This is a genomic window from Streptomyces luteosporeus, from assembly GCF_039532865.1.
GTDB classification, from domain to species: domain Bacteria; phylum Actinomycetota; class Actinomycetes; order Streptomycetales; family Streptomycetaceae; genus Streptomyces; species Streptomyces luteosporeus.
Genome location: NZ_BAAASL010000001.1, coordinates 1 through 112999 on the forward strand (window position 1 = coordinate 1; position 112999 = coordinate 112999).

Genomic DNA, 112999 nt, shown 5'->3' on the forward strand with positions numbered 1-112999 from the left:
AGCCCCGTTGGGAACATGGTTCCCAACGGGGCTTCTCTGCGTTTACGTCTGCGTTTACGCCGACGTCCTCAGGTCGCGCCTTTCCACCCGTCCCAGCAGCGGCAGCCCCCGCACCCAGCGTTCGACCTCCTGCACCGCGTAGAGTCCCAGCCGTTGCACCTCACTGCCCTGGGCGCCGGCGATGTGGGGTGTGATGAGGACATTGGGGAGCGAGAACAGGGGGTGTCCTCGCTGCAGGGGTTCGGGTTCCGTGACGTCCAGTACCGCGCTCAGCCGTCCCGACCGGCATTCCGCCGTCAGTGCCTCCGTGTCGACAAGGGCACCCCGCGCCGTGTTGATGATGGTGCTCCCGTCGGGGACCAGGGCCAGCCGGCGGGCGTCGAGCATGTGGCGAGTGGCCGGGAGGAGGGGGGCGTGCAGGGTGATGACCGAGCTGCTGCCGCACAGCGTTTCCAGGTCCGTCTTCTCGGCCCCCATGCGGTGCGCTTCGTCGGCGCCGACGTACGGGTCGTAGAGCAGCACCCGGTAGCCGGCGTCGGCCGCTGCCAGCCTGGCCAGGACGCGGTGTCCGATGCGCGAGGCGCCGATGACGCCGATGGTCCGGCCGTCGGCTCCTTGGCGTTCGGAGAAGCCCGGCCAGCCGCCGTCGCCGCCGCGGGCGGCATAGGTGGCTGCCGTGACGAGTGCCTGTTTCGACGCCAGGACGACACAGGCGTACGCATAGTCGGCCACCGGTCCCGCATTCGCGTCGGCCGCCGAGGAGACGGCGATGCCGCGGTCCCAGGCGTGTTCCGGCACCAGCCATTTCACCGACCCTCCGGCGTGCACGATGGCCCGGAGCCGTGGGGCCCTTGCCAGAGTCCGTTCCGTCAGCGCCGGGCACCCCCAGCCCGTGATGAGAACGTCCGCCTCTCCCAGCGCGTCCCAACCGTCGGCCACCGTGACGCTTTCGTCGAGCCGGGTGCGCAACTCCTCGTCCAGTACGGCCCCGGCTTCCTCCTTCCCCATGACAATCACTGCCGTGGGGAAGGCCGTTGTGCCGCTTTCGTCCATGTGTAGTTCGCTCCCCGCCCCGCAGAGCGGAAAAACGCATTGCCTGCGGTTTCGACGTGTCGAAACGATCGTCCTTGATCTCTTCCGTTCTCCTTCCCCCTTCCTTCCGCACCCTCCGGAAACTCCGTGACTCTGCCTCCCTCCCTGCCACGGGACCCCTTGTTCCGCCGTTTCACCACCCGGCTCCCCAAAGCGCCGATGTCGCTCGCCCGGTCGGGTAATTCCTGGGCCGTCGACGCCCTCATCACGGCCGTCGTGCAGCTTGCGGTGACCATTCCGTTCGTCGTGCCGCGCTCGGCCGACGTACCGCCGGCCACCTGGGCCTCGTACGGCATGACGACGCTCACCGTGCTGCCGTTGCTGCTGCGCAGCCGGGTGCCGTTGACCGCGCTGCTGCTCGTCACCGCTGCCGGATTCGCCTATCTGCCCCTGGACGGGCCCGGGCAGCCGCTGCCGTACAGTCCGCTGGTCGCCATTTTCACGGTGGCGGCCCTGGGCGGGGTGTGGCAGCGGCGGGTGACGATCTGCATTGGGCCGCCGCTCGTGGTGATTTCCTCGGCCCTGCGGACGAATACGGCGCGCGAGTACCTGTTCGCGTTCTTCGTCTTCACCATGGCCTACGTGCTCGGCGTGCTCGCCCGCACCCGGCAGGCGTACCTCGAGGCCGTGGAGGCGCGGGCGGCCGAGCTCGAACGGTCGCGGCAGGTCGAGGCGGAACGGGCGGCCGAACGTGAACGCGCCCGCATCGCCCGGGAGATGCACGACGTGCTCTCCCACGCCGTCAGCCTGATGATCGTTCAGGCCGAGGCCGGGCCGCTCGTCGTACGGTCGGACCCGGACCGTGCGGAAGCGGCGTTCGATGCGATAGCCGGCGCCGGGCGCGACGCCATGGTGCAGCTCCGCCGGATGCTCGGGCTGCTCAAAGAGGGCCGCGACGCGGACGGCGGGACGGGCCCCGCGCGCAGCCCGCAGCCGACGCTGGACGGACTGCAGGACCTCGTCGCCGACGTGCGGCGTACGGGGCTGGACGTGATGCTCGTGCCTGAGGGCGAACCGCGGCCGCTGCCGCCCGACGTCCAGGTGACCGTCTACCGCGTCGTCCAGGAGGCGCTGACCAACGTCCTGCGCCATGCCCGCTCGGCCGGCTCGGCCCGCGTCCGCCTCGTGTGGGAGCCCGAGCGGCTCGTGGTGTCCGTCGAGAACGACGGTCACGCACCGCAGGACGGCAGCACACGCGGCGGCGGCCGCGGGCTCATCGGCATCCGGGAGCGGGCGGCGGCCCACGGCGGTACGGCCTCCTTCGGGCCCGGGCCGGCCGGCACCGGCTACCGCGTTGCCGTCGAACTTCCGCTCGTGTTCTCCTCTGCCGCGGAGGTGGACGGGTGACGATCCGGGTAGTGGTTGCCGACGACCAGGAGTTGGTGCGGGCCGGCTTTGCGCTGATCCTGGGAGTCCAGCCGGACATCGAGGTGGTGGCCGAGGCCGGTGACGGCGTCGAGGCGGTCGAGGCCGTCCGCCGGCACGCGCCGGACGTGGTGCTGCTCGACATCCGCATGCCCCGCATGGACGGCATCGAGGCGGCCCGCACGGTGTGCGCGGAGACCGGCACGAAGGTCGTCATGCTGACCACCTTCGACCAGGACGACTACGTCTACGAGGCGCTGCACGCCGGCGCCAGCGGCTTCCTGCTGAAGGACGTGCGCCGTGACGACCTCGTCCACGCGGTCCGCGTGGTCGTCGCCGGTGACTCCCTGCTCGCTCCGTCGGTGGCCCGCCGGCTGGTGGCCGACTTCGCCTCCCGTAGGCCGGCCGGCGTACGGGCGGCGACGGGCGGCGGTGCGGCGCCGGACGTGATGGACGTGCTGGACGTCCTGACCGCCCGCGAGCGCGAGATCCTCGTCCTGCTCGGTCGGGGCCTGTCGAACGCCGAGATCGCGGCCGAGCTGGTGGTCAGCGAGCACACGGTGAAGACGCACGTGTCGAACGTGCTGGCCAAGCTGGGGCTGCGCGACCGCATCCAGGCGGTCATCTGCGCCTACGAGACGGGTCTCATCGCCCCGGGCGGCTGAGGAGCGCTCCCGGCATCCCTCGCGCGAGGGATGCCCGTCGGTCTCCAGAACCCCTCGCTCCGGCGATCCGCCGAACGCCTTCGCTCACAAGGATGGAGGGCACCAGGACCGCAGGTCTGCGGTCGAAGGACGAGGACCAGGGGGAGACCACCCATGCCGTACCGCCGCCGGCGCACCGCCGTCGCGATCGCCACCGCTCTCACCGCGACCGCCGTCGCCGCGGTGCTCGGTGCCACGACGGCCGTCGCCGTACCCACCGCCACCGCACACACCGCCCGGCCGGGGGCGTCGGCCGCCCAGCTGCCGCCCGGGGCGGACGCCCTCCGGCAGGCGATAGCAGGCCTGCCCTCCGCCGACGCCACTGCCGCCCAGGTGCGGCTGGGCGGTGCCCAGGGGAGCTGGCAGGGCACGTCCGGGGAATCCGACATCCGTACGCACCGAGCGCCCAAGGGGGACGAGCGCTTCAGGGCCGGGAGCATCACCAAGGTGTTCACCGCCGCCCTTGCGCTGCAGCTGGTCCACGAGGGCAAGCTGGACCTGGACGGAACCGTGCAGCAGTACTTGCCGGAGCTTCTTCCCGCGAACTACCCGGACGTGAAGGTGAAGCAGCTGCTCAACTACACGAGCGGCCTGCCGAGCGCGAACGACCCCGGCGACTTCGCCTCGCAGTACGAGCGACGCTTCACCACCTGGGACCACGTACAGCTGGTGAAGCGCGGGTTCACCCAGCCGATGGAGTTCGCACCGGGAACGCAGCAGCACTACTCAAACATTGGCTACAACGTCCTGGGGCTGCTCATCGAGAAGGTCACCGGCCACTCGTACGAGAGTGAACTGCGCGACCGCGTCCTGAGGCCCACCGGGCTGAAGGACACCTACAGCCCCGGCAACGACCCGCGCATCCACGGCCGTCACACCCACGGCTACCAGGCGGTGAAGGCCGCCGACGGCTCCACGCAGCTGATCGACGTCACCGACTGGAACCAGTCCATCACCTGGGCCTCCGGCGATCTCGTCACCACCACCGCCGACCTGGAGCGCTTCACGACCGCGCTGTTCCGCGGCCGGATCGTGCCGGAGCGCGAGCTGGCGCTGATGTTCACGGTGCCGGACGTGCCCGCGTACGGAGGCGGCAAGGCAACGTACTCGAGCGGGCTGAGCCGCTACGTGTACGACGACGGCAAGAAGAAGACCGAGGTGTGGGGCAAGACCGGCGACCGCTACGGCTACGTCAACGGTTTCGCCGCCACCAAGAACCTCTCCAGCACACTCGTCTACGCGGTCAACGGGACGGACGCCAAGGGCAAGGAGATGAACGCCGTCGTGGGCCGCATCATCGGTGCCTTCGGCAAGGCCGCGCAGGCCGCGCAGGGCACGCAGGCCGCTTCCGCCGCGCGTACCGGTAGCTAGCCGGCCGGGAGCGGGCTGCGCGGCCAGCGGGCGCGGGCCTGCTCCTCGGAGCGCATCAGCGCGAGGGTGGGCAGGCCCTGGGCCTCGCCCTGCTCCAGCAGCTCGGGGAGCGCCGGCAGCGGGGCGACGGCCGCCACGTCGTCGAGGACGACGGTGAGTGGTGGGTCGAGCCGGCCGGAGGATGACCGTTCGGCCATGCGGCGGCCGTGCTCGACCACGCTCTGGGCGAGTGCGGTGAGCAGGGGCATCGCACCCGGGTCGGTGCGGGGATCCTCAATCGCCTCACCCACCACGTACAGCGTTCCCCCTTCGGCGACAAATGATTCCAGCGCGAGCGTATTTGCTCGATTCGGATTGCATGCGTCGCGGATGTGGACGGAACCGAGGGCGCTCAGCGCACGGGCCGCCAACTCCAGGGCCATGTCGCGCCGCTGGGGGTGTCCGGTGAGTGCCGATTCGAGCTCGCCGGCCGTCCCGCCCACCGCCTTGGGGCTCGTGCGCAGGATGCGGACGGGCTCGTGGGCGGCGGCGCCCTGCGTCCAGCGGTGGACCTGCCGGAACGGCCGGCCCCCCACGGCGGCGGCCTGCAGCCAGCAACGCAGCAGCGTCTCGGCGGTGTCGGCCGTCGCCGAGTCGAGCGGACTGAGCGGGCGTACGGGGGCCAGGAGGGCGGCTGCGCGGGCCGTGGCGGTCTCCCGGGACTCGCACCCGGTGGTCGGGTCCCAGCGCAGGCGGTCGGGCGTGTCGAGGCGATGTACGGGGTCGAAGGCCAGGACCGGGCCGAGTTTGGCGCGGCTCGCCTTGGTCTCGGCCCACAGCAGGGGGTCGCTGGTGACCACGAGCACGGGCCCGGCCGCTTCGAGCACGGCGCGGGCGGCGGGGGCGCGGCGCTCGGTGGTGTAGAGCAACCGCCGGGCGCCCTCCGGCACGTTCGGCTCCGGCTCCGGTGCCGGCGCCGGGGCCGGTACGGGGGCCGGTACGGGGGCCGGCACGGGGATCACAGGCGGTCCGGGGAGCACAGCCGGTACGGGGGCCTGGGCGGCGACGTCCGCGCCTACCTCGGCCGCCGGAGCCGCTGTTGCCGTCGCCGGCGCATCGGCCTGCTGCGGGAGCGCTTCCGCCTTGCGCTCGCGGTCGCGGCGGGCCCGTACGCCGCGCCAGCGGGCGATGGTGCCGAGTGCGAAGGTGGTCAGGACGACGGCCACCAGCAGCTCGCTGACGAGGATCCCCCAGAACAGCCCGTAGCCCGAAAGGGTGTCGGCGGGGGTGGTCGGCCAGGCGGCGGGCAGGTCGCGCGGCTGCGCCATCAGGTGGCGCATGGCCTGCGGCGTCCGGGCGATCGTGACGCCGTCGGGCCAGGTGCCGTGGCTGAACAGCGCGGCCAGGCCCGTCGCCGTCCACACCAGCACCGTCAGGCCCAGCAGGAAGGCGATGACGCTGACCAGCAGGCCATCCGGGATGCCGCGCTCCCCACCCGGCTCCCGGCCCGGTACGGACCCCATGTCAGGCCACCGTGGGCTCGGAGGATCCGTACGTGCCGTCGCCGAGGAACGGGGAGCCGACGGCGCGGGCGGCGGCCGCGGCCGCTGCCGCCTCCTCGGCGGCGGCGTCGTGGACGCGGCCCTCCTCGGTCATGGCGCGGTCCGTGTAGACCAGCGGGCGCTCGGCGTCGGTGATGATGTGCTTGACCACCTGGACGTTGCCGTTGACGTCCCAGACGGCGATGCCCGGGGTGAGCGTGGGGATGATCTCCACGGCCCAGCGGGGCAGACCGAGCACGCGGCCGGTGGCCCTCGCCTCGTCCGCCTTCTGGGCGTAGATGGTGCGGGTGGAGGCCATCTTGAGGATCGCCGCGGCCTCCTTGGCGGCCGCCCCGTCGACGACGTCCGACAGATGGTGGACGACCGCGACGAACGACAGGCCGAGCCGCCGGCCGAACTTCAGCAGCCGCTGGAAGAGCTGTGCGACGAACGGCGAGTTGATGATGTGCCAGGCCTCTTCCACCAGGAAGATGCGCTTCTTGCGGTCGGGCCGGATCCAGGTGTGCTCCAGCCACACGCCCACGATCGCCATGAGGATGGGCATGGCGATGGAGTTGCGGTCGATGTGCGACAGGTCGAAGACGATGAGCGGGGCGTCGAGGTCGATGCCCACGGTGGTCGGCCCGTCGAACATGCCGCGCAGGTCGCCGTCGACGAGCCGGTCCAGCACCAGGGCCACGTCCAGGCCCCAGGCCCGTACGTCGTCTATGTCGACGTTCATCGACTCCGCGGACTCCGCCTCCGGGTGGCGCAGTTGCTCGACGATGTCGGTGAGGACGGGCTGCCGGTCGAGGATCGTCTCGTTGACGTGGGCGTGGGCGACCTTGAGGGCGAAGCCCGCCCGCTCGTCCAGGCCCCGCCCGGTGGCGACCTCGATGATCGTGCGCAGCAGGGCGAGCTGGCCGGTGGTGGTGATGGCCGGGTCGAGCGGGTTCAGGCGGATGCCGCCGTCGAGGGCGGCCATGGGGTCCAGCCGGATGGGGGTTATACCCAGCTGCTGCGCGATGAGGTGCCACTCGCCGACGCCGTCCTCGCCCTGGGCGTCGAGGACGACGACCTGGCGGTCGCGGAAGCGCAGCTGCCGCAGGACGTACGTCTTCTCCAGCGCCGACTTGCCGTTGCCGGACTCGCCCAGGACCAGCCAGTGCGGGGCCGGCAGCTGCTGGCCGTACAGCTGGAACGGGTCGTAGATGTAGCCCTTGCCGGAGTAGACCTCGCGGCCGATGATCACGCCGGAGTCGCCGAGGCCCGGGGCCGCCGTCGGCAGGTAGACGGCCTGCGCCTGCCCGGTGGAGGTGCGCACGGGCAGCCGGGTGGTTTCGACCTTCCCGAAGAGGAAACTGGTGAAGGCGTCGGTGACGTTGGCGAGCAGGTCGAGCACGGCATTGCCCCTATCGTCGGATGCCGGTCGCGAACGGCAGCGTGTTGACGAACGCCCGGTGATGCTCGCGGTCGCACCATTCGAGCTTGAGGTAGCTCTTGCCGGCCGAGGCTCTTATGGTCCGCTTGTCGCGCGCCAGCGCCTCCGGTGAGCGCGAGGAGACGGTGATGTAGCCGACGAGGTTGACGCCGGCCGCGCCGCTGGCCAGGTCCTCGCCGCGCTGGTCGACGCGCGAGTGGTGGGCGACGTCGCGCGGGTCGACGACCCGGTTCATCTTGGCGGCGCGCGAGGCGTCGGCGTCGTCGTTCGTCTTCTCGGTCAGCATGCGCTCGATGGCCACGTCGGTGGGCTCGAGATCCATGCAGACCGCGACCGTGCGGATCACATCGGGGGTGTGCACGAGGAGCGGGGCCAGGAAGTTCACCCCGACGGGGGTCATCGGCCATTCCTTGACCCACGCGGTGGAGTGACACCAGGGGGCCCGGGTGGACGACTCACGGGTCTTCGCCTGCAGGAACGTGGCCTCGGTCGCGTCCAGTTCGGCCGGCCAGGCGTTGCGCTTCGTCATCGCCTGGATGTGGTCGATGGGGTGGTCCGGGTCGTACATGGAGTGCACGAGCGACGCCAGCCGCGCCTGCCCCAGCGGCTGGCGCACCCGGATGTCGGCCTCGGCCAGGCGGGCGCAGATGTCGGTCAGCTCCCGGGCCATCACCACGGCGAGCCCGCCGTCCCGGTCCAGGCGCCGCCGGCCGCCGTCGTGCCGGGAGGCGCGGGAGATGGCCTGGGCCTCGGCGGCCAGCTCCCGGGAGTAGTGCATGCAGGCGACCAGGTACGCCCGGTGCTGCTCGGACGACGTGGAGACCATCGACTGCAGCTGGTCGTAGGAGTCCTTGAGCCACTCCGGGGCGCGCTCGTCACCGCGCCGCTCGACGTCCTTGGCGTGCGCGTCGGGGTCGGCCGGCAGCGTACGGGCCAGCATCTGGAGGCGGGTGACGTAGCCGTCGCCGTTGGCCACGTGCTTCAGCAGCGTCCCGAAGCGCTCGACCAGGGCCTCCTGGTCCTCCGAGTCGCGCAGGCCCACGCCCGGGCCCTCGATCTCGATGGCCGCGGTGACGGTGCGGCGGTCGGCGTGCAGCAGCACCGCGATCTCGTCCGGGCCGAAGGGCGCCGACAGCCAGGAGATCCGCCCGATGCCCGGCGGCGGCCCGACCTCTACCTCCTGCCCGTCCAGACGCGTACCGGCCTCCATCGCGACGGAACGGTACGTCGCCTCCTTGCGCAGCGTCCGCTTGTACGAGCGGTTGATCTCGAACCACTTGTAGAAGGTGCGGCCCTTGTACGGCACGTAGACCGCGGCGAGGGAGAGCGCCGGCAGTCCGCTGAGGGTGATGATCCGCAGGGGGAGGATCGGCACCAGCAGTCCGCACATCATGCCCAGGAACGCGCCCAGGATGATCAGACCGATCTCCCCGCTCTCCCGGTTCTTGCCGATGACGGCATTGGGGCGGGCACGGCCGATCAGGTACGTACGGCGGGCTGCGATCGGCTGGGACTGGGCCGGCACCGTCAACTCCGCTCACCTCCGGATGTATTGCTCTTGCCGTTGTTCTGCGCACGCGGCGCGGGTGCGGGGGACGCCGCCGGCGCGGGCGCCGGGGCCGGTGGCGCGGGGGCGGCGCTGCCGTTGCCACCGGCGGGGCGCGCACCGTGCGCCGCCACGGCCCCGCCCATGGCGCCCGCGGGCCGGGCCGCCGCGCCGTTCGACGGCGCGGCGCCGTTGCCCCGGGCGCTGTGAGTGGTGATGCCCTGCTTGACCAGGGCGGCGGGCGAGGAGATCACTGCGGCGGCCTGCCGGGAAGCGGCGTCGTTGCTGGCGTTGCGGCTGCTGACGATCTCGTCGCCGAAGCCGGGAACGAATCGATAGATCATCGCACTGGCGAAGATGGCAAGAATGATGATGGCCAGGCCCGACACGACGGCGGAGAACGAGTTCGGCCCCTTGCCGGCCGACAGCGCCCCGGCCAGACCGAGCACGATCATGATGATCGGCTTGACCAGGATCACCGCGATCATGATCCCGGCCCACCGGCGCACGTGCCGCCACATGTTCTTGTCCACCAGCCCGGCGTACACCGCGGTGCCCAGCAGCGCCCCCACGTACAGCAGCGCCGCCCGGATCACCAGCTCCAGCCACAGCACACCGGCGGCCAGCACGGAGACCAGCGAGACGACGATCAGCATGATCGGCCCGCCGCCGATGCCGTCGCCCTTCTTCAGCGCCTCGGAGAACCCGCCGAAGAACTGGTCGTTGTTCGTCGACGAACCGGTGGCGATGACGTCCGTGACCGCATCCGTGGCGTTCACCACCGTGTACAGGATCAGGGGCGTGAACGCCGACGCCAGCACGGTCAGCCACAGGAACCCCACCGCCTCGGTCACCGCCTCCGTGAACGGCACCCCGCGCACGGCCCGCTTCGCCACGGCCAGCAGCCACAGCACGAGCGTGAGGATGGTCGAGGCGGCGAAGACGACGGCGTACTGGCGCAGGAAGGCGGGATTGGTGAAGTCCACGTTCCCGGTGGCCCGCACCGCGGCCGACAACTTCTGCACGATCCACGCCGCGGCGTCCCCACACCCCTTCGCGAGCGAAGCGAGCGGGTCGAGGGCGGTCTGGGGGTCGTTGGGGGAGGTACTGGTACCGGAGCTGTTGCTGCCTTTGCCTTGGCAGTAGTCCTTGGCGGGGCCGACGATCAGGTCGCAGTTGTCCTTGGCCGAGGCGCTGGGCGACGGTGTCACCGTTGGCGTACCTGTCGGCGTGGGCGTACCTGTCGGCGTGGGCGACCCCGTCGGGGTCGGCGTACCCGGGACGCCCGGCGTCGCGGTCGGTCCGGGCGCGGCAAAGACGCGCCCTGCCAGAACGAAGAGGCTCGTTTGTACGCCTACCAGCGCGGCAGTCAGCGTGAATGTACGGCGGCGCAGCTCAGCGGGCATAAGTGAAGCCTCCGTATTGCTCGACCGCCTTCGCGATCTCGTCAGCAGTGGACGCTCGGCGGTCACTGTTGACCGGCGCGGGACCGTCCTTCTGGGAGAACCCCTCGGCCTTCCAGTCGTTGTCCACCCAGCGGAGCGTGATGGTCATGGTGAACCAGTCGTTCGCCACCGGGTTGGTGGAGCTGGTGCCGGCAGTGCCGAAGACGCCGGTGCACCAGACCTCGACGGTGGCAGCGCTGTCGCTGTACTGGGTGGTCTTCGTGCCGATGGGGGCGGTGCGCGACACGTAGGTCAGTCCTTTGGCGGCGTCACCGTTCTCGTTCAGTCCGAGCTTGGCGAGGAAGTCCTTCGAGTAGGCGTTGTCGAGCTTGTTCTGCAGCTCGCCGACCTTGTCGGTGACGAAGATCTGGGGGACGATCTCGTGCCGTCTCGCGGGCTTGAGGATGTCCGCCGAAACGAGCGCCACCGCGAAATTCGCCGCCGCCGACTGCGCACCCTGCTCCGAGTGCGCGAAGCCGGACGCGATGCCCCCCGCCCCGCCTTCCACCGGCTTCACGCCGGTCGGGTGGGTCGGTTCGCTGCTGGCTCCCTTGTGGCTCGCGCCGTCGCTGCCGTCCGAATCGCCCCCGCCTCTGTTGGCGAACGCGATGGCCGCGATGAGGAGCACGATCACGCCGACGACGGTCACGAGGCTGCGCCCGGCGGGGCGGCCGCCACGGCCGCCGCGGATGCCCCCGCGGCGTGCGGGGGCGTAGGGGTCCACCTCGCCGTCCGGCAGCCGCGTGCGGGTCATGTGCCGGTCGTCGCCGTACCCGTCGTCGCCGAGACTCATCGCTCGCCTGCTCCCTCATGCGTAGTGGCCGGCTTGCCGCCCGTATATGACGGTAGCGGTGTGAACGGAATCCCGGGGGCGGGCGCCGGGGAGTGAGGGGGCATCAGGTGGCTGCCTCGGTGCGGGGGGACGAGGGGACGAGCGGTCTGTGCGGGGAGGACGCGCGGTGGTGCTCGTCGGGTCGGGTGGGGGAAACGGAAGCAAGCGGGGGTCGGAGGGGGCGCGGAAGGGGGCTCAGACCGCCATTCCGTAGACGATGGTGAAGAGCGTGCCGAGCGAGCCGATGATGAACACACCGGTGAGCCCGGCGACGATCAGGCCCTTGCCCTGCTCCGCGCTGAACGTGTCGCGCAGTGCCGTCGCGCCGATGCGTTGCTTGGCCGCACCCCAGATCGCGATGGCGAGGCACAGCAGGATCGCCACGGCCATGATGACCTCGATCATGACCCGTGCCTCCCGGCCGAGTTGACCGAACGGTCCCCAGTTGGGGGCGATTCCGCCGATAATGGTGTTGATGTCGCCCTTGCCGGCCGCCAAAAACATCTCTGATTCACCGCCCCATGCGGGTAGTTGCCTCGCTCTGCCCGTCCGGCAGAGGTCGCTGCCTATCTTCGCTGACATGCCGCCGATCGCATGTCGATTCGGCGACAAATTTTTGCCGGGGAACACGCGACCCACCGGTGCCGTCGAGGTGATCGGGTCATCCGGCCCGGTCTGCGGCGGGCCCGTGTCCGCGGCGGGTCCTTTGGTGACCGTGTGTATCACGAGGGTCGACGCCGGGCAATGTTGATCGTCACCGAGTGGGAGCTGCGACGTTCAAACGCCTGTGCGTGCGATGGGTACTCTTTCCTGCTCGGTCTGTCGATCAATTTCAAAGGTGGTACGGGTGCTGATTGCCGGTCGGTACCGGTTGGGGGAGCCGCTCGGTCGCGGCGGGATGGGCGAAGTCTGGCGCGGTCAGGACGAGGTGCTGGACCGTCAGGTCGCGGTCAAGCTGCTGCTGACGGACGAGGGTGACGAGTCCGCGGCGCAGCGGTTCCGTATGGAGGCCCAGACGGCGGCCCGCCTGAACCACCCCCATGTCGTGGCCGTGTACGACTTCGGAGAGTGGGACGGCCGCTTCTACCTGGTCATGGAGCTCGTCCAGGGCCCGAGCCTCGCCGGGGAGCTCTCCGTGCGCAGGACGCTCTCCCCGGAGCGCGTCGCCGGCCTGGCCGCCCAGGCGGCGTCCGGGCTGGCGGCCGCGCACCGGCAGGGAGTGGTCCACCGGGACGTCAAGCCGGGCAACCTGATGGTCGACGCCTCGGCCGGCACCCTGAAGATCGGTGACTTCGGCATCGCCCGCTTCGTCGACGAGACCTCCGCGGGGCTGACCCGTGCCGGTCAGATCGTCGGGACGAGTACCTATCTGGCCCCCGAGCGTGCTCTGGGGCGCACGGCCGGACCGGAGTCGGACGTCTACGCGCTCGGGTGCGTGCTGTACCACCTCCTGATGGGCGGGCCGCCCTTCTGGGACGACAACCCGACAACGTTGCTGTACATGCATGTCGACAGCCCGCCCGAGCCGCCGCGCAACCACCGCCCCGAAATACCGCAGGCGTTCGAGGCGTACCTGCTGCGGATGCTGGCCAAGGCACCGGAGGACCGGCCGACGGCGCAGGAGGTCGCGGACTTCTTCGCCGGTCCCGCCTGGCGCGACCGCCCCCGGACGTTCGCGCCCGCGACGCCACCGGTACCGGCAATGCCGCCGTCGGCGCCGCCCGCGGCCGCCACCGTTCCCGCACCTGCCATGGGGGTGCCGGGCATGCCGTCCGTACCGCCTGCCATGCGGCGCGAGACGACGACCACGTACGCCCTGCCGTCAGCGCGCCGCCCCGTGGCGGCGCCGCGGCGGCCGGGGGTGCTGCTCGGTGCCGTCGCCGGGGTGGTCGTGTTCGTGGTGGCGGCACTGATCGGTGCGGCGTTGTTCTAGCGATCGGCGGTTGGCGGCGTTGATCCGGTCGGCCTCCCAGGGGCCGGCCGGACCTCAGGCCGTCCCCACCGTTCCCTCCGGGTCCTTCGGCGGACCTCCGGCGTCCAGCCCTTCGACGAAGTGGTCGAACTCGCCGGCACGTACGCCCAGGACGAAGGCGTCCCACTTCGCCTCCGTGGTGACCACCACCTTCTCCGGGTTGATGTTCTCGCGGATGTAGACGTTGCCGTCGCCCCCGAAGGCGATCTCCAGGTATTCGGTCATCGTCTCGTCGTCGGTGGCCGGGATCCAGTTGAGCTCGGGCACGGTATCGCCCCCTTGTGGGATGGGATGGTCCGATGAACGTCGGCGCTCACGATAGAGGAGCCGCTCCTGGGCGCGTCCTCTTCGCGCAGCGCCGCCAGGGCCGCCTCGACGGTGCGGAGCATCAGGCGGGGCCGGAAGAAGACGTCGGCGCTGCTGAAGCGCAGCACCCGTCGGACGCCGCGGCAGGCGGTGAGCTCGTTGAAGCGCAGGATGTCGTTCTGGTGGGCGGCGCGGCTGCCGTGCCAGGTGTGGCCCTCCACCTCCAACGCCAGCCCTTCCTTGCGGAAGAGGAAGTCGACGCGAAGCAGCCGGCCGTTGTCCGTCGGCACCGGCGCCTGCGATTCCGGATACAGCCCCGCGCCGTGCAGGTGCAGTCGCGCCATGCTCTCGGCCGGTGATCCCGCCGCGGGATCGGTCAGCGCCAGCGCCATGCGTGCTGCGCGGCAGTTGCGCCGCCCGGCACCGGTGCCCTCCGGGCCCAGGAACTCGGCGATCTGCTGCCTGGTGGTCAGCCCACGGGCGAGCACATGGTCGGCCGCCACGACCGCCGCGTGGGTGGGCAGTGCCATGAGCAGGTCGCACACCGTGCGCAGGGCCGTGGTGACCCGTACGCCGTCGACCACCGTCACTTCGTGCTCCGCCAGCCGCAACCCGTGCACCACGACGCCGGGTGTGCGCGCCTGTCCCTTGCGACACGGATCGATCAGCTCGACGACTCCTTGCACCGCTTCCTCCCCCTCCGCTCGGTCCACTGCCTTCGCTCCGACGGCCGGAGTCGGCAGCACCGGGATGCCGTGCGCCGCCGCGGCCGTCCGGTGGCTGCCCACCCAGCCCGGGTGCCGCAATTGCACCGCCAGCAGCCGCAGGCGCATGCTGCTCTCCAGCCCCGGCTGCGCCCAAGCCCCGCAGAGCAGCCGTGTCCACCCCGCTCTTCGCAACGCCCCCGCGACCCCGGTCGGCCTGAGCCCGCACCCGACGGCCTGGGACGTCAGCAACACTCCGCCTTGTGCCGCGGCCACCGCGTGCAGCCCCGGCTGATCCCCCCGTTTCATGGCCCCAGCACAGCGGAAGCCACAGCATTGCGCGACCCCTGTGGATAACTCCCGGGCCACCGCCCCGTTGGCCGGCCCCGCGGCCCCGTCCCGTACCGCGTCGTCGCACGTCAGAGCGGGTGACGCGTGCATACCCGTAACCCCGCGGCGGTCAGGTGATCCGATTGGCTGAGAAATGGCCCGGGTTGGGCGTAGGCTCCGGGTCCCCGGCTGCCGCACCGTGTGCGCGCCGCGCGGCGTGCGGTGGCGGTCGCCTGCCCGTTCGCCTGCTGGCCCGCGCCGAGACGAGTCGCCATGAGCACGAACACCCACTCCAGCCATCCCTTGGCCCACCGCACCGTGCTGACCGTTCCACAGTCCGCCACGGTCCTGCAGGACGTCCGCCGGATCAGCGCCGCGTGGCTGATCGAGAAGTACGGCAGCGCACCGCTGGCCACCGGGCAGCACGATCTCGCCGACAACTGCGTCCTGGCCAGCCAGAGCATCTACCAGGCCGACGGGGCCGAGCACGCGCTGCGCCTGCAACTGCGCGAGGACAAGCCGGAGGCCACGTGGCGCACGACGATCACCGCCGCGCTGTGCGCGGGCGAGTGCGCCGTCGTCTCCGTGGCGCTGGAGGCCTTCCCCAACGGCGACCAGCCCCTCTCACCCGGCCGGCCCCGCCTCGTCCGCGAGCTCGTGCGCGACCTGGCACCCGTCGACGGCCTGTCGCCGCTGACCCTGGACGCCCGGCCCGTTCACGCCGACCAGGTGGACGCCCTGGTCGACGTCCTGTGCGAACCACGGCGGCTGCCGGTGGTGGTGGCCGCCAGACCCGTGCGCCCCGACGCCGTCTGGAGCGACCGGATGCGGCAGGTGCTGCCGCAGTGCGCCGGCGCGGCCGCGCTGTACCTGCTGGAGGACCTCGACGCCGTCGACGCCTTCCGCAAGGCGATCGGTGACGACCACAGGGTCGCCCCGGGCGCGGTCCGCACCTTCCTGACCGAGGTCGACCCCGCCTGGCCGCAGGACGCGCCCCGCCACCGGTTCCTGACGATGGCCAGGCTGAGCGATCAGAGCGACCGGGCCTGGTACGGGATCGCCGGTACGGTACAGCGCCTGTCCACCGAGGCCCCGCTGCCCGACGCGCTGCGCGGCCTGTCCTTCCCCGACCTCGGTCAGCTCCACCGGGAGGAGCGGCAGGCCGCGCTCGCCGAACCCCGCCGCACCGAGGAGCTCGGAGCCATGGCCGCCCAGATCGCCAGGCTCACGGCATCACTGAAGAAGGCCGACCAGGACCTGAAGGAAGCCACTCGCGAGGCGGATCTCTCCGCCCGCACCAAGGCCTCCCTGGAAGAGCAGCTCCAGGCCGCCGTGGCCCGTGCGGACGGCGACCTGGAGGAGGCGGTCCGGGCCCTGGACGACCTGGAACGCGCCCGCGCCGAGGTGCGCGTACTACGACACCGCCTGTACGCCGCGGGCCGGCACCGCGAAGCCGTCCTGATCGAGCAACCCCTCGGCGTCCCGGCGTCCTTCGAGGACCTGTGGGAGCGCCTCGACGCGTTCGAGGGCCTGACCGTCTCCGCCGACAAGGGCAAGGCCCTCGAACTCGACGAGGCCGCCCGCGCCCGTGTCTGGGCCGCCAAGGCCTGGAACGCGCTGCGCGCCCTCGACGCCTACACCCGCAGCGCCCACGACGGCTTCAACGGCGGCTTCTACGAGTACTGCACGTCGGAGCAACCCGGAGACGTGTGGCCGCGCAAACAGGTGGCCATGGCGGAAACGGGCGCGACGATGAACGCCTGGGGAGACGAACGCATCTTCCCCGTCCCCCACGACGTGGCCCCCACCGGCCGCCTCGAAATGCAGGCCCACCTCAAACTCCACTCCAAGGGCAGCACGTCACCGCGTATCTACTTCCACGACGACACCAAGGGCTGCACGGGGCGCGTCATCGTCGGATACATCGGACATCATCTGAAGAACAAACATACGAACTGACGCCCGACGGGCGACAGGAGAACGGGGGAACTGGTCGTGCGCAGTGCTGTGGTGACGCCTGAAGGGGACCGCATCCGCTGGGTCGAGCTGCCGGGACGGGAACCGGCGCGCGTCTACGTCCACGGCCTGGGATCGACGTCGCCGGCCTACTTCGCCGAGGCCGCCGTGCACCCGCTGCTGGCAGGGCACAGGTCGTTGCTGGTCGACCTGCTCGGCCACGGCATCAGCGATCGCCCCGAGGACTTCTGCTACACGCTGGAGGCGCACGCGGACGCCCTGGCCGCGGCGCTGAGCGCCGCGGACGTCACAGGTGCCGAGCTGATCGCCCACAGCATGGGCGGCTCGGTGGCCGTCGTCCTCGCCGCCCGGCACCCGCACCTGGTCTCCCGGCTCGTCCTGGTCGACGCCAACCTGGACCCGCTGCCCCCGGCACCCGGCACGGCGGGCAGCCGCGGCATCGCGGCCTACACGGAACAGGAGTTCCTGGCGGGCGGCTGGGAGGAGATACGCGACCGGGCCGGCGCCCACTGGTGGTCCACCATGCGCCTCGCCGGCCGCACAGCGCTGTACCGAAGCGCGGTCAACCTCACCCGCGGAACGGCCCCGACGATGCGGCACCTGCTGCTCACGCTGCCGATCCCGCGCACCTACCTCTTGCCGGCCGCCGACGGCCCCCTCCCCGGCGCGGACGCGCTGGAGAAGGCCGGAGTCCGCGTGGTGCCGGTGCCGGACTGCGGCCACAACATCATGCTGGACAACCCCGAGGCCTTCGCCCACGCGACGGCCGAGGCGCTGGGCGGACAACGGACTGACAGCTGATCAGGGACATGGCGAAGATGTGGCACAGTCTCGTCCTGTGGAAGCACTAAGGCCCCAGGACCCCACCAGCATTGGCGCGTACGCCGTTCTCGCCCGTCTCGGGGCCGGCGGGATGGGGCAGGTGTATCTGGGGCGGTCGCCCGGGGGGCGGCAGGTGGCTCTCAAGGTGATCCGGGAGGACTTCGCCGAGTCGCCGGAGGCCCTGGCGCGCTTCCGGCGCGAGGTCGAGACGGTGCGGGCCGTGCGCAGTGCGTACACCGCCAACATCATCGACGCCTCGCTGGCCGCGGCGCCGTACTGGCTCGCCACCGAGTACGTGCCCGGGCCCACCCTGGCCGATGCCGTGCGGCAGCACGGTGCGCTGCCTGGGGACACCTGCTTCCGGTTGTTCGCCGCCCTTGCCGAGGCCCTGGCCGGTGTGCACGAGTACGGGGTGCTGCACCGCGACCTCAAGCCGCACAACGTCATCCTGTCGGCCGTCGGGCCCAAGCTCATCGACTTCGGGATCGCCCGCGCCGCCGAGCAGACCGCGCTCACCCGCACCGGTACGGCGCCGGGTACGCCCGGGTACACGGCGCCCGAGGTCATCACGCGCAACGCGGTCGCCACGGCCTCCGACGTCTTCGCGCTCGGGGCGACGATGGCGGCCGTGGCGACGGGACGGCCGCCCTACGGGGAGGGCTCGCTGGAGTCGGTGGCCTACCGCGTCGTGCACGGCGAGATCGACGTTCAGGGCGTCGAACCGCGGCTGGCCGGGCTGATCCGGGACTGTGTGGCGGGGGATCCGGCGCAGCGGCCCACGCCGGCTCAGGTCATCGAGCGCTGCGCGGTGACGTCGGCCCTGGTCGAGGACCCCTTTTACCGTGTTCTGGTGGGTGCTGGCCCCGGGGCGGTCGCAGGGGTGGGGTACGTGCCGACGGTCGTGCCCGGGCCGGCAATGCCGCAAGCCCGGCAACCCCGGACGAAGCTGTGGCTCGCGGTGGGGGCGGCGTCCGTGGCCGCAGGCGTCGTTGCCGGCCTGCTGATCCAGAAGGCAGGGGATACGAAAGGTGACAGCGGCGAGGGGAAACCTGCTGCCATCGGTGCTGCGGCGACCCCGGCTCCCGCGACTTCCGGTGCGGCCAAGCCCGGCGCCGCATCACCTTCCGGCGATGCCGACGGTACCGACGGTGCCGAGCCCGGATACATCGAGGCGACGAACCCCAACCGCGACTACTGGGCACCCAAGGAGGGATCCCCGGGGGCGGGGCAGTGCGGTCTGCCGGCCGAGGAGCGCCCCGGGCAGGCGCAGCTGCAGGCGTCGATCGTCAGCGCCGAGGACCCTTCGGCCCGGGAGATGTCGGGGAAGGTGAAGATCTCCGTGCGCTTCAAGTACGCCGACCCCGCCCTGCCCAGGCCGTACTACGTCTCGGTGTCCGTGAAGCCCCCGCACGAGATCGATTCCCGGACGGGCAGACCGTTCGAGGGGCTGTCCCAGGACAACCTGGGGCTGGGTTACTCCAGCAAGCCCGTGGCCCTCCTGAAGCAGGACAGCAAGGGTTTCGGCGCGCCGTGGGTGGAGATGACCTACCCGGACGACTTCCGGGTGTTCGTCAACGGCAAGCCGTACGCCCCCGCCATTCCGGTGGGCAACGACCCGGGGAACTGGACCGTGCTCTTTCACCACGTCAAGTCGCCGAAGGAGTACGCAAGTATCGACTGCCGGGGCTTCATCGGGAAGCAGTGATGCGGGCAGACTCGCACGGGATTGCGGAAACGGCGGCGTAAGTCGCCTGCCTTGGGGGAAGGTTGACGCGTGCGGAAGCTCTGGGTGGGCGTGGGTCTGGGCATCGCGATGTGCCTGAGCTTCATCGGGCTGCTCGTGATCGGGGTGTACGTGACCGCCGGGAACATCCTCGGCGGGGGGAGAGGTACGGTCGGGCTGGCGAAGGGTGCCGTCCCCGACCAGTACCAGGCGCTGGTGACGCAGTGGGGCAATCTGTGCCCGGCGCTGAATCCGGCGGTGCTCGCCGCGCAGCTGTACACGGAGAGCAACTGGGACCCGACGGCCAGGAGCCCCGCCGCGGCCATGGGCATAGCGCAGTTCATCCCGGAGACCTGGGCCACCCAGGGCCTCGACGCCAATCACGACGGCAAGCGCGACGTGTGGGATCCGGCCGATGCGATCCCGTCGGCCGCCTCGTACGACTGCGAGCTGGCGAAGGACGTGAAGGGCGTGGCCGGTGACATCACGGACAACATGCTCGCGGCCTACAACGCCGGCCCGTACCGCGTCATCAAGGCCGGCGGTGTGCCCTCGATCAGCGAGACCCAGGGGTACGTGAAGTCCATCCGCAGCCTGGAGAAGAGCTTCGCGCGCCCCGTCGGCAGGGTTGCGCCCTCGCAGCAGGCGGCCGGGGCTATCTATTACGCGCAGGAGAAGCTCGGCACGCCGTACCTGTGGGGTGGGGACGGGACGAAGGAGGACGGGGGGCGGTTCGACTGTTCGGGGTTGACGAAGGCAGCGTACGCCTCCGTCGGCATCGAGCTGCCGCGGGTTGCGAACGACCAGTGGAACGCCGGGCCCCACCCGAAGCGGGACGAGCTGCTGCCGGGTGACCTCGTCTTCTTCGCGCACGACCTGAAGGACCCGCGCAGCATCCATCACGTGGGGCTGTACGTGGGAGGCGGGTACATGATCCACGCGCCGCGCACGGGGGCCGTGATCCGGTTCGAGAAGATCGATGCGCAGCCGGACTACATCGGGGCGACGCGGGTCACGGCGGACGGTGCCAAGGCGTTGCCCGTGGGCACCGGGTCGAGGCGGCCCACGTGAGGTGACGGCGTGTGAAGCCCGGGCCTGAGCTGGGGTGATGGGTCACCCTTCGATAACAGCCAGGTGATCATTGGGTGGAGACTGGAACGGTCCGACGGAGTCGGGCGTTCCATGGAAGTGGGTAAGCAGCGCCGCGAGCTGCGGCGCACGGACCACGGGGGTCGGCAGCTGGGCGTAGTGACAGGCGACAGATAGGGGCCGGGGCGATGGCTGGACTCGCGACGGGAGACTCCATGCCGGTGGCCGGGGGAGAGACCAATCCCGACATCGGCCTGCTCTACGACGTCAACGGCATGGCGAAGGGCGCCCCGCACTGGGTGGACCGGGTCATGGAGTTCGTCGGCGAATACGGCATCGTCCTCGGCTTCGCCGTGCTGATGCTGTTCGCCTGGTGGAACGTCCGCCGGAAGGAGGACGCGCCCTGCGGGACGGCAGCCCTGCTGTGGTCCCCGCTGGCGGCCGGCATCGCGCTGCTGATCAACATCCCCATCCGCGGTTTCGTGCGCAGACCCAGACCCTTCCTCGAGCACCAGGGCCTGGACGTCCTCGTCCAGGGCAAGACGGACTTCTCCTTCGTCAGCGACCACGCCACGCTCACCATGGCGCTGGGCGTGGGCCTGTTCGTGGCCAACCGCAAGTACGGGGCCATCGGCATCGGCCTCGCCCTGCTCGAAGGCTTCAGCCGTGTCTACCTGGGCGTGCACTACCCCACCGATGTCATCGGCGGCTTCGCCCTGGGCACCGCCGTCGCCCTGCTGCTCGCCCCGCTGGCCATGATGCTGCTCACCCCGCTGACGCGGAAGATCTCGGGGACGCGCGCCGCCTGGCTCGTACGGTCGCCCGACGCGCCGGAGCCGTCGGGGCCCGTGGCGCCCGCGCCGGCGGGCCCGGCGGACGCGGCGCTGTCCGGGCGGCAGGCGCTGCGGCACGACCGGGACCTGGCGGCCTGAGGGCTTTCACCCGGCCGACGAGGCCAGGTGCTTCTCGGCGTCCTCGCGGGCCAGCGAGCGGGCCCTGCGGGCCGGGCCGTACCAGCCGCACGAGCAGCGGGCCGTACAGAAGGAGCCGCGCTCACTGGTCGTCGTCTGGTGTGCGCAGGACTGAGCGGCAACGGGATCTGACACGCCACCACGCTACCGGGCCGTGACGGCGGGCCGGGACGCGTCGTTGAGAGAGCGGGTTCCACCAGCGTGCGGCAGGGGGCTTACGGCCATGGCGGTGCAGTGGCACAGACGCAGAGGCGCGACCCTCGCCACCACGGTGGCGGGCGGTCTCGTCCTCGGCATGCTGGCCGTGTCCGGCTGCGGGGAGCAGGAGTCCGAGGCCGACGGGCAGGACGGCAGGGCCGTCCGGGGCGGTGCGGCGGGCGAGGTGCGCCAGGCACAGCTGGCCGGTCCCGCGGTGGTCGACCCCGCCCGTGCGCTGGCGGTGGTGCGGCACGTCCCGTGGACGCTGGCCGGTGCGGGCGGGGCGAAGGTGCGGACGTCCATGGAGACGGTCAGCGGCGGCACGCGGCTGACGATCAGGGGCCGGGGTGTCTACGACTTCATCCGGCCGGTGGGCCGGCTGGCGGTGGTGCTGCCCGAGGGTGCGGCCGGGTCGGCCGGGCACCGGTCGATCACGGAGGTCTTCACGCCGGGCGCGCTGTACATGAAGAACCGCGGTGCCGGGGTCCCGGACGGCAAGTGGGTGCGCCTGGAGACGGGCTCCCTGGCCGACGGCGATCTGCTGACGAGCGGGGCGACCGACCCCCTGGCGGCGGCGGAGCTGCTGGGAGGGGCGCGCGAGGTGGCGTACGCGGGGCAGGAGCGGTTCCACGGGGCGCGCGTGGCGCACTACTGGGGCACGGTGGACCTCTCCCGGGCGGCGCGGTCCGCGCCGGCGCGGGACCGGGCGGCGCTGACTGCCGCGGCGAAAGGGTTCTCCACGGGGACGGTGGCGTTCGACGCCTATCTGGACGACCGGGGGCGGCCGCGGCTGCTGCGCTACCGGTTCGGCGAGCGCTCGGCGGCGGGGCCGGCCGGTGGCGGGGCGCCCATGACGGTGGTGTCCTCGGTGGAGCTGTTCGCCTTCGGTCTCCGGCCGGACATCGACCTTCCCGCGGCCGGGGAAATCTATGCGGGCACCGTCGCTTCGCCGCAGAAATAGCGCGCGCGGGCGTAGTTGGCCATGGAAATGGTCCTTCTGTGCCATGCGCGGAGTCTGTACCGATCACTACGCTGGAGCAGTGACCTGAAGGCCGTCGCGAGGAGGTGAATCACGTGGTTCCGCGGCGCGGTTCGTCCGGTGGGCCGGATCCCGTGGCCCTCGTCGAGATCGATCTCTACGGGGATTTGATGATCGCCGCGTCCAGCGCGGCGGAGGAGCGCCTCAGCACCGATCGCATCGACGAGGTGCTGAGGGTGGTGCCGCAGCGCGCGCGGGAGTCGGCGCCCGATGCGGACGGCGCCGAGTGAGGCGTCGAGTGAGGCCCGGCCGGTGATGTCCGCCCGGGGTGCCCGGCGCGCGCCTCGCGCTCAGGTCCGCAGCAGACGGGCGATGGCGGCGGTGGCCTCGGCGATCTTGGCATCGGCCTCCGCCCCGCCCTGGCGGGCGGCCTGGGCGACGCAGTGACGCAGGTGCTCCTCCAGGAGCTGCAGGGCGAAGGACTGCAGTGCCTTCGTGCCCGCCGACACCTGGGTGAGTATGTCGATGCAGTAGACGTCCTCTTCGACCATGCGCTGCAGGCCGCGGATCTGGCCCTCGATCCTGCGCAGTCGCTTGAGGTGCTGGTCCTTCTGCTTGCTGTAACCGTGCGGCCCGGGCACGGCCGTGCCGGCCTGCGGGAGGTCCTCGCCGTGGCAGGAGGCGGCCCCAGTGGCGCTGGTCACTGCGGGGTCCGTGGTCGTCATGGCGTCCTCCGTCGTCCTGCCGGTGCGTCCGTGCTGGTCATCAGCGGCTTTCCGGGCCCGGTCGGACCTGCCGCGGACCCTTCGGCCGTACCCGTACGGCATACCCCGGCCGGGTATATCGTACCGAAAAAAGCCCTCCGGAGCCCGCACCGCTTTGCCGAGCACTCTGCCCGATGGGCGACACTGAGGGAATGCCAGTTAGCTGTGGCTGGATGATGCGCCTAGCATCAACGAGACCGAATCCGCTGCACCCCGAGGATCCCACGTGCGTTTTCGTCTGACCCCCAGGGAGACGAGCTTCTACGACATGTTCGCCGCCTCTGCGGACAACATCGTCACGGGCTCCAAGCTCCTGATGGAACTGCTCGGAGCGGACAGCTCCGCCCGGGCCGAGATCGCCGAGCGGATGCGGGCAGCGGAGCACGCGGGGGACGACGCGACGCACGCGATCTTCCACCAGCTGAACTCCTCCTTCATCACGCCGTTCGACCGTGAGGACATCTACGCCCTCGCCGGCTCGCTCGACGACATCATGGACTTCATGGAGGAGGCCGTCGACCTGGTCGTCCTCTACCAGATCGAGGAACTGCCCAAGGGCGTCGAGCAGCAGATCGAGGTCCTCGCCCGGGCGGCGGAGCTGACCGCCGAGGCGATGCCGAACCTGCGGACGATGACGAACCTGACCGAGTACTGGATCGAGGTCAACCGCCTCGAGAACCAGGCCGACCAGATTCACCGCAAGCTGCTCGCCCACCTCTTCAACGGCAAGTACGACGCCATCGAGGTGCTCAAGCTGAAGCAGATCGTCGATGTGCTGGAGGAGGCCGCCGACGCGTTCGAGCACGTGGCGAACACGGTCGAGACCATCGCGGTCAAGGAGTCCTGACCCCCGGTGGACACGTTCGCACTCGTCGTGACCATCGGGGTCGCGCTCGGATTCACGTACACGAATGGCTTCCACGACTCCGCGAACGCCATCGCGACCTCGGTCTCCACGCGGGCGCTGACCCCGCGCGCGGCCCTGGCGATGGCGGCGGTGATGAACCTCGCCGGTGCCTTCCTCGGCAGCGGCGTCGCCAAGACCGTCAGTGAAGGGCTGATCGAGACGCCGACGGGCGACAAGGGGATGGGCATCCTCTTCGCCGCGCTGGTCGGCGCGATCGCCTGGAACCTGATCACCTGGTACTTCGGCCTGCCCTCGTCCTCCTCGCACGCCCTGTTCGGCGGCATGGTGGGCGCGGCGCTGGCGGGCGGCACGGCCGTCATCTGGTCGGGCGTGATCGAGAAGATCGTCATCCCGATGTTCCTCTCGCCCCTGGTGGGCCTGGTCCTCGGCTATCTGGTGATGGTCGTGATCCTCTGGCTCTTCCGGAAGGCCAATCCGCACAAGGCGAAGCGCGGCTTCCGGATCGCCCAGACGGTCTCCGCCGCCGGCATGGCGCTCGGTCACGGTCTGCAGGACGCCCAGAAGACCATGGGCATCGTGGTGATGGCCCTGGTCATCGGCGACGTGCAGAACAAGGGCGACGCCATCCCGATCTGGGTGAAGATCGCCTGTGCCCTCATGCTGTCGCTGGGCACCTACGCCGGTGGCTGGCGCATCATGCGCACCCTCGGCCGGAAGATCATCGAGCTGGACCCGCCGCAGGGCTTCGCGGCGGAGACGACCGGCGCGTCGGTCATGTTCACCACGGCGTTCCTGTTCAAGGCGCCGATCTCCACGACGCACGTGATCACCTCGGCGATCATGGGCGTGGGCGCGACCAAGCGCGTCAACGCCGTGCGCTGGGGCGTCGCGAAGAACATCATCCTCGGCTGGTTCATCACCATGCCGGCGGCGGCCGGTGTGGCCGCGCTGTGCTACTGGCTGGTGCGCCTGGCCTTCGGCTGAGCGGACAGCCGCCCGCTCGGGTGACGACAACGGGCCCGGCCCCCTGGTACGAGCAGGGGGCCGGGCCCTTTGCCTTGCGGCGGCACCGCCAAGCAGCGCCGCAAGGCGGTCGGTGTCAGCCGAAGCGGCCGGAGATGTAGTCCTCGGTGGCCTGGACGGAGGGGTTGGAGAAGATCCGGGCCGTGTCGTCGATCTCGACGAGCTTGCCCGGCTGGCCCACGCCCGCCAGGTTGAAGAAGGCGGTGCGGTCGGAGACGCGGGCCGCCTGCTGCATGTTGTGGGTCACGATGACGATCGTGAAGCGTTCCTTCAGCTCCCCGATCAGGTCCTCGATGGCGAGCGTGGAGATCGGGTCGAGAGCCGAGCAGGGCTCGTCCATCAGGAGCACCTGCGGCTCGACGGCGATGGCCCGGGCGATGCACAGCCGCTGCTGCTGGCCTCCGGACAGGCCCGCGCCGGGCTTGTTCAGGCGGTCCTTGACCTCCTTCCAGAGGTTGGCGCCCTGCAGCGACTTCTCCACGACGTCGTCCAGCTCGGCCTTGCGCAGGCGCCCGCCGTTCAGGCGCACGCCGGCGACGACGTTCTCGTAGATGGACATGGTGGGGAAGGGGTTGGGCCGCTGGAAGACCATGCCGACCGTGCGGCGGACGGAGACGGGGTCCACGCCGGCGCCGTAGAGGTTCTCGTCGTCCAGCATCACCTTGCCCTCGACCCGGCCGCCCGGGGTGACCTCGTGCATGCGGTTGAGGGTGCGCAGGAAGGTGGACTTGCCGCAGCCGGAGGGGCCGATGAAGGCCGTCACCGAGCGGGGCTCGACGGTCATCGAGATGTCCTCGATGGCCTTGTGGGTGCCGTAGTAGGCGGTCAGGCCGCTGACGTCGATTCGCTTGGCCATGGGGATCACTACTTCTTTCGGGGAATCAACCGCGTCAGCGGCTCTTGGGGGCCTTCCAGCGGGCTATGCCGCGGGCCACCAGGTTGAGGATCATGACGAAGGCGATGAGGACGAGGGCTGCCGCCCACGCGCGGTCGTAGCTGGCCGCGTTGCCGGCCGCCCACTGCTCGTAGATGTAGTACGGCAGGGAGGACTGGGCGCCTTCGAAGGGGTTGTTGTTGATCAGCTGGGAGCCGAAGACCAGCAGGACGATCGGGGCGGACTCACCGGCGATGCGGGCGACCGACAGCATCAGGCCGGTGGCGATGCCGCCGATGGCGGTGGGCAGGACGACCTTGAGGATCGTGCGCCACTTCGGCACGCCGAGGGCGAGCGAGGCCTCGCGCAGCTCGTTCGGGACGAGCTTGAGCATCTCCTCGGTGGACCGGACGACCACCGGCATCATCAGGATCGCAAGAGCCATCGACCCGGCGAAGCCGGAGTAGCCGTTGTCCAGCATCAGGATCCAGAAGCTGAGGACGAACAGGCCGGCGACGATCGAGGGGATGCCCGTCATGACGTCGACGAAGAACGTCACGGCCTTGGCGAGCCGGCCGCGCCCGTACTCCACCAGGTAGACGGCCGTCAGCAGGCCGATGGGGGCCGCGATGGCGGTGGCGATGCCGACCTGCTCGAGGGTGCCGATGATGGCGTGGTAGACGCCGCCGCCGGGCTGGATGGTCAGGACGCCGGCCATGGAGTGGGAGAGGAAGTTGCCGTCGAGGACCTTGGTGCCGCGGCTGACCGTCTCCCAGATCAGCGAGACGAGCGGGACGACGGCGACGACGAAGCAGGTCCACACCAGGCTGGTGAAGAGGCGGTCCTTGGCCTGGCGCACGCCCTCGACGGCGGTCGCGAGGACGAAGGTGGCGGCTATGTAGAGCAGCGCGGCGATCAGGCCCCACTGGACGTGGCTGCCGAGCCCGGCTGCGGCGCCGACGCCGCAGCCGACGGCCAGCGAGGCGGCCGCGAGGCCCGCGGGGGCCCAGCGCGGAAGGCGGGGCTGCTGCAGGCGGTAGGAGGGCAGGACCGCGGAGGCGCTGCCGGGGACGGCGGGCTGGTCCATGATTACCTCGCTCATGCCGTGTACTCCTTGCGCCGCGCGATGATCATCCGGGCCGCGCCGTTGACCAGGAGGGTCAGCACGAACAGGACGAGGCCGGAGGCGATCAGGGCGTCCTTGCCCAGCTCACCGGACTCCTTGAAGCTGCTGGCGATGTTCTGCGCGAACGTTCCGCCGCCCGGGTCCAGCAGGCTCTTGCCGATCTCGAAGCTGGGGGAGAGGACGGTGGCGACGGCCATGGTCTCGCCGAGCGCCCGGCCGAGGCCGAGCATCGAGGCGCTGATGACGCCCGAGCGGCCGAAGGGCAGGACGGCCATCCGCACGACCTCCCAGCGCGTCGCGCCGAGGGCGAGCGCGGCTTCCTCGTTCATCCGCGGCGTCTGCCGGAAGACCTCACGGCTGACGCTGGTGACGATCGGCAGGATCATGATCGCGAGCAGGATGCCGATGGTGAACAGCGAGCGGGCGGCGCCGTCGTGGTACGCGAAGATGCCGGTCCAGCCGAAGTACTTGTCGAGCCAGCCGTACAGCCCGCTCAGGTGCGGCACCAGGAACAGGGCGCCCCACAGGCCGTAGACGATCGAGGGCACGGCGGCGAGCAGGTCGACGACGTACGACAGCGGCGCGGCGAGCCGGCGCGGCGCGTAGTGCGAGATGAACAGCGCGATGCCGATGGCCACGGGCACCGCGATGAGCATCGCGATCAGGGAGCTGACCACCGTGCCGAAGGCGAGGACGGCGATGCCGAAGACCGGCGGGGTGGAGTTGGCGCTCCACTCGAAGGTGGTGAAGAAGTTGCCCTTGTTGTGGGAGAGGGCGTTGGTGGCTCGGACGGTGAGGAAGACCGCGATGGCGGCCATGATCACCAGGAGCAGGATCCCGGAGCCCCGGGACAGGGCGAGGAAGATCCGGTCACCCGGGCGGGTGGCGGCCTTGGCCACCCGGGCGGGGGCGGGCGGGCTGGAGGTGGTGGCTGAGGATATGTCCATGGGGTTCTCCGGTCTGCGAGCCGGCTGCCGCGGTCCGTCCGGCTGAGTGCGGACGGACGAGCGGGCGGCGGCGCGGCTCCTGGCGCGGCGGTGCACCGGATGGTGCGGGCGCCCGGCCCCCGGCCCGCCCCCGGGACGGGGGCGGCTCGGGGCGCGGGCGACCCGCACCGGGGTCAGGAGAGGGTCGCGATGGTGTCGCGGACCTTCTTGGCGATCTCGGCGGGCAGCGGCGCGTAGCCGAGGCCCTTGAGGACCGACTGGCCGTCCTCGCTGGCGATGTAGGTCAGGAAGGACTTGGTGGCCGGCAGCGTCTCGGCCTTGTTGCCCTTGTCGCCCACGATCTCGTAGGTCACCAGGGTGATCGGGTAGGCGCCCTCGGCCTTGGTGGTGTAGTTCAGCTTCAGGGACAGGTCGGTGCCCGTGCCGACGATCTTCGCCTCGGCGATGGCCTTGGAGGCGTTGTCGGAGGTGGCCTCGACCGGGGCGGCGGCGCCCGTGTTCAGCTTCACCGTCTTGATGTTGTTGGCGGTGGCGTACGACAGCTCGAAGTACGAGATGGCGCCCTTGGTCTGGGCGACCTGGGAGGAGACGCCGGCGGAGCCGTCCGCGGACTGGCCGCCCTTGGCCTTCCACGCCTTGGCGGGGTCGTACGGCCAGGACTTCTCGGCGGCGGCCTTGAGGTACTTGGTGAAGTTGTCGGTGGTGCCCGACTCGTCGGAGCGGTGGAACGCCTGGATCTTCAGGTCCGGGAGCTTGGCGTCCTTGTTGAGCTTGGCGATCGCCGGGTCGTTCCACTTCTCGATCTTCGAGTCGAAGATCTGGGCGAGGGTGTCGGCGTCCAGGACGAGGTTGTCCACGCCCGGGACGTTGTAGCCGATCGCGATGGGGCCGCCGACCATGGGGAGGTTGATGCCCTGGCCGCCCTTGACGACCTCCTTGGACTTGGCCACCTCCTCCGGCTTCAGCGGCGAGTCGGAGCCGGCGAAGGCGGTCTTGCCCTGCAGGAACTCCTGGACGCCCGCGCCCGAGCCGGTGGGCTTGTAGTTGATCTGGGTGTCCTTGCAGGCCGCCATGTAGTTCTTGACCCACAGGTCCATGGCGTTCTTCTGCGCGGACGAGCCCGAGGCCAGCAGCTGCCCCTTGCCCTCGCACTTGATGTTGCCGGCGGCCTGGGTGGAGCCGGCGCCGCCGCCGTTGCCGCCGCCGCTGTTGTCGTCCGAGCCGCACGCCGTCAGCACCAGGGCGCCGGAGACGGCGATGGCGCCGAGGGCGACGGTGCGAAGCCGGTTCTTGCTCTGAAGCTTCACTTTCGGATGTTCCTTCCGGGAGCCGCCGCTTCACGGCGGCGTGCGAGAGGTGGCAGGCGCGACGGTCTGGGCCGCACCCTCTAGTCGGCGAAATTAGGCAGATGAGGTGAAGCGGTCGATGGAGCAGAGTGAACGGAGGGTGAACCTCACCCGTCAGGGTGGTGGATCGGCGGAAGGGTTGCTTCCGGTGGTGTGACGGGAGTGGTCTCCCGTGCAGTGTGACGCAGCCCTCTGTTGATTTCTGGCAGCTCGTGACACCATCCGAACCTTGCGTGACGGCATGTCGGGTACGGGGGCGGAGTCGCGGAGGTGTCGGTGGGGTCTCCTGGCGGGCGCAATGGTGGCGAGGGCCGAGGCACGGGTGGTGTGGACGGCGCGCACGGCGCGCGCCGGGGCGCACGAGGTGCGGAGCAAGGGCGTACGGGGCCGGCCGGCGGGGGTACCACCGGCCGTACGAGCGGGCGCACCGCGGGACGCGTGGGCCGGGTGGCCGTGGCCACCGCGCTCGTCTGCGCTGCGGGGCTGGCGGTACTGGCGGCGCCCGGCGTGACCTACGCGGCGCCCGTGCCGACCCCCGGGCCCACCCCTACGGCGGGCGCCTCCTCCCGGAGCCTCGAAGAGGTGCACAAGGAGGTCGAGGCCCTCTACCGCAAGGCCGAGGCCGCCACGGACGCCTACAACGCGGCGGGCGAGCAGCTGCGGCTGCAGGAGAAGTCGGTCGCCGACCTCACCGGGCGGGTCGCCGACGCGCAACAGCGGCTGGACCGGTTGCGGGCACAGACCGGCGCTCTGGCCCGTGCCCAGTACCGCAGCGGCGGGCTCGGCCCCGGCACCCGGCTGATGCTCAGCGGCGAGCCCCACACCTTCCTGAGCGGCGCGGCCCTTGCCCGCAGGGGCGAGCAGGCCACCAAGGGCCTGATCGAGCGGCTGACGGCCACGCGGGCCGAGCTCGACCGCTACGCCAAGGCGGCGGAGGAGCGCCGCAAGGCGCTCGACGGCGAGCGGAAGAAGAAGGAAGCCGCCAAGAAGGAGATCGAGGAGCAGCTGGAGGCGGCCAAGAAGCTGGAGTCGCAGCTGCAGGAGAAGGAGCGGGACCGGCTGCGGCAGCTGGAGGAGGAGCGGGCGCGCCAGGCGCAGGCCCAGTGGCTGGCCTCCACCGGTAAAGGTCTGATGAACCTACCGGGAAGCAACGCCGCGACCGGGGACGCCAAACGCGCGCTGGACTTCGCGACGGCGCAGATCGGCAAGAACTACGTCTGGGGCGCCGAGGGACCCGACACCTACGACTGCTCGGGCCTGACCCTCAAGGCGTGGGCGGCCGGCGGCCGGTCGATCCCGCGCACCTCGCAGGAGCAGTGGCGGCAGCTGCCGAAGGTCGACCTGAAGGACATGCGGCCGGGCGACCTGATCATCTACTTCGGCGACGCCAGCCACGTGGGGATGTACGTGGGTGACGGCACGATCGTCCACGCGCCGCGACCGGGCCGGCAGGTGACGCTGGCCGGGGCGGGGACCATGCCGATCCTCGGGGTCGTACGGCCGGGGTGAGGGCTCCGGCCGGGAGGCCGACGGGCACGGGAGGGGCGTGACGCCTTCGGGCGCACGCTCCTCCGTTCGAGTGGAGAAGGGACGTCAACTTCCCTACGGACCACGGCATATGACAGAGGCGGGTGGCTGCGTACCATTCCGTTCGACCGGGCTCTGGCGCTAGGGTCACGTTCGGTACTCGTCCGTGGGATCGGACCGGCGGCGAGGCGCTGTGCCTCGGGGGGTGGGGTGCCTCCAGCGACGGCTGGGGGAGGAAGGACCTAGTGATGCCCGTGCCCGTGCCGAGCCCGGCAGGACGGCCCCCCGCCGTGCCGACCGGTGAGGTCACCGGTGCCACCGCCGCTGCCGCCGACGCCCCCGAGGCCGCCGACGCCGACGGCGGGCTCACGCTGCTCGTGATCGAGGACGAGCCCGGCGGATCCCTCGCCGGGCGACACATGACGGCCATGACCGGTGCGGCCGAGGGGCCCGTACGCATCCGTACCGCCCGCAACCTCACCGAGGCGGAACGGTTGCTCACCGACGACGTGCAGTGCATCCTCCTCGACCTCGCGCTGCCGCCCGCCGGCCGCACCCCCGGCCGGCAACCCGACGAACTCGCCACCCTGCGGCAGGTCCTGCGGCTCGCTCCCGACCACGCCGTCCTCGCCCTCACCGCCGAGGCCGACGCCGAACGGGCGGCGGAAGCCGTGCGGGTCGGCGCCCAGGACTACCTCTTCCGCGACGAACTCGACGGACGGGTGCTCAACCGCGCCATCCGCTACGCCGTCGAACGCAAGCGCGCCGACTTCGCCCAGCGGCAGCTCACCGAGAGCCGGCTGCGCGCCCAGGAGAACGCCCGCCTGGAACGGGGCCTGCTGCCGCACCCCCTGCTGGCCGGATCCGGACTGCGCTTCGCCGCCCGCTACCGCCCCGGACGCAGCCGCGCCCTGCTCGGCGGCGACTTCTACGACAGCGTCCGCACGCCCGACGGCACCGTCCACGCGATGATCGGCGACGTGTGCGGGCACGGCCCGGACGAGGCGGCGCTGGGCGTGGAACTGCGCATAGCGTGGCGGGCCCTGACCCTCGCCGGACTGTGCGGCGACGACCTGCTCGCCACGCTCCAACAAGTACTTGAGCACGAGCGGGCGCACGACGAGGTCTTCGCGACGCTGTGCACGGTCGACATGGCCCCCGACGGGCGCACCGCCTCCCTGTGCCTGGCCGGGCACCCCGCGCCCTTGCTCGTCCGTCCCCGGCGGGCGCCGGTCCTGCTGCCGCAGGACGGCGGCGGCCCGGCGCTGGGCCTGCCGGCGTCCGCCCGCTGGCCGCACCAGGAGGTCGAACTGGGCCCCGCCTGGAGCCTGATGATGTACACCGACGGCCTGATCGAGGGCCGGGTGGGTGGCGGTGCGCGGCGCCTGGGACAGGAGGGGCTGATCGAGCTGGTGAGGCGTCGAATGAGACAGGGGCTGCGGGGAGAGGAGCTCCTGGAGGCGACCCTGGCGGAGGTCCGGGCCCTCAATGGGGGCGACTTGACCGACGATGTGGCCGTGATCCTGCTCGACCGGGGATGAACCGAGGAAGAGCCGGGGAAGAACGGGCGGTGATGGCCGGCGGCTGAGCGGCTCCCGGCTCAGCGGCCGCCGTTGAACGGCCCGTACGGACCGTCCGAGCTCGAACCGCGCCGCCGCCGCGGGCCGCCGCGGCCGGAAACCTGCCGCAGGGCGGGGCGCACGTCGACCATGTAGACGATCGTGGCGATCAGGCCGAGGATCGGCAGGAAGCTCATCACGCCGAAGAAGAAGTTCACGGCGCCGGCCAGGCCGAGGATGATCAGCCAGAAGCCCTTGGACTGCTTGTCGGCCGCGCGGTAGGCGTCATCGCGGTGCACGGCGGCGTCGATGAAGGCGACGATCGTGAAGGCGAGCAGGCCGATCGAGACCCAGGACAGGACCTCGCCGAAGGCTTCCACCAGCATTTCCGCTCACCTCTTGTCCGTGCCTGCGCAGCGTCCTCTGCCACCGTACCGGATGAACGATCCGGGCACGGCGTGCGTGCCCGGATCATTCGCGCCGTTGTTACGCCTTGTCTCTTTACGCCTCTTGGGCCTCTTACGCCTCGTCGCCGTTCTTGGCGTCGGCCTTCTTGGCGGCGGGCTTGCGGGTCGTGGTGGTGGAGCGGCGGGCGGCGGGCTTGGCCTCGGCCCCCTTGGGCTCGGCGGTGTCCGCGTCCGCGGCGGTGCCCGCGGCCGGAGCCGGGGCGGCCTCCGCCTGCGCGGTCTTGTCGCCCTTGTCCTGCTCGCTGTCGGGCTCGACGGCGACCGCGATCTCGGCGATCTCCTCGGCGGCCTCGCCGCGCCAGGCCTTCACGGCCGTGCGGCCGCGCTCGGCCATCTTCTCGAACGTCTCCCCGGCCTGCGCGGCCGCCGAGACGGCCTGGCCGACGCCCCGCAGAGCGAGGTCCTGGGCGGTCTGCTTGAGCTTCTTGGCGTCGGTGTCGATCGTCCCGACGAACCCGGCGACCTTGGTGGTCACCTGCGTGCCGACCTGCTTGGCCTGCTGGGTCACCCGCTCGCCCAGGGCCTTCGGGTCGGTGCTGCGCAGCTGCTCGATGCGGGCCGGGGCGTCGGCGACCAGCTGTCCCAGCTTCTCCGCGGCGAGGTCCGCGGTGCCGGCGGCGGCGTACACGGTGTCGGTGGCCGCCTTGCGGATGTCCTGTGTGATGGCCATGGCGTGGGATCTCCCGGATCAGCTCGAAGGTTTGCCGTGGTCGGGTGTGCTGTTGTCGTCCGCCCCGGCCGCCTTGTCGGCGGCGAGCGCGTTCTCCTTGCGGAACGCCTCGTAGATCTGGAGCAGCGCCTGCTTCTGCTGCTCGTTGATCGAGGGATCGGCGAGGATCACGCTGCGGACCTCCGCTTCCTCCCGTTCCCGCTCGTCGAGGATCCCGGCCTGCACGTACAGCGTCTCGGCGGAGATCCGCAGCGCCTTGGCCAGCTGCTGCAGGATCTCCGCACTCGGCCGGCGCAGGCCGCGCTCGATCTGGCTGAGGTACGGGTTGGACACTCCGGCGGCATCCGCGAGCTGTCGCAGGGTGAGCTGCGCGTTGCGCCGCTGCTCACGCAGGAACTCGCCGAGGTTGCCGACGTTGAGTGATGCCATGCGGACGATGCTGTCGCACATTGCTAACTTTTGCAAGCAAGCCGCTTGCAAAAGTGCACTGATCGAGCCACCGCCCGGTCGGTCCGGTGGCGGGCCCCGGTGTGCGGGTCAGTGGCGGACGTCGTCGACGTCCGTCGACCAGGCGATCTCCCGCTGGACCTCCAGATCCGCCAGGCGGCGGGCGAGGGCGGTGCGGGTGGTCTCGTAGGCATCGCTGCCGAGGACCAGGCGGAGGGGGGCCGGTTCGAGGTCGGCGCAGTCAAGGACGGCACGTGCCGTCTTGGCCGGATCGCTCAGCGGGCGTACGGCGCCGGAGGTCATGGTGCGGCGCAGCTCGGCGAGGGGCGTCCGCTCGTACGCGGCCAGGGGCACGGCCCGGTCGGCGGCGGGGGCGTCGGCCTGTTCGATCAGGGTGATGCGGATGCCGAAGGGCGCGACTTCCCGGGCGAGCGAGGCGAAGAAGCCTTCGACGCCGCGTGCGGCGGCGAGGCGCAGGCTCATCAGCGGCAGCGCGTCGTGGCCGCCGGTGCCGGTCACCTGCAGGATCCGGCCGCCGCCCTGTTCGCGCAGGTGGGGCAGGGCGGCGCGGGCGATCCGGACCGCGCCGAGAAGGCCGGTGTCGAGCTGGTGGCGCAGCTGCGCGTCCGTGATCTCCTCCGCTGCTCCGAGCAGGCCGGATCCGAGGGTGTTCACGACGACGTCGACGCGGCCGAGCGCGGCGCACGCCGCGTCGACCGTGCGGCGCACGGCGTCGGCGTCGGTGACGTCCAGGACCTGCGCCCACAGGCGGTCGCGGGCGTGGGCGACCGCGAGGTCGTCCAGCTCGGACGCGCGGAGGGCGGTGGCCGCCACCCGGTCGCCGCGGGCGAGCAGCAGCTCGGTGAGGTGGCGGCCGAGGCCGGAGGAGGCGCCGGTGACGAACCAGGACCTGGCTGTGGCGGTCACGTTCCCAGGGTGTCGGGGCCGTGGTGGGCGCCGCATCCGCCGTGGGCCGGCGGGGTGACGAAGTCCGGGGCGGGAGCCGGTCACATTCGCCGGCCGCGATCCGTCAATCCAGTGACGGGCGGAAAACCGGAGCGCGAGCGAGGGCGAGGGTGGTGGCGATGACGACGCTGCAGGCACGGATGCAGAACCCCGCGGTGGTCATTCCGGAGGCGATGACGCCGATTCTGGGGGTGCTGAAGGCGGCGAAGAAAGGGGGTGTCGACGAGCGGACGCTGGAGCTGGTCCACCTGCGCGTGAGCCAGATCAACGGATGCGGTTACTGCGTCGACGCCGGGGCCGTGAGCGCGAGGAAGGCGGGCGTGGGCCACGAGCAGCTGTTCGCGGTGGCCGCCTGGCGGGACGCGCCGTATTTCAGCGACGCCGAGCGTGCTGCGATGGCGCTCGCGGAGGCGGCCACGCGGCTGGCGGACCGGCCGGATCCGGTGCCGGACGAGGTGTGGCAGGAGGCTGCCGAGTACTACGACGAGCGGCAGCTCGCCTCCATAACGCTGTGGATAGCCCTCAGCAATTTCTTCAACCGCCTCAATGTCACGACCCGGCAGGTCGCCGGAAGGGCCTGGTAGAAAGCGATCATGGACGAACGTGATCTTCTCGCGGAACGGTTCGAGGCGAGCCGGGACCACCTGCGCGCGGTGGCCTACCGGATGCTCGGCTCCCTCAGTGAGGCCGAGGACGCCGTACAGGAGGCGTGGCTGCGGCTCAGTCGTTCCGACTCGGGTGCCATCGAGAATCTGGGCGGGTGGCTGACCACGGTCGTCAGCAGGGTGTGCCTGGACATATTGCGCTCCCGCACGGCCCGGGGCGAGGAGCCCATGGGCGTGCATGTGCCCGATCCGGTCGTCAGCCACATCGGGCACGAGGGTGGGGGCGGCACCGACCCGGAGCAGCAGGCCCTGCTGGCCGACTCCGTCGGCCTGGCACTGCTCGTCGTCCTCGACACGCTGGCACCGGCCGAGCGGCTCGCATTCGTCCTGCACGACATGTTCGGCGTCCCCTTCGAGGAGATCGCGCCCGTGGTGGAGCGGACGCCGGCCGCGGCCAGACAGCTCGCCAGCCGGGCCCGGCGGCGGGTGCGGGGCGCCGCGCCGACACCGGACGCCGACCTGGTGCTGCAGCGGGAGGTCGTCGACGCCTTCCTCGCCGCATCGCGCGACGGCGACTTCGACGCGCTCCTCACGGTGCTCGACCCGGACGTGGTGCTGCGCGCGGACGCCGGTGCCGTGGCGGTGGGCGCGGGGGCGTCCAAGCTGGTGCGGGGCGCGGCCGCGGTGGCCGGGCAGGCGCTCACCTTCCGGAAGTTCTCGCACGCCGCGCGGCCCGCGCTGGTCAATGGTGCCGCCGGCGTGGTCACGGAGGTCGAGGGCCGCCTGATGGCGGTCATGGGCTTCACGATCGCGGACGGCCGGATCGTCGAAATCGACATCCTGGCCGACCAGGACCGCCTGTTCGCGTATGCGCCCGGTCACGGCAGGTGAGAAAAGAGGGCGCGGAATGTGAGGCCGGGCATAGGGCCTGCGTCACATACGGTCCGGGGCCGTACCCGGGGAAGGCGCCGAATTGGCGGAGGAATAGGAAGCGCTTCACCGAGCGGGCACAGGAGGTACGGCGTCATGTAGTACGTCACATCATTGCGCGGGGTTTTCGCCGCCGCTAACAATTGCGGGGTCGCCACGGCGCCGTCGACCGACAAACGGCGCTTCTCTTATGCGCCGTGCAAGGCCGCAGCGACTTTCGCGATTGGAAGAGGTTCAGCTCAGATATGCGCTCCACCCACTCCGGCTATACCCGTCTGACCAAGGTCCACAAGTTCTCCGCCGCCGGCATCGCCGCGGCCGGCGCCGCCACCCTGGCGTTCGGTCTCGCCTCCCACGCCGTGGCCGCCGATGCCGCTTCGGTCAAGCCGGTCGCCTGGAGCGCCCAGTCCTTCGGTGAGACCCAGCAGGAGGAGCTGACCAAGGCCGCCGACGATGCGGCTGCCCAGGCGAAGACCGACGCCCAGGCCCGCGTCAAGGCCGAGGCCGACGCCGCCGCCAAGGCCAAGGCCGACCGCGAGCGCGCCGCCAAGGAGGCCGCCAGCCGTGCCGAGGCCCGCAAGGCCCTCAAGGCTGCCCCGGCCAAGCCCGCCGAGAAGCCTGCCGCCAAGCCGGCCGCCCCGGCCCCCAAGGTCTACGCGGACAACCTGGACGGCTGGATCCGCCAGTCCCTGGACATCATGAAGGCCAAGGGCATCCCGGGCTCGTACGAGGGCATCAAGCGCAATGTGATGCGTGAGTCCACGGGTAACCCGCATGCGATCAACGACTGGGACGTCAACGCCGTCAACGGTGTTCCGTCGAAGGGTCTGCTGCAGATCATCGACCCGACGTTCAAGGCGTACCACGTCGACGGCACCTCCTGGAACATCTGGGACCCGGTGGCCAATATCGTCGCGTCCTGCAATTACGCGGCCGACAAGTACGGCTCGATGGACAACGTCAATTCCGCTTACTGACCGGCGGTAGGACAAAGGGCGGCGGCACCCCGTGCGGGGTGCCGCCGTCCTTTACGTTATTCCGTGTTTCCGGTTTTCAGCGTTCGGTCGTGCCGCGGCGGCGCCGGGCCACGACGACCATTGCGGCACCCGCCGCCAGGGCGACCGTGGCGCCGGCGGCGGTCCACGGAACGCCGGAGCCGGTGCCCGTCTCGGCCATCTGCGAGCCACTGGCGGGCGTCGGGGAGGCGGAGGACGGTGCCGGAGCGGGCCCGGCCGTCGTACCCGTTCCGCCGGTCTTCGCCGCGGACGACGGCGCCGGCGACTGCGACGAAGGTTGCGACGGCGGCTGCGACGACGGTGCGGTGGGCTTCGCCGACGTACCGGCCTGGGCGCGCTCCTTGGCCGCCTTCTCTGCGGCCTCGTCCTTGGCCCGCGCCTCGTACTGGCCGGTCTCCAGGAAGCGCCGCGCGTCCTGCGGGGTGCCGCGCAGCGCCTTCCGGGCGGCTTCCTTCACCGCCGGGCCGCCGCCGCTCATGATCTGGCTGATCCGCAGGCGGTCGTCGATCACGCGGATCTCGTCGCGCCCGGTCGCCAGGAAGCGGGCGCGGTCCTCGGGGCTGCCGTCGAGCGCCTTGTTCGCGGCCTCGCGCACCGCCGGGCCGGTGTCCTTGTCCGACAGGAGCTTGAGGACGGCGAAGCGGTTGTCCTCATCGCGGGCCTTGTACTGGCCGGTCTCCAGGAAGGCGCGGACGTCCGCCGGGGAACCGCTGAGCGCCTTGTCGGCGGCGTTGCGCAGCCCGCGGCCCGTGTTCTTGTCGCTCAGCATCCTCAGGATCGCCGCGCGGTCGTCGTCCAGCGAGCTGCCGGCCACGGAGGACGTCGACGTGCTGCCGGCGGCCACGGCCGGAGCTGCGAACAGCACGGCCGGTATCACTGCACCAGCCGCCACCACGGCGGAAAGTCGGGCCAGCTTCACCTGCGTTGCACCTGCTTTTCCTTACAAGGCGTCAAAAAGGACGTTCGACAGCGTATGCCATCCTTGCCTGCGTGAATCGTGCGGTGGAGGACGCCAATCGCCGGATGCTGCGGGCCCGGGACGCCATGGACCGCGCCTACGCGCAGCCCCTGGACGTGCCCGCCCTGGCGCGCATCGCCCATGTCTCCGAGGCGCACTTCAGCCGCACCTTCCGTGCCACGTTCGGCGAGACGCCGCACCGCTATCTGCAACGGCGGCGCGTGGAGCGGGCGATGTGCCTGCTGCGCGAGACGGAGCGCAGCGTCACGGACATCTGCATGGAGGTCGGGTTCTCCAGCCTCGGCACGTTCAGCCGTACCTTCCGCGACATCGTGGGGCAATCGCCGCGCGAGTACCGCAAGCGGGCGGCGGCCGTGCGGGAGGTTCCCAGCTGTTTCGCCATGGCGTGGCTGCGACCTGCGGAAGCGCGCCCCGCATCGAGCAGTTCCGGATAAGTTTTCGGCCCGCCCGCCGCATACCGTTGGGCACATGTTCAACGCCATTACGCACTCGCAGATGTACGTCCTCGACCAGGACGAGGCCCTCGACTTCTACGTCGGCAAGCTGGGGTTGGAGGTCGTCGCGGACATCGACCTGGGCTTCATGCGCTGGCTGACCGTCGGGGTGCCCGGCGAGCCGGGCCGGGAGGTCCTGCTGGAGAAGCCGGGCGGCCCCCACATGTCCGAGGAGACCGCGGCGCAGGTCCGCGACCTGATCACCAAGGGTGCGATGGCGGGCTGGCTCATCCTCACGACCGGCGACTGCCGCAAGGCCTACGAGGAGCTGCTTGCCCGGGGCGTGGAGTTCACGCAGGAGCCGACGGAGCGGCCGTACGGCATCGACTGCGGGCTGCGCGACCCCTTCGGCAACAACATCCGCTTCACCCAGCCGAAGGTCTGACCCTCGGCGCTGCCACCCGTTAACCCTTTGCCGCCGCGCGTCGCCGGTGCTGCAGTGGCTCCATGAACATCAGCGAAGCCGATCTGCTCGCGCTCTTCGACCGCGAGATGCGCCGGGACGCCCGGCCCGAGGCGCCCGGGGACCGTGTGGAGCAGGACGGGCCCGTCGTACGGTACGTCGGCGCCGGCGCGCAGGGCTGGAACGGCGTCGTCTGGTCGGGCCTGGACGGGGCCGACGAGGCCGCCGTCGACGCCGTCGTCGCGGCGCAGGTGCGGTATTTCACGGCGCTGGACCGCGAGTTCGAGTGGAAGCTGTACGGCCACGACGGCCCGCCCGGGCTGGCCGCGCGGCTCCTGGCAGCGGGCTTCGTGCCCGAGGAGGAGGAGACGCTGATGGTCGCCGAGACCCCCGTCCACGGCGATCTGTCAGCGTCTCCCTCCCTGCCGCCCGGCGTCCGGCTGGAGCCGGTGACCGACGCCGCGGGCGTACGGCTCGTGGCGGCGGTGCACGAGCTGGCGTTCGGCCACAGCCGCTCGTCCGTCGTGCAGCAGCTGCTGGACGAGCTGGCGGCCGATCCGGAGGCGGTTCCCGCTCTCGTCGCCATGGCCGGCGACGAACCGGTCAGTGCGGCCCGTGTGCAGTTCCACCCGGGAACGAGCTTCGCGAGCCTGTGGTCAGGCGGCACCGTCCCGGGGTGGCGCGGCCGGGGCGTCTACCGGGCGCTGGTCGCCGCCCGCGCCCGTATGGCGGCCGAGCGCGGCTACCGCTTCCTGCAGGTGGATGCGTTGCCGTCGAGCCGGCCGATCCTGCAGCGGCTCGGTTTCGTGCCGCTCACGACGACCACGCCGTACGTGTACGGCGCGTCCGCCGCGTAGCGGCTTCGCCGCGCCCGGTGCCCCGTAAGGGGTGCGGCACGGCACTTCGTCTGCGGGCGCGTCGTGGCTTGTCGCGCAGTTCCCCGCGCCCCTGACGGGGCGCTGCATGATCCGTCGACCTAGGACCTGGCCGGAGGCGCGGCGTCGCGGTGCCCCGTAAGGCTTCGCCCGGGTCCCGGGGCTGCGCATCGGCTGCGGGCGCGTCGTGGCTTGTCGCGCCCACGCGGCGGCAGCCGCAGATCGATACTGCCCCGCGCCCCTTAGGGGCGACCTTACTTGCCGTAAGGGCGGGCCGCGCGGGCCTCGCGGAGGGAGATGGCCCACCAGGCGAGCTGGTCGAGCATCACCTTCGCCGCGCCGGCGGCCGCGGTGCCGGCCTCCTCGTCGAGGTGGAGGCCCGTCGTGTCCAGGCGGCCCCAGGGGCTGTGGAAGCTGACGGTTTCGCGGATGGTGACGGCGTGGAGCTCGGCGAAGACCGGGCGCAGGTGCTCGACCGCCCGCAGGCCGCCGGAGAGACCGCCGTAGGAGACGAAGGCGACGGGCTTGGCCTGCCACTGGGTGTAGTGCCAGTCGATGAGGTTCTTCAGCGGGGCCGGGTAGCTGTGGTTGTACTCGGGGGTGACGACGATGAAGGCGTCGGCCGCCGCGAGGCGCGGGGTGACGGCCGCGAGGACGGCGGCGTCCTGTGCGTCCGGTTCCTTCGACAGGTGGCCGGGCAGCGGGTGGTCGGCCAGGTCGATGACGTCCACCTGGACGTCGTCGCGCCCGGCGAGCTGCCGGCCGAGCCAGGCGGCGACGACGGGCCCGAAGCGGCCCTCGCGCGTCGAGGCGACGACGACGGCGAGCCGGTAGGGGGCGTCCGGGCGGTGGGCGGCGGGGGTCTCGGCGGCGGTCGGGGCGACGGTGGCGGACATGGCTGAGGGCCTCTTCTCAAGAGCAGGTCGGGGCTGTGGCGGGCCGTGGCCGGCGTCGTGCCGGCCGCTGGGAAGAAGCCTCCGACCTCAACCATGCTTGAGGTCAAGTGATCGCCCGGAAAAGGTCCGTCGCCCTGCGGCCGCGCCCGGACCGATCAGAACGAATCGGGACACCACGGGCGGCGTGCCGTCCGCAGCATGAGCTCCGCCCGCGCCACCGCGCCCGGTCGCTCCTCGTCGAGCCGTCCCAGCGCCGCCAGCCGTACCGCCGACTCGTCGCCCAGGTACAGCGCGCTCAGGGCGCCGAGGTCGAGCGCGATGTCGGCCGGACGGGCGGTGGGCGCGCACTGTGCCCCGTCCTCGTCCGCCTCCAGCAGGAACCGGCCGCCGGCGAGCCCCGAGGTGTCGCTCACCTCCAGGACGAGCGATCCCGGCACGGCGTACGCGCGGTGCCGCAGCAGGCCCGGTACGTCGAGCGGGCGCAGCCACAGGAAGTCGGCGTGGGTGGTGACGCGGGCCGCGCGGACGTCGGGCAGCAGCAGCGGCAGCAGGTCGTCCGGGGCGCGGTGGCCGGAGTCGACCGTCCAGGCCCAGTCGATGGACAACAGGAAGTGCCACAGGGCCCGTTCGGCGCGCGAGGAGACGGCGACGAGGTCGAGGACGGTGAGGGTGTTGCGGGGTCGCTTGGCGTCCCAGTCGTCGTCGGCCGTGTAGGCGACGAGCCCTTCCGGGGTGCCGTCGGGGGCGCGGTACAGGGCGGTGAACGGCTCCGTCCACGTCGTGCCCGGCCGCGGCAGCACACCGGTGTTGATCTGCCACCAGCGGTCCGCGCGGTCGACCACGCCGTGCCGCACGGTGCTCATGCGCGCGTGCAGGGCCGGCCCCAGGGCGCGCACGGTGTCGAGGTCGACCAGGTCGACGCGGCCGCCGTCCACGGGGCCCGCGTAGCGCCGGTCGAGGCCGGTGCGGGCGACCTCGACCTCCCAGCGCGTGGTCCAGGTGCCCGGGCCGAAGCCGTAGCGGCCGTAGATGGGCCACTCGGCGGCGATCAGCGTCGCGACGAGCTCCCCGCGGTCCTTGGCGGCGCGCAGATCGCGCTCGATCATGCGGCTGAGCAGCCCGCGCCGGCGGTGGGTGGGGGAGACGGTGACGCCGGAGACCGCGTCGGCCGCGACGCTGCGCCCGCCGGGGACGCTCAGGCGCTGCGGGAAGCTGCGGTACGTGGCGACGCAGCGGTCGCCGTCGAAGGCGCCCTGGGCGCGGGCGAGGTCCGTGCCCGCGGTGCGCAGGGCGACCTCCTCCTTGTCGCCTCCGGGCGGGCGCAGGAACCCGGTGTTCATCGCCCGGATCCAGCCGGGCAGGTCCGACTCGTCGATGGTGCGCACCTCAACGCTCATGAAGGAACGCTAGGCAGCAACGGGGCGGGCGCGCACCCCAATTCGGCCGAGGCCCGGGCAATCACGGGAGCAGGGTCACGGGAGCAGGTCGTCCACTTGGGCTTCCCCCTCGCGGTACCTGCGGGCGATCTCGGCACCGCAGTCGTCGGCCGTGCGCTGCAACCGCCGGCGCCGCACGGAGACCTGCCGCTCGTACGCCACCAGGCGGCGCATGCCGTCGCGCAGTTCCTGGTCGGTGCGGGCACCGAGGTCGGACAGCCCGACCTCGGAGAGCATGTCGTCGGCCAGTCGGCGGTACTCCTCGCCGTGCGGCGTGCCGAGCGTCACGTGGCGGGCGGAGGAGCGGTGGTCGGAGGGGCCGTCGGCGAGGATCTCCGGCAGGCGGTCGACCAGCAGCCGCTCGACGAGCGGTGAGCCCGGGGCGGCCCGCCGGCCCAGCTCCGCCCGCAGGATGTCGATGCGGCCCTGCAGCAGGCGGCGCACGTAGCTGAGGTCGGCCTCCTCCCGCTGGGACTCCCGGCGCAGGGCGCGCAGCTCGGACAGGCGCAGCTCGGTCGGTCGCCGGCCGGCGACGTCCGCCAGCCGGCCGGAGCGCTGGCTCGGGGGCCTGGCCTGCAAGCTGTCCACTGCCTTGAGGTCCTTGAAGCTTTTGTGGTCCCTGAGATCCCTGACGTCTCTGGTGTCGAGGTGGCTCCTGTTGTCGTGGGAGTCCTTGAGGTCCCGCAACTCGGCTGCCTCCAGCAGGGGGCCGTCCTCGGTGGGTGTGGTCATGCGGTTCCGTCCCCTCGGGCAGGCGGTGTGCGGCCGGATCGCCTTGCCGTTGCCCGCAAAAGGCACCGCCTGCACGCATCGTGCCATTCCGCGCGCCCCGGGCGCAGGGTCTCTCCGCCCGAACAGCCCTGAATGGGCGCAGGGCATCATGGTCCGTATGCGTGCAGTGGTGCAGAGGGTGAACGGTGCGAGCGTCACCGTGGACGGACAGGTGGTCGGCGAGATCCTCGGCGAGGGCCTGTGCGTGCTGGTCGGCGTGACGCACGAGGACACGCGGGAGCAGTGCGCGCGCCTGGCCCGCAAGCTGTGGAGCCTGCGGGTGCTGGCGGACGAGAAGTCGTGCTCCGACGTGGGGGCACCTTTGCTGGTGATCTCCCAGTTCACTCTCTACGGTGACGCCCGGAAGGGGCGGCGGCCGACGTGGAACGCGGCGGCGCCCGGAGAGGTTGCCGAGCCGCTCGTCGACGAGGTCGTCGCCCAGCTGCGCTCGCTCGGGGCGCGGGTGGAGACGGGGGTGTTCGGGGCGGACATGAAGGTGTCGCTGACGAACGACGGCCCGTTCACGGTGCTGCTGGAGGTCTAGGGCCGGACCGGCGGGCCTTCGCCGGGCTTCGTTCGGGCCTCGGGGCAGCGCGTTCGACTGCGGGCCGTCGGTGGCCGATCGCGCCCACGCGGCGGCAGCCGCATATCGGCACTGCCCCGCGCCCCTACGGGGCGCCGTGGGTTGGTGCAGTGCCCCGTCAGGGGCGCGGGGCAGTGTCGATCTGCGGCTTCGCCGCGCGGGCGCGACAAGCCACGACGCACCCGCAGGTCGCTGCCCGGTCCGCCGGACAGCCCCCGGCCCCTGTCTACGGCTCGACCACGACCTCCTGCGACGCCGCCGTGCCCTCGCCCACCAGGAGGGGGGCGTCCACGGGGACGTTGCGCTTGACCAGGGCCAGGGCGATCGGGCCCAGCTCGTGGTGGCGGGCCGACGTCGTGACGAAGCCCAGCTGACGGCCCTCGGGGCCGTCGGCGGCGAGACGGACGGGCGCGCCGTGACCCGGCAGGGTGACCTCGCTGCCGTCCAGGTGCAGGAAGACCAGCCGGCGCGGCGGCTTGCCCAGGTTGTGCACGCGCGCCACGGTCTCCTGGCCGCGGTAGCAGCCCTTCTGCAGGTGCACGGCCACCCCGATCAGCCCCAGCTCGTGGGGGATCGTGCGGTGGTCGGTCTCCCGCCCGACCCGCGGCCGGTGGGCCTCCACGCGCAGCGCCTCGTAGGCCAGCACGCCGGCGGCCGGGCCGTGGGCGGCGGCGAAGTCCGCGAGGCGCTCGCGGGGCAGGAACAGGTCACGGCCGTACGACGTCTCGCGCACGACGACGTCGTCCGGGACCTCGGCGATCGAGCCGGCCGGCAGGTGGACCACCGCGACGTCGGCCGTGCGGTCGGCCACCTCGACCTTGTAGAAGAACTTCATGCTCTCCAGGTAGGAGATCAGCGCCTCCTGCGTGCCCGGCTCGACGTGCATCCACGTCGTCGCGCCGTCGTCCACGAGGTACAGGGCGTGCTCGATGTGGCCGTGCGGGGAGAGGATCAGCGCCTGCGTCGCCTGCCCGGGCGGCAGCTCGCTGACGTGCTGGGTGACGAGCAGGTGCAGCCAGCTCAGCCGCTCCGGCCCGGTGACCGCGACGACGCCCCGGTGCGAGAGGTCGACGAAACCCCTTCCGTCCGCGAGCGCGCGCTGTTCGCGGAACGGGTCGCCGTAGTGCGCGGCGACACCTTCGTCCGGGCTCTCGGCGGCGACGGCGCCGGGCGACGACAGCAGCGGGCTGGGCGTGTGAGACAGCATGCCCCCAGCCTACGGGGCCCCGCCCTGCTCCTTCGAGGTGCAGCCGGAGCACCGGCCGAAGATCGCGAAGTGCTTCATGTCCGTCTCGAAACCGAACTCCTCGCGCAGCTTCGCGGTGAAGCCGGCGGCCACCGACAGGTCGGCCTCGATGACGTCCGTGCAGTCGCGGCAGACGAGGTGTATGTGGTCGTGCCGGTCGGCGAGGTGGTACGTCGGCGCGCCGTGACCGAGATGGGCGTGGCTGACCAGGCCCAGCTCCTCCAGCAGCTCCAGCGTCCGGTAGACGGTCGAGATGTTCACCCCGCCCGCGGTCCGGCGGACCTCGGTCAGGATGTCGTCCGGCGTCGCGTGTTCGAGCCGGTCGACCGCCTCCAGGACGAGCTGTCGCTGCGGGGTCAGCCGGTAGCCGCGCTTTCGGAGGTCGCTCTGCCAGTCGGTTTCCACCACGCCCCCAGTCTAGGCAGCCTCAGTGCTCGCGTACCCCCTTCAGGTAGCCGGCGAGCGCGGCGACGGCCGCAGGGTTGCGGGGGCTCTCGACGAGGTCGACGTAGTCCAGGACGAAGACGCGGTCGTTCCTGACGGCCGAGACGCCCGCCAGCGGCGGGTAGGACATGAGGAACTTCTTCTTCTGCTCCGCGCCGACGTCGCCGTAGTTGTTGATGACGATGACCTCGGGGTCGCGTTCGACCACGGTCTCCCAGCCGACCGTGACCCAGGTGTCCTTCAAGTCCTTCATCACGTGGTCGCCGCCCGCCTTCGTGATGATGTCGTGGGCGCCCGCGTAGGCGCCGGCGGTGACGGGCTTGTCGCGGCCGTCGTCGTAGAGAAAGACCCGCGGCGCCCGGCCGTCCTTCGGCACCTGTGCCTGGGCGTCGGCGACGCGCTTGCGGAAACCCGCCACGAGGGCGCGGGCGCGGTCCTCCACGTCGAAGATCTTCCCCAGCGTCTCCAGGTCCGTGTACAGGGCCTCCAGCGGCGGCATCACGCCGCGCGAGCCGCCGGTGCCGTTGTGGCAGGACTCGGTGAGCACGTACGAGCCCACGCCGAGCTGCTTCAGCCGCTCGGGGGTCAGGCCGTTGCCCTCGCCGAAGCCGTAGTTCCAGCCCGCGAAGACCAGGTCGGCCCGCGCGTCCAGCACCAGCTCCTTGTTGATCTCCTTGGTGGACAGCCGCTTCACCTTGGCGTAGCCGTCCTTCCACGGGACGTCGGCGTCCGGGCGGCTGGTGGTGTACGCGGGCGCCACGTAGCCCGCCATGCGGTCCTCCAGGCCGAGCGCGAACATGATCTCCGAGATGCCCACGTCATTGGTGACCACGCGCTGCGGTGCCTTGTCGTACGTGGTCTTCACGCCGCAGTTCTCGATGGTGACCGGGTAGTGGCCCGAGGAGCGGCCTGCGGCCTGTTTGTCGCCGGAAGCGTCCGAAACCTTCGCGCCGCAACTCGTCAGGGTGATCACGCAGAGCAGGGCCAGGGAGAGGCGGGCAGGGCGGCGAGTACGCATGCGGTCCTAACGGGAAGCTAACGGGGGAGGCGGTCGAAGAGCAGCTGCGGAACACCGGAGACCGGGTGCGGCACCCGGTGCGCACGCACGCCGAAGACCTCCGCGAGCAGCTCGGCGGTCAGTACGGAGTGCGGCGGCCCGGAGGCCACGACGCGGCCGGCGGCGATGACGTACAGCACGTCGCAGTGGGTCGCGGCGAGGTTCAGGTCGTGCAGCGCCGCCAGCACGGTCGGGCCGGAGTCGCGCACCAGCGCCAGCACCTCCAGCTGCTGCGAGATGTCCAGGTGGTTCGTCGGCTCGTCCAGCACCAGCACCTTCGGCTCCTGGGCCAGCGCCCGGGCGATCAGCACCCGCTGCTTCTCACCGCCCGACAACGACAGGAAGCCGCGGTCGGCCAGGTGGGCGGCGCCCACGCGGGCCAGGGCGGCGGTGCAGGCTTCGGCGTCCGCGGACGTCGCGCGGGCCGCGGCCCGCTGGTGCGGCAGGCGGCCCATGGCCACCACCTCGGCGGCGGTGAAGTCGAACTCGCCGCCGGCCGCGTCCTGCGGGAGGGCGGCCAATCGCTGCGCGGCCTCGCGGGCGGTGAGGGCGTGCGCGTCGTCGCCGCCCAGCAGGATGCGGCCGGCGGAGGGGCGCAGGGCGCGGTAGACGCAGCGGAGGAGGGTGGACTTGCCGCTGCCGTTGGGCCCTACCAGGCCCACGAATTGGCCGCTGTTCGCCCGGAGGGCGACGTCCTTCAGGAGGTTCACGCCTGCGGCGTCTGCGGCGAGGTTTTCTATGTCGAGCCGCATCACGGCGTGCCCCCTCGGGTGCGGGTCCGGGGGTGGTTTGTGCCCACCCGTTCCGCCCTGCGGAACGATTGCCCACAACGGGGCATCACGCACCCCCGAAGACGTAGCCGTGGCGGCGCATCAGGGCCACGAAGCAGGGGACGCCGATCAGGGCCGTGATGACGCCCACCGGGAGTTCGACCGGTGCCAGGAGGAGGCGGGAGACCACGTCCACCCAGACCAGCAGGACGGCGCCCAGTAGGGGGGCCACGGTCAGGACGCGGCGGTGGTCGGCGCCCACGAGCATGCGGGCCACGTGCGGGACCATCAGGCCGACGAAGCCGATCGCGCCGCTGACGGCGACGACGGCGCCGGTGACGGCCGCGGTGACCACGAACAGCAGGCGGCGCAGCCGGTCGGGGTCCACGCCCAGGGTGGTCGCGGTCTCGTCGCCCATGGCCAGCGCGTTCAGGCTGCGGCCCCACCACAGCAGGCAGCCGGTGCCGGCGGCCACCACCGCGGCCGCGATGGGTACGGAGGCCCAGGAGGCGCCGCCGAGGCTGCCCAGCAGCCACATCATGGCCGAGCGGGCCGCCTCGCCGCGTTCGGCGCTGAAGACCATGAGGGTGGTGACGGCGGAGAAGCCGTAGTACATGGCGCTGCCGGTCAGGACGAGCCGCAGCGGGGTCAGGCCCTGGCGGGTGCGGGCCACGGCGTACACCAGGGCCATGGAGATCAGGGCGGCGGTGAAGGCGGCGCCGGAGAGGGCCCAGACGCCCAGCGAGCCGAGGGCGCCGAAGATGAGCACGGCGTTGGCGCCGACGGCGGCGCCGGAGGAGATGCCGAGGACGAACGGGTCGGCGAGGGCGTTGCGGACCATGGCCTGCACGGCCACGCCCACGGCCGACAGCCCGGCGCCGACCACGGCGGCCAGCAGGGCGCGGGGGAGGCGCAGCTCCCAGACGACGTTGTAGGCGGGCAGCTCGTCGGTGGTGATGGTGCCGCCGGTCAGCCCGGCGTGCAGGTAGCGCAGGGTGCGGCCCCAGCCGATGCCGGCGGCGCCGAGGGCCGTGCAGCACAGCAGCGACACGAGGAGGGCGGCGGCGAGCCCGGCGATCAGGGGTGGCAGCGGCAGCCGGCGGGCCGCCGTGCGGGTGCGGGCGGCCGGGGCGGCGGCCGGGAGGTCGGTCGACACGGGACGGGCGTACGCCTTCGCCTCGGGCCGTGTGCTGGGCGTACGCGCGGCCGTGCGGCCATGCGTACGAACGGGGTCTGACCCTCGCAGTCCACGGCGAGTCGGGCAGGGAGCAGGCGCGCCGCGGGCGATCGGGCTCGCGGCAGGCCCCGTGCAGGGCCTGCCGCCTACCGTTGCGGGTCAGCGCCGGAATTCGACCGGACTTCCCCCGCGGCGTACCGGGTGGTGCTGAGGGTGGTGCGGGTTATTCGCCCTCGGGCTTGTAGGGCGTGCCGTCGGGGTTGAAGAAGGCGACGCCGTCGGGCATGTCGTCGGGCAGGTTGCGCGCCCAGGCCTGCAGGTCGTCGGCCTGCGGGACCTTCTTCAGCTGGGCCGACATGTACGGGCGCAGCGGCACCTCGGGGGTGGCCTTCTCGCCGACCCACATCAGGTCGCCCTTGACGTAGCCGTACAGACGCTTGCCGCCCGAGTACGGGCCGGAGGCGGCGGTGCGGGCGACGGCGTCGGTGGCGATGTCGATCTGCGGCTTCTGGTCGGCCAGCTCGCCGTACCAGACCTCGACGATGCCGGAGTCGCGGATCATGACGATCTCGACCTTGCGGTCCTTGTCGATGCGCCAGTAGCCGCTCTCGGTCTCCAGCGGCTTGACGGGCTTGCCGTCGGCGTCGAGCACCCAGGAGTGCGAGACGTACTCGAGGAAGTCACGCCCGTCGTGGCTGAAGACGACCTCCTGCCCGAAGTTGCACTGCTCGGCACCGGGGAAGTCGGCGACGCCCGCGCCTTCCCACTTGCCGAGGAGGAAGACCAGGGGGACGAGGCTGGGGTGGAGGTCGGACGGAATCTCGATCATGAGCTCAGGCGATCTGTCGTGGGTGCGGACAAAGGGGTCAGCGCTGGCCCTGGTACAGCTTCTTCCAGGTCAGGCCCATAAAGGCGAGTACGCCGACGGCGACCAGTACCAGCAGGGTGGTGAAGAAGCCTTCAAGCACGAGCGCGCTCCTCGGTCGGAGTGGGTGGTACGTGTACGTGTGCGTAGCGGGGACGAGTCTAGTCCGCCGGGTGCGGCGGGGCGCTGTGAGGTTGATCGTGGGGTTCCGCGCGTCCCGCGCCCTACAGTGGCCGCATGCCGAAGAAGCTGGTGATCAAGGTGACGGCGGGCGCGGACGCGCCCGAGCGGTGCTCGCAGGCGTTCACGGTGGCGGCGGTGGCCGTGGCCAGCGGCGTCGAGGTGTCGCTGTGGCTGACGGGCGAGTCGTCGTGGTTCGCGCTGCCGGGGCGGGCGGCGGAGTTCGAGCTGCCGCACGCGGCGCCGCTGCCGGAGCTGATCGAGGGGATCAAGGCGGGCGGCGGGATGATCACGCTGTGCACGCAGTGCGCGGCGCGGCGGGGCATCGAGGAGAAGGACCTCATCGAGGGCGCGCGCATCGCCGGCGCGCAGGTCTTCGTGAGCGAGGCGATGGCGGACGGCGTCCAGGCCCTCGTCTACTGAGCGCCCTCGTCCACTGATACCGAGCCGGGAGCTAGCGCTTCCCGTCCAGTTCGTCCCACCACTTGTCCGACTCCGGGTCGCCCGACGGGTCGTCCCACCAGCGGTCGTCGGGGCCCCGGCGGTTGGCGACGATGGCGGCCACCGGCGGGATGACCATGGCGAACAGGCACAGCCCCACGGCCGCCGGCACCGACCACAGGCGCACCACGGCCCACGCCAGGACGAACAGGAAGATGCAGGTGCCCATCATGGCGAAGTAGACGTGCCTGCGCCGCGCGTACACACTCTCACCGTACGACCGGAAGCCGCGCGGCGCGAAGGGCCGCACCCCCCATCGTGGCGTCCAACCCCTGGGGTGCGGCCCTTCGCCGTTTCGGTACCGCCTCGTGGCGTCCCGCATCGCCTCAGACGGCGATGGCGACCTCCGCCAGCGCGCCCTTCTCCTTGACGACGACGGTGCGCTCCGCCGTGGCGCCGGGCACGAGGGCGCGTACGGTCCAGGTGCCCTCGGCCGCGTAGAAGCGGAACTGCCCGGTCGCCGAGGTGGGGACCTCGGCGGTGAACTCGCCGGTGGCGTCCAGCAGGCGCACGTAACCGGCCACCGGCTCGCCGTCGCGGGTCACCGAGCCCTGGATCGTGGTCTCACCGGGCTTGACCGCCGAGGCGTCGGGGCCGCCGGCCTTCGCTCCACACATGTTGTCGATTCCTTTCGGTTGCCGCGGTCGGCGTGGGGCCTCAGTTGGAGCCGAGCTCGATCGGCACGCCGACGAGGGAGCCGTACTCCGTCCAGGAGCCGTCGTAGTTGCGGACGTTGGGCTGGCCGAGCAGCTCGTGCAGCACGAACCAGGTGTGCGCCGAGCGCTCGCCGATGCGGCAGTAGGCGATGGTGTCCTTGGCGAGGTCGACGCCCTCGGCCTCGTAGAGCGCCTTCAGCTCCTCGTCGGACTTGAAGGTGCCGTCGTCGTTGGCCGCCTTGGACCAGGGGATGTTGCGCGCGGTCGGCACGTGGCCGGGGCGCTGCGACTGCTCCTGCGGCAGGTGCGCCGGGGCGAGCAGCTTGCCGCTGAACTCGTCGGGGGAGCGCACGTCGACGAGGTTGAGCGTGCCGATGGCGGCCACGACGTCGTCGCGGAAGGCGCGGATGGAGGCGTCCTGGGGCTTGGCCTTGTAGTCCGTGCGGGGCCGCTGGGGCACCTCGGCGACCAGGTCGCGGGAGTCGAGCTCCCACTTCTTGCGGCCGCCGTCGAGGAGGCGGACGTCCTGGTGGCCGTAGAGCTTGAAGTACCAGTAGGCGTAGGAGGCGAACCAGTTGTTGTTGCCGCCGTAGAGGACGACGGTGTCGTCGTTGGCGATGCCCTTCTCGGACAGCAGCTTCTCGAAGCCGGCCTGGTCGACGAAGTCGCGGCGGACGGGGTCCTGCAGGTCGCTCTTCCAGTCGATCCGGATGGCGGTCTTGATGTGGTTCTTGTCGTAGGCGGACGTGTCCTCGTCGACCTCGACGATGACGGTCTTGGGGTCGCCTGCGTCGATGCGGGCCTGTACCCAGTCGGCGTCCACCAGGACGTCACTGCGGCTCATGCTGTTCTCCTCCGGGGCGATGGGGGTACCCCCGGGCCGGTGCGGGGCCATGGGGGAGGAGCGCGGCGGCAGGGCGCGGCGCCGCGCGAAGGGTGGAGCGGAGTGCTCGCGTTGATGCGGGGAGAGGGCGGCCGGGGTGTCCGGCCGTTAAGGGAGCCGGCGAGCGGTTCCCGTCAGACATGGCGACAGAGCATGGCGGCAACGCGGCACAGGTCCACTGCCCGCCGCTTCGTGAGATCTGCCTGTCGCCTCATGGGGACGATCGTAGGGAGGCGTCGGGAGCCCTGTCACCGGGCAGTCGAATACTGAGACGCAGAATTCCGGATAGTGGGACGGGCGGTGCGCCGGGGCGCTCGCGCGGGCCCCTTCCGGCCCTTCCGTACCGGCCGGTAGTCCACACGGGCTGAGCGGCGGACTCGTCCGTCTCGCCCAGCGGGACGGCGCGGACGTCGCTCAGCCCGCCAGGTTGACGTCGGTGCCGGTGAGGGTGATGTCGACGCCGGTGGGCGTGGTGACGACCTTGTCGAGCTTGATGCCGCGGGGCAGGCCGGTGATCTTCCGGTCGAAGTCCGTCTTCTCGCGGATCTTCTGCTCCATGCCGGGGATGCGGGCGCCCTCGGCGGGGACCTCGTTCGCGCGCACCCGGATCGTGTCGCCGCCGGTGACGGTGACCGTGGAGGTCACGCTGCGCTGCACGGGCTGGCCGGCGACGGTCGCCTTGCCGGTCACCTTGACCTGGTTGCCGCCGGCACCGCCCTGGCCGCCGTAGGCGACGGTGACGTCGGGGTCGTTGGCGGCCTTGGTCAGCTCCTCGTACGTCAGGTGGGCCGTGCCGGTGGCGCGGCCGGCGACGGCGGAGGAGAAGCTGCTGTTGATACGGACGTCGTGCAGCCGGGCGTCGAAGCCGCTGACCTTGACCGACTGGGTGCCGGTGCCGGCCGTGACGCCGTCGAGCTTCACGTCGACCTCGTCGAGCCGCGAGTTCGCGACCTGGGTGAGGAAGGGGAAGCCCTTGATGGAGACCTCGGGCGTGCCGGAGAGGTTCTGGCTGCTGCGTATCTTGTCGGCGACCTGGTTCTCGGCGAACCACACGGCCGCCCGGTCGCCGGCCACGAAGAGCGCTCCGAGGACGACGGCGACGATCAGAAGTGTCCGAATGGCACGCATCGGCTGCGGATCCCCCACGTTCGGTCGGTCGGGCTCGGCCCGGCCAGGCCCCCTGGCCTGCCGGTCGAGCCTAACCGGACCGAACGTACAAATGACCGACCCCGGCGTAACCGGTCTGTAACCGCTGCCGGGGCCGGTCCTGCCGGGGCCTGCGTCAGCCGAGCACCCGGCCCAGGACGTAGACCACCGGCGCCGCCACCGTCAGGGGCAGGGCCACGCCGGCGGTCATGTGGACGAACCGCGAGGGGTAGTCGTAGCTGGCCACCCGCAGTCCGACCAGGGCGCACACGCCCGCGGCCGCGCCCAGCAGGGCGGCGGAGGCGCCCATGCCGGTCAGCTGGCCGGCGGCCACGCCCGCGCCCGCCGCGGCGACGAGGGCGACGACGGGGGAGAGCAGCGAGGGCAGCGGCAGGGCCCGGGCCAGGGCCGCCGCGGCCACGCCGAGCGCGCCCGCGACCACGGCGTCGGGCTCGGCCGCCAGCAGGCCGCCCGCGACGACCGCGAGGGCCGCGGAGGCGGTGGCCGCCGTCAGGCCGTACAGCCGCTCGTCGGGCGAGGCGTGGCTGCGCAGCTGCAGGACGATGACCAGCAGGATCCACACGCCGAGCGTGCCCAGCAGCACCGTCGGGGCGTGTCCTTCGCCCGCCGCCAGCAGCCCGGCGTCGGCGACGACGCCGCCGAGGAAGGCGAGCGCGATGCCCTGCCGGGCGGGCCACATGCCGTTCAGCCGGAACCAGCCCGCCGCGGTCACCGCCTGCAGCAGCACCACCGGCACGGCCAGCACGGGCCGGGCCAGCGGGGCGGCCAGCGCCAGCAGCGCGGCCAGGACGGAGGTCAGCAGTGCGGGCTGCAGGCCCGGCGGCAGGATCTGCGGCCGGCCCTCGGCCCGGGCCTTCTCCGCCGCGGTCAGCGGCCGCTCGGGCTCGGCCTCGGCGACCGCGACGGCCGCCGCGGGGGCGTATGCCTCGGGGGCGTACGCCTCGGGCCCGCCGTGGGCCTGCGGCCCGCCGTACGGCTCCGGGTGCGGCAGGGACGCCGGGGGCAGCGGCGCCGAGGCGGCGGCCTGCTCGTGGGCGGCCTCCTGCCGGGCCCACTCGGCGGCGCCCCGGGCGCCGCCGGCCGGCCAGGGGGAGCCGAAGGAGGAGTCGTACGACGCGGCATAGGGGGCGGCCTGAGGGGCAGCGTTCCCGGCATTCCCAGCATTTCCAGCATTCCCGGCGTTCTCCGGTGCGGGCTCCTGCTGCCAGGCGCGGGCGTCCCAGGTCTGGGTCTGCCAGGTCTGGGTCACCGGCTCGTCGTGCCGGTCGTGCTCCTCGTGCCCGGGCTGCGGCCACTGGGCGGCCGGCTGCTGCCCGTACGCCGGCTGCTGCCCGTAGCCGTAGTCGTCCTGCCCGCCGTACGAGGGCCGGTGCGCATCGGCACCCGTGTCGTACGCCGGGTAGGGCCCGGTTCCGTACGGCGGGTACGGCTCGGCGGGCCGCTGCGGGTCGTAGGGGTGGTGATGTTGTTCGCTCATGCTGTCGGGGTCACCCTCCTGCGAAGGGCGGGAGCACCTCGACCGTGCCGCCCTCGGTCAGTCGCACCGTCGCGTGGTCGCGCGTGCCGACGGGATTGCCGTCCACGAGGAACGAGCAGCGCGCGAGCACGCGCGCGAACTCGGGCCGCCCCGTGTGCCGGTGCCTGGCCGCGTCCAGCACCTGGGCCAACGTGTGGCCGGTGCAGGGTTCCTCGGCGGTGCCGGCGGCGGCCTTGGCCGCGGCCCAGTACCGGATCGTGCCGGACGGCGCGTCCGGCGGTCCCGGCTGGGCCGGCAACGCCTCCGGCGGCGCCGGTCGTGCCGTGTGTGTCGTCGCCACGGCGACCCCTTTCCTTTTCTGCCGCCTCCATGATGACGGGTGTCGTGGCGCCGGCCGTCCCCAGCCGGTAAAGGGCAGGCCGTTCGGAGTGGCGCTCGCATAGGCTGCTTGTGTGTTGGTGCGACTTCTTCGGTCCTATTTGCGGCCTTATTCCAGAGCGATAGCGCTGATCGTGCTGCTTCAGCTCGTCCAGACCCTCGCCACGCTTTATCTCCCCAATCTCAACGCGGACATCATCGACAAAGGCGTCGTGAAGGGCGACACCGGTTACATCCTGACCACCGGTGGCCTCATGCTCGCCGTGACCCTGGCGCAGATCGTCTGCGCGATCGGCGCCGTCTACTACGGCGCCCGCACGTCCATGGCCGTCGGCCGGGACCTGCGCGCGGCGGTCTTCGACCGGGTGCAGTCCTTCTCGGCGCGCGAAATGGGGCAGTTCGGGGCCCCGTCACTGATCACCCGGACCACCAATGACGTCCAGCAGGTGCAGATGCTGACCCTGATGGCGTTCACCCTCATGGTCTCGGCACCGATCATGTGCGTCGGCGGCGTGGTGCTCGCCATCGAGCAGGACGTGCCGCTCTCGGCGCTGCTGCTGGTGATCGTCCCCGTCCTGGCCGCCATCGTGGGGCTGATCGTCTGGCGCATGCGGCCGATCTTCCGCGGCGTCCAGGAGCGCATCGACACGGTCAACCGGGTGCTGCGCGAGCAGATCACCGGCATTCGGGTCATTCGCGCCTTCGTACGGGACGAGCACGAGCGGAAACGATTCACGGGCGCCAACACCGAGCTGATGGACGTCTCGCTGCGTGCCGGCCGGCTGATGTCGCTGATGTTCCCGTCCGTGATGCTCGTCGTGAACCTCTCCTCCGTCGCCGTCGTGTGGTTCGGCGGACACCGCATCGCGGACGGCGGCATGGAGATCGGTGCGCTGACGGCGTTCCTCAGCTACCTCATGCAGATCCTGATGGCCATCATGATGGCCACCTTCATGTTCATGATGGTGCCGCGCGCCGAGGTCTGCGCCGAGCGCGTCCAGGAGGTCCTGGCCACCGACTCCAGCGTGGTGCCCCCCGTCGCACCGGTCACCGAGCTGCGCCGCCACGGCCACCTGGAGCTGCGCGGCGTCGCCTTCGGCTACCCCGGCGCCGAGGAGCCCGTCCTCAAGGACGTCTCCCTCGTCGCCCGCCCCGGCGAGATCACCGCCGTGATCGGCTCCACCGGCAGCGGCAAGTCGACGCTGCTCGGGCTCATACCCCGGCTGTTCGACGCCACGGCGGGCACGGTGTACGTCGACGGCGTGGACGTGCGCGAGCTCGACCCGGTCGTGATGAGCGAGGCCGTGGGCCTCGTCCCGCAGAAGCCGTACCTCTTCTCCGGCACCGTCGCCTCCAACCTGCGCTACGGGCGTCCCGACGCCACCGACGAGGAGCTGTGGCAGGCGCTGGAGACCGCGCAGGCCCGCGAGTTCGTCGAGGCCCTGGACGGCGGCCTGGAGGCCCCGATCGCCCAGGGCGGCACCAACGTCTCCGGCGGTCAGCGCCAGCGCCTGGCGATCGCCCGGGCCCTGGTGCGCAAGCCCGGGATCTACCTCTTCGACGACTCCTTCTCCGCCCTCGACTACGCCACCGACGCCCGGCTGCGCGCCGCGCTGGCGCGCGAGACGGAAGAGGCGACCGTGGTGATCGTCGCCCAGCGGGTGTCGACCATCCGCGACGCCGACCGCATCGTGGTCCTCGACGGCGGCCGGGTCGTCGGCACCGGCACCCACACCGAACTCATGGCGACGAACGAGACCTACCGGGAGATCGTGCTCTCCCAGCTCACCGAGGAGGAGGCGGCGTGACGTCCCTCGAGAAACCCACGCCCCCCGCAGCCGCCGGCGGCGGCGAGGACGGCGGCAAACCGGCCGCCCCCGCCGCCCCGGCCCGCAGAGGCCCGGCCCCGGCCACCGGCATGGCCCGCTTCATGGGCGGCCAGCCCACCGAGAAGTCCATGAACTTCGGCCCCTCGGCCCGCCGGCTGCTGGGGCAGCTGCGGCCCGAGCGGGGCATCATCTACGTCGCGCTGGCGCTCGGCGTGGCCAGCGTGGCGCTGGCCGTCGTCGGCCCCAAGATCCTGGGCCGGGCCACCGACCTGCTCTTCGCCGGCGTCGTCGGCGCGCAGATGCCCGCCGGCAGCACCAAGGCCGAGGTCCTGGCGCACATGCGGCAGCAGGGCAACGACAAGATCGCCGACGTGCTCTCCGCCGTCGACTTCACGCCCGGCCAGGGCATCGACTTCGGCGCGGTCGGCACCGTCCTGCTGTGGGTGGCGCTGATCTACCTCGGCTCCTCCCTCTTCGGGCTCGTGCAGGCGCGCATCGCCACCACCGTGGTGCAGCGGGCCGTCTTCCGGCTGCGCCAGCAGGTGGAGGAGAAGCTGGGCCGGCTGCCGCTGAGCTACTTCGACAAGCAGCAGCGCGGCGAGGTGCTCTCCCGCGCCACCAACGACATCGACAACATCGCCCAGACGCTCCAGCAGACCCTCAGCCAGATCATCGCCTCCCTGCTGACGATCGTCGGCGTGCTGGCGATGATGTTCTGGATCTCCTGGCTGCTGGCGCTGGTCGCGCTGGTCACCGTGCCGGTGTCGATCCTGGTCGCCACCAGGATCGGCAAGCGGGCGCAGCCGCAGTTCGTCGCGCAGTGGAAGTCCACGGGCAAGCTCAACGCCCACATCGAGGAGATGTACACCGGCCACTCGCTGGTGAAGGTCTTCGGCCGCCAGAAGGAGTCCGCGGAGGCCTTCCGCAAGGAGAACGAGAACCTCTACGAGGCCGGCTTCAAGGCACAGTTCATCTCCGGCATCATCCAGCCGGCGATGATGTTCATCGGCAACCTGAACTACGTCCTGGTCGCCGTCGTCGGCGGTCTGCGGGTGGCCACCGGCGCGCTGTCCATCGGTGACGTCCAGGCGTTCGTGCAGTACTCGCGGCAGTTCAGCCAGCCGCTCACCCAGGTGGCCTCCATGGCCAACCTCGTCCAGTCGGGCGTGGCCTCCGCCGAGCGGGTCTTCGAGCTGCTCGACGCCGAGGAGCAGCGCCCGGACGCGGCGGACGCGCCCGTGGTGGGCCCCGTGCGCGGCGAGGTCGTCTTCGAGGAGGTCTCCTTCCGCTACGAGCCGGACAGGCCCCTCATCGAGGACCTCTCGCTGACCGTGCGCCCCGGCCAGACCGTGGCCATCGTCGGCCCCACCGGCGCCGGCAAGACCACCCTGGTCAACCTGCTCATGCGCTTCTACGAGGTGGGCGGCGGCCGCATCACCCTCGACGGCACCGACATCGCCGCGATGTCCCGCGAGGAGCTGCGCTCCCACATCGGCATGGTGCTGCAGGACACCTGGCTCTTCGGCGGCACCATCGCCGAGAACATCGCCTACGGGGCGCCCGAGGGCACCTCCATGGACAAGATCGTGGAGGCGGCGAGGGCCACCCACGTCGACCGCTTCGTGCGCACGCTGCCCGACGGCTACGAGACGGTGATCGACGAGGAGGGCTCCAACGTCAGCGTCGGCGAGAAGCAGCTGATCACGATCGCCCGGGCGTTCCTCGCCGAGCCGGAGATCCTCGTCCTCGACGAGGCGACGAGCTCGGTCGACACCCGTACGGAGGTACTCATCCAGCAGGCGATGGGCCGCCTGCGGGCGGGCCGGACGAGCTTCGTGATCGCGCACCGGCTCTCCACCATCCGGGACGCGGACGTGATCCTGGTGATGGAGTCCGGGCGGATCGTGGAGCAGGGCACCCACGAGTCGCTGCTGGCCGCGGACGGCGCGTACGCCCGTCTGTACGACGCGCAGTTCGCGCAGCCGGTCGCGGAAGCCTGACGGAGCCTTGACGGGATTCCGGGGGCTTCGCGCCCCCGGGACCCCGGTCGAGGCGGCAGACTGGTTGCGGGGTGCGGCCGGCGACCGGCGGCCGGCGGCCGTCAAGGGTGCGCGGCGACGACCACTCGAAGTGACCGACGAAACACAAGGTCGTGCAAAGTCATCCGGACCCCGGAAAGTCTCGTGGGTTATTCTGCTGCGCAGGAAGGATCCGGGCAGCGTGGCCCCCGGGTCCTTTTGTGCATTCGGACGACGAGCAGTGCCCCCCACCGTCCTCGCAGGGACCGAGGAGGAACCGACGCAATGGGCGAGCGAAGCGCACGAGAGACGAGCAAGCGCGAGAGCGACACGACGACGACCGGAGCGGGTGGCGGCCGATGAGTTCCCTGCTGCTGCTGACGAACGCGCTCCAGCCGTCCACCGAGGTGCTGCCCGCGCTGGGGCTGCTGCTGCACAGCGTGCGCGTGGCCCCCGCCGAGGGGCCGGCCCTGGTGGAGACCCCCGGCGCCGACGTCATACTGATCGACGGCCGGCGCGACCTGCCCCACGTGCGCAGCCTGTGCCAGCTGCTGCGCTCCACCGGACCGGGCTGCCCGCTGCTCCTCGTGGTCACCGAGGGCGGCTTGGCCGCCGTCACCGCCGACTGGGGCGTGGACGACGTGCTGCTCGACACCGCCGGCCCCGCCGAGGTCGAGGCCCGGCTGCGGCTGGCGATGGGCCGCCAGCAGATCTCCACGGACGACAGCCCCATGGAGATCCGCACCGGCGACCTCTCCGTCGACGAGGCCACCTACAGCGCCAAGCTCAAGGGCCGGGTCCTGGACCTGACCTTCAAGGAGTTCGAGCTGCTGAAGTACCTCGCCCAGCACCCGGGCCGGGTCTTCACCCGCGCCCAGCTGCTGCAAGAGGTCTGGGGCTACGACTACTTCGGCGGCACCCGCACGGTCGACGTGCACGTGCGGCGGCTGCGGGCCAAGCTCGGGCCCGAGCACGAGTCGCTGATCGGCACCGTGCGCAACGTCGGCTACCGCTTCGTCCTGCCGGAGAAGCCCGAGAAACCGGAGAAGGCGGCGAAGGCGGCGAAGGCGGACGACCCCGGGACGCCCGCGAAGACGGAGGGCGCCCCGAAGGAGCGGGACGCCGGCCGGCAGCGTGGGGCGGAACACACCCAGGGCGCCGGATCCGAGGCCGCTCGCCCGGTGAAACGGTAGGTGGACCCGCGTAGACTGCCGCGCGTGGCCAAGGTGACGCGGGACGATGTGGCACGGCTTGCGGGAACGTCTACCGCGGTCGTCAGCTACGTCATCAACAATGGACCGCGCCCGGTGGCACCGGCGACGCGGGAGCGGGTGCTGGCCGCGATCAAGGAGCTGGGCTACCGGCCCGACCGGGTCGCCCAGGCCATGGCCTCCCGCCGCACCGACCTCATAGGCCTGATCGTCCCGGACGCGCGGCAGCCCTTCTTCGCCGAGATGGCGCACGCGGTCGAGCAGGCCGCGGCCGAGCGCGGCAAGATGGTCCTCGTCGGGAACTCCGACTACCTCGACGAGCGCGAAGTGCACTACCTGCGTGCCTTCTTGGGCATGCGGGTCTCCGGTCTCATCCTGATCAGCCAGGGCCCCAGCGAGACCGCCGCCCTGGAGATCGACGCCTGGGACGCCCGCGTGGTCCTGATGCACCGCAGGCCCGACGCGATCGACGACGTCGCCGTCGTCACCGACGACGTCGGCGGCGCCCAGCTCGCCACCCGGCACCTGCTGGAGCACGGCCACCCCTACGTGGCCTGCCTCGGCGGCACCGAGGAGACCCCGACCATCGGCGACCCCGTCACCGACCACGTCGAGGGCTGGCGCCGTGCCATGCGCGAGGCCGGCCTCGGCACCGAGGGCCGCCTCTTCCCGGCGCCCTACAACCGCTACGACGCCTACAAGGTCGCCCTGCAGCTGCTGGCCGGCCCCGACCGGCCGCCGGCGCTGCTGTGCGCCACCGACGACCAGGCCATCGGCGTGCTGCGGGCGGCCCGCGAGCTGGACATCGACGTGCCGGGGGAGCTGGCGGTGGCCGGCTTCGACGACGTCAAGGAGGCGGCGCTGACCGACCCGCCCCTGACCACGGTGGCCTCCGACCGGCAGGCGATGGCCCGCTCGGCCGTCGACCTCGTCCTCGACGACGGCCTGCGGGTGGCCGGCTCGCGCCGGGAGCGCCTGAAGCAGTTCCCCTCCCGCCTGGTGATCCGCCGCAGCTGCGGCTGCGGCTGACCCGGCCGCGGCCTACCCGGCCCGGTTCTTCGGCGGATCTCAGCGCCTCCTCAGACTGTTCTCATCCGGGCGGAGCACAGTCATGGGCATGGACGAGCACACGAACCCGCAGCAGTACCCGGCGCCCCCCGCGAACCCGCCGTACGCGGGCTTCGACCCCGCGCCCCAGCCCCACCGCCGCCCGAAGGGCCGGCGCCCCGGTGCGCTGCTCGCCGCCTGCGCGCTCGTCGCCGCCGTCGTCGGCGGCGGCTCCGCCGCCCTCGTGGGCGAGCTGACCGGCGGCGGAACCGGCAGCGCCGCCCACTCCACGCCCGTGCAGAACGCCTCCCTCAAGGGCAGCGGCGTCTCGGCCGTCGCCTCCGCCGTCAGCCCCAGCATCGTGGAGATCAAGGCCAGCACCGGTGCGGGACAGTCCACCGGCTCGGGCGTGATCATCACCGGTGACGGCGAGGTCGTCACCAACAACCACGTCGTCGCGGGCGCCGACACCGTCCAGGTCTCGCTCAAGGACGGCAGCACGAAGACCGGCACCGTCGTCGGCACCGACCCCGGCAAGGACCTGGCGCTGGTCAAGCTCAAGGACGCCAAGGGCCTCAAGGCCGCCACCCTCGGCGACTCCAGCAGGCTCGTCGTCGGCGACCAGGTCGTGGCCATCGGCTCCCCGGAGGGCCTGACCGGCACCGTGACCAGCGGCATCGTCTCCGCCCTCAACCGCGACGTGACCGTCTCCAAGGAACAGGGCCGCGGCCAGGGCCAGCGGCAGCAGCAGCGCGGGCTGCCGCAGTGGCCGTTCGAGTTCGGCGGCAACCAGTACAACGGCGACACCGGCTCCGACAAGACCACGTACAAGGCCATCCAGACGGACGCCGCCCTCAACCCCGGCAACTCCGGCGGCGCGCTGATCAACATGAACGGCGAGATCATCGGCATCAACTCGGCCATGTACGCCCCCGGCGGGCAGGGCGGCGGCTCCGGCGAATCCGCCGGCAGCGTCGGCCTCGGCTTCGCCATCCCCGTCAACACCCTCAAGGCCGACCTGGCGAAGCTGCGGGCGGGCGGCACCAACGCCTGAACGCCCCGCCACCCGGTCGCGTGGCAGGCTGGGAGCGCTGCCGACCACCGCTGCCGCAACCGCCGCCGACCGATCGAATCCATGAGGTACCGCAGATGAGCCCCGCCGAGCACGGCGAGACGCCCGCCCGCATCCTGATCGTGGACGACGAGCCCGCCGTCCGCGAGGCCCTGCGCCGCAGCCTGGCCTTCGAGGGCTACGCCACCGAGACGGCCGTCGACGGGCTGGACGCCGTGGAGAAGGTCGCCGCGTACGACCCCGAGCTGATCGTGCTCGACGTGCTGATGCCGCGCATGGACGGCCTGACCGCCGCCCGCCGCCTGCGCGCCTCCGGGGTGCGGGTGCCCATCCTGATGCTCACCGCCCGCGACACGGTCGGCGACCGGGTCACCGGCCTGGACGCCGGCGCCGACGACTACCTGGTCAAGCCGTTCGAGCTCGACGAGCTGCTGGCCCGCATCCGCGCCCTGCTGCGCCGCAGCTCGTACGCGGCCCCCGCCGCCCCGGCGGCCGCCGAGGAGCAGACGCTCTCCTTCGCCGACCTGACCATGAACCTCGCCACCCGCGAGGTCACCCGCGGCAGCCGGCGCGTGGAACTGACGCGCACGGAGTTCACCCTGCTGGAGCTGTTCCTGGCCCACCCGCGGCAGGTGCTCACCCGGGAGCAGATCCTGAAGTCCGTGTGGGGCTTCGCCTTCGAGCCGTCCTCGAACTCCCTGGACGTGTACGTGATGTACCTGCGGCGCAAGACCGAGGCCGGGGGCGAGCCGCGGCTGGTGCACACCGTCCGCGGAGTGGGGTACGTCCTGCGCAGCGGCGGCACCGGCAGCGGCGGCGCCGAATGAAACGGCTGATCCACCGGTTCCGTGTGCTGCCCCTGCGCTCCCGGCTCGCCCTGCTGACGGCCGCCGCCGTCGCCGTGGCCGTCGCCCTGGCGGCCGGCGCCTGCTGGGTCGTCACCAAGGAGCAGCTCGGCCACCAGCGGGACACCACCCTGTCCAACCAGCAGGTCGACGAGCGGGCCGTCCTGCAGCTCGTGCGCAGCTGCGGCACCAACCCCTCCGGCCTGCCGCCGGCCCCCGGCTCGTACACCATCCAGGTCGTCACGGCGAACGGCCTGGTGTGCACCACGCCCGGCAAACCCGCGATCAAGGTCGTCGGGGCCGACCTGGCCGTCGCCGCCGGACAGGCCGGCGAGGTCCTGCACGACGCCGTGGCCACCGACGGCCAGCGGATGCGCGTGGCGACCTACCGCTTCCCCAACCAGCAGGTCCTGCCCAACACCGCCGTCTCCATCGCCCAGCCGCTCAGCGACGTCGACAAACCCCTGGGCTCCCTGGCCGTCGTACTCGTGCTCACCGCCGGCGTGGGCGTCGTCCTCGCGGCGACCGCCGGCCTGTGGATCGCCCGCGCCGCCCTGCGCCCGGTCGACCGGCTCACCGGCGCCGTCGAACACATCGCCCGCACCCAGGACCTCGCCGTCCGCATCCCCGTGGAGGGGGACGACGAGATCGCGCGCCTGTCCAGCTCCTTCAACGCCATGACCGCCGCCCTGGCCTCCTCCCGCGACCGCCAGCAGCAGCTGATCGCCGACGCCGGACACGAGCTGCGCACCCCGCTCACCTCCCTGCGCACCAACATCGACCTGCTCGCCCGCAGCGAGGAGACCGGCCGGGCCATCCCGGCCGACGACCGCAAGGAGCTCCTCGCCAGCGTCCGCGCCCAGATGGCCGAGCTCGCCGCGCTCATCGGCGACCTGCAGGAACTCTCCCGGCCCGACGGGCCCGAGGGCAGCGGCCCCCTGCAGGTCGTGCCCCTCCACGAGGCGGTCGACCGCGCCCTGACCCGCGCCCGCCTGCGGGCCGCCGGCGCCGGGCTCACCATCGACGCGCACGTCGACCCGTGGTACGTGCGCGCCGAGGCGGGCGCGCTGGAGCGCGCAGTGGTCAACCTGCTCGACAACGCGGTCAAGTTCAGCCCGTCCGGCGGCGTGATCGAGGTACGGCTCGCGGACGGCGAACTGACCGTCCGCGACCACGGACCGGGCATCCCCGCCGACGAACTCCCGCACGTCTTCGACCGCTTCTGGCGCTCGCCCTCGGCCCGCAGCCTGCCCGGCAGCGGCCTGGGCCTGTCCATCGTCGCCCGCACGGTGCAGCAGGCGGGCGGCGAGGTCACGCTGCGCCCGGCGGACGGCGGCGGCACGGTGGCAACCGTGCGGCTGCCGGGAGCGGCGGTGGAGCCGCCGCCGCTTTAGCGGACGGGGCAGCGCCCCGAAGGGGCGCGGGGCCATGTTGATCTGCGGCTCCGCCGCGCGGGCGCGATCGGCCACCGACGGCCCGCAGCCGACGTGCCGTCCCGGTACTCCGTCGCAGGCGCGTCGTGGCTTGTCGCGCAGTTCCCCGCGCCCCTATGGGGCGCTGCCTTACGAGGTGCTGCCGGAGGATCCCACCGGCAGCGCGGCTGCCGACAGGTCTGCGCGGATGCCGTCGCGCTCCACCGTCACCGCCTGCAGGCGCAGGTCGTACTCCTTCGCCTGCGCAGGCAGCTGGAAGGACAGCGACAGCCGGTCGGCGAGCTCCGGCGGCTGCAGCTCCGACAGTGCAGTGAGCAGCTTCGGATCGACGCCCAGCTTCTCCAGCAGCCACGGGTGCTCGGCGAGGACGTCGACGAAGTTCAGCCGCATCAGCTCCTCGACGAACCGGGGCGTGCCCGCCACCTCGTGCAGGCGCTCCTCGCTGCGCAACGCCTGCGCCGCCACCGACGCCGGCACGCCCAGCCGCTCCGCGATCGCGGGAACGGACAGCAGCGCCTTCACCCGCGCCACATCCTTGCTGATGCGCTCGGCGGCCTCGCGGTGCAGCACCAGGCGCTTGTCCGTACCGCCGGGGTGGTAGGTCGCGACGCGGGGAATGTCCAGGCTCATGCCGTCGATCTCGGTGGCGATCCCGTCGTCGCCGGTACGGCGCAGGTGCGCCCGGGCCCGTACGACGAGCTCCTGGCCGGCCACGGCCAGCCGGCCTCTGGCGCCGATCGCGTTGCCGCCGAGGTCGCTGAACTTCACTTGTGAAGCGCCCAGTTCGCGGTTCATGTCGTCGAACGCGAGCAGGACGTTGCCCTCCAAGCGCCCGATGACCGCGCCGCGGACGTCCGCGGGCAGGTCACCGTGCAGCCGGATGTCACGGGCACTGGCGTGAACCCGGGCGAGCGAGACGCGGTCGGCGGCGACGTGCGGCACGGTGACGTCCACCTGGCGCAGACGCTTGCCCACCACCTGGGTCAGGAACGGAAATCCGCGGATATCGACCTGCGGCTGCGCCTGCAGGTGCAACGCCTTCTGCAATTGCTGCTGCGCCTTCTTCTCCGCGTACATCGCCGCACATCGGTCGGCCAGCAGAAGGATGGCGACGCCGGCGAGCGCGGCGAACAGCAGCTTCGTCGCCGTACGGTACGGCCTGCCGGCAGGGCGGTGGCGCGTGGGCCGCCTGCCCCGCTTGCGGTGCGGACGCGGGCCGCCGCGGCGGTGGTTGGGGGGAGACGACGGCTCGTCTGCGGCGACGATGCGGGCGGGTGTGATGCGCGTGTCAGGGGGGACGGAAGATATGCGTGTGGGGGTGCGCATCACCTCATCCCACCACGCGGGGACCCCTCGAACGCAAGCCCTACCGCCAGTAGTGACGCATTATTGGCGGCCGACCTCGCACCACAACATCTTCCCGGGCACCCCCGGGAACGCCCTCCCCGCCGACCAACTGCCCCACGCCTCGGCCAGCCTGCGCACGATCAGCAGCCCCCTGCCGCCCGCCGCCTCGACGTCCACGGCCGGAACCCTCCCCTTGCCCAGCCGCACGGGCCGCGCGAACGGCTCGGGGATGTCCGGGTTCGTGTCCCACACGCTGATCCGCACGCACTCCGCCCCGACCCGGCGGAGCCGGATCTCGGCGGGTCCGTCGGAGTGCAGGTACGTGTTCGCCACGAGCTCGCTGGCGACCAGCTCGGTGACGTCGGCCAGGTGCGTCAGACCGTGGCTCTGAACGACCGCGCGCAGGGTGACCCGCGCGACGTGCGCGGAGCGCGGGTCATGCGGAAGGGTGAGCGAGTAGGACCAGCAGTCTTCCGGCGATACGGTTGCCATGAGTGGCTCCTTGGCGGAGAGGTCGTCGTCGCGGCGCCGCGCGGTGTCATTGCCGCCCGTGCGGTGGGGCGGTGCGCTTCCGTTCGCGGCGGGGCTGCGACTCGGGAAGTGGCCTGGCTCACACCGTAGGCCCCTGGATGGCCTATATTCCACTCGCCTGTCGAAATACGGGCCAACGCCCCTCGTGTGGGTGACGATTGGGATCGGGAGGATGCCTGTGGCTTCAGCGGCGAGTCCAACGCTGCGCCAGCGGCGGCTGGGCGCGGAACTGCGCAAGCTCCGCGAAAGAGCAGGTCTGTCCACGTCGGCAGCAGCCGCGCTGCTCGGCGTCAACCAATCGCGAATCAGCAACATCGAGGCGGGCCGCTACGCGGTGAGCGCCGAACGGGTGCGGGCGCTGGCGCGCAACTACACCTGCGGCGACCGCGACCTGATCGAGGTCCTGGCAGGCATGACCGGAGGCCGCACCCGGGGGTGGTGGGAGGAGTACCGCGAGATCCTGGGTGCCGGGCTGCTGGACCTCGCCGAACTGGAGCATCACGCAAAGGCGTTGCGGGTGGCGGGCATCATGCACATCCCCGGCTTGCTCCAGACCGCTGCTCACGCGCGCGCCATGTTCAGCGCCGCCGTACCTCCGTTCGAACAGTACGAGGTCGAGCACCACGTGTCGTTCCGGATCACACGGCAGGCGGTCCTGGACCGGGCGCGATCGATGAACCTGACCGCGATTCTCCACGAGTCCGCGTTGCGCATGGGGTACGGGGGCCGGTCGACATCGCGTGCTCAGCTGCGCTATCTCATCGAGACGAGCGAGAGGGAGAACATCACCACACTGGTCCTTCCGCTCGGCAGCGGCGTATTCCCCGGCTCGGGGCAGCCGATCGTCTATGCCTGCGGTTCAGTGCCACAGCTTGACACCGTCGAGCTCGACTCGGAGCACGGCTGCGAGTTCCTCGATGCAGAAGCGCAATTGGAGCGCTACCGCGTCGTGCTGGACCGCATGGAGGCATGCGCCCTTAAGCCGGACGAGTCACGTGATCTCATCCATCGGATCGAATGCGAGCTGTGAGGGGTGTCGCGATGTCCGCCTTCTTGTGGCAGAAGTCGTCGTACAGCCACCAAGGTGCCAACTGTTTGAACATAGCTGCCTCGAATGACGGAACGTTGCGCTTACGGGAGAGCGACACCCCGGATGTCGTCCTGGCGCCGGCCGCACGCAGCCTCGGCGCGCTGCTGCGCGCCATCAAGTCCGGCTGGCCGTTGCCAGTCCCCTGAGACGCGATGGAGGTCCCTGGTGCCCGACTACCTGTGGCAGAAGTCGACTTACTGTGGCGAGGCATCGAACTGTCTGAACATCGCTGCCTCGGGCGACGGCAGTCCGCGCTTACGGGAGAGTGACACCCCGGACGTGGTGCTCGCGCTCGGGGCGCACAGCCTTGGTGCGCTGTTGCGTGCCATAAAGTCCGGCTGGCCGCCGCCGGTGCGGTGAAGCGGGTGCGGATGGGTGGGTTTGGTGGTGGAGTGTGCGCTGCGCCGCTGCGCGGCTTGGGGGGCGGAGGGCCGGGCTGCGCCCTGGGGGCCCACCCGCTGCGCGGCTGGAAGGGCGAGCCCGGGAGTGTGTGGGTGCGCGGAATCGGTTGCCTGGTGCAGTGAGGGTCGCCGCTGCGCGGCTTGAGGGGGTTGCCCCATGGTGGCGGCGTTTCCCTTTCTTGTGGGGTGGCTGCTCCGCTTCGCTGCGCTGTCAGGATGCCCGTACTGGGGTCGGGTGCCGTCTTGGTGGCGGAAACCCTCACGGGGGGTGCCGCCACGGTGAGGGGTAACGCGGTCAAGCCGCGCAGCGGCGGGCTTCACTGCGATCCCGGGGTGACCTCCGCCGTGCGGGGCTAGCCGTTCAGCCGCGCAGCGGCGCAGCTTCGCTTCATCACCCGCCCCGGTGCGGGGCACCGCTCCCGTGCGGGGTGTGCGCTTCCAGCCGCGCAGCGGGTGGGCCTCCGAGGGCGCAGCCCGGCCCTCCGCGCCCCAAGCCGCGCAGCGGCGCAGTTTCGCTTCGTCACCCGCCCCGGTGCGGGGCACCGCTCCCTTTCCGGGTGCGCGCTTCCAGCCGCGTAGCGGGTGGGCCGCCCAGGGCGCAGCCCGGCCCTCCGCCCCCCAAGCCGCGCAGCGGCGCAGCGCACACTCCGCCACCAGACCCACCGGGCCGCACCGCACCCGCGCCGCGCCACAGCGTCAACGCATCCAGATCGTCGACGTCGCCACGACCCGCGCCTTCTTCGGCTGCTCGGGGTTGCCGTAGCGGACCTCGAAGCGGGGGTGGGTGCGGGTGAACTCGCTGTCGACGATGCGGACCTGGGACGCCTTCTTCACCGTGCGGGTGGCGATGTCGCCGTCGAGGAAGAAGCCGAAGTCGCCCTTGGCCGGGGCGTAGACGAAGAACTCGCCGCCCGCGTAGCGCTTGCGGGCCACCTCGTCCGTCAGGACCAGCGACCAGTAGCCGACGCAGTGGCCCGCCGGGCACATGAAGCGGTACTCCGCGCGCAGTCCGTCGAGGTCCATGACGCTGAACGGGTTGTCGTCGCCCTGGGTGGCCTTCGCCGCGGCGACGGCAGGGGCGGCCGCCGTGGCAGCCGTCGCGGCCTGGGTCGCGGTCAGGGCGAGGGCGGCGGCCGCGACGGCGGTGGTGAGGGCGCGGAGGGCGGGGCGGCGTATCAAGGGGATCTCCAATCCGGCGGATGCGTGATCGCGCTGTAACCATGCGTGATCTTGGTGCGTGTCCGCCGGGCCCGCAACGCCGCGGGCAGAAAACCGGCCAACCGGGTGTCAGAGGACGTCCGGCAGGGGGTTCCGGGAGTTCACGAGCTGGACGCCCAGCGCCGACGCTTCGACGGTTTCGTTCCCGTGCGCGGTCGCGAGCCCGCCCGCGACGTTGGCGTCCACGTCCGCCTCCGCCGGGGCGGCGAGGGCCGCGCCCAGGCCGCACAGCAGAAGTGTTGCGGCGAGCGTGGTCATGGCGCGACGGTATGCGGCCTTCATCGTGAACTTCCCTTCCACGGCAGCCATTCCGCATCCCTCCTTACCGTCGGGCGGCTCCGCCCATGCCCGCCGTGCTCCCGCGCGCCCCCTGGTGCGCGCGGGAGCGGGGCGATCGGTTACTTCACGATCGGTTACTTCACGATCGTGATGCGGTCGGCCGCCGGCGGTGCCAGCGGGGCGGTCTTCGAGGAGTGGGCCGTCAGGTAGGCGACGAAGGCGTCGAGGTCGGAGAGGCCGACGCGCTTGTTCGTGCCGTCCTTGAAGACCGGGAAGCCGTCACCGCCGCCCATCAGGAACTCGTTGGCGGCGACGTGGTAGACCTTGCCGGGCTCGATCGGGGCCCCGTTGAGCTTGACCGAGGAGGCGACGATGCGGTCCGCGCCTTTCTTCGTCAGGTCCAGCGTGTAGGTCAGGCCCTTGCTGACCTGCAGGATCTTCGGCTGGGCCTCGTTCGGGCCGCTGACCTGCTGCTGCAGGGCGGCGATGACCTGGGCGCCGGTGAGGTCCTTGACCTGCATCATGTTGGTGAACGGCTGGACGGTGAACGCCTCGCCGTAGGTCACCACGCCGTCGCCCTCGCCGCCGGAGGCCTTGTAGGCGAGGTCGGAGCGGATGCCGCCGGGGTTCATGAAGGCGATCTGGGCGCCGCCCTTGTCAGCGGGGGCGAGGGCTTCGAGCTGGGCGTCGGTGATGACGTCGCCGAGGGGCTGCTCGTACGCCTCGGAACCGCGGCCGTTGATGTCGGCGGAGATGTAGCCGACCGGCTTGTTGGCGACCGGGGCGGCCAGGGCCTTCCAGCGGTCGATGAGCGCGGTCATGTCCGCGGCCTTGGGCTGGTTGCGGTCGACGACGTGGTTGCCGGTGCGCGGGTTCTTCGCCTCGGAGGCGTACGCGGGGGCGGCGGTCTTGACCGGCTTGCGGACGATGTCCTTGGTGTGGCGGTCGTAGGTCAGCGTGGTGTCGGTGTACAGGCGGCCGAAGGAGGCGGCCGAGGTCACCGTGCGGGGCGCGCCGGAGGGGTCGGGGATGGTGCACGCGTAGGCCTGGTGGGTGTGGCCCGTGACGAGGGCGTCGACCTTCGGCGTGACCTTCTTGGCGATGTCGACGATGGCGCCGGAGATGCCGGCGCCCGCACCCGGGGTGTCGCAGTTGTAGTTGTACGACCCGGAGGCCGGCATGCCGCCCTCGTGGATGAGCGCGACGATGGACTTCACGCCCTGGCGGTCGAGCTCCTTGGCGTACTTGTTGATCGTCTCGACCTCGTCGGCGAACTTCAGGCCCTTGACGCCCTCGGCGGTGACGACGTTGGGGGTGTCCTTCGTGGTGACGCCGATGAAGCCGACCTTCACGCCCTTGTGCTGCCAGATGGTGTAGGGCTTGAGGATGGGCTTGCCGGTCTTCTCGTCGGTGACGTTGGCGGCGAGGTAGGGGAAGTCCGCGCCCTGGAACTTCTTGCCCTTCTCGTAGCAGCCCTCCTTCGGGTGGCAGCCGCCGCGCTGCATGCGGGTCAGCTCGGTGCGGCCCTCGTCGAACTCGTGGTTGCCGACGGAGGTGACGTCGAGCTTCAGCTTGTTGAGCGCCTCGATGGTGGGCTCGTCGTGGAAGAGCCCGGACATCAGCGGGCTGGCGCCGATCATGTCGCCGGCCGCGGCGGTGATGGAGTACTCGTGGCCCTTGCGCGCGGTACGCAGGGAGTTGGCCAGGTACTCCACACCGCCCGCGGGTATGACCTTCTTCGTGCCGTCGGCCTCGGTCTCGGTGACGGTGCCGGAGGATCCCTGCGGCGGTTCGAGGTTGCCGTGCAGGTCGTTGAAGGACAGCAGCTGGACGTCCACCGTGCGGCCGTGGTCGTGGCGCGCGGACGCCGCCCCGGCGGGGGCGGCGGTGGACAGGACACCGGCGGTGGCGGCGAGCGCGGCTGCTGCGGTGGTCAGCCGTCGTGCGAGGCGCTTTCTCGGCGGCGTCGCGTGCATGTGTTCCCCTTTGTGCAGTTATGCCGTGGGTGTGCAGTGGGTGGATCGGAAGTGGTCGGCGGCAGCCTACGGTCAACGCGCGTAGCCGCACAGGAGGGGCGGAATGACGAAAGGGTTACGCCGCTTGACCGGAAGAGCGGTGCTGTGGCCTATTGAGGGCCGCAGAATTACTTAGGCAAGGCTTTCCTTGCCGCCTGTGCACCGCCTGTACGACAAGGAACACAGCCACCGTGACCACCCCGGCCACCCCCACCGCCGTCCCCTCCCCTCCGGTGGCCCCGGCCCTGCGCGCCCTCGCCGCGAGCCTGGGCGTGTGCGCGCTGTGGGCCGCAGCGGTGTGGACCGCGGTGCACCTGCGGGCGGATCCGCTCCTGCACGACGTGGCGCTGTTCGTGCACCTCGCCTGCCTGGTCGTCGGCTTCGGGGCCGTGCTGACCGTGGACTGGCTGGGGCTGCTGTGGCTGGCGGGGAAGCGGCCGCTCGGCGAGGTGCTGCGTACGTCGGCGGCCGTCCACGTCCCCATCTGGCTGGGGCTGGCGGGGCTCGTGGGCAGCGGCGTGCTGCTCCAGCCGTCCCTCTCGGCGCCCCTGACCCAGGTCAAGCTCGCCCTCGTCCTGCTCGTCGCGCTCAACGGGATCCACGCCCACGTCCTGCAGGAGAGGCTGACCGCCACGGCGGCGGCCGGCCGGGCGCTGCTCGTGCGCTGCGGCGTCACCGTCCTGGTCTCCCAGCTCGGTTGGTGGGGCGCCACCCTGATCGGCTTCCTCAACAGCCGCCGCTGACCGGGCCTCCGCGGGTGCCCGTCGTAGGCTCGCACCATGAGCGACGTGGTGAATGACGCGAGCGGGCAGCGGCGCATCGAGGTGCTGGAGGAGCTCCCGGCCGAACAGGTGGCGCAGGTGCGACGGCTGATCGCCGACGCGGCCGCCCTGGACGGGCAGCCGGCCGTCTCGGAGCAGGGGCGCCTGCAACTGGAGGGTCGGCGCGCGGGCGTACGGCACGTCCTGCTGCACGAGCGCGACGGCGAGCAGCGGCTGCTGGGGTACGGCCAGCTGGAGGAGGGCGACCCCGTGGAGGCGCCGGCGGGCGAGTTCGTGGTGCATCCCGACCACCGGGGGCGCGGGCACGGCCGCGTACTGGGCGGTGCGCTGCTCGCCGAGTCCGGCAAGCGGCTGCGGGTGTGGGCGCACGGGGGCCACCCGGCGGCGCGGCACCTGGCCCAGGTGCTGGGCCTGAGCCTGTTCCGCGAACTGCGGCAGATGCGCCGCCCGCTGGGCGACCTGCAGCTGGGGGAGCCGGTGCTGCCGGACGGTGTGAGCCTGCGGACGTTCCGGCCGGGCGCCGACGACGCGGCGTGGCTGGCGGTGAACGCGGAGGCGTTCGCGCACCACCCCGAGCAGGGGGCGCTCACCCAGCGGGACCTGGACGACCGCAAGGCGCAGCCCTGGTTCGACCCGGAGGGCTTCTTCCTCGCCGAGAAGGGCGGGGAGATCGTGGGCTTCCACTGGACGAAGGTGCACGAGGAGGAACACCCAGGAGAAGGCGGCCTCGGCGAGGTGTACGTCCTCGGCGTCCGGCCCGGGGCGCAGGGCGGCGGGCTCGGCAAGGCCCTTACGGCCGTGGGCCTGCGCCACTTGGCAGGCCGGGGCCTGCCGACGGCGATGCTGTACGTGGACGCGGACAATGCGGCGGCCGTGCGGGTGTACGAGGGGCTGGGGTTCGTGACGCACGAGGTGGACCTGATGTACCGCACTGAGGCGTAGCGCCTAGCGCCCCGTAGGGGCGCGGGGAACTGCGCGACAAGCCACGACGCGCCCGCAGGTGGAGTGCCGTGCGTCGGCTGCGGGCCGTGGGTGGCTGATCGCGCAGTTCCCCGCGCCCCTGCGGGGCGCCCCGGCCGGGGCGCGGATTGACACGGCCCGCGCCCCTCCCGCACCCTTTCACTAGTCAATTAGTGAAAGGGTTGAACGCGTGGTCGAGTTCCGCATCGACCGGCGCAGTGGAGTCGCCACGTACCTGCAGATCGTTCAGCAGGTCAAGCAGGCCCTGCGGCTCGGGCTGCTCGCGCCGGGGGACAAGCTGCCCACGGCCAAGGAGGTCGTCGCGGCCACCGCCATCAACCCCAACACCGTCCTGAAGGCCTACCGCGAGCTGGACCGCGAGGGCCTGGTCGAGGCGCGCCCCGGGCTGGGCACGTTCGTGCGGCGGTCCCTGGCCCGGCCGGGTGCTGCCGCCGACTCGCCGCTGCGCGCCGAGCTGGCCGACTGGACGGCACGGGCCCGTGCGGCCGGGCTGGACCGGGAGGACGTGGCGGCCCTGCTCACGTCCGTTCTGGAGGAGACGTTCCACGACGTGCGGGAGGGGACCGCGTGACCGACCTGACCGACCTGACCTTCGCGCCCGGCAGGACCGCCCTGGAGGCGGTCGGTCTCGGGGCGCGCCACCGCCGGCACCGCTGGGCGCTGCGCGAGTGCAGCTTCCGGGTGCCCGCCGGGCGCGTGTGCGCCCTCGTCGGGCCCAACGGGGCCGGCAAGTCCACGCTGCTGTCGCTGGCGGCCGGGCTGATGCGCCCGGCCGAGGGACGGCTGCGGGTGTTCGGCGGCGAGGCGGGCGGGGCCGGGGTGCGCCCCCGGGTCGCGTACGTCGCGCAGGACAAGCCGCTCTACCCCGACTTCACGGTGGCCGACACGCTGCGGATGGGCCGGCACCTCAATCCCGGCCGCTGGGACGCGGCCGGCGCCGAGCGGATCGTGCGCGGCGGCGACCTGTCGCCCGGCGCCCGGGTGGGGACGCTCTCCGGCGGCCAGCGCACCCGGCTCGCGCTCGCGCTGGCCCTGGGCAAGCGGCCCGAACTGCTGCTGCTCGACGAGCCGATGAGCGACCTCGACCCGCTGGTGCGCCACGAGATGACGGCCCTGCTGATGGCCGAGGCGGCCGAGCGCGGCACGACCGTCGTCATCGCCTCGCACATCCTCGCCGAGCTGGAGGAGGTGTGCGACTACCTGCTGCTGGTGGCCGGGGGCCGGGTGCGCCTGGCCGGCGAGGTGGAGGACCTGATCTCCGCGCACCGGCTGGTGGTGGGGCGCCACGAGGAGGCGGGCACGCCGCGCGCGTTCGCCCCGCACACGGTGGTGGAGTCGCGCACGACGGGCCGTCAGCTGACCGCGCTGCTGCGGACGGACGGTCCGGTGGCCGGTGCCTGGCAGGTGAGCGAGCCGACCCTGGAGGAGCTGCTCCTGGCCCACCTGCGCTCGCCCGGGGCGCCGCCGCTGCTCGCGCCGAGCGCGGAGCCGCGTACGCCCTCGTACCGCACGGCAACGGGACGCAAGGAGGCGGCGTGATGACGATGACCATCGAAGCGACGACAGCCGAGGAAGGAACGTTCCTGCAGTCGGCGGGGCGCACCCGCGGCGCCGCCTGGCTCGTCCTGCGGCAGCACCGCGTCGCCGCCTGGTCGGCCCTCGGCCTGCTGGCCGTGCTCGTGGGGGCGCTGGTGTGGCTGCGTTCCGGGATCACCGGCTACACGGGCGGCCACGAGGTGACCGGGCCCGGGAACGACGCCTTCCGGCACCTCAACGACACCTACGGCGACCCGCTGCACTACATCGGCCGGTTCCTGGAGTACCTTCCGCTGCTCGTCGGCGCGTTCGTCGCGGGCCCCGTGATCGGCCGGGAGCTGGAGAGCGGGACGTACCGGGTGGCCTGGACGCAGTCGCTGTCGCCCATGCGGTGGTTCGCGGCCAAGCTCGCCCTGCCGGCCGCGGCCCTCCTGGCCGGCGTCTCCGTGCTGTCGGCCACCTACGCCTGGACCTGGCGCAGCCTGCCCCTGGAACACCTGCCGGGCCAGTGGTGGTGGCGCAACACCGACATGCTCGGCCCCGTACCCGTCGCCCACGCCCTGCTCGGGCTCGCGGTGGGCGCCCTGGCCGGCCTGCTGGTGCGGCGGGCGCTGCCCGCCCTGGGCGTGACGATCCTCGCCCTCCCGGTGCTGCTGCTGCCGGTCCAGTGGCTGCGCGACCGCATGGTCGCCCCGGCGACCGAGCTCTCCCGGGACATGCCGGGCCTGATCAGGGGCAACAGCGACTGGATCGTCGGCCGCGGCATGGTCGACGCCTCCGGCGGCCACCTCCCCGAGCCGGACTGCGGCATCGGCGTGCGGCCCGAGGACTGCCTCGCGCAGCACCATGCGGTCGGCTGGTACCTGGAGTACCATCCCGGCTCCCACATGCAGCCCCTGCTGTGGGCCGAGGCGGGCGTGTGCACGGCCCTGGCGCTGCTGGTGGCCGGCGCGGCCGTGTGGGTCATGCGCCGCACCCACCCCTGAGGCCCTGGGACGGGGGCGCGGGAGCCGGAGATCCCCTGGATGCCATGTGGACGTTACCCGTGCTTAAACCACGGTTGCGAGCCTGGGCGAATGCAGCCCGCCCCGACCCGCGCCCCAGGGCGGCGGCTCCGCGCCGCCCCCGCCCCGGCCCCGGACGCGCCCGACCGGCCCGAGGCGCGGAACAATGAAGGTATGAGCCAGCCGTCGAGGATTCCGGCCCCGGACACCACGACCGACTCGGTGGGCTTCATCGCCGCCCACCGGCCGAACGCGGCCGTCGTCGCCGGCGTGCCGCAGGTGGGGGCCGATCTCGACGCCTTCGGGATCAAGGAGCTGGAGGCCGCCGGCGACGACGGCGCCGAGCCGCTGCCCGAGGGCCGCTTCCTGGACCGCGAGCGCAGCTGGCTCGCCTTCAACGAACGGGTGCTGGAGCTCGCCGAGGACCCGGCCACCCCCCTGCTGGAACGCGCCAACTTCCTGGCGATCTTCGCCAGCAACCTCGACGAGTTCTTCATGGTGCGCGTCGCCGGTCTCAAGCGCCGCATCGCCACCGGCGTGGCCACCCGCTCCGCCTCCGGGCTGCAACCGCGCGAGGTGCTGGAGCTGATCTGGACCCGCTCGCGCGAGCTCATGGCCCGGCACGCCGCCTGCTTCCAGCAGGACGTCGCCCCCGAGCTCGCCGACCAGGGCATCCACCTCATCCGCTGGCCCGAGCTGACCGACAAGGAGCAGGGCCGGCTCTTCACCCTCTTCCGGCAGCAGATCTTCCCCGTCCTCACGCCGCTGGCGGTCGACCCCGCGCACCCCTTCCCGTACATCTCCGGGCTCTCGCTCAACCTCGCCGTCGTCGTGCGCAACCCCGTCAGCGGCCACGACCACTTCGCACGCGTGAAGGTGCCGCCGCTGCTGCCGCGCTTCCTGGAGGCCTCCCCGCAGCGGTTCGTGCCGCTGGAGGACGTCATCGCGGCCCACCTGGAGGAGCTCTTCCCCGGCATGGAGGTGCTCGCGCACCACATGTTCCGGGTCACGCGCAACGAGGACCTGGAGGTCGAGGAGGACGACGCCGAGAACCTGCTGCAGGCGCTGGAGAAGGAGCTCATGCGCCGCCGCTTCGGCCCGCCCGTGCGCCTGGAGGTCGAGGAGACCATCGACCCCTACGTCCTCGACCTGCTGGTGCGCGAGCTGAAGATCTCCGACGCCGAGGTCTACCCGCTGCCCGGCCCGCTCGACCTGACCGCGCTGTTCACCATCGGCTCCCTGGACCGGCCGGAGCTGAAGTACCCCAAGTTCGTCGCCGGCACCCACCGCGACCTCGCCGAGGTGGAGTCCGCCTCCCCGCCCGACATCTTCGCCGCCCTGCGCGAGCGCGACGTGCTGCTGCACCACCCGTACGACTCCTTCTCCACCTCCGTACAGGCGTTCCTGGAACAGGCCGCCGCCGACCCGGACGTCCTGGCCATCAAGCAGACGCTCTACCGCACCTCCGGCGACTCGCCCATCGTCGACGCCCTCATAGACGCCGCCGAATCCGGCAAGCAGGTGCTCGTCCTCGTCGAGATCAAGGCCCGCTTCGACGAGCAGGCCAACATCAAATGGGCCCGCAAGCTCGAAGAGGCCGGCTGCCACGTCGTCTACGGCCTCGTGGGCCTCAAGACCCACTGCAAGCTCTCCCTCGTCGTCCGGCAGGAGGGCGACACCCTGCGCCGCTACTCGCACGTCGGCACCGGCAACTACCACCCCAAGACCGCCCGCCTCTACGAGGACTTCGGCCTGCTGACCGCCGACGCACAGGTCGGCGCCGACCTGTCCGACCTGTTCAACCGGCTCTCCGGCTACTCGCGCCGCGAGACCTACCGGCGCCTGCTCGTCGCCCCCCGCTCCCTGCGCGACGGGCTGATCCAGCGCATCGCCAGAGAAGTCGCCCACCACCGCGCCGGCCGGCCCGCCTCCATCCGCATCAAGGTCAACTCCATGGTCGACGAGGCCGTCATCGACGCCCTCTACCGCGCCTCGCGCGCCGGCGTCCCCGTCGACATCTGGGTACGCGGCATCTGCGCCCTGCGCCCCGGCGTCCCCGGACTGTCCGAGAACATCCGCGTGCGCAGCGTCCTCGGCCGCTTCCTCGAACACTCCCGCGTCTTCGCCTTCGCCAACGCCGGCGACACCGAAGTCTGGCTCGGCAGCGCCGACATGATGCACCGCAACCTCGACCGGCGCATCGAGGCCCTGGTCCGCGTCACCGACCCCGCCCACCGGGCCTCGCTGGGCAAGCTGCTGGAACTCGGCGTCTCCGACCACACCGCCTCCTGGCACCTGGGCCCCGACGGCGAATGGACGCGGCACGCCACCGACACCGACGGCCGGCCGCTGCGCAGCGTGCAGGAGATCCTCATCGACGCACGGAGGCGCCGGCGTGGCTCAGCTACCTCATGAAGCACCGGCGCCACTCGCAGCAGGCACGGACATGACCACGAGCGCGGGGGAGGTCCTCGCCGGCTACCTGCACGCCCAGGCCGTGGAATTCCTGCGCAGCCTGCGCCTGCACGCCGACAGCGGCGCCGACGCCGAGGACGCCGGCGAAGCCGCCCGCCTGCTGCGGCGCTCCGCCCGGCGCATCGCCGGCACCCTGCACGTCTACCGGCCCCTGACCGACCCCACCTGGACCGACCAGCTGCGCGGCGAACTCGGCTGGCTCTGCGACGTCATCGGCCGCGAACACGCCCACGCGGCACGGCTCGCCCGGCTGCGCGGCGCGCTGCACCGGCTCGCCGGCGCGGGCGGCCCCGCCACCGTCGGCGCCGCCCGCGCCGGGGCGCTGCTCGACCGGCAGCTCACCCTCGCCCGCACCCGCGCCCACTCCGCCGCCCTCCAGGCACTCGGCTCCGCCCGCTTCCACGCCGTCGCCGACGCGGTCGCCGTCCTCGCCTCCGAGGTGCCGCTCGACCCCCACGCCCGCGAGACGCCCGCCGCGGCGGCCCTGCCGCGCCTGGCCGACCAGGCGCACCGGCGCCTGACCGACGCCGTCGAGGCCCTGCCGCTCGCCACCGCCGGCCGCCCCTACAACGCCGAAGCCCTCGTGCACGGCCTCGTCGCCACCGCCGCCGCGGACGCACCGCCCGCCGAGACCCGGCAGGACGCGCCCTGGCACCAGGTACGGCGCCTGGTGCGGCTGCGGCGGTACGCGCAGGAAGTCCTCGACGAACAGGAACAGACCGAGGCCGAACCCTCGCTGTCCGTACGGCTGCTCGGCGCCGGCCAGGCCCTCGACCGGCACCGCGACGCCGCCGACGCCGCGGCGGCCGCGGCGGCCGCCGCCCGTACGCCGCGCATCGCCCCCGCCACGGCGTACGCGCTCGGCGTCCTGCACGCCGACCAGCGGCACGAGGTGGAAGCCGCACGCTACGCCTTCGGGCGCATGTGGCAGAGGATCGTGCCGTGACGCCGCCGTCTGCGCACGTGGTGCGGGCGGCGGGGTGCGTGCTGTGGCGGCGCGCCGCGCCGGGGCTCGGGCCGGTCGAGCTCGCCTTGGTGCACCGGCCGAAGTACGACGACTGGTCGCTGCCCAAGGGCAAGCTCAAGCGCGGCGAGGACGCGCTGAGCGGTGCGGTGCGGGAAGTACTGGAAGAGACCGGGATGCGGTGCGAGCCGGGGGCCCGGCTGCCGGTGTCCCGCTACCTGGTCGACGGGCGGCCCAAGGAAGTCCACTGGTGGGCGGCGGAAGCGGTGGGGGGCCGCTTCGTGCCCAGCCGCGAGGTCGACCGGCTGCTGTGGCTGGTGCCGGAGGCTGCGCGGTGGCGGCTGACGCACGACCGGGACCGGCCGCTGGTGGATGCGGTGCTGCGCGTGCTGGGGCTGTGAGGCCCTGAGGGTTGCCGCGGGGTGGTGCGGCCGGTGGGCCGGTTTGTGCCCACCCGTCCCGCCCAGCGGGACGATTGCCCACAAACCGGCGCGCGCGGCAGCGCTACGGCGTCGGCGCCAGGGACTGCCAGGTCAGCGTGAGTTCGCCCTGGCGCCAGCGCGTGGGGCCGTCCACGATCGGCCAGTCGGCCCGCAAGGCGGTCGCCGTGCGGATCCAGCGTTGGCGGGCGCTGAGCGCGCCGTACGGGGCCGCCGCCGCCCACGCGCGGTCGAAGTCGCGCAGGAAGGCGTGCACCGCCTCCCCCGGCACGTTGCGGTGGATGAGCGCCTTCGGCAGGCGTTCGGCCAGGTCGGAGGGGGTGCCGAGGGATCCGAGGCGGGCCGCGAAGGTGATCGTGCGGGGTCCTTCCGGGCCGAGGGCCACCCATACGTGCCGGCGCCCGATCTCGTCGCACGTGCCCTCGACGAGCAGTCCGTCCGGTGCGAGCCGCCCGCACAGCCGTTGCCAGACGGCGGTGACCTCGTCCTCGTCGTACTGCCGCAGCACGTTGGCCGCGCGGATGAGGAGGGCGCGCCGGCCGGCGGGCAGGGGTACTTCGAAGCCGCCGTGGGCGAAGGCGAGGCCGTCGCGTTCGTACGGCTTGGCCGCGGCGACGCGGGCGGGGTCGATCTCGATGCCGACGACTTCCGCGTCGGGGCGGACGGTGCGCAGCCGTCCGAGCAGTTCGACGGCGGTCCAAGGGGCGGCGCCGTAGCCGAGGTCGACGGCGACGGGGTCGGTGCTGCGCCGCAGTGCCGGGGCGTGGGCGGCGGTGATCCAGCGGTCCATGCGGCGCAGCCGGTTGGGGTTGGTGGTGCCGCGGGTGGCGGAGCCGACGGGGCGGGCGGGCCTAGGCACGGCGGGCCCCGTCGTCGTCCCAGGCGCGGGTGTCGGAGACGTTCGCGGCGGCCTGGCGGCCGGCCTCGGCGGCGTCGCCGGCGCGCAGGGCGGTGAGCAGGGTCTCGTGGCCGACGGGGTCGGCGCCCTGGAAGCCGGGGGTGGCCCAGGCGCCGGCCATGGCGGTGCGCAGGGGGCCGGCGAGGTTGCGGTAGAGCTCGGCGAGCAGGGGGTTGCCGGAGGCGTCGGCGACGCCGCAGTGGAAGGCCCAGTCGGCCTCGACCCAGGCTTCGAAGTCGCCGGCGTGCCAGGCGGCGGCGCGTCGTTCGAGGGTGTGGTGGAGCGTGTCGAGGGCGCTCTCGTCGGCCCGTACGGCGGCGAGGCGGGCGGCCTGGGCGTCGAGGCCCTCGCGGACTTCGAGGAGCTGGCCGAGGTCGCTGTCGCCGTAGAGGCGGGCGACGGCGCCGGACAGTTCGCTCTTGGCGCGTACGTAGGTGCCGTCGCCGCGCCGGACCTCCAGCAGCCCGGTGTGGGCGAGGGCGCGCACGGCTTCGCGGACGGTGCCGCGGGCGACCTGGAGCTGGCGCATCAGTTCGGGTTCGGGCGGGATGCGGGTGCCGACGGGCCAGTCGCCGGAGGCGATGCGGGCCCGGATGCGGTGGATGACCTCGTCGGAGAGGGCGGGGCGGCGCACCGGTTCGAGGGCCGGTTCCTTGCTCATGCGGTCACCGTACCGCCCGGTCGGCGGCGACATTGCACGTTGGACATCAAACGTCGGACGTCTTACCTTCGTGTCATGATTTCGCTCGCCAGTGCGAGGGCGCTCGTCGCGGTCCTCCTCATCGCCCTCAATCTGCGCCTGGGCATCAGCAGCGCCGCCGCCCTCCTCGACGCGCTGCGCTCGACCGTGGGCCTGTCGCCGTTCGGCGCGGCCCTGCTGCCCGCCCTGCCGACCCTGTGCTTCGCCGCCGCAGGTGCCACCGCCGCGACCCTGACGCGGCGCCTGGGCACCGACCGCACGGTGCACGCCGCCCTCGCCGCCCTGGCCGCCGGGCTCGCCGTACGGGCCGTACCGCACCCGGCTGCGCTGCTGGGCGGCACCGTCCTCGGCATGTGCGGGCTCGCCCTGTGCAACGTCCTGCTGCCCACCCTCGTGCGCACCCGCTTCCCCCACCGCATCGGGCTGGTCACCGGCCTGTACACCACCGCCCTCGCCCTGGGTGCCGCCGTCGCCTCCGCCGCGGCCGTCCCGCTGGCGCGCGCCGCCGGTTCGCCGTCCCTGGGCCTGGCCGCCTGGGCGCTGCCCGCCGTCCTCGCCGCGGCGGTGTGGGCGGGCGCGCCCCGGCAGGGCGCCGCGCGGCCGGCCCGGCAACGGGCGAGCCTGCGCTCCGTGGCCCGGACGCGGCTGGGCGTCCTGGTCACCGCCTACTTCGGGCTGCAGGCGCTGAACGCCTACGCCATCACCGGCTGGCTGCCCTCCCTGCTGGCCGACCACGGGATGCCGCAGGAGCGGGCGGGCGTCGTCCTCGCCGTCACGCAGGCCGTCGGCATCCCCGTCTCCTTCGCCGTGCTGGCCACGACCGGGGGTGCCGCGGGGCCGCGGCGGCCGGGCACGGCGTTCGTCGCGGTGTCGGCGGCGATGCTGGCGGGCTTCGCCGGGCTGCTGGCGGCGCCCGTCGCGCTGCCGGTGCTGTGGGCGGTGCTGGTGGGGATCGGGCTGTCGTCGTTCCCGCTGGTCCTGGCCGTCATCGCGCGCAGCGGCGGCGACGCCGCGCAGACGACGGCCCTGTCCACGCTGGCCCAGTCCGCCGGCTACCTGCTGGCGACCGGCGGGCCGCTGGCGTTCGGGCTGCTGCACGACGCCACCGGCGGCTGGCGGGCGCCCATGCTCCTGCTGCTGGTGACGGCGGCCGCCCAGCTGGTCGCCGGCGTTGCGCTCGCCCGCCATCGATCGGGAGGCGGCGAGCCGCTTACGTCACTCTTTGGTAAACCGGAAATGGAGACCCGCCTTCGGGACGTTGCCACCAGTCGACGGGGCGAGTAGCCGCAGGGAGGAAGAACCCCGCGGCGGACGGAGGAACAGACGGTGAGCCAGTACGCAGCCAGGCTCGGTGCGCGGCGCGGACGTACGCTCGGTTCCTTCGCCAAGCCGCCACTGCGCCGCCTCGGCGCCCGGCGTCCGCGGCGGGTGGCCATGCTGAGCGTGCACACCTCGCCCCTGCACCAGCCCGGTACGGGCGACGCGGGCGGCATGAACGTGTACATCGTCGAGCTCGCCAAGCGGCTCGCCGACCAGGGCATCGAGGTCGAGGTCTTCACCCGCGCCACCACCGCGGCCCTGCCGCCCACCGTGGAACTGGCGCCCGGCGTGCTCGTCCGGCACATCGACGCCGGGCCGTACGAGGGGCTGGCCAAGGAGGAGCTGCCCGCCCAGCTGTGCGCCTTCACCCATGGCGTGATGCAGGCGTGGGCCGGTCACCGGCCCGGCTACTACGACCTCGTCCACTCCCACTACTGGCTCTCCGGCCATGTCGGCTGGCTCGCCGCCCAGCGCTGGGGCGTCCCGCTCGTCCACGCCATGCACACCATGGCCAAGGTCAAGAACGCCGCCCTGGCCGAGGGCGACACCCCCGAACCCGCCGCCCGCGTGATCGGCGAGACCCAGATCGTGCGCGCCGCGGACCGGCTGATCGCCAACACCGAGGGCGAGGCCGGCGAGCTGATCCACCACTACGACGCCGATCCCGCGAAGGTCGCCGTCGTGCACCCCGGTGTGAACCTCGAACGCTTCCGTCCCGTCCCGGGCGGCCGGGCCGCCGCCCGCGAGCGCCTGGGGCTGCCCGCCGACGCCCTCGTCCCGCTGTTCGCCGGCCGCATCCAGCCGCTGAAGGCCCCCGACGTCCTGCTGCGGGCGGTGGCCGAGCTGCTGGACCGGGCGCCGGGGCTGCGCCGCCGGATCGTCGTGCCCGTCGTCGGCGGGCCCAGCGGCAGCGGCCTGGCCAAGCCGGAGGGCCTGCAGAAGCTCGCGGCCCGGCTCGGCATCGCCGACGTCGTCCGCTTCCACCCGCCGGTCGGCCAGGACAGCCTCGCCGACTGGTACCGGGCCGCCTCCGTCCTCGTCATGCCGTCCTACAGCGAGTCCTTCGGGCTGGTGGCCGTCGAGGCCCAGGCGTGCGGCACCCCGGTGGTCGCGGCCGCGGTCGGCGGCCTGCCGGTGGCCGTCGCGGACGGCCGCAGCGGCATCCTCGTCGAGGGCCACGACCCGGCCGACTACGCCAGTGCGCTCGCCCGGTTCGCCGACGACCCGCAGCTGAGCGAGCGCATGGGGCAGGCCGCGGCCCGCCACGCGCAGTCCTTCGGCTGGGACGCGGCGGCCGCCGCCACGGCCGAGGTGTACACCGCGGCGATGGGCGAGGGCAGGCGTCGCCTACGCTCGGCACATGTCTGATCGGACCACGCCCGCAGCGAAGGCCGTCATCGAGCGCACGCTGCGCGAGGCGGACCTGGAGTGGGAGAGCCCCGCCGACGGCACGTACGTCGTCAAGCTCCCCGGTACGCGCAAGCTGTCGACGACCGTCTCGCTGAAGGTCGGCAGGCACTCCCTGTCCGTCAACGCCTTCGTCGTGCGCTGCCCCGACGAGAACCACGCGGCCGTGCACCGGTGGCTGCTGGAGCGCAACACCAGGCTGTACGGGGTGGCCTACGCGATCGACCACCTCGGCGACGTCTACCTGGTGGGCCGGCTGCCGCTGGCGGCGGTGACCCCCGAGGAGATCGACCGGATCCTGGGGACCGTCCTGGAGCACGCGGACGGCAGCTTCAACACGCTGCTGGAAATGGGGTTCGCCGAGGCGATCCGCAAGGAGTACGCGTGGCGCACGGCGCGCGGGGAGTCCACGCGCAACCTGGAGGCGTTCTCCCGCCTGACGCGGGACGAGCCGTCGTCAGGCTGACGCGGCCTTCGTCTTCGTATCCGCCTTCGTCTCCGGCCGGGTGGCCGGCTCCGGAACAGTGGTGTCCTCCGCCGGCAGGCCGCACATCAGGAGCCAGTACCCGGCGGCGGCGAGCGCGCCGACCGCCGCGCAGACCGCCCACAGCACCTCCGCCCCCCAGTGGTCGATCAGCGTGCCGCCCACCAGCGGGGCGACCAGCGCGGCCACCGACCACGACAGCGAGTAGACGCCCTGGTAGCGCCCGCGTCCCTGGGCGGGGGAGAGCCGCACGACGAGGCTCATCTGGGTCGGCGAGTTGATGATCTCGGCGAACGTCCAGACGACGACGGTCAGCATGTAGAAGCCGATCGAGCCGGCGAAGGCGGTCAGTCCGAAGCCGCAGCCGGCGAGCAGCGCCGAGACGGTCAGCAGCCGGCGCGGGTCGCCGTGCTCGATGAACCGGGTGAGAGGGATCTGCAGGGCCACGATCAGTACGCCGTTGACCGCGATGACCGCGCCGTAGTCGCCGGGGGAGAAGCCGTCGGCGCCCATGGCCACCGGCAGGGCGACCGAGTGCTGCATGAAGACGAAGGCCATCAGGAAGGACAGCCCGACCACCCCCATGAACCGGCCGTCGCGCAGCACGGTGCCCAGGCTGACCGGGCGCTCGTCCGGCGTGCCGGCGGCGTCGGCGGCGGTCTGCTCGGGCCGGGACTCGGGCAGCTTCCAGAACACCAGCAGGGCGCAGACGAGGGTCAGCGCGGCTTCGCCGAGGAAGCCGATGAGGTAGCTGTAGGAGGCGACGACGCCGGCGGCCAGCGAGGAGAAGGCGAAGCCGAGGTTGATGGCCCAGTAGTTGAGCGTGAAGGCGCGGACGCGGTCCTCGGGCGGGACGATGTCGGCCATCATCGCCTGCACCGCCGGGCGGGAGGCGTTGGAGGCCATGCCGACGAGGAAGGCGACGGCGGCGATGGCCAGCGGGTGCTGCACGAAGCCGAGCAGGGCGACGGAGGCGGCGGTGGACAGCTGGGCCACCAGCAGCGTGGGGCGCCGGCCGAGCCGGTCGGCCATCACGCCGGCGACGAGGGAGGAGATCACCCCGCCGAGGCCGTGCAGGGCGGCGACCAGGCCGGCGTACGAGGCGGAGTAGCCGCGGTCGATCGTCAGGTAGAGGGACAGGAAGGTCGCGACGAAGGCGCCCAGCCGGTTGATCAGGGTCGAGGTCCACAGCCACCAGAACTGCCGCGGCAGCCCCGACACGCTTTCGCGAGCGGCCCTTCCGATACGTGCTACCGACATTCCCGCGCCCCCGATGTAAGTGGTGCCAACAGGGATCGCACGCTACTGAAATGATCGTGTCCACGCCATTCAATTGACGATCGGCGTCAAACGTCCGGGGCGCGAGGCGCTCGGCCCGTCGATTACGCTCAAGGGCATGGCCGACGCACCGTACAAGCTGATCCTCCTCCGCCACGGCGAGAGCGAGTGGAACGCGAAGAACCTGTTCACCGGCTGGGTGGACGTCAACCTCAACGAGAAGGGCGAGAAGGAGGCACTCCGCGGCGGTGAGCTGCTGAAGGACGCCGGCCTGCTGCCCGACGTGGTCCACACCTCCCTGCAGAAGCGCGCCATTCGCACCGCGCAGATCGCCCTGGAGGCCGCCGACCGCCACTGGATCCCCGTCCACCGCTCCTGGCGGCTGAACGAGCGCCACTACGGCGCGCTGCAGGGCAAGGACAAGGCCCAGACCCTGGCGGAGTTCGGCGAGGAGCAGTTCATGCTCTGGCGCCGCTCCTACGACACCCCGCCGCCGGCCCTCGAGGACGGCTCGGAGTTCTCGCAGAGCGACGACCCGCGCTACGCGTCCATCCCCGGCGAGCTGCGCCCGCGCACCGAGTGCCTCAAGGACGTCGTCACCCGCATGCTGCCGTACTGGTACGACGGCATCGTCCCGGACCTGATCGCCGGCCGCACCGTCCTGGTCGCCGCGCACGGCAACTCGCTGCGCGCCCTGGTCAAGCACCTGGACGGCATCTCCGACGCCGACATCGCGGGCCTGAACATCCCCACCGGCATTCCGCTGGCCTACGAGCTCGACGCCGACTTCCGCCCGGTCACCCCCGGTGGCCGCTACCTCGACCCGGAGGCCGCCAAGGCCGCCATCGAGGCCGTGAAGAACCAGGGCAAGAAGAAGTAGCAGCCCGCACGCCCGGGCACGCGGCCACCGGTGGATCCCTGCGGGATCACCGGTGGCCGAGCTCGTGCAGCAGGTAGCCGGCGCGTACCCGGGTGCGGGCGCCCAGGCGGTTCATGATCTCGGTGATGTGCCGCTGGCAGGTCCGCACCGACATGCCCATGCGGCGGGCGATGGCCTTGTCGTCCTCCCCGGCGATCAGCAGCCGGACGATGTCGGACTTCACGGCGTCGGAGGCGGCGACGGCCGGGCCGCGGCCCAGCTTCGCCGGGAAGGGCGTGGCCTGCGGCCACAGCCGTTCGAAGGTGCCGGTCATGAAGTCGACGGTGCTCGGGTCCCGGACGAGCACCGCGCCGCGCGGGTCGTCGCGCAGCGGGACGACGGCGGTGCTGCGGTCGACGACCAGGACCGGTTCGATCCGGTCGCCCACGGTGCGCACCTCGGCGCCCAGGGCGGTCACCCGCTCGACGCGGGCGACCACCGGCAGGCTGAACTGCGCGGTGTGCTGGCAGATGACCCGAAGCCGCACGCCGCGCGCGAGCGCCGCCTCGACGCGCTCGGGGCACTCCCACGGCACGTCCTCCTGCCGCGCCCCGCCCGGCCGGGCGACGAGGATCTCCCGGGCCGCCCGGTCGATCAGGTGCTCGATGCGGCCGCGGACGTCCGCCGGGCCGGTGATGATCTCCGTGCTCTCCCCGCGCAGCCGGTGCACGATCCCGTCGTGGTACAGCTCGGAGAGGGCCGAGAGCTCGCCGCGCACCTGCGCCAGCGCCTCCTGCAGTGCGGCGACCTTCCGTGCGGCGGGCTCCAGGACGTGCAGCTCGGCGCTGTCCGGGGAGATGGCGGTCAGCCGGGTGGGCTCGCCCTCCGCCCATCGCAGCAGGCGCAGCCGCAGCAGGACCCGGACGGATTCCGCGACGGCGTCCTCCGGGCGGCCGGTCAAGTGCACCAGCTCGCCCAGCGAGACGCTCGTGGTGCGCGTGGTGTGCTCGTAGATCTCCACGGCGCCCGGGTCCAGGGGCGCGAGCGCCGCGAGCTGCTGAAGGTCCATCCTGGGCAGCATCACGTCGATGTCCTGCGGGTTGGTCGTCACCCCTGTCCCTCCTGCCGTGTCCTCTGGCCGGCGGGCTACCAGCGCCTGGTCTCGCCGATGAAGTCCGGGATCTCGACGGCGGTCCCCCGGCGGCGGGCCTCGTGCAGGACGTGGTGGCCGACGGCGAGGTCGAGGATGCCCAGACCGAACGGCGAGAAGACGGTGGGCTTGTCGGGGTCGAGGGTGACGTTCCCCTGGAGCAGCGCGCCGAGGGTGCCGGTGATGAAGTCGCGGCCACCGGTGAGCTGTTCGGCCAGGTGGGGCGAGGTCTGCGCCTTGAGGCAGTGCTCGACGTCGTCGACGACGTTGTTGCTGCGCAGCAGCAGTTCGGGGGCCAGGTCGCGCAGGGAGACGTTCAGCAGGACCTGCCCGGGCCGCAGCGCGGTGTCCGCGGGCACGTAGGGCGTCGCCGCGGTGGTGGCGAAGACCACCAGGTCGCGGGCGAGGACCTCGTCGAGCGTGCCGGCGGTGGCGGGTGCGCCCATGCGGGCCGTCGCGTGGGCGGTCAGGTGGCCGGCGCTGGTGGGGTCCAGGTCGTGCACCAGCACGTCCGCGACCTTCACGCCGCGGGCGTGGAGGTAGTCGACGATGGTGCGGGCGATGACGCCGGCGCCCACGACACCGAGCCGTACGGGCCCGGTCGTGGTGAGCAGTTCGGCCGCGGCGACGGCGGCGGAGGCGGCGGTGCGCACCGCGCTGATGCCCGCCGCCTCCAGGCAGGCGACCGGGTAGCCGGTGGCGTAGTCGTTGATCAGCAGCGTCGCCGAGGCGCGCGGCAGCCCCTGCAGGGTGTTGTCGGGGAAGCTGGCGATCCACTTCATGCCGATGGCGTCCACGTCGCCGCCGAGGTACGAGGGCAGGGCGATGACGCGGGCGTTGGGCTTGTCCGGGAAGCGCAGGAAGTAGCTGTCGGGGTTCACCGAGAGCCCTTGTTCGTGGGCGACGTAGGTGTCGGCGACGATGCGCAGGACGTCCTGGTGGGCGTCGGCGAGGATTGCGGAGACGGCTGCGCCGGGCACGACGGAGAAGTCGGACATGGGGCTCATTTCCTTGTCGGATGCTGCTTTATCGGCTGCTGGTGGCGGTGGGGCCGAGACCGGCCAGTTCGGGGATGCCCGTGTAGCGCTCGGCGACCCAGGCGTCGGAGTAGACGGTGTCGATGTACTTGTCGCCCATGTCCGGGGAGATGACGGCCACCCGGGAGCCGGGGGCCAGCGTGGGCGCGAGCTGCTGCACGGCGGCGAGCACGGTTCCGGTGGAGCCGCCCACCAGCAGGCCGTACGTCTCGGCGACGCGCCGGCACATCGCCACCGTGTCGGGCTCCGCGACGAGCAGCTTCTCGAAGCCGCCGCCGTCGGTGAACAGCTCGGGCCGCCGGCTGGTGCCGAGGCCGGGGATGAAGCGGGGCGCGGCGGGGCCGCCGAAGGTGACCGAGCCGACGGCGTCCACGGCGACGACCCGGGTGCCGGGGCTGTGCTCGGCGAAGTACTCGACGCAACCCATCAGCGTGCCCGTGGTGCCGGCCCCGACGAACAGCGCGTCCACCGTGCCCAGCCCCTTGTGGACGGAGGCGGCGGTCCGGTCGCGGTGGGCGCGTACGCCGGCGGGGTTGGCGTACTGGTTGAGCCAGACGAGCGTGGGGTCCTCGGCGAGGCGGCGGTGGATGTAGGTGATCCGGGTGTTCAGGAAGCCGCCCTGCGCGTCCCGGGTGGTCACCTCGACCACCTCGGTGCTCAGGCTGCGCATGACGCGCAGCGAGTGGCGGGAGGCGTTCGGGTCCGTCACCACCGTCAGCGGGTAGCCCTTGGCCGCGCACACCACGGACAGGGCGACGCCGAGGTTGCCCGACGAGGACTCGATGACGGGGGAGCCGGGGCGCAGGGTGCCGTCCCGTTCCATCGACTCGACGAGGGCGACGGCGGTCTTGAGCTTCACGGAGCCGGCGGGGTTGAGCCCCTCCAGTTTCAGGAACACCTCCCCGGCGGACAGGAAGCCGGGCAGCCGGAGGAACACGTCGTCGAGGACGACGTCGGAGGCCTTCTCGTAGATCACTGCGACGGCCCCTCTCCGGTGCCGGGGCCTCCGGCACCGAGGCGTTCGGTGAGCACGGCCGCGATCGCGCCGAGGGGTTCGGGAGCGAGCATCTCCAGGTGCCGGCAGTCGACGACGTGCTCCTCGATGCGGCCGGTCACGTACGGCTTCCACGATGCGGCCAGGGAGGACGCCTGCGGTGCGTCGCGCCCCGCGGCGAAGAACAGCACGTCCCCGTCGTAGGGCTCCGCGGGCGGCTCCAGGCCGATGCGGGCCTCGTTGCGGAAGGTGTCGTACACCGCCCGGAGCGTGTCCTCCTCCAGGCCGCCGAGCGGCCCGGCCGCCGGGCCCGCCGCATCGAGGGCCCGCCGCAGCCCGGCGAGCGTCGGCGGACCCTCCCCGAGCGCCCCGCGGTCGAGGTCCGCCTCGTGCACCAGGTGGGAGACGAACTCCTCCTCGCCGGGCACCCGCACGTCCGTGGCGGACGGCTCGGAGTCCAGGATCGCCAGCAGGGCGACCTCGTGGCCGAGCCCCCGCAGCCGCACCGCCACCTCGTGGGCGATGCGCCCGCCCCACGACCAGCCCAGCAGGTGGAAGGGGCCCTCCGCCTGGACGGTGAGGATCTGCGCCACGTAGTCCGCGGCCATCTCCCCGGTCGTGGCGGGCGCGCGACGGGGCCGGGTGAGGGCGCGTGCCTGCAGGCCGTACACGGGCCGTTCGGGCTCCAGCAGCCCCACCAGCCGGGCGTACGGCCAGGCCAGGCCGCTGGCCGGGTGGACGCAGAACAGCGGGGGCCGCACGCCGGTGCGGCGCAGCGGCAGCAGGACGCCCAGGCCCGCCGCGCGGTCCTCGGTGCCCAGCCGGGCGGCCAGGGCGGCGACCGTCGGGGCCTCGAAGAGCAGCCGCACCGGCAGCCGCACCCCCAGCTCCGTACGGACCCGGGTCGCCACTCGGGTGGCCAGCAGCGAGTGGCCGCCGAGCTGGAAGAAGTCGTCGTCGACGCCGACGGACGGCACGCCGAGCACGTCGGCGAAGACGCCGCACAGCACCTTCTCCCGCTCCGTGGCGGGCGGGCGTCCCGCGCCCGCGGCCGGCAGCTGCGGCTCCGGCAGCTGCTGGCGGTCGACCTTGCCGTTGTCGCTCAGCGGCAGGGCGGCCAGGGGCACCAGCACCGAGGGCACCATGGCCGGGGTGAGGACGCCGGTGAGCAGCGCCGCCACCTCGTCCGCCACGGCGTCGCCGGTGTAGTAGCCGACCAAGCGATTGTGCCCGGCGGCGTCCACACGGACGACCACGACGGCGTCCCGGACGCCGTCCACCGCGCGCAGGGCCGTCTCCACCTCGGCGAGCTCGATGCGCTGACCGCGGATCTTGACCTGGTGGTCGTTGCGGCCGAGGAACTCCAGCTGCCCGTCCGGCCGGTACCGCGCCTGGTCCCCGGTCCGGTACAGCCGCGCGCCGGGCCGCTGCGAGAACGGGTCCGGCACGAACGCGTCCGCCGTCTTCGCGGCGTCCCCGAGGTAGCCGTAGCCGACGCCGGTGCCGCCCACGTACAGCTCGCCGACGGCGCCCAGCGGGACCGGCCGCATCGCCTCGTCCAGCACGTACAGCCGCGTGTTGCGGATGACGCGACCGATCGGCACGCGCTGCCCGGCCCCGGGCGCGGTCCGCGGGGTCAGCCACGCGTGCGTGACGTCGTCCGAACACTCCGTCGGACCATAGGCGTTGACCAGCGGGACGTGCGGGTAGCGGGCGAACCAGCGGGCGCACAGGTCGGGCGGCAGCGCCTCGCCGGTGACCATCAGCCAGCGCAGCGCGGGCAGTTCCGGCGCGTCCCCGGTGACGTCCCAGCTGTCGAGGGCGGTGCGCAGCAGCGAGGGCACCACCTCGACGCCGGTGAGCCGCTCGGTGGCGACCATGCCGAACAGCAGGTCCGGGTCGGCCGCCAGGTCGTCGCCGGCGACGCGGGTGCGCCCGCCGGCGACGAAGGCGGCCAGCATCTGCCACACCGAGATGTCGAAGCTCAGGGGCGCGTTCTGCAGCACGCTGTCGTCGGCGGTCAGGCCGAGGTCCTCCACCTTGGCGAGCAGGTGGTTGACCATGCCGCGGCGGTGCACCATCGCGCCCTTGGGGCGGCCGGTGGTCCCGGAGGTGAACAGGACGTACGCCAGGTCGTCCGGTTGCCCGACGGGCGCGGCCAGCGCGTCCAAGGGATCGCACTCCTCGCCGAGCGAGAGCACCGCCACCGTGCCGGTGCCCGCCGCGGCGGCGAGCTCCCCGGCCCGTTCGGCCTGCGCGGGGTCGGCGAGGACGACGCGCGCGCCGCTGCGGGCGAGCATGCCGGCGTTGCGGGCGACGGGGCCGGTGGGGTCCAGCGGGAGGTACGCGGCGCCCGCGCCGAGGATGCCGAGCAGGGCGACGGGCACGGCCACCGAGCGGGCCGCGCACACGGCCACCACGGTGCCCGGCCCGGCCCCGGCGGCGGTCAGCCGGCGGGAGAGCGCGGAGGCCCGGCCCGCCAGGGTGGCGTAGTCGAGCTCCGTGCGGCCGTCGAGGAGCGCGGTCGCCCGCGGCCGCTCGGCGGCGATCCGCTGGACGTGGGCGACCAGGTCGTCGAGGCCGGTGTCGCGCTCGCTGCGGTTGAACTCCGTGAGCAGCAGGGTGCGTTCGGCCTCGCCGAGGACGTCCAGCCGGCTCACCGGCAGGGAGGGGTCCGCCGCGACCTGCCGCAGCACCCCTAGCAGGCGCTCGACGAGAGCGCGCGCGGTCGCCGGGTCGAACAGCTCGGTGCTGTAGTCGAGCCGGCCGGCCACCCCGGCCGGGCCCGAGGCGTCCGTGCGGGCGGTGAGTTCGAAGGACAGGTCGAAGGGGACGGCGGTGGCGCCGACGGGCAGCACCGCGGCGGCAAGCCCGGGGAAGGCGAGCTCTTCGGCAGCGTTCTCCATGACGCCCAGCTCGACCTGGAACAGCGGGTTGCGGCCGGGCACGCGGGGCGGGCCCAGCACCTCCACCAGCCGCTCGAACGGCACGTCCTGGTGGGCGTACGCCGCGAGGTCGCCCTCGCGCACCCGCTCCAGCAGGTCGGCGAAGGCCGGGTCGCCGGAGACGTCGGTGCGCAGCACCAGCGAGTTCACGAAGAAGCCGACCAGGTCGTCCAACGCCTCGTCGGCGCGCCCGGCGACCGGGGCCCCGATCGGCACGTCGGACCCGGCGCCGAGCCGGTACAGCAGGGCCGCCAGCGCGGCCTGGACCACCATGAACAGGCTGGCCCGCCGCTCGGCGGCCAGCGCGCCCAGGGCGGCGTGCAGCTCGGCGTCCACCGTGAACAGCTCGACGCCGCCCCGGTGGGTGCCGGCCGCCGGGCGCGGCCGGTCGGCCGGCAGGGCCAGCTCCTCGGGCAGACCGGCCAGGGCCGAGCGCCAATAGTCCACCTGCCGGGCCATCAGGCTGCCGGGCGTCTCCTCGGAACCGGTCGTCTCCAGCTGCCAGGCGGCGTAGTCGGCGTACTGCACGGGCAGCGGCTCCCAGCCGGGTGCCGTGCCGCGCAGGCGCGCCGCGTAGGCCCGGGACAGGTCCCGGCCCAGCGGGCCCATCGACCAGCCGTCCGCGGCGATGTGATGCACCACGAGCAGCAGGACGTGCGCCTGCTCGGCGAGCGCGAACAGCGTCGCGCGCAGCGGAGGGTCGACCTGCAGCCGGAACGGCCGGGAGACCTCCGCCAGCAGCGCCTCGTCCAGGCCCGCCTCGTTGGCCTCGCGCACCACGAGGGCGGGCGCGGCCTCTTCGGCGGGCAGCACGTGCTGGTACGGCTCGCCGTCGCGCTCCGGGTAGACGGTGCGCAGCACCTCGTGCCGCTCCACGACGTCGGCGAGGGCGCGTTCGAGGGCGGCGCGGTCCAGCTCCCCGTCCAGCCGCACGGCCAGCGGGATCTTGTAGGGCGAGTGCTCGGGGTCCATCGTGTCGAGGAACCACAGCCTGCGCTGCCCGGACGAGGCCGGCGCAGCAGCGCCGCGCGGCCGCGGCCGCAGCGGCGGGCGGGCGGCCGGGGCGCCGCCCAGGCGGCCGGCGAGGCCGGCGACGGTGGGCGCCTCGAAGACGGTGCGGACCGGGAGTTCGACCTCCAGGACGGTGCGCACCCGGGAGGCCAGGCGCATGGCCAGCAGCGAGTTGCCGCCGAGGTCGAAGAAGCTGTCGTCGATGCCGATCCGCTCGCCGCCGAGCGTCTCGGCGAAGAGCCCGCACAGGGTCTTCTCCAGCTCGGTGCGCGGCGCCCGGCCGGATGCCTGCCCGCCCAGCTCGGGTGCCGGCAGACCGGCGCGGTCCAGCTTGCCGTTCGGGGTCAGCGGGAGCTCGTTCAGCAGGACGACGGCGACCGGCACCATGTAGTCCGGCAGGCGCTGCGCCGCGTGGGCGCGCAGCTCCGCGGCGAGGGCGCCGGTGCCGGGGTCCGCCGCCGGGACCGCGTAGGCGACCAGCTGCTTGCCGCCGCCCGCGGTGTCGCGGGCGACGACGGCGGTCTGCGCCACGGCGGGGTGCTGCCGCAGCACCGCCTCGATTTCGCCGAGCTCCACCCGGAAGCCGCGGATCTTGACCTGCTCGTCGGCGCGGCCGACGTACTCGATCTCCCCGTTGGGCAGCCAGCGGGCCAGGTCGCCGGTGCGGTACATCCGCTCGCCCGCGGCGAACGGGCAGGGCAGGAACCGGTCGGCGGTCAGCCCCGGCCGGCCCAGGTAGCCCCGGGACACGCCGGCGCCCGCGATGTACAGCTCGCCGACGACCCCCACCGGGACGGGCGCCAGGCCCGCGTCCAGCACGTACGCCCGGCCGTTGCGCACCGGCCGGCCGATGTTCTGCCCGCTGGTGCCGCGCAGGCGCTGCGGGCTCGTCGCGTCGGCGGTGCACTCGGTCGGGCCGTAGCAGTTGTACGTCTCCATGTCGGGCACTGCGCCGGTCTCGGCCAGCAGCGCCTCGCCGATGGCCTCGCCGCCCATGACGAGCACCGCGGGCCGGCGGCCCTCCAGCAGCCCGGCCAGCAGCAGTTGCTCGGCGAAGGAGGGGGTGACGTCCACGACGTCGATGCGGTGCTCGTCGACGAAGCGCACGAACGCCGCCGGGTCGTACCGGCACTCCTCGTCGACCAGGTGCAGCTCGTGCCCGTCCAGCATCCACAGCATCCCGGCCACCGATGCGTCGAAGGAGATCGACGAGGCCAGCGCCATGCGCAGCCGCTCGGCGCCGGCCCCCCGGGCGGCGGGCCCGAAGTAGGCGGCGCGGTGGTTGTGGAAGAGGTTGACGGCGTTGCGGTGCTCGACCACCACGCCCTTGGGGACGCCGGTCGAGCCGGAGGTGTAGATGACGTAGGCGGCGTGCGCCGGGTCGAGCGGGGCGGCCCGCTCGGCGTCGGTGAGGTTCGTCCCCGGGTGGGCGGCGGCCGCCTGCGCGACCTGCGGGTCGTCCAGGAGGAGCAGTTCGGTGCCCTCCGGCAGGGCCGCGGCGTGCTCGGCGGAGGTGACGACCAGCACGGGCGCCGCGTCGGTCACCAGGTGGGCGATGCGGGACGCGGGGTAGTCCGGGTCGACGGGCACGTACGCGGCGCCGGCCTTCTGGATCGCCAGGACGGCGGCCATCATGCCGGGGGAGTGCCGCAGCGAGAGGCCGACCAGCCGCTCGGGGCCCGCGCCGCGGGCGACCAGCACCCGGGCCAGCCGGTTGGCCCGCTCGTTGAGCTCGGCGAAGGTCAGCGCCTCGCCGGCGAACACGGTGGCCACGGCGTCAGGTGTGCGGGCCGCCTGCTCCTCGAACAGCTCCGGCAGCGTGGTGGCGGGCACCGGGTGCGCGGTGTCGTTCCACTCCACCAGGACGCGGTGCCGCTCGGCCGGGCCCAGCAGGTCGACGGAGGACAGCGGGCGGGCGGGGTCCTCGGCGAACGCCCCGAGCAGCCGCACCAGCCAGTCCAGGACGCGTTCGGCGCTCTGCGCGTCGAACGCGTCGGTGCGGTACTCCAGCCGCAGCCGCAGGTCGGCGCCGGGGAGCACGGTCAGGCTGAGCGGGTAGTGGGTGGCGTCGATGTCGTACGCGTCGACGATCCGCACGTCCCCGCTCGCGTCCCGGGCCCGCTCGGGGTAGTTCTGGAACACCATCAGGGTGTCGAACAGGGGGCCGCATCCGACGAGTTGCTGGATCTCGGTCAGGCCGAGGTTGTGGTGCGGCAGCAGGTCCGCCTGCTCGTCCTGCAGGCCGCGCAGCAGCTCGGCCAGCGGGGCGGTGGGATCGACGCGCAGGTGGGCCGGCAGGGTGTTGATCAGCAGGCCGATGATCCGGTCGACGCCTTCGACCGCCTCCGGGCGGCTGGAGACGGTGACGCCGAAGAGCACGTCGTCGCGGCCGGTGAGGCGGGAGAGCACCGTCCCCCACGCGCCCTGGACGACGGTGTTCAGGGTGAGCCTGCTGCCGCGCGCCCGGGCGGTCAGCGCCGCCGTCACCTCCTCGCCCAGGCCCCTCTCCAGGGTGCGGGGCGGTGTGGTCTGCGGTCCGGTCGCCGCGGGGGCGACCAGGGTGGGGCCCTCCACGCCCGCGAGCGAGCGCCGCCAGGCGTCGCGCGCGACGTCGCGGTCCTGGGCGGCCAGCCAGCGCAGGTAGTTCTCGTACGGCACGACCGGGGGCAGGCCTGCGGCGTCCCCCTGCTGCCGGTAGAGGGTGAGCAGCTCGTCGAGCAGCGGCGGGATGGACCAGCCGTCCAGCAGGATGTGGTGGTGGGTCATCACCAGGCGCCAGCGCGTGGCGGCGCGCCGGATGAGCGTGAACCGCAGCAGCGGCGGCCTGGCCAGGTCGAAGGGGACCGCCCGGTCCTCGGCCATGAGCCGGTCGAGCTCGGCCTCGCGTGCGTCCTCCGGCAGCCCGGACAGGTCGAACTCGCGTAACGGCACGTCCACCGTGGGCGGGATCAGCTGCACCGGAGTGCCCTGCTTCTTCGCCGTACGGAAGCACGCGCGCAGGTTGGCGTGGCGCTCCGTCAGGGCGCGGACGGCGCCTTCCAGGACCGGCGTCTCGACGTGTCCCTCGAGCTCGACCACCATCTGCGGCACGTAGACACCGGCACCGGCGGCCTGCTGGTCGAACAGGGAGAGGAACAGCATCCCCTCCTGCAGCGGGGCCAGCGGCAGGATGGCCGGCTTCCGGCTGTCAGAGCTCATCTGTCCATTCCCCTGTGAGATCGTCGATGTCGTCCTGGCTCAGCTCCAGCAGCGGCGCGCCACCGGTGGCGCCGTCCCCGGTCGCACCGGCCGGCTCCGGCTCCGGCGCCGGTGCGAGGAGCCCGGCCAGCGCCTCGGCCCGCTGGTGGGTGAACACGTCCTTGGGGGAGAGCACCCAGCCCGCCTCGCGGACCTTCGCCGCGAGCCGGATGGCCAGCACGCTGTCGCCGCCCAGGTCGAAGAACGCGTCGTCGGGGCCGACCCGGTCCAGCCCCAGGACCTCGGCGAACAGGCCGCACAACAGCTCCTCGCCGGGGGTGCGCGGCGCCCGCGCGGAGACGGTGGCGGACAGGTCGGGCGCGGGCAGGGCGGCGCGGTCCAGCTTCCCGTTGCGGTTCAGGGGGAACGCGTCCAGGACGACGACCGCGCTGGGCACGAGGTGGTCGGGCAGCGTCCCGGCCAGGTGGCGGCGCAGCGCGGCGGGTTCCGGTGCGGCCCCCTCCCGGGGGACGACGTACGCGACCAGGCGCTTGCCGCCCGGCTGGTCCTCGCGGGCGACGACCACGCTGCCGGCGACGCCGGGGTGGGCGCCGAGCGCGGCCTCGACCTCGCCGGGCTCGATGCGGAAGCCGCGGATCTTGACCTGCTCGTCGATCCGGCCCCGGAACTCGAGGTTCCCGTCCGCCTGCCACACGGCGAGGTCGCCCGTGCGGTACATCCGTTCGCCGGGCGCCCCGAAGGGGCAGGGCACGAACCGCTCGGCCGTCAGCCCGGGTTGGCGCAGGTAGCCCCGGGCCAGTCCGGCGCCGGCGAGGAACAGCTCGCCCTCCCGGCCGACCGGCACCGGCTGCAGGTCCTCGTCGAGCACGTACGCCCGCATGTTCACCACGGGCCGGCCGATCGGCGGGACGGCGGTGCCCTCGGTGACCTCCGTGGCCACCGCGTCCACGGTGGCCTCGGTGGGGCCGTAGGCGTTGAACATCCGCCGCCCGGGGGCCCATTGGTCCACGAGCTTGCCGGAGCACACGTCACCGGCGGTGGCGATGGTCCGCAAGCTGGGGTACGCGGCGGGCGGCAGGGCGGCGAGCACCTGGGGCGGGATGGTCACGTGGGTGGCGCCGGAGCGGTCGATCAGGGCGCCCAGCTCCTCCCCGGACAGGCAGTGCCCCGGGCGGACGACGAGGGCCGAGCCGGAGGCCAGCGCCATCAGCATGTCGCCGACCGAGCAGTCGAAGCTGAACGAGGCGAACTGCAGCACGCCGTCGCCCTCGGTGATCCCGAAGCGCTCGATGTGGTCGACCGCCAGGCTCGCCAGACCGGCGTGCGTCACCACCACGCCCTTGGGCCGGCCCGTCGAACCGGAGGTGTGGATGACGTACGCCGCGTGGTCCGCGTCGAGCGGGGCGAGCCGTTCGGCGTCGGTCAGGTCGCCGGCGCCCTGCGCGGCGATCAGCGCGGCGACGTCCGGGTCGTCGAGGACGATCCGCCCGGGACCCTCCGGCAGCCCGTCCGCCACGGCGGCGGTGGTCAGGACGAGGTGGGGCGCCGCGGACGCCAGCAGCGCGGCGATACGGGCCGGCGGGTACTCCGGGTCGACCGGCACCCAGGCCGCACCGGCCTTCGCCACCGCCAGGTTGGCGACGAGCGTCCCCGCGGAGCGGGGCGTCGCCACGGCCACCAGGTGCTCGGGCCCGGCGCCGCGGGCCACCAGGAACCGCGCCAGCCGGTTGGCGCGCTCGTTGAGCTCCCGGTAGGTCAGGGCCGTGCGGTCGTGCACGACGGCCGTACGGTCGGGGACGCGCCGGACCTGCGTTTCGAACAGCTCCGGAAGGGTCGTGCGCAGCCCCTCGCGGGCGGTGTCGTTCCATTCCGCCCGGACGGCCGCGGGCTCGGTGGCGGACATCGTGTTCACGTGTGCGATTCCCCCGCTGTGGTGTGGTCCCCCGGCGCTCGGCGCCGGATCGTCAGCGCGCGCCGGCGCACCATTCCAGGACGGCCATCGCCGCGTACATCTTGTTCTCGGACTGGTCGAAGGCCAGGCTCTTCGGACCGTCCAGCACCTCGGCGGTGACGTCCTCGCCCCGGTGGGCGGGCAGGTCGTGCAGGAACACGGCGTCGGGGCTCGCGTCCCACAGCGCGGTGGTCACCTGGAACGGCGCGAAGACCGCGCGCCAGTTCGGGTCCGCCTTGCTGGTGCCCGTCGTCTGCCACCGGGTCGTGTAGATCACGTCGAAGCCGGCCGGCGCGGTGTCCATGGAGTGCAGTTCGCTCACCTGCGCCCCGCTGGCCGCCGCGTTCGCCAGCGCCTGCCGCAGCGTCGCGGGCGCCAGGCCGTAGCCGGGCGGCGTCCGCAGCTCCAGCCGGACGCCCTTGAAGCGGCTGAGCGTCAGCGCCAGGGCGGCGGCGGTGTTGTTGCCCTCGCCCACGTAACAGACCCGCAGGCCCTCCAGGGCGCCGAAGCGGCACAGCAGGGTGGTCAGGTCGGCGATGGCCTGGGTCGGGTGCTCGTCTGCGGTCATCGCGTTGATCACCGCCATCCGCGACTGCGCGGCGAACGCCCGCAGGTCGGCCGGGTCGCCCGCGCTGCGCACCACGAGCAGGTCCAGCATCCGGGAGAGCACCTCGGCGGTGTCCTCCAGGGTCTCCCCGCTGTTGGTCTGCAGGTCGTCGGGGCCGTAGGAGATGAGCTTCGCGCCGAGCCGGAGGGCCGCGGCGGAGAAGGACGTACGGGTGCGGGTCGACGTCTTCAGGAAGAGGACGCCGGCGACCAGCCCGGAGAGCTGGTCCCCCGAACGGACGGAGCCACGGGAGAACGCGGCACCCCGCTCGACGAGGGAGCGCAGATCGGAGTCGGTCAGGTCCCTCGTGGAGATCAGATGACGCACGGCGGGGCTGCTCACAATGTCCTTTCACGACAGGACGCCGGAAGGCGGCGCTCCCGTCACTCGTGTCGCTGTCGACTCCGCGGCCGTGCGCAGGCCAGGGCCCGGGGCGCACGCTGCGGGGTCGGGCGGTGCGGGGTCGGGCGGTGTTTGATCAGGCGGTGTTTGATCAGACGGTGCGGGGTCGGGCGGTGCCGTACGGGGCAGTGCCGCATCAAGAGGTGGACGCCGCGGTGCGGCGGCGCAGGCTCGCCGGGCGCATGTCGGTCCACACGGTGTCGATGTGGGCCAGGCACTCCTGCTTGGGGCCCTCGAAGCCCTCGGCCCGCCAGCCCGCCGGAAGGTCGCCGTCCGCGGGCCAGACGGAGTACTGCTCCTCGTCGTTGATCACCACGCGAAAACGCCGGTCGTCGTTCATGGGGCTCCCCCGAGCGGAAGGCGGGCGGTCCCGGAGCGGGGGCCCGCTGGATCTCGTCGTGCGATGACCGGCGAACGCCGGTGCAGGACTTGCTCGTTGTGCTGAGGAAACGGGGTGTGGCGCGGCACGGAACGCCGGACGTGCCGCCACTGTGGCCGGGCCGGCGTCGCTGCCGCCGCGCCAGGTTGCCACGCTGTTACACGGCCTCGATATGACGCGGATCACACGTCGATCGGGTGTGTCGCGCTTGAGTGCGACTCGATGGCCGGAATCCGCTGCATCTACCGGGTATTTCTCCGCCGGAGTGCTGCTCTCCGGCCAACTCCCTTGCGTGCAAAGGAATTCGGGAGAACGGCCGGAACGAAACGCCGGTCCCGCGGGGGCCGTCCGGTCAGCGGTTCTCCGCCGCCGGCCGGAAAGGGCAGGTCCACCCCGGTTCGGCCGTGCGCCCCGAGTACTGCCGGGCCTCCGACGACAGGCCGAACTCGTCCAGATTCGGATTGACCGACTGCTGCAGGCGCATCTCCCGCTGGCGGATGCGGCGCTGGAGGCCGCTGTATACACCGTTCTGCTTCAACCGCTCGAACTGGTGGTGCGAGTTGAAGGCCAGGGCGGTGAGCGGGGAGCGGCGCGTGATCCGCGAGGCCCGGTCGTGCATGCCGACGACGAAGAAGGGGTGTCCGGCGACGCTGAAGGCGAAGCGCGGGGACTCCGGGTCGGGGTCCGCGTCCGGGGCCCACGCGTACCGCTGCCGGTCGATCGCGTGGAGATCCGACAGCTGTTGCCACAGGGTGGCCTCGAACTGCTCCTCGGAGAGCCCGGCCGGCCCGTCGAAGACGGCAATGAAGGTGGCGAAGTTCTCGTCCGTACCGAGCTGTTCAGTAACGTAGTCCTCAAGTGCCCCGTGCAGCACGGCAGTCGTCTCCGTCGTACCCATGGGGCCGAGTGCCGCGTAGGTGATCAAGTCCCTGCGCAGGGCGGCCTTTCCCGCCAGGCAGCTGAACCGGTCACTGCGTAACCAGTCGCCGATCCGCGCGCGGATCTCGTCCTCTCGTTGACCGAGGTGCTCGGACACGCCAGTCTCCCCCTGTGGTCATGACGGTGTATGCCGCCATGGTGTGCGCGTATCGCCATGCGACCGGCTGCATGCATTCCTCGGGATGTGCCGCGACGAGATCGGTCGAGTGAGCAAAGCCCGCCAAGTGGTGTATATGTGGCGTCGGTTCGCCCAACTGCCGTACAGAGGGAATCGCATGAAACTTCTCGTCGCGCCGGACGCCCGCGACCTGGGCCTGCACCACTCCCGCGCCTGGCGGCTGACCGCCAGCGCCCCGCTGCTCGGCGGCGAGGGGCTCACCGCCGAGCAGGTGGCCGCCGCGTACGACGCACAGGCCCCGCTGCCCGAGGGATACCGCAAGCTCCTCGCGGGCCTCGGCCACCCCGAGGTCGTCCCGGCCGGCGAACGCCTGCAGACCCTGGTCGCCACGCGCGGCTGGCGCTCCCACGGCGCCGTCGTCGACGCGGTGAGCGTGGCGACGCTGCGGCACGGCGCCGGAATCGGCCTGCACCGGCTGCTGCCCGAGGACGGCGGCCGCGACCTCGTCGTCACCCGCGCCACCGGCGCCGAACGGATCGTGCCGGCCTTCTCCTCCCGCTCCAAGCCCGTCCCGGCGGGCGACCTGATCTACGGCGTGCCGGGCGCCGGCGGGCACCTGGAGCCCTTCGCCTGGCTGGGCCGCCGCGACTGCGACTCCGCCGAACGCCAGGTCGGCGAGGGCGACCACGAGGCGCTCCTCGTCGTCCTCGGCTGCCCCGGCGAGGACGCGGAGCACACGGAGGAGATCGGCGCGACGGTCGCCGGGGTCCTCGCCTCGGTGCGGCCCGACATCACCGTTACGGTCTTGCCGCACGCGGCCGGTTAGGCGGCGCCCCGTCAGGGGCGCGGGGAACTGCGCGACAAGCCACGACGCGCCCGCAGGTGAGGTGCTGTGCCCGGGCCCGGGGCGGCGTGTTCGACTGCGGGCCGTCGGTGGCCGATCGCGCAGTTCCCCGCGCCCCTACGGGGCGCGTCCGTACCGCGCCTTGTGCGGCTCCGTGGGCTGTGCCTATCTTTCTGTCCGTCATACAGGGCCGCGGAGAGGCCTGCCGATCAGCCTTTGCGACCTCCGGCCGGGTGTGGGCCGGGTGGCCGCCGACGTCGTCGGCGGAGGGTGACGGGCGGGGTCGACGAGCGATCCCCCTCCCCGGGTCCCGGACCGGCCGTACGCGCGCGTGAGCCCGTCGGCGTCGTCCGGCGTACCCCAGCCCACCCCCGGACACCTCGCCGTGCGCGCGCCCGACCGGCGCACCGCCGAGCACCCGCGCCCGCGCGGCCCGAAGGAGCATCGTGTTAAAGGACCTGATCCCGCCCCCCGGCCCGCCGCGCGGCCTGGCCCTGGCCCAGCTGGTGTGCCGCATGGGGGACGGGGCCTACAACATCTGTGCGGCGCTGTTCTTCACCCGGATCGTCGGGCTGTCCCCGTTCCAGATGAGCCTCGGCCTGACCATCGGCTGGTCGGCGGCGCTCGTGCTGAGCGTGCCGCTGGGACACCTGGCCGACCGCATGGGCCCCCGGGGCACGGCGGTGGTGCTGTTCGTGTGCTCGGCCCTGTCCGTCGCCTCCTTCACCTTCATCACCTCCTTCGTGCCGTTCGTCATCGCCTCCTGCGCGTACGCGGTGAGCCAGCGCGGCGGCTCGGCGGCCGAACAGGCCCTGCTCGCGGGGCTGGTGCCCAAGGAGCAGGTCACGCGCGTACGGGCGTACGTCCAGTCCAGCTTCAACGCGGGCATGACGATCGGCGCGGGCCTCGGCGGCCTCGTGCTGCTCTTCGACCGGCGCGGGGCGTACTACGCGGCGTTCGTGCTGAACGCCCTTGCCTTCCTCGTCGCCGCGTTCGTCCTCAGCAGGCTGCCGGCCGTGCCGCCCGTGCCCGTGGCCCCCCGGGCCGGTGCCGGGGCGACGGCGAAGCCGGGCGGCACCTCGGTCTTCCGGGACGGCCCGTACGTCCTCATCAGCGTGCTGAACACCGTCCTGCTGCTGTACGTCCCGCTGGTCAGCGTCGCCCTGCCGCTGTGGATCAGCGAGCACACCTCGGCCCCGGTGTCCCTGCTGTCCGTGATGCTGATGCTCAACACCGTGGTGGTGGCCCTCTTCCAGGTCCGGGTCTCGGACGGCGTCAAGGACCTCGCCTCCGCCGCGCGCTACCTGCTGCTCGGCAGCGTCCTGCTGGGCGCGGCGTGCCTGGCGTTCGCCTTCTCCGCCGCCGGGGACTCCGCCTGGGCGGCGGGCCTGCTGCTCGTCCTCGCGGCCGGGCTGATGGTCGCGGGCGAGATGATGCAGGCCGCCGGGGAGTGGGAGGTCAGCTTCGGTCTCGCCCCGAAGGGCAAGACCGGCCAGTACCAGGCGTTCTTCGGCAACGGCATCACCGTCGCCGAGATGCTCGGCCCGCTGGCCCTGACGGGCCTCATCGTCTACTGGGGCGCTCCCGGCTGGATCTTCCTGGGCGTGCTGTTCGTCGTGACGTCGGCCGCGATGGCGCCCGTCATCCGCTGGGGCGGCCGGCGGCGCGCCGAGCTCGACCGGCTGGAAGCGGGCCCCGAGCCGGCCGAGCCGACCGAGCCGGCTGCCGCCGACCGGGTGTGACTTCCCGGCGGACGCAGTGGGGCCCCCGCCTTGTCGGGCGGGGGCCCTTTGCGCTGGGTGTGAGTGACGTACGGAGCGAGAGACCTTCAGACGTCTCTCAGCTGCAGCTGCCGCCGCACTGGCAGGAGCCGCCGTTCTGGCAGCCGCACGAGCACCCGGGTCCACACTGACAGCCGCTCATTCGGAATCCTCCTCGAAGGGTGTCTGCCTTCCCCCTCAGTCAACGGCGGCCCACTGCGACCGTCAATGCCCATCACGTACGTACGTGCGGGCACCGGGGGCGCGAAGGAGCATGACGGAGCACGCGCGGCGCCGGCGCGCGCCGCGCGGGAGGGTCACGACGCTTCGAGGGTGCCCTGCTGGCCGACCGGCTGGGTGAGCTCGTCGGCGTGCTCACCGGTCACCAGGTACACCACGCGCTTGGCCACCGAGACCGCGTGGTCCGCGAAGCGCTCGTAGTAGCGGCCCAGCAGGGTGACGTCGACCGCCGTCTCGATGCCGTGCCGCCAGCGGTCGTCCATCAGGTGCTGGAAGAGCGCGCGGTGCAGCAGGTCCATCGCGTCGTCGTCGTGCTCCAGCTGCAGCGCGAGGTCCACGTCCTTGGTGATGATCACCTCGCCCGCCTTGGCCATCAGCCGCTGCGCGAGCTGGCCCATCTCCAGGATCGTCGCGTGCAGGTCACGCGGGACCGCCGACTCCGGGAAGCGCAGCCGGGCCAGCTTGGCCACGTGCTGGGCCAGGTCGCCCGAGCGCTCCAGGTCCGCGCTCATGCGCAGCGACGTGACGACGATCCGCAGGTCGGTGGCCACCGGCTGCTGGCGGGCCAGCAGGGCGATCGCCCGGGCCTCCAGGTCCCGCTGCAGGTCGTCGACCTTGGCGTCCGCCGCGATGACGGACTCCGCCAGCTTCAGGTCCGCGTCGAGGATCGCCGTGGTGGCGCGCCCGATCGCGGAGCCCACCAGCCGGGCCATCTCGACCAGGCCCTCGCCGATCGAATCCAGCTCCTCGTGGTACGCGTCCCGCATCTGTCGACCTTCTCTCGCTCGTGTACTGCCGTGACCGCCGGGAACCGCATCCGGTGCCCCTCGGACGGCCAACGCTCCCCACGGTCCGGCCGCAACGCGACGGCTGCCGTCCCCCGGAGTGAACCACTTCTGACCTGAAGGTGAACTCTCGGCAACGTGTGTTCGAGACGCCCCCCATTCGGCTGTGGGAGGGACCTTTCGGCCGCATAACCTGGAGACATGAACCTGGACGCGGCCGTCGCCGCAGCGGCAGCGATCGCCGGAGTGTGCACCGGTGTCATCGCCATGCTGGCGTTCCGCTGGAGCGAGCGCGACCAGGCCAGGCCCACCCGCACCTCCCTGCACACGGACGCCGTCCTGCCGCCCGGCGTGGACACCGTCCTGTCCGTCCTGCGCTCCTCCGCCGTCGTCCTCGACGAGGCCGACACCGTGGTCAAGGCCAGCTCCGCCGCCTACGCCCTCGGGCTGGTGCGCGGCGGCAAGCTCGCCGTCGAGCCGATGCTGCAGATGGCCCGCGACACGCGCCGGGACGGCGAGATACGCCAGGTCGAGCTCGACCTGCCGCGCCGCGGCACCGGCCGCGGCGACGCGCTGGCGGTCTCCGCGCGCGTCGCCCCGCTCGGCTCCCGGCTCGTCCTGCTCCTCGTCGAGGACCTCACCGAGGCCCGGCGCATCGAGGCCGTCCGCCGCGACTTCGTCGCCAACGTCAGCCACGAGCTCAAGACCCCGGTCGGCGCGCTGTCGCTGCTGTCGGAGGCCGTCATGGACGCGAGCGACGACCCCGAGGCCGTCACCCGCTTCGCCGGCCGCATGCAGATCGAGGCCACCCGCCTGACCAACCTCGTCCAGGAGCTCATCGACCTCTCCCGGGTCCAGAACGACGACCCCCTGGAGGACGCCGAGCCCGTACGCGTCGACGAACTCGTCGCCGAGGCCATCGACCGCTGCCGCCACCAGGCCGGCACCAAGCAGATCACCATGGCCACCGGGGGCGCCGCCGGCCTGTACGTCTGGGGCAACCGCGGCCAGCTCGCGGCCGCCCTGGGAAACCTTGTCGAGAACGCCGTCAACTACAGCCCCGCCCGCACCCGCGTCGGCATCGCCGCCCGCAAGGTGGCCGCCCCCGGCGGCGACCTGATCGAGATCGCTGTCACCGACCAGGGCATCGGCATCTCCGAGAAGGACCGCGAACGCGTCTTCGAGCGCTTCTACCGCGTCGACCCCGCCCGCTCCCGTGCCACCGGCGGCACGGGCCTGGGCCTGTCGATCGTCAAGCACGTCGTCGCCTCCCACGGCGGCGAGGTGACCGTCTGGAGCGCCGAGGGCCAGGGCTCCACGTTCACCCTGCGCCTGCCGGAGGCCGGTGCGAGCCGCGACCGCGACCGCGAGCGGGCGGGCCAGGGCACCCGGGCCACGCGCGAGCGCAACCGCCCGCTCATCGGCCCCGACGCGGCGGACTTCGTCGACGACGCGCCCCACGATCCCCTGCCCGCGCCGGGGGCGCACCGGTGACCACCGGCGCCGCCTCCCCGTTCCATCCCACGCCGTCTGGGCCGAAGGCCCGACCGGAGGTCGAACTGTGACACGAGTGCTCGTCGTAGAGGACGAGGAATCCTTCAGCGACGCGTTGTCCTACATGCTCCGCAAGGAGGGCTTCGAGGTGGCCGTCGCGGCCACCGGGCCGGACGGGCTGGACGAGTTCGAGCGCAACGGCGCCGACCTCGTCCTGCTGGACCTGATGCTGCCGGGCCTGCCCGGCACCGAGGTCTGCCGGCAGCTGCGCAGTCGCTCGAACGTTCCCGTGATCATGGTGACGGCCAAGGACAGCGAGATCGACAAGGTCGTCGGCCTGGAAATAGGCGCGGACGACTACGTCACCAAGCCGTTCTCCTCGCGGGAGCTGGTCGCCCGCATCCGCGCCGTCCTGCGCCGCCGCGGAGAACCGGAGGAGGTCACCCCGGCCGCCCTGGAGGCGGGCCCCGTCCGCATGGACGTCGACCGGCACGTGGTGACCGTCGCGGGCGCCAAGGTCGACCTGCCCCTGAAGGAGTTCGACCTCCTGGAAATGCTGCTGCGCAACGCGGGCCGCGTCCTGACCCGCATGCAGCTGATCGACCGTGTGTGGGGAGCGGACTACGTGGGCGACACGAAGACGCTCGACGTCCACGTCAAGCGCCTCCGAGCCAAGATCGAGCCGGACCCGGGCGCTCCGCGCTACCTGGTGACGGTGCGGGGCCTGGGCTACAAGTTCGAGCCGTAGGCGGTGCGCCCCGTAGGGGCGCGGGGCAGTGTTGATCTGCGGCTGCCGCCGCGTGGGCGCGATCGGCCACCGACGGCCCGCAGCCGGACGCGTCGCCCCGGGGTCCGGGCCGCAGCACGGCTACCTCGACTGCGGGCGCGTCGTGGCTTGTCGCGCAGTTCCCCGCGCCCCTACGGGGCGCCGTGGTGCGATCGTGCAGCGCGCCCCGTCAGGGGCGCGGGGAACTGCGCGATCGGCCACTGACGGCCCGCAGTCGAACACGTCGCCCCGGGGTCCGGGCGCGGCGCGCGCCGTCGTACGAAACGGGCCGGGCCCGGAAGCTGGTCGCTTCCGGGCCCGGCCCTCGTGCGTCAGTGGCCCGCGTGCTGGGGCTGGGCGGACGCGCCGGGCTTGCCCGAGGGGCTCGCGGGGGCGGACGCGGTCGCCGGGGCGCCCGAGGGGGCCGCGGCCTCGCCGGAGGCGGACGGCTTGGACTGGGCGGGCGCCTGCTCGGGGCCCCACTCCTTGAAGTAGCTCGTCGCCGGGACGACGAACGCGGCGATCTTCACGTCACCGGTCGAGCTGAGGTTGAACGTCAGCGGCTGGCTCGCGCCGTCCTTGATGCCCTCGCGGCCCTTGGGCAGGACCGCGGAGGCGTTGCCCTTGCCGCCGAGCAGCACCGAGCCGCCGGCCGGGACGACGACGTCGCCGGAGCCCTTGGCGGACGTGAGCTTCACGGTCACGTCCTTGCCGGGCAGCTTGATGGAGCGCAGCGTCTGGTCCTTGCGGCCGTTGTTGAAGATCTGGCCGGTGATCACGGCGGGGCCCGTCGTGTCCTGGTTGGGCTGCGTGATGACGTTGATGTTCTGCAGCTTGATGTCGCCGACCGAGGTGGCGGCGTTGTCCGGCTTGACCTCCAGCGTCTGCGCGTCGTTGCCCGCCGCGCAGGCGGAGAGCGAGGCGATCGAGAGCACGAGGGCGGAAGCGGCGAGTGCGCCGCGTCGAAGGCTGCTGCTCACGGCGGCGGCATCTCCTTGGACGAGGTACGCGTACGGGGTACGCACGAGATAAGGGTTGTGTCAGCGGGGTTAGGTTACCGAGCCGTCCGACGGCCGCTGCACCCGACCCGCCCCCATGGTCAACTCGCGCCCCGGCCGGCAGCGCGACCGAATATCGGCGGTCGGCCGATCTCGCGACATGGGTGAAGGCGGGGATCACCGATGCGGGTGTTTATCGGCAATGAATGGGAGGCGTATGGGGAAGGAGTTCCGGAATTGATCAAGTTCGGTGTGATCAATTCCGGACGGGGGAGCGCAGAAGACCCGTGCGCCCCGAACGGAGTACGCGAAGTCCGCCGACCGGACCCCGGCAAAACGGGACGATCGGCTGCCCGCGGAGCCCGTCCGGCGGGCGTAACGTCCGCGTTTCGCCCCGCCCGCAGACGTGCTCCCACCTGCGAATACCTGCTTCCGGAAGGGCCCCGCAGCACGTCCCGGTCTCTGTTGTCAAGCCCCGAGATATGCCCTGACCTGCGGAAACGCCATTCAGAACGGGCGGGCCCCGTGTTAGACTGGATAGCCACGGAAGGGGTACCTGTCACATGACGTTCAAGGTTGGCGACACCGTGGTCTATCCCCATCACGGGGCCGCGCTGATCGAGGCCATCGAAACTCGCCAGATCAAAGGCGTGGACAAGACCTACTTGGTGCTGAAGGTCGCCCAGGGTGACCTGACGGTTCGAGTGCCGGCGGACAATGCAGAGTTCGTCGGCGTTCGCGATGTGGTCGGCCAGGACGGGCTCGACCGGGTCTTCGAGGTGCTGCGCGCGCCCTATGCGGAAGAGCCGACCAACTGGTCCCGGCGCTACAAGGCAAATCTCGAGAAGCTCGCGTCCGGCGACGTGATCAAGGTCGCCGAGGTCGTTCGCGACCTGTGGCGGCGCGAGCGTGAGCGCGGCCTGTCCGCGGGTGAGAAGCGCATGCTCGCCAAGGCCCGCCAGATCCTGGTGAGCGAGCTCGCCCTCGCGGAGAACACCAACGAGGACAAGGCCGAGGCCCTGCTCGACGAGGTCCTCGCCTCCTGACGCACAGGTGCCGGTGGCCTCGCCGCCGCCCGGACCGGATGTGAAGAAGTGCCGCGGTGCCCGCGCGACGACGTTCCGTCGTCCGCCGGGCGCTGCGGCATCTTCGGCTCCGGTCGCATCCGCATCCAGTGGAACCAGTGGCTCGAAGGCGTGCCGACCGGGCAGCAGACCCGGCCAGTCGTCACGGAAGGGGCCGGTCGGGGCATCGTGCCCGGCACTCCTCCCAGCTCTGCGAGCTGGGCGGTACCCCCAGGGCCATACCCAAATCGGCCGAGGAAGCAAACCTGAACGCCAACGCAATGTCCGAGCGACACTCCGCGCCCGTCCCCGCCGTGCCGGGGCGCACCGCCGCCGTCATTCCCGCGGCCGGCCGTGGCGTACGCCTGGGTCCCGGCGCGCCGAAGGCCCTGCGCGCCCTGAGCGGCACCCCGATGCTCGTGCACGCGGTGCGGGCGATGGCGGCCTCCCGGGCCGTCTCCCTCGTCGTCGTGGTCGCCCCGCCGGACGGGGCCGCCGAGGTCCGCAACCTCCTGGACGCCCATCCCCTCGCCGACCGCGACAGCACCCGTACGGACGTCGTGGTCGTGCCCGGCGGCGCCACCCGGCAGGAGTCCGTGCGGCTCGGCCTGGCCGCGCTGCCCGACGACGTCACCGCCGTCCTCGTTCACGATGCCGCCCGGCCGCTGGTGCCCGTCGACATCGTCGACGCGGTGGCCGCCGCCGTGCGGGAGGGGGCGCCGGCCGTGGTGCCGGCGCTGCCGCTGGCCGACACGGTCAAGCAGGTCGAGCCGCGTACGGGCGAGCGGGCCGGGGAGCCCGAGCCCGTGGTCGGCACGCCCGAGCGCGCGCTGCTGCGGGCCGTGCAGACGCCCCAGGGCTTCGCCCGGGCCGTGCTCGCCGAGGCCCACGAGAAGGTCGCCGTGGACGGCGAGGGCGCCACGGACGACGCCGGCATGGTCGAGCGCCTCGGCGTGCCGGTCGTGGTGGTGCCCGGGCACGAGGAGGCGTTCAAGGTGACGCGGCCGCTGGACCTGGTCCTGGCCGAGGCCGTGCTGGCGCGCAGGAGGGCGAACGATGGCTTCTGAGGCGACCCCGCTGCTGCCGCTGGTCGGCATCGGCACCGATGTGCACGCCTTCGAGGAGGGCCGCGAGCTGTGGTGCGCCGGCCTGCTGTGGGAGGGCGCGAGCCACGGGCTGGCCGGCCACTCCGACGGTGACGTGGCCGCGCACGCGGCCTGCGACGCGCTGTTCTCGGCGGCGGGCCTGGGCGACCTGGGCGCGCACTTCGGCACGGACCGGCCCGAGTGGTCGGGGGCGTCCGGGGTGACGCTGCTGGCCGAGGCGGCGCGGATCGTGCGGGAGGCCGGCTTCGGCATCGGCAACGTGGCCATCCAGGTGATCGGCGTCCGGCCGAAGATCGGCAAGCGGCGCGAGGAGGCGCAGAAGGCGCTGTCGGCGGCGGTCGGCGCGCCGGTGTCCGTCTCCGGCACGACGACGGACGGCCTCGGCCTGACCGGCCGGGCGGAAGGCCTGGCGGCCGTGGCGACGGCCCTCGTGTACCGCAGCGCCCCGTAGGGGGCGCCCCCCAGGGGCGCGGGGAACTGCGCGATCGGCCACGACGGCCCGCAGCCGAACGCGCCACCCCGGGGCCCGGGCACAGCACCTCGCCTGCGGGCGCGTCGTGGCTTGTCGCGCAGTTCCTCGCGCCCCTTACGGGCGCCCCGGTTTCGGGGAGGGGTGCTGCGGGGGAGGGATCCACGGACAAACCACCTCCACCGCACCGCCCCCCGGGAGGGCCGCCGTGTCCGCCGTACTGTCCGAGGACCTCAAGAAGTACATCGACGACAATCCCGCCTTCGTCACCCTCGCCACGATCCAGCCCGACGGCAGCCCGCAGCTGTCCGTCACCTGGATCAAGCGCGACGGCGACGATCTGCTGGTCTCCACCACCGTGGGGCGTCGCAAGGAGAAGAACCTGCGCCGCGACCCGCGGATCACGGTGCTGATCAACCCGCCGAACGCGCCGTACACGTACGCGGAGATCCGCGGCACCGTCGAGATCACGACCGAGGGCGGCGACGAGCTCATCAACGAGCTGGCGCGGAAGTACACCGGTAAGGATTACGCGGACTTCAACCCCGCGGCCAAGGACGACGCCCAGCGCGTCGTCGTGCGCATCACGCCGCGCAAGGTCGTGGGCTCGCTCTGAGCCGCGCCCGGCCCGCCCGTCAGGCGCCGTCCGCCGTGGCGGCGCCGACAGGGTCGGGCCCGGGGGCCGGCCGGTCGAAGCGGCGCGGCTCCTTGAGCAGCGGCAGCCCGGCCGGCTGCGCGGGGGCGGGGGTCCGCTCGGTGCGGCGCAGCTCCTCCAGCCCGGTGCGCAGGGCGGCCCGCATCCGCCGGCCCAGCGGCTTCTCGACGAAGCGGTGCATCAGCCAGGCGGCGCCCAGCATCGCCGTGATCAGCCCGGCGACCAGCAGCGGCGCCGGCACCTTCGTGCGCAGCGCGTAGATGACGGTCATGCCGATGTACTGGTGCAGCAGGTACAGCGGGTACGTCAGCGCTCCCGCCGTGCCCAGCCAGTTCCAGCGCACCCGGTCGAAGGCGCCCAGGGCGACCAGGGCCATGACCGCGAAGATGACGAAGACGCCGACCTGGGCGGGCAGGAGTGCCGTGGCGTGGTTGGCGTTGTCGTGCACGCGCTTGGCCACGTGGTGGTTGGCGATCAGGTAGGAGATGCCGACGATGCCCCACAGCAGTGCGGTGGGCTTGAAGCGGCGCATCAGGTAGAAGGAGATGCCGGCGACGAAGTACGGCTCGGCGAACGGCATGGCCCACATCGTGAGCAGCTTGCTGTCCGCCGTGGGGCTGACGGCGGCGGCCACCGTCCACACCCCGCAGAAGACCACGCACCGGCGGTAGGTGACCCCGCGGGCGACGACGAGGGCGAAGAGCAGGTAGAACTTCAGCTCCACCCACAGCGTCCAGTAGACGCCGTCGACGTCCCACACGCCGAGCCCGGTCTGGAGCATGGTGAAGTTGGTGAAGACCGTCTCGGGGCCCGCCACCGAGCGCACCTGCGGCCACAGCAGGACGACGCCGCCGGTGAGCACGATGGCCACCCAGTAGGCCGGGTAGATCCGCGCGGCGCGGGAGACCAGGAACTCCCCGGCGGTGCGGCCCCACGTGCTCATGCAGATGACGAAGCCGCTGATCAGGAAGAAGGTCTCGACGCCCAGCCAGCCGTAGCGGGTGAGGGGCTCGAGCGCGGGGAACAGCTGCCGCGGATCTCGGTGCCAGCCGCCGCTCAGGCTCGTGTAGTGGTACAGCACGACCATGAGGGCCGCGAGAAGCCGCAGTCCGTCCAGGATGTGCAGCCGGGGGGCGTGGCCCCGGCCCGTGCCATCCGTCCGGACGCCCGCGGTCGCGCCGCCGCTGGCGAAACGCATGTCGTCCTCTCCCGTCGGCGTGGAGCCCGTCGGTGTCTGGGTCACGCAGCATGCTGGCACAACCACGGTGCGTGCCGAGGGACTGTTGGAGGGGAGGACTCCGGGTGGACGGCGGGTTTTCGCCCGTAGGACACGCCCCGTGCGCCGAACGGACGCACCACCGGCGCGACGCTGACTCCGGGACCCGCCGTCGCGCGTAGACGGGGTGCGCCCCGTAGGGGCGCGGGGAACTGCGCGACAAGCCACGACGCGCCCGCAGGTGGGGTGCCGTGCTTCGCCCGGGCCGCGGGGTGGCGTTCGGCTGCGGGCCGTCGGTGGCCGATCGCGCCCACGCGGCGGAGCCGCAGATCGACACTGCCCCGCGCCCCTACGGGGCGCCGCCGGATGCGCGACGGCGCCCGGCCGTGGGGCCGGGCGCCGGGTGGGGCGAGAGGGTGGGGGCGAGGGGTCAGATGCGCTCGCGCGCCGTGCGCATGTCGGCCAGGGCGCGGTTCATGCCGCGCTTGACCAGGCGGGCCAGCGGCCGCTCCCAGAAGCGGTGCAGCAGCCAGGCGGCGCCGAGCATGGCCGCGATCAGCGCCGGCACCAGCACGTACTGCGACACGTACGGCTCGGTGTGCTGGATCACGACCCAGCCGATGCGCTCGTGCAGCAGGTACAGCGGG

General features: G+C 72.4%; 109 protein-coding genes (1 of these 109 cut by a window edge). 53 read left to right on the forward strand and 56 right to left on the reverse strand.

Translation table 11 applies throughout. From position 1 onward, the window contains the following. Positions 1-54: 54 nt before the first annotated feature. Positions 55-1053: a hydroxyacid dehydrogenase gene (locus tag ABD361_RS00005; protein WP_344432451.1), complete on the reverse strand. Its 999-nt coding sequence runs from the start codon at positions 1051-1053 to the stop codon at positions 55-57. Between the two features lie 198 nt (positions 1054-1251). Here ABD361_RS00005 and ABD361_RS00010 point away from each other — a divergent pair, with 198 nt between their 5' ends. From ABD361_RS00010 to ABD361_RS00020, 3 genes are all read left to right on the forward strand, one after another. After that, positions 1252-2439: a sensor histidine kinase gene (locus ABD361_RS00010; RefSeq protein ID WP_344432452.1), complete on the forward strand. Its 1188-nt coding sequence runs from the start codon at positions 1252-1254 to the stop codon at positions 2437-2439. Then, positions 2436-3122, forward strand: a complete 687-nt coding sequence (locus ABD361_RS00015) for a response regulator (RefSeq protein ID WP_344432453.1) — start codon at positions 2436-2438, stop codon at positions 3120-3122. Before ABD361_RS00010 ends, ABD361_RS00015 begins: the two co-directional genes overlap by 4 nt. A 153-nt stretch (positions 3123-3275) precedes the next feature. Beyond that, positions 3276-4532 carry a serine hydrolase domain-containing protein gene (locus ABD361_RS00020; RefSeq protein WP_344432454.1) on the forward strand — a complete coding sequence of 419 codons (1257 nt, stop codon included), beginning with the start codon at positions 3276-3278 and terminating at the stop codon, positions 4530-4532. Here the strand turns inward: ABD361_RS00020 and ABD361_RS00025 are convergent. The 6 genes from ABD361_RS00025 to ABD361_RS00050 form a co-directional block, all read right to left on the reverse strand. Next, the gene (locus ABD361_RS00025; RefSeq protein WP_344432455.1) at positions 4529-6034 is read right to left on the reverse strand and encodes a type VI secretion protein; all 1506 of its coding nucleotides are present in this window, start codon (positions 6032-6034) and stop codon (positions 4529-4531) included. The two genes, ABD361_RS00020 and ABD361_RS00025, sit on opposite strands and share 4 nt — an antisense overlap. Before the next feature lies 1 nt (position 6035). Continuing rightward, positions 6036-7454, reverse strand: a complete 1419-nt coding sequence (locus tag ABD361_RS00030; RefSeq protein ID WP_344432456.1) for an ATP-binding protein — start codon at positions 7452-7454, stop codon at positions 6036-6038. Positions 7455-7464: 10 nt separating this feature from the next. Continuing rightward, on the reverse strand, positions 7465-9018 hold the full coding sequence (locus ABD361_RS00035; protein ID WP_344432857.1) for an SCO6880 family protein: 1554 nt from the start codon (positions 9016-9018) through the stop codon (positions 7465-7467). Positions 9019-9020: 2 nt separating this feature from the next. Further along, the gene (locus tag ABD361_RS00040) at positions 9021-10445 is read right to left on the reverse strand and encodes a hypothetical protein (RefSeq protein ID WP_344432457.1); all 1425 of its coding nucleotides are present in this window, start codon (positions 10443-10445) and stop codon (positions 9021-9023) included. Then, positions 10435-11277, reverse strand: a complete 843-nt coding sequence (locus ABD361_RS00045; protein WP_344432458.1) for a DUF8175 domain-containg protein — start codon at positions 11275-11277, stop codon at positions 10435-10437. The genes ABD361_RS00040 and ABD361_RS00045 overlap by 11 nt, the downstream gene beginning before the upstream one ends. Positions 11278-11511: 234 nt before the next feature. After that, entirely contained in the window at positions 11512-11820 is a 309-nt protein-coding gene (locus tag ABD361_RS00050) for a hypothetical protein (RefSeq protein WP_099199098.1), read from the reverse strand. 343 nt (positions 11821-12163) lie between these two features. Here ABD361_RS00050 and ABD361_RS00055 point away from each other — a divergent pair, with 343 nt between their 5' ends. Next, complete coding sequence (locus tag ABD361_RS00055; protein ID WP_344432459.1) at positions 12164-13249, forward strand: serine/threonine-protein kinase; 1086 nt, start codon at positions 12164-12166, stop codon at positions 13247-13249. A 54-nt stretch (positions 13250-13303) separates the two neighbouring features. On the opposite strand, the gene ABD361_RS00060 is transcribed toward ABD361_RS00055, so the two are convergent. Together ABD361_RS00060 and ABD361_RS00065 are read right to left on the reverse strand one after the other, a co-directional pair. Further along, on the reverse strand, positions 13304-13555 hold the full coding sequence (locus tag ABD361_RS00060; protein WP_344432460.1) for a DUF397 domain-containing protein: 252 nt from the start codon (positions 13553-13555) through the stop codon (positions 13304-13306). Further along, entirely contained in the window at positions 13510-14427 is a 918-nt protein-coding gene (locus ABD361_RS00065; RefSeq protein ID WP_344432461.1) for an endonuclease domain-containing protein, read from the reverse strand. The genes ABD361_RS00060 and ABD361_RS00065 overlap by 46 nt, the downstream gene beginning before the upstream one ends. A 474-nt stretch (positions 14428-14901) precedes the next feature. Here ABD361_RS00065 and ABD361_RS00070 point away from each other — a divergent pair, with 474 nt between their 5' ends. From ABD361_RS00070 to ABD361_RS00090, 5 genes are all read left to right on the forward strand, one after another. Continuing rightward, positions 14902-16587, forward strand: coding sequence for a coiled-coil domain-containing protein (locus ABD361_RS00070; RefSeq protein ID WP_344432462.1), 1686 nt, complete (start codon positions 14902-14904; stop codon positions 16585-16587). A gap of 36 nt (positions 16588-16623) precedes the next feature. Further along, positions 16624-17406, forward strand: coding sequence for an alpha/beta fold hydrolase (locus ABD361_RS00075; RefSeq protein WP_344432463.1), 783 nt, complete (start codon positions 16624-16626; stop codon positions 17404-17406). 37 nt (positions 17407-17443) lie between these two features. Next, entirely contained in the window at positions 17444-19132 is a 1689-nt protein-coding gene (locus ABD361_RS00080; RefSeq protein ID WP_344432464.1) for a serine/threonine-protein kinase, read from the forward strand. Positions 19133-19201: 69 nt separating this feature from the next. Beyond that, a complete protein-coding gene (locus tag ABD361_RS00085) occupies positions 19202-20221 on the forward strand; it encodes a C40 family peptidase (RefSeq protein ID WP_344432465.1) in 1020 nt (339 codons plus the stop codon). Positions 20222-20427: 206 nt separating this feature from the next. Beyond that, positions 20428-21171 carry a phosphatase PAP2 family protein gene (locus ABD361_RS00090; RefSeq protein WP_344432466.1) on the forward strand — a complete coding sequence of 248 codons (744 nt, stop codon included), beginning with the start codon at positions 20428-20430 and terminating at the stop codon, positions 21169-21171. A gap of 6 nt (positions 21172-21177) precedes the next feature. Here ABD361_RS00090 and ABD361_RS00095 read toward each other — a convergent pair whose 3' ends face one another. Beyond that, positions 21178-21345, reverse strand: coding sequence for a hypothetical protein (locus ABD361_RS00095; RefSeq protein WP_344432467.1), 168 nt, complete (start codon positions 21343-21345; stop codon positions 21178-21180). Positions 21346-21433: 88 nt separating this feature from the next. Between ABD361_RS00095 and ABD361_RS00100 the strand changes: the two genes are divergently transcribed. Further along, positions 21434-22369, forward strand: a complete 936-nt coding sequence (locus tag ABD361_RS00100; protein WP_344432468.1) for an SCO4651 family lipoprotein — start codon at positions 21434-21436, stop codon at positions 22367-22369. A gap of 113 nt (positions 22370-22482) precedes the next feature. Next, positions 22483-22677, forward strand: a complete 195-nt coding sequence (locus ABD361_RS00105; RefSeq protein ID WP_344432469.1) for a hypothetical protein — start codon at positions 22483-22485, stop codon at positions 22675-22677. 60 nt (positions 22678-22737) lie between these two features. Here ABD361_RS00105 and ABD361_RS00110 read toward each other — a convergent pair whose 3' ends face one another. Next, positions 22738-23112, reverse strand: coding sequence for a metal-sensitive transcriptional regulator (locus ABD361_RS00110; RefSeq protein WP_344432470.1), 375 nt, complete (start codon positions 23110-23112; stop codon positions 22738-22740). Between the two features lie 265 nt (positions 23113-23377). On the opposite strand from ABD361_RS00110, the gene ABD361_RS00115 reads away from it, so the two are divergent. After that, positions 23378-23998, forward strand: a complete 621-nt coding sequence (locus ABD361_RS00115) for a DUF47 domain-containing protein (protein ID WP_344432471.1) — start codon at positions 23378-23380, stop codon at positions 23996-23998. 6 nt (positions 23999-24004) lie between these two features. Continuing rightward, positions 24005-25003 carry an inorganic phosphate transporter gene (locus ABD361_RS00120; protein ID WP_344432473.1) on the forward strand — a complete coding sequence of 333 codons (999 nt, stop codon included), beginning with the start codon at positions 24005-24007 and terminating at the stop codon, positions 25001-25003. 115 nt (positions 25004-25118) lie between these two features. On the opposite strand, the gene pstB is transcribed toward ABD361_RS00120, so the two are convergent. From pstB to pstS, 4 genes are all read right to left on the reverse strand, one after another. Beyond that, a complete protein-coding gene (gene pstB / locus ABD361_RS00125; protein ID WP_344432474.1) occupies positions 25119-25898 on the reverse strand; it encodes a phosphate ABC transporter ATP-binding protein PstB in 780 nt (259 codons plus the stop codon). Between the two features lie 34 nt (positions 25899-25932). Next, the gene (gene pstA / locus ABD361_RS00130; RefSeq protein WP_344432475.1) at positions 25933-27018 is read right to left on the reverse strand and encodes a phosphate ABC transporter permease PstA; all 1086 of its coding nucleotides are present in this window, start codon (positions 27016-27018) and stop codon (positions 25933-25935) included. After that, positions 27015-27989 (reverse strand): phosphate ABC transporter permease subunit PstC, encoded by a 975-nt coding sequence (gene pstC / locus ABD361_RS00135; RefSeq protein WP_344432476.1) that lies wholly within the window; start codon positions 27987-27989, stop codon positions 27015-27017. Before pstC ends, pstA begins: the two co-directional genes overlap by 4 nt. Before the next feature lie 173 nt (positions 27990-28162). Continuing rightward, positions 28163-29296: a phosphate ABC transporter substrate-binding protein PstS gene (gene pstS / locus ABD361_RS00140; protein WP_344432477.1), complete on the reverse strand. Its 1134-nt coding sequence runs from the start codon at positions 29294-29296 to the stop codon at positions 28163-28165. A gap of 477 nt (positions 29297-29773) precedes the next feature. On the opposite strand from pstS, the gene ABD361_RS00145 reads away from it, so the two are divergent. Together ABD361_RS00145 and ABD361_RS00150 are read left to right on the forward strand one after the other, a co-directional pair. Further along, positions 29774-30844 carry a C40 family peptidase gene (locus tag ABD361_RS00145; protein WP_344432478.1) on the forward strand — a complete coding sequence of 357 codons (1071 nt, stop codon included), beginning with the start codon at positions 29774-29776 and terminating at the stop codon, positions 30842-30844. A 266-nt stretch (positions 30845-31110) separates the two neighbouring features. Beyond that, positions 31111-32403, forward strand: coding sequence for a PP2C family protein-serine/threonine phosphatase (locus ABD361_RS00150; RefSeq protein WP_344432479.1), 1293 nt, complete (start codon positions 31111-31113; stop codon positions 32401-32403). Positions 32404-32462: 59 nt separating this feature from the next. Here ABD361_RS00150 and ABD361_RS00155 read toward each other — a convergent pair whose 3' ends face one another. The 4 genes from ABD361_RS00155 to ABD361_RS00170 all read right to left on the reverse strand — a co-directional run bounded on the left by ABD361_RS00155 (position 32463) and on the right by ABD361_RS00170 (position 34932). Then, complete coding sequence (locus ABD361_RS00155) at positions 32463-32807, reverse strand: DUF2516 family protein (RefSeq protein ID WP_344432480.1); 345 nt, start codon at positions 32805-32807, stop codon at positions 32463-32465. 133 nt (positions 32808-32940) lie between these two features. Next, the gene (locus ABD361_RS00160) at positions 32941-33558 is read right to left on the reverse strand and encodes a hypothetical protein (RefSeq protein WP_344432482.1); all 618 of its coding nucleotides are present in this window, start codon (positions 33556-33558) and stop codon (positions 32941-32943) included. 18 nt (positions 33559-33576) lie between these two features. Further along, a complete protein-coding gene (locus ABD361_RS00165; RefSeq protein WP_344432484.1) occupies positions 33577-33987 on the reverse strand; it encodes a helix-turn-helix domain-containing protein in 411 nt (136 codons plus the stop codon). 108 nt (positions 33988-34095) lie between these two features. After that, the gene (locus tag ABD361_RS00170; protein ID WP_344432485.1) at positions 34096-34932 is read right to left on the reverse strand and encodes an SDR family oxidoreductase; all 837 of its coding nucleotides are present in this window, start codon (positions 34930-34932) and stop codon (positions 34096-34098) included. Between the two features lie 167 nt (positions 34933-35099). On the opposite strand from ABD361_RS00170, the gene ABD361_RS00175 reads away from it, so the two are divergent. The 3 genes from ABD361_RS00175 (at position 35100) to ABD361_RS00185 (ending at position 37483) form a co-directional block, all read left to right on the forward strand. Further along, positions 35100-35555 carry a carboxymuconolactone decarboxylase family protein gene (locus ABD361_RS00175; protein WP_344432858.1) on the forward strand — a complete coding sequence of 152 codons (456 nt, stop codon included), beginning with the start codon at positions 35100-35102 and terminating at the stop codon, positions 35553-35555. Between the two features lie 9 nt (positions 35556-35564). Continuing rightward, positions 35565-36467 (forward strand): sigma-70 family RNA polymerase sigma factor, encoded by a 903-nt coding sequence (locus ABD361_RS00180; RefSeq protein WP_344432486.1) that lies wholly within the window; start codon positions 35565-35567, stop codon positions 36465-36467. Between the two features lie 284 nt (positions 36468-36751). Next, on the forward strand, positions 36752-37483 hold the full coding sequence (locus ABD361_RS00185; protein ID WP_344432487.1) for a transglycosylase SLT domain-containing protein: 732 nt from the start codon (positions 36752-36754) through the stop codon (positions 37481-37483). 76 nt (positions 37484-37559) lie between these two features. Here ABD361_RS00185 and ABD361_RS00190 read toward each other — a convergent pair whose 3' ends face one another. After that, a complete protein-coding gene (locus ABD361_RS00190; RefSeq protein ID WP_344432488.1) occupies positions 37560-38387 on the reverse strand; it encodes an ALF repeat-containing protein in 828 nt (275 codons plus the stop codon). 158 nt (positions 38388-38545) lie between these two features. Here ABD361_RS00190 and ABD361_RS00195 point away from each other — a divergent pair, with 158 nt between their 5' ends. The 3 genes from ABD361_RS00195 to ABD361_RS00205 all read left to right on the forward strand — a co-directional run bounded on the left by ABD361_RS00195 (position 38546) and on the right by ABD361_RS00205 (position 40255). Next, positions 38546-38935, forward strand: coding sequence for a helix-turn-helix domain-containing protein (locus ABD361_RS00195; protein ID WP_425583115.1), 390 nt, complete (start codon positions 38546-38548; stop codon positions 38933-38935). A gap of 34 nt (positions 38936-38969) precedes the next feature. Next, on the forward strand, positions 38970-39380 hold the full coding sequence (locus tag ABD361_RS00200; protein ID WP_344432490.1) for a VOC family protein: 411 nt from the start codon (positions 38970-38972) through the stop codon (positions 39378-39380). Positions 39381-39442: 62 nt separating this feature from the next. Then, complete coding sequence (locus tag ABD361_RS00205) at positions 39443-40255, forward strand: GNAT family N-acetyltransferase (protein ID WP_425583093.1); 813 nt, start codon at positions 39443-39445, stop codon at positions 40253-40255. A 272-nt stretch (positions 40256-40527) separates the two neighbouring features. On the opposite strand, the gene ABD361_RS00210 is transcribed toward ABD361_RS00205, so the two are convergent. The 3 genes from ABD361_RS00210 to ABD361_RS00220 all read right to left on the reverse strand — a co-directional run bounded on the left by ABD361_RS00210 (position 40528) and on the right by ABD361_RS00220 (position 43337). Then, positions 40528-41169 carry an NADPH-dependent FMN reductase gene (locus ABD361_RS00210; protein ID WP_344432491.1) on the reverse strand — a complete coding sequence of 214 codons (642 nt, stop codon included), beginning with the start codon at positions 41167-41169 and terminating at the stop codon, positions 40528-40530. Positions 41170-41324: 155 nt separating this feature from the next. Then, entirely contained in the window at positions 41325-42566 is a 1242-nt protein-coding gene (locus ABD361_RS00215) for a GNAT family N-acetyltransferase (protein ID WP_344432492.1), read from the reverse strand. Positions 42567-42641: 75 nt separating this feature from the next. After that, positions 42642-43337, reverse strand: coding sequence for an RsiG family protein (locus ABD361_RS00220; protein ID WP_344432493.1), 696 nt, complete (start codon positions 43335-43337; stop codon positions 42642-42644). A gap of 157 nt (positions 43338-43494) precedes the next feature. On the opposite strand from ABD361_RS00220, the gene dtd reads away from it, so the two are divergent. After that, on the forward strand, positions 43495-43920 hold the full coding sequence (dtd, locus tag ABD361_RS00225) for a D-aminoacyl-tRNA deacylase (protein WP_344432495.1): 426 nt from the start codon (positions 43495-43497) through the stop codon (positions 43918-43920). Positions 43921-44185: 265 nt separating this feature from the next. On the opposite strand, the gene ygfZ is transcribed toward dtd, so the two are convergent. The 6 genes from ygfZ to ABD361_RS00255 all read right to left on the reverse strand — a co-directional run bounded on the left by ygfZ (position 44186) and on the right by ABD361_RS00255 (position 49482). Continuing rightward, positions 44186-45166 carry a CAF17-like 4Fe-4S cluster assembly/insertion protein YgfZ gene (gene ygfZ / locus ABD361_RS00230; protein ID WP_344432496.1) on the reverse strand — a complete coding sequence of 327 codons (981 nt, stop codon included), beginning with the start codon at positions 45164-45166 and terminating at the stop codon, positions 44186-44188. Positions 45167-45175: 9 nt separating this feature from the next. Further along, a complete protein-coding gene (locus ABD361_RS00235; RefSeq protein ID WP_344432497.1) occupies positions 45176-45613 on the reverse strand; it encodes a Fur family transcriptional regulator in 438 nt (145 codons plus the stop codon). Positions 45614-45632: 19 nt separating this feature from the next. Next, entirely contained in the window at positions 45633-46667 is a 1035-nt protein-coding gene (locus ABD361_RS00240; RefSeq protein WP_344432498.1) for an ABC transporter substrate-binding protein, read from the reverse strand. Between the two features lie 17 nt (positions 46668-46684). Continuing rightward, positions 46685-47458 (reverse strand): ABC transporter ATP-binding protein, encoded by a 774-nt coding sequence (locus ABD361_RS00245; RefSeq protein WP_344432499.1) that lies wholly within the window; start codon positions 47456-47458, stop codon positions 46685-46687. An 85-nt stretch (positions 47459-47543) separates the two neighbouring features. After that, entirely contained in the window at positions 47544-48632 is a 1089-nt protein-coding gene (locus ABD361_RS00250; protein ID WP_344432500.1) for a FecCD family ABC transporter permease, read from the reverse strand. A gap of 244 nt (positions 48633-48876) precedes the next feature. Next, complete coding sequence (locus ABD361_RS00255; RefSeq protein WP_344432501.1) at positions 48877-49482, reverse strand: heme-binding beta-barrel domain-containing protein; 606 nt, start codon at positions 49480-49482, stop codon at positions 48877-48879. 273 nt (positions 49483-49755) lie between these two features. Here ABD361_RS00255 and ABD361_RS00260 point away from each other — a divergent pair, with 273 nt between their 5' ends. After that, complete coding sequence (locus ABD361_RS00260; RefSeq protein ID WP_344432502.1) at positions 49756-50121, forward strand: DsrE family protein; 366 nt, start codon at positions 49756-49758, stop codon at positions 50119-50121. Between the two features lie 31 nt (positions 50122-50152). Here ABD361_RS00260 and ABD361_RS00265 read toward each other — a convergent pair whose 3' ends face one another. The 7 genes from ABD361_RS00265 to ABD361_RS00290 form a co-directional block, all read right to left on the reverse strand. Further along, positions 50153-50404, reverse strand: coding sequence for a DUF3099 domain-containing protein (locus ABD361_RS00265; RefSeq protein WP_344432503.1), 252 nt, complete (start codon positions 50402-50404; stop codon positions 50153-50155). A gap of 121 nt (positions 50405-50525) precedes the next feature. Then, complete coding sequence (locus ABD361_RS00270) at positions 50526-50816, reverse strand: DUF1416 domain-containing protein (protein ID WP_344432504.1); 291 nt, start codon at positions 50814-50816, stop codon at positions 50526-50528. 40 nt (positions 50817-50856) lie between these two features. Beyond that, a complete protein-coding gene (locus tag ABD361_RS00275) occupies positions 50857-51699 on the reverse strand; it encodes a sulfurtransferase (RefSeq protein WP_344432505.1) in 843 nt (280 codons plus the stop codon). A gap of 173 nt (positions 51700-51872) precedes the next feature. Further along, positions 51873-51953 (reverse strand): putative leader peptide, encoded by an 81-nt coding sequence (locus ABD361_RS30595; RefSeq protein ID WP_361748371.1) that lies wholly within the window; start codon positions 51951-51953, stop codon positions 51873-51875. Between the two features lie 199 nt (positions 51954-52152). Beyond that, positions 52153-52866, reverse strand: coding sequence for an LmeA family phospholipid-binding protein (locus tag ABD361_RS00280; protein ID WP_344432506.1), 714 nt, complete (start codon positions 52864-52866; stop codon positions 52153-52155). A 154-nt stretch (positions 52867-53020) separates the two neighbouring features. Beyond that, complete coding sequence (locus ABD361_RS00285; RefSeq protein ID WP_344432507.1) at positions 53021-54382, reverse strand: hypothetical protein; 1362 nt, start codon at positions 54380-54382, stop codon at positions 53021-53023. 10 nt (positions 54383-54392) lie between these two features. Next, positions 54393-54680 carry a MoaD/ThiS family protein gene (locus ABD361_RS00290; RefSeq protein WP_344432860.1) on the reverse strand — a complete coding sequence of 96 codons (288 nt, stop codon included), beginning with the start codon at positions 54678-54680 and terminating at the stop codon, positions 54393-54395. 154 nt (positions 54681-54834) lie between these two features. Here ABD361_RS00290 and ABD361_RS00295 point away from each other — a divergent pair, with 154 nt between their 5' ends. The 7 genes from ABD361_RS00295 to ABD361_RS00325 all read left to right on the forward strand — a co-directional run bounded on the left by ABD361_RS00295 (position 54835) and on the right by ABD361_RS00325 (position 64176). Then, positions 54835-56568, forward strand: a complete 1734-nt coding sequence (locus ABD361_RS00295) for an ABC transporter ATP-binding protein (RefSeq protein ID WP_344432508.1) — start codon at positions 54835-54837, stop codon at positions 56566-56568. A gap of 122 nt (positions 56569-56690) precedes the next feature. After that, positions 56691-58589 (forward strand): ABC transporter ATP-binding protein, encoded by a 1899-nt coding sequence (locus ABD361_RS00300; RefSeq protein WP_344432861.1) that lies wholly within the window; start codon positions 56691-56693, stop codon positions 58587-58589. A 377-nt stretch (positions 58590-58966) separates the two neighbouring features. Continuing rightward, complete coding sequence (locus ABD361_RS00305) at positions 58967-59800, forward strand: response regulator transcription factor (protein WP_344432509.1); 834 nt, start codon at positions 58967-58969, stop codon at positions 59798-59800. A 24-nt stretch (positions 59801-59824) separates the two neighbouring features. After that, the gene (locus ABD361_RS00310; RefSeq protein WP_344432510.1) at positions 59825-60847 is read left to right on the forward strand and encodes a LacI family DNA-binding transcriptional regulator; all 1023 of its coding nucleotides are present in this window, start codon (positions 59825-59827) and stop codon (positions 60845-60847) included. A gap of 88 nt (positions 60848-60935) precedes the next feature. Then, on the forward strand, positions 60936-61919 hold the full coding sequence (locus ABD361_RS00315; protein ID WP_344432511.1) for a S1C family serine protease: 984 nt from the start codon (positions 60936-60938) through the stop codon (positions 61917-61919). Between the two features lie 95 nt (positions 61920-62014). Further along, positions 62015-62764: a response regulator transcription factor gene (locus ABD361_RS00320; protein WP_344432512.1), complete on the forward strand. Its 750-nt coding sequence runs from the start codon at positions 62015-62017 to the stop codon at positions 62762-62764. Then, positions 62761-64176, forward strand: a complete 1416-nt coding sequence (locus ABD361_RS00325; protein ID WP_344432514.1) for a sensor histidine kinase — start codon at positions 62761-62763, stop codon at positions 64174-64176. The genes ABD361_RS00320 and ABD361_RS00325 overlap by 4 nt, the downstream gene beginning before the upstream one ends. Before the next feature lie 168 nt (positions 64177-64344). Here the strand turns inward: ABD361_RS00325 and ABD361_RS00330 are convergent, their stop codons facing one another. Continuing rightward, positions 64345-65541, reverse strand: coding sequence for an LmeA family phospholipid-binding protein (locus ABD361_RS00330; protein ID WP_344432515.1), 1197 nt, complete (start codon positions 65539-65541; stop codon positions 64345-64347). Positions 65542-65601: 60 nt separating this feature from the next. After that, positions 65602-66054 carry an ATP-binding protein gene (locus ABD361_RS00335; protein WP_344432517.1) on the reverse strand — a complete coding sequence of 151 codons (453 nt, stop codon included), beginning with the start codon at positions 66052-66054 and terminating at the stop codon, positions 65602-65604. 211 nt (positions 66055-66265) lie between these two features. On the opposite strand from ABD361_RS00335, the gene ABD361_RS00340 reads away from it, so the two are divergent. From ABD361_RS00340 to ABD361_RS00350, 3 genes are read left to right on the forward strand one after another with little or no spacing between them, the layout of a single operon-like run. Beyond that, a complete protein-coding gene (locus ABD361_RS00340) occupies positions 66266-67123 on the forward strand; it encodes a helix-turn-helix domain-containing protein (protein ID WP_344432518.1) in 858 nt (285 codons plus the stop codon). A gap of 11 nt (positions 67124-67134) precedes the next feature. Continuing rightward, positions 67135-67329: a DUF397 domain-containing protein gene (locus tag ABD361_RS00345; RefSeq protein ID WP_344432519.1), complete on the forward strand. Its 195-nt coding sequence runs from the start codon at positions 67135-67137 to the stop codon at positions 67327-67329. Between the two features lie 19 nt (positions 67330-67348). After that, the gene (locus ABD361_RS00350) at positions 67349-67543 is read left to right on the forward strand and encodes a DUF397 domain-containing protein (RefSeq protein ID WP_344432520.1); all 195 of its coding nucleotides are present in this window, start codon (positions 67349-67351) and stop codon (positions 67541-67543) included. 737 nt (positions 67544-68280) lie between these two features. Here the strand turns inward: ABD361_RS00350 and ABD361_RS00355 are convergent. The 3 genes from ABD361_RS00355 to ABD361_RS00365 form a co-directional block, all read right to left on the reverse strand. Further along, entirely contained in the window at positions 68281-68763 is a 483-nt protein-coding gene (locus ABD361_RS00355) for a hypothetical protein (RefSeq protein WP_344432521.1), read from the reverse strand. 108 nt (positions 68764-68871) lie between these two features. After that, entirely contained in the window at positions 68872-69111 is a 240-nt protein-coding gene (locus ABD361_RS00360) for a hypothetical protein (RefSeq protein ID WP_344432522.1), read from the reverse strand. 104 nt (positions 69112-69215) lie between these two features. Continuing rightward, the gene (locus ABD361_RS00365) at positions 69216-71057 is read right to left on the reverse strand and encodes a bifunctional metallophosphatase/5'-nucleotidase (RefSeq protein ID WP_344432523.1); all 1842 of its coding nucleotides are present in this window, start codon (positions 71055-71057) and stop codon (positions 69216-69218) included. 230 nt (positions 71058-71287) lie between these two features. On the opposite strand from ABD361_RS00365, the gene ABD361_RS00370 reads away from it, so the two are divergent. The 8 genes from ABD361_RS00370 (at position 71288) to ABD361_RS00405 (ending at position 79239) form a co-directional block, all read left to right on the forward strand. After that, positions 71288-71839: a hypothetical protein gene (locus ABD361_RS00370; protein WP_344432524.1), complete on the forward strand. Its 552-nt coding sequence runs from the start codon at positions 71288-71290 to the stop codon at positions 71837-71839. Positions 71840-71875: 36 nt separating this feature from the next. Then, a complete protein-coding gene (gene mshD, locus ABD361_RS00375; RefSeq protein ID WP_344432525.1) occupies positions 71876-72820 on the forward strand; it encodes a mycothiol synthase in 945 nt (314 codons plus the stop codon). Positions 72821-73028: 208 nt separating this feature from the next. Next, the gene (locus ABD361_RS00380) at positions 73029-73430 is read left to right on the forward strand and encodes a GntR family transcriptional regulator (RefSeq protein ID WP_344432526.1); all 402 of its coding nucleotides are present in this window, start codon (positions 73029-73031) and stop codon (positions 73428-73430) included. After that, the gene (locus ABD361_RS00385) at positions 73427-74398 is read left to right on the forward strand and encodes an ABC transporter ATP-binding protein (RefSeq protein WP_425583097.1); all 972 of its coding nucleotides are present in this window, start codon (positions 73427-73429) and stop codon (positions 74396-74398) included. The genes ABD361_RS00380 and ABD361_RS00385 overlap by 4 nt, the downstream gene beginning before the upstream one ends. Further along, on the forward strand, positions 74398-75381 hold the full coding sequence (locus ABD361_RS00390) for a hypothetical protein (protein ID WP_344432527.1): 984 nt from the start codon (positions 74398-74400) through the stop codon (positions 75379-75381). The genes ABD361_RS00385 and ABD361_RS00390 overlap by 1 nt, the downstream gene beginning before the upstream one ends. 192 nt (positions 75382-75573) lie before the next feature. After that, complete coding sequence (locus tag ABD361_RS00395) at positions 75574-77814, forward strand: RNA degradosome polyphosphate kinase (RefSeq protein WP_344432528.1); 2241 nt, start codon at positions 75574-75576, stop codon at positions 77812-77814. 31 nt (positions 77815-77845) lie between these two features. Next, positions 77846-78820, forward strand: a complete 975-nt coding sequence (locus tag ABD361_RS00400; RefSeq protein WP_344432529.1) for a CHAD domain-containing protein — start codon at positions 77846-77848, stop codon at positions 78818-78820. Then, entirely contained in the window at positions 78817-79239 is a 423-nt protein-coding gene (locus tag ABD361_RS00405) for an NUDIX hydrolase (RefSeq protein ID WP_344432530.1), read from the forward strand. Before ABD361_RS00400 ends, ABD361_RS00405 begins: the two co-directional genes overlap by 4 nt. Before the next feature lie 103 nt (positions 79240-79342). Here ABD361_RS00405 and ABD361_RS00410 read toward each other — a convergent pair whose 3' ends face one another. Both ABD361_RS00410 and ABD361_RS00415 read right to left on the reverse strand, forming a co-directional pair. Next, positions 79343-80137 carry a class I SAM-dependent methyltransferase gene (locus ABD361_RS00410; protein WP_344432531.1) on the reverse strand — a complete coding sequence of 265 codons (795 nt, stop codon included), beginning with the start codon at positions 80135-80137 and terminating at the stop codon, positions 79343-79345. Further along, the gene (locus ABD361_RS00415; RefSeq protein ID WP_344432532.1) at positions 80130-80837 is read right to left on the reverse strand and encodes a FadR/GntR family transcriptional regulator; all 708 of its coding nucleotides are present in this window, start codon (positions 80835-80837) and stop codon (positions 80130-80132) included. The genes ABD361_RS00410 and ABD361_RS00415 overlap by 8 nt, the downstream gene beginning before the upstream one ends. A gap of 75 nt (positions 80838-80912) precedes the next feature. Between ABD361_RS00415 and ABD361_RS00420 the strand changes: the two genes are divergently transcribed. The 3 genes from ABD361_RS00420 to ABD361_RS00430 are packed head-to-tail and all read left to right on the forward strand — an operon-like array spanning position 80913 to position 84069. Continuing rightward, entirely contained in the window at positions 80913-82160 is a 1248-nt protein-coding gene (locus ABD361_RS00420) for an MFS transporter (RefSeq protein ID WP_344432533.1), read from the forward strand. Between the two features lie 42 nt (positions 82161-82202). Beyond that, complete coding sequence (mshA, locus tag ABD361_RS00425) at positions 82203-83564, forward strand: D-inositol-3-phosphate glycosyltransferase (protein WP_344432534.1); 1362 nt, start codon at positions 82203-82205, stop codon at positions 83562-83564. Next, positions 83557-84069: a type III secretion system chaperone family protein gene (locus ABD361_RS00430; RefSeq protein WP_344432535.1), complete on the forward strand. Its 513-nt coding sequence runs from the start codon at positions 83557-83559 to the stop codon at positions 84067-84069. Before mshA ends, ABD361_RS00430 begins: the two co-directional genes overlap by 8 nt. Here ABD361_RS00430 and ABD361_RS00435 read toward each other — a convergent pair. Then, entirely contained in the window at positions 84061-85347 is a 1287-nt protein-coding gene (locus ABD361_RS00435; protein ID WP_344432536.1) for an MDR family MFS transporter, read from the reverse strand. The genes ABD361_RS00430 and ABD361_RS00435 overlap by 9 nt on opposite strands. 136 nt (positions 85348-85483) lie before the next feature. Here ABD361_RS00435 and ABD361_RS00440 point away from each other — a divergent pair, with 136 nt between their 5' ends. After that, positions 85484-86245, forward strand: coding sequence for a phosphoglyceromutase (locus tag ABD361_RS00440; protein WP_344432537.1), 762 nt, complete (start codon positions 85484-85486; stop codon positions 86243-86245). A gap of 46 nt (positions 86246-86291) precedes the next feature. Here ABD361_RS00440 and ABD361_RS00445 read toward each other — a convergent pair whose 3' ends face one another. The 8 genes from ABD361_RS00445 to gntA all read right to left on the reverse strand — a co-directional run bounded on the left by ABD361_RS00445 (position 86292) and on the right by gntA (position 100934). Further along, positions 86292-87335 (reverse strand): LuxR C-terminal-related transcriptional regulator, encoded by a 1044-nt coding sequence (locus ABD361_RS00445; RefSeq protein WP_344432538.1) that lies wholly within the window; start codon positions 87333-87335, stop codon positions 86292-86294. 35 nt (positions 87336-87370) lie between these two features. Next, positions 87371-88372, reverse strand: coding sequence for a 2,3-diaminopropionate biosynthesis protein SbnB (gene sbnB / locus ABD361_RS00450; protein WP_344432539.1), 1002 nt, complete (start codon positions 88370-88372; stop codon positions 87371-87373). Positions 88373-88400: 28 nt separating this feature from the next. Next, entirely contained in the window at positions 88401-89387 is a 987-nt protein-coding gene (gene sbnA / locus ABD361_RS00455) for a 2,3-diaminopropionate biosynthesis protein SbnA (protein WP_344432540.1), read from the reverse strand. Then, on the reverse strand, positions 89384-96559 hold the full coding sequence (locus ABD361_RS00460) for an amino acid adenylation domain-containing protein (protein WP_344432541.1): 7176 nt from the start codon (positions 96557-96559) through the stop codon (positions 89384-89386). The genes sbnA and ABD361_RS00460 overlap by 4 nt, the downstream gene beginning before the upstream one ends. Beyond that, entirely contained in the window at positions 96549-98462 is a 1914-nt protein-coding gene (locus tag ABD361_RS00465) for a non-ribosomal peptide synthetase (protein WP_344432864.1), read from the reverse strand. The genes ABD361_RS00460 and ABD361_RS00465 overlap by 11 nt, the downstream gene beginning before the upstream one ends. A 61-nt stretch (positions 98463-98523) precedes the next feature. Continuing rightward, positions 98524-99459 carry an ornithine carbamoyltransferase gene (locus ABD361_RS00470; protein WP_425583099.1) on the reverse strand — a complete coding sequence of 312 codons (936 nt, stop codon included), beginning with the start codon at positions 99457-99459 and terminating at the stop codon, positions 98524-98526. Between the two features lie 196 nt (positions 99460-99655). After that, on the reverse strand, positions 99656-99859 hold the full coding sequence (locus ABD361_RS00475; protein ID WP_344432542.1) for an MbtH family protein: 204 nt from the start codon (positions 99857-99859) through the stop codon (positions 99656-99658). 391 nt (positions 99860-100250) lie between these two features. Then, the gene (gene gntA, locus ABD361_RS00480) at positions 100251-100934 is read right to left on the reverse strand and encodes a guanitoxin biosynthesis heme-dependent pre-guanitoxin N-hydroxylase GntA (RefSeq protein WP_344432543.1); all 684 of its coding nucleotides are present in this window, start codon (positions 100932-100934) and stop codon (positions 100251-100253) included. A gap of 178 nt (positions 100935-101112) precedes the next feature. Between gntA and ABD361_RS00485 the strand changes: the two genes are divergently transcribed. After that, complete coding sequence (locus ABD361_RS00485; protein WP_344432544.1) at positions 101113-101781, forward strand: hypothetical protein; 669 nt, start codon at positions 101113-101115, stop codon at positions 101779-101781. A gap of 464 nt (positions 101782-102245) precedes the next feature. After that, positions 102246-103541 (forward strand): MFS transporter, encoded by a 1296-nt coding sequence (locus ABD361_RS00490; RefSeq protein ID WP_344432545.1) that lies wholly within the window; start codon positions 102246-102248, stop codon positions 103539-103541. 335 nt (positions 103542-103876) lie between these two features. Here the strand turns inward: ABD361_RS00490 and phoU are convergent, their stop codons facing one another. Then, positions 103877-104566, reverse strand: coding sequence for a phosphate signaling complex protein PhoU (phoU, locus tag ABD361_RS00495; protein ID WP_344432546.1), 690 nt, complete (start codon positions 104564-104566; stop codon positions 103877-103879). A 219-nt stretch (positions 104567-104785) separates the two neighbouring features. Between phoU and phoR the strand changes: the two genes are divergently transcribed. Next, positions 104786-106078 (forward strand): two-component system sensor histidine kinase PhoR, encoded by a 1293-nt coding sequence (gene phoR / locus ABD361_RS00500; protein WP_344432547.1) that lies wholly within the window; start codon positions 104786-104788, stop codon positions 106076-106078. Positions 106079-106145: 67 nt separating this feature from the next. Then, entirely contained in the window at positions 106146-106826 is a 681-nt protein-coding gene (gene phoP / locus ABD361_RS00505) for a two-component system response regulator PhoP (protein ID WP_344432548.1), read from the forward strand. Positions 106827-107176: 350 nt separating this feature from the next. On the opposite strand, the gene ABD361_RS00510 is transcribed toward phoP, so the two are convergent. Further along, positions 107177-107824, reverse strand: a complete 648-nt coding sequence (locus tag ABD361_RS00510; protein WP_344432549.1) for a copper chaperone PCu(A)C domain-containing protein — start codon at positions 107822-107824, stop codon at positions 107177-107179. Between the two features lie 581 nt (positions 107825-108405). Between ABD361_RS00510 and ABD361_RS00515 the strand changes: the two genes are divergently transcribed. The 4 genes from ABD361_RS00515 to ABD361_RS00530 all read left to right on the forward strand — a co-directional run bounded on the left by ABD361_RS00515 (position 108406) and on the right by ABD361_RS00530 (position 111097). Beyond that, entirely contained in the window at positions 108406-108888 is a 483-nt protein-coding gene (locus tag ABD361_RS00515) for a CarD family transcriptional regulator (RefSeq protein ID WP_003953493.1), read from the forward strand. 299 nt (positions 108889-109187) lie between these two features. After that, positions 109188-109973, forward strand: coding sequence for a 2-C-methyl-D-erythritol 4-phosphate cytidylyltransferase (gene ispD / locus ABD361_RS00520; protein ID WP_344432550.1), 786 nt, complete (start codon positions 109188-109190; stop codon positions 109971-109973). Further along, on the forward strand, positions 109963-110463 hold the full coding sequence (gene ispF, locus ABD361_RS00525; RefSeq protein WP_344432551.1) for a 2-C-methyl-D-erythritol 2,4-cyclodiphosphate synthase: 501 nt from the start codon (positions 109963-109965) through the stop codon (positions 110461-110463). The genes ispD and ispF overlap by 11 nt, the downstream gene beginning before the upstream one ends. A gap of 226 nt (positions 110464-110689) precedes the next feature. Continuing rightward, positions 110690-111097: a PPOX class F420-dependent oxidoreductase gene (locus ABD361_RS00530; RefSeq protein WP_344432552.1), complete on the forward strand. Its 408-nt coding sequence runs from the start codon at positions 110690-110692 to the stop codon at positions 111095-111097. Between the two features lie 19 nt (positions 111098-111116). On the opposite strand, the gene ABD361_RS00535 is transcribed toward ABD361_RS00530, so the two are convergent. Further along, positions 111117-112379 carry an acyltransferase family protein gene (locus ABD361_RS00535; protein ID WP_344432553.1) on the reverse strand — a complete coding sequence of 421 codons (1263 nt, stop codon included), beginning with the start codon at positions 112377-112379 and terminating at the stop codon, positions 111117-111119. A gap of 403 nt (positions 112380-112782) precedes the next feature. Then, positions 112783-112999, reverse strand: the final stretch of a protein-coding gene (locus ABD361_RS00540; protein ID WP_344432554.1) for an acyltransferase family protein. It continues 923 nt past the right edge of the window; 217 of the gene's 1140 nt are visible here — the last part of the coding sequence; its start codon lies beyond the right edge, outside the window; it ends in the stop codon at positions 112783-112785.

Bases quoted from the DNA above. Each gene is read 5' to 3' on its own strand.
- ABD361_RS00365 (WP_344432523.1), bottom strand. From the start codon at position 71,057: ATGCACGCGACGCCGCCGAGAAAGCGCCTCGCACGACGGCTGACCACC.
- ABD361_RS00335 (WP_344432517.1), bottom strand. From the start codon at position 66,054: ATGGCAACCGTATCGCCGGAAGACTGCTGGTCCTACTCGCTCACCCTT.
- ABD361_RS00475 (WP_344432542.1), bottom strand. From the start codon at position 99,859: ATGAACGACGACCGGCGTTTTCGCGTGGTGATCAACGACGAGGAGCAG.
- ABD361_RS00050 (WP_099199098.1), bottom strand. From the start codon at position 11,820: ATGTTTTTGGCGGCCGGCAAGGGCGACATCAACACCATTATCGGCGGA.
- ABD361_RS00245 (WP_344432499.1), bottom strand. From the start codon at position 47,458: ATGCGGCTCGACATAGAAAACCTCGCCGCAGACGCCGCAGGCGTGAAC.
- ABD361_RS00020 (WP_344432454.1), top strand. From the start codon at position 3,276: ATGCCGTACCGCCGCCGGCGCACCGCCGTCGCGATCGCCACCGCTCTC.
- ABD361_RS00150 (WP_344432479.1), top strand. From the start codon at position 31,111: ATGCCCGTGCCCGTGCCGAGCCCGGCAGGACGGCCCCCCGCCGTGCCG.
- ABD361_RS00155 (WP_344432480.1), bottom strand. From the start codon at position 32,807: ATGCTGGTGGAAGCCTTCGGCGAGGTCCTGTCCTGGGTCTCGATCGGC.
- ABD361_RS00160 (WP_344432482.1), bottom strand. From the start codon at position 33,558: ATGGCCATCACACAGGACATCCGCAAGGCGGCCACCGACACCGTGTAC.
- ABD361_RS00100 (WP_344432468.1), top strand. From the start codon at position 21,434: ATGGCGGTGCAGTGGCACAGACGCAGAGGCGCGACCCTCGCCACCACG.
- ABD361_RS30595 (WP_361748371.1), bottom strand. From the start codon at position 51,953: ATGAGGCGACAGGCAGATCTCACGAAGCGGCGGGCAGTGGACCTGTGC.
- mshD (WP_344432525.1), top strand. From the start codon at position 71,876: ATGAGCGACGTGGTGAATGACGCGAGCGGGCAGCGGCGCATCGAGGTG.
- ABD361_RS00430 (WP_344432535.1), top strand. From the start codon at position 83,557: ATGTCTGATCGGACCACGCCCGCAGCGAAGGCCGTCATCGAGCGCACG.
- pstC (WP_344432476.1), bottom strand. From the start codon at position 27,989: ATGGACATATCCTCAGCCACCACCTCCAGCCCGCCCGCCCCCGCCCGG.
- ABD361_RS00210 (WP_344432491.1), bottom strand. From the start codon at position 41,169: ATGTCCGCCACCGTCGCCCCGACCGCCGCCGAGACCCCCGCCGCCCAC.
- phoU (WP_344432546.1), bottom strand. From the start codon at position 104,566: ATGCGGGACGCGTACCACGAGGAGCTGGATTCGATCGGCGAGGGCCTG.
- ABD361_RS00010 (WP_344432452.1), top strand. From the start codon at position 1,252: ATGTCGCTCGCCCGGTCGGGTAATTCCTGGGCCGTCGACGCCCTCATC.
- ABD361_RS00220 (WP_344432493.1), bottom strand. From the start codon at position 43,337: ATGACCACACCCACCGAGGACGGCCCCCTGCTGGAGGCAGCCGAGTTG.
- ABD361_RS00515 (WP_003953493.1), top strand. From the start codon at position 108,406: ATGACGTTCAAGGTTGGCGACACCGTGGTCTATCCCCATCACGGGGCC.
- ABD361_RS00320 (WP_344432512.1), top strand. From the start codon at position 62,015: ATGAGCCCCGCCGAGCACGGCGAGACGCCCGCCCGCATCCTGATCGTG.
- ispF (WP_344432551.1), top strand. From the start codon at position 109,963: ATGGCTTCTGAGGCGACCCCGCTGCTGCCGCTGGTCGGCATCGGCACC.
- ABD361_RS00300 (WP_344432861.1), top strand. From the start codon at position 56,691: ATGGGCGGCCAGCCCACCGAGAAGTCCATGAACTTCGGCCCCTCGGCC.
- ABD361_RS00185 (WP_344432487.1), top strand. From the start codon at position 36,752: ATGCGCTCCACCCACTCCGGCTATACCCGTCTGACCAAGGTCCACAAG.
- ABD361_RS00465 (WP_344432864.1), bottom strand. From the start codon at position 98,462: ATGTCCGCCACCGAGCCCGCGGCCGTCCGGGCGGAATGGAACGACACC.
- ygfZ (WP_344432496.1), bottom strand. From the start codon at position 45,166: ATGCTGTCTCACACGCCCAGCCCGCTGCTGTCGTCGCCCGGCGCCGTC.
- ABD361_RS00110 (WP_344432470.1), bottom strand. From the start codon at position 23,112: ATGACGACCACGGACCCCGCAGTGACCAGCGCCACTGGGGCCGCCTCC.
- ABD361_RS00330 (WP_344432515.1), bottom strand. From the start codon at position 65,541: ATGCGCACCCCCACACGCATATCTTCCGTCCCCCCTGACACGCGCATC.
- ABD361_RS00240 (WP_344432498.1), bottom strand. From the start codon at position 46,667: ATGCGTACTCGCCGCCCTGCCCGCCTCTCCCTGGCCCTGCTCTGCGTG.
- ABD361_RS00260 (WP_344432502.1), top strand. From the start codon at position 49,756: ATGCCGAAGAAGCTGGTGATCAAGGTGACGGCGGGCGCGGACGCGCCC.
- ABD361_RS00275 (WP_344432505.1), bottom strand. From the start codon at position 51,699: ATGAGCCGCAGTGACGTCCTGGTGGACGCCGACTGGGTACAGGCCCGC.
- ispD (WP_344432550.1), top strand. From the start codon at position 109,188: ATGTCCGAGCGACACTCCGCGCCCGTCCCCGCCGTGCCGGGGCGCACC.
- ABD361_RS00340 (WP_344432518.1), top strand. From the start codon at position 66,266: ATGCCTGTGGCTTCAGCGGCGAGTCCAACGCTGCGCCAGCGGCGGCTG.
- dtd (WP_344432495.1), top strand. From the start codon at position 43,495: ATGCGTGCAGTGGTGCAGAGGGTGAACGGTGCGAGCGTCACCGTGGAC.
- ABD361_RS00400 (WP_344432529.1), top strand. From the start codon at position 77,846: ATGACCACGAGCGCGGGGGAGGTCCTCGCCGGCTACCTGCACGCCCAG.
- ABD361_RS00070 (WP_344432462.1), top strand. From the start codon at position 14,902: ATGAGCACGAACACCCACTCCAGCCATCCCTTGGCCCACCGCACCGTG.
- ABD361_RS00420 (WP_344432533.1), top strand. From the start codon at position 80,913: ATGATTTCGCTCGCCAGTGCGAGGGCGCTCGTCGCGGTCCTCCTCATC.
- ABD361_RS00065 (WP_344432461.1), bottom strand. From the start codon at position 14,427: ATGCGCCTGCGGCTGCTGGCGGTGCAATTGCGGCACCCGGGCTGGGTG.
- sbnB (WP_344432539.1), bottom strand. From the start codon at position 88,372: ATGTCCGACTTCTCCGTCGTGCCCGGCGCAGCCGTCTCCGCAATCCTC.
- ABD361_RS00025 (WP_344432455.1), bottom strand. From the start codon at position 6,034: ATGGGGTCCGTACCGGGCCGGGAGCCGGGTGGGGAGCGCGGCATCCCG.
- ABD361_RS00435 (WP_344432536.1), bottom strand. From the start codon at position 85,347: ATGTCGGTAGCACGTATCGGAAGGGCCGCTCGCGAAAGCGTGTCGGGG.
- ABD361_RS00280 (WP_344432506.1), bottom strand. From the start codon at position 52,866: ATGCGTGCCATTCGGACACTTCTGATCGTCGCCGTCGTCCTCGGAGCG.
- ABD361_RS00180 (WP_344432486.1), top strand. From the start codon at position 35,565: ATGGACGAACGTGATCTTCTCGCGGAACGGTTCGAGGCGAGCCGGGAC.
- pstA (WP_344432475.1), bottom strand. From the start codon at position 27,018: ATGAGCGAGGTAATCATGGACCAGCCCGCCGTCCCCGGCAGCGCCTCC.
- ABD361_RS00285 (WP_344432507.1), bottom strand. From the start codon at position 54,382: ATGAGCGAACAACATCACCACCCCTACGACCCGCAGCGGCCCGCCGAG.
- ABD361_RS00205 (WP_425583093.1), top strand. From the start codon at position 39,443: ATGAACATCAGCGAAGCCGATCTGCTCGCGCTCTTCGACCGCGAGATG.
- ABD361_RS00460 (WP_344432541.1), bottom strand. From the start codon at position 96,559: ATGAGCTCTGACAGCCGGAAGCCGGCCATCCTGCCGCTGGCCCCGCTG.
- ABD361_RS00200 (WP_344432490.1), top strand. From the start codon at position 38,970: ATGTTCAACGCCATTACGCACTCGCAGATGTACGTCCTCGACCAGGAC.
- ABD361_RS00390 (WP_344432527.1), top strand. From the start codon at position 74,398: ATGACGATGACCATCGAAGCGACGACAGCCGAGGAAGGAACGTTCCTG.
- ABD361_RS00345 (WP_344432519.1), top strand. From the start codon at position 67,135: ATGTCCGCCTTCTTGTGGCAGAAGTCGTCGTACAGCCACCAAGGTGCC.
- ABD361_RS00045 (WP_344432458.1), bottom strand. From the start codon at position 11,277: ATGAGTCTCGGCGACGACGGGTACGGCGACGACCGGCACATGACCCGC.
- ABD361_RS00395 (WP_344432528.1), top strand. From the start codon at position 75,574: ATGAGCCAGCCGTCGAGGATTCCGGCCCCGGACACCACGACCGACTCG.
- ABD361_RS00195 (WP_425583115.1), top strand. From the start codon at position 38,546: ATGCTGCGGGCCCGGGACGCCATGGACCGCGCCTACGCGCAGCCCCTG.
- ABD361_RS00485 (WP_344432544.1), top strand. From the start codon at position 101,113: ATGAAACTTCTCGTCGCGCCGGACGCCCGCGACCTGGGCCTGCACCAC.
- ABD361_RS00215 (WP_344432492.1), bottom strand. From the start codon at position 42,566: ATGAGCGTTGAGGTGCGCACCATCGACGAGTCGGACCTGCCCGGCTGG.
- ABD361_RS00270 (WP_344432504.1), bottom strand. From the start codon at position 50,816: ATGTGTGGAGCGAAGGCCGGCGGCCCCGACGCCTCGGCGGTCAAGCCC.
- ABD361_RS00040 (WP_344432457.1), bottom strand. From the start codon at position 10,445: ATGCCCGCTGAGCTGCGCCGCCGTACATTCACGCTGACTGCCGCGCTG.
- ABD361_RS00315 (WP_344432511.1), top strand. From the start codon at position 60,936: ATGGACGAGCACACGAACCCGCAGCAGTACCCGGCGCCCCCCGCGAAC.
- phoR (WP_344432547.1), top strand. From the start codon at position 104,786: ATGAACCTGGACGCGGCCGTCGCCGCAGCGGCAGCGATCGCCGGAGTG.
- ABD361_RS00415 (WP_344432532.1), bottom strand. From the start codon at position 80,837: ATGAGCAAGGAACCGGCCCTCGAACCGGTGCGCCGCCCCGCCCTCTCC.
- ABD361_RS00360 (WP_344432522.1), bottom strand. From the start codon at position 69,111: ATGGCTGCCGTGGAAGGGAAGTTCACGATGAAGGCCGCATACCGTCGC.
- ABD361_RS00440 (WP_344432537.1), top strand. From the start codon at position 85,484: ATGGCCGACGCACCGTACAAGCTGATCCTCCTCCGCCACGGCGAGAGC.
- ABD361_RS00165 (WP_344432484.1), bottom strand. From the start codon at position 33,987: ATGGCATCACTCAACGTCGGCAACCTCGGCGAGTTCCTGCGTGAGCAG.
- ABD361_RS00255 (WP_344432501.1), bottom strand. From the start codon at position 49,482: ATGATCGAGATTCCGTCCGACCTCCACCCCAGCCTCGTCCCCCTGGTC.
- pstB (WP_344432474.1), bottom strand. From the start codon at position 25,898: ATGGCCAAGCGAATCGACGTCAGCGGCCTGACCGCCTACTACGGCACC.
- ABD361_RS00305 (WP_344432509.1), top strand. From the start codon at position 58,967: ATGAGTTCCCTGCTGCTGCTGACGAACGCGCTCCAGCCGTCCACCGAG.
- ABD361_RS00325 (WP_344432514.1), top strand. From the start codon at position 62,761: ATGAAACGGCTGATCCACCGGTTCCGTGTGCTGCCCCTGCGCTCCCGG.
- ABD361_RS00005 (WP_344432451.1), bottom strand. From the start codon at position 1,053: ATGGACGAAAGCGGCACAACGGCCTTCCCCACGGCAGTGATTGTCATG.
- ABD361_RS00090 (WP_344432466.1), top strand. From the start codon at position 20,428: ATGGCTGGACTCGCGACGGGAGACTCCATGCCGGTGGCCGGGGGAGAG.